We start from the raw sequence: 96,966 nt of genomic DNA, 5'->3' as shown, positions 1-96,966 counted from the left end.
CCATAGTTGTCGACGCGCCGCAGCTCCAGGTAGCGATCGAAGCTCAAGCTGTCCATCTGCAGCGCCAGCGAATCGGTCTGCCTGAGGATCATGGTATGCAGCGATTCCTCAAGACGTTTCCACACGCGCGGCTTGGAAGCCAACTGCGCCTTGATCGGGATCAAGCCTTCATAGAGCAACTGGGCGATAGGCGCTGATGCGGGAGGCCGAATGCCCGCTATCGCATCGAAGTAGTAGCCTCGCAGCTCCGATTGCCGCTGCGCATCGCCGAGGACGTCCGGGTTGGTGGTGGTGTCGTCTATGAGCGTGGTGATGCTCATCATCCGCTCTAAATAATAGATGCGGTCTTTCTTGGTATGCGGGTAAGCCAGGCCGCCATAGGAAGGCATGCTCATGGACAGATAGTGGTCGACGGCCTTCTGGCTTCCGTAATGCGCCAGGATGTAGCGGCTGTCGCTGAGGGCGACCTGCCGCTCGGCTTCCTCATGATCCGGGTGCCAGAGCGGCTTCAGGGTCAGGTGAAAATCGGGATGATGTATTTTCTCCCCGGCCTTCGGCAGACCGGCCAGGTTGCGGACGAAGTTGGGCGCCTTGATCATCCCCGATCCTCTCGTTATGAAATATTCCGCGTCTGAGTCTGCTGCCGGTGACGCGTCTCAACGCGGCTTCAGGATGGCGCTGTAGATCGAGATCTGTTTCTTCACTATCGCCACCGCCAGGCTTTCAGTCATCACATGCAGCTCTTCCAGCGGCCCGCGGGCGCCGAGAGGAAAGTGGTTCTCTATGTTCGCCCGTATATCCAGAAGCCAACGTATCGCGTCGGCATTGCTGGGCAGTACGCGCATATCCTGGATGCCGAACCCGCTTCGCTCCACGACTTCGGAAAAATGCTTCGGGGTCTTCCGATACTTACAGGCCAGCCTGTCGACGATGTCGGGCGTGTCGGATCTGTATTTCTCAAGGTCGATGTTGTAGAGGTTGTCCGAAACAACCACGGTGCTTTCCGGATGGACTCGCCGCCGCAATTTCTCCATAACGGTCTCGTACAGATCGTCAGGGAAATGCGAGATGACCCCGCGCATCACGACCAGGTCGTAGGGCGTGTCGGCGTCCGGCAGCAGATCGATATCCTTCGCGTTGCATTGATACAAGTTGATGCGATCTGAGAGACCTTGCTCAGCATGAACTTTGGCGCCATGCTCCAACTGCGGACGGCTGACATTGATGCCGTCCAGGCATTGGCACTCGGCAAAGCGATAAGCCAGGTGTTTCAGGATCGAACCCCAGCCGCAGCCGATGTCGAGAATCCGCTTGATGGGCGCGCGGCCTGTGTCGAAGCCGGCCAGTTTCAGCTGCCGGTCGAAATATCGAACACCCGACTCGTCGAGAGAAGCCGGAGGCGGCAAGACGGGATCGTCGTAAACGCCGAACTGGAACAGAAGGCTGTTTCCGATGACTTTGCGCCAATCTTGCGGGTCGTCTTGGTAGGTGTATTCGACTTTGGCCTGGTACTCGTTGACACAGGCGCCCTGGATCGCCGTGATCGCCATCTGTTGGAGACTGTTCGCTGTACGACTACGCTTGAGATCTTCCATGTGCACACTCCGCGGTGCGTCAATGCGATTGCCATCTTGGCGACGGTCTTGCCCTGATGGTCTTCAAGCTCGCGCGGGCTGACCGACCCAGCCGCCTCGCGCCATGTTTCAGCCGTTTCGCGCGAGGCGAAGCAGTTCCGCTTCGCCGGTTGTCAGCAGGATCTTCCTTAGCCACACGGTGAACAGATCAGGCTGCGCCGTCAGCGAGTGGATCAGAGAAGGAATATCGATCCAGCGCCAGTCCGCTACCTCGTGGGGGTTGGGCGAAGGCGGGCGATCGAACCTGCCCAGCAGAACGTGGTCGAGCTCATGTTCGACCATGTCCTCGGACACGCGCTCGCAATAGACAAAGCTGAAAGCCCTGCTTAGCGCGCAATCGAACCCCATTTCCTCAAACAAGCGCCGGTGCGCCGCGGTTTCCAGATCCTCGCCGTCGCGCGGATGGCCGCAGCAGGTGTTGCTCCACAGCCCGGGGGAATGGTATTTGCCGTGGGCGCGCTGCTGCAGCAGCATTTCGCCATCGGGATTGAAGACGAAAATCGAGAAGGCGCGATGCAGCCAGCCGTTGCGATGAACCTGGATCTTCCCCGCGGTACCGACCTGCTGGTCGTCGCCGTCCACGAGAACTAAGGTGTCCTCCGGTTGACATTCCATTGGTCGGTGCTCCCAACAGCGGTGGCTAAGAAGTGCTGGGTTACGGCGTCGCGACGATAGCCAGAACGCGGCAGTACCGACGCGATCCCAGTCACCGTTCTTCACTCACCGGAAATAACGCAAACTAACCTGCCGGACTTGGTTCGCGGTTTCTGCCGCAGACCCGGACCATACGCCCCTACACGCAGCCAAGTGACCCGTCGGTCACAGCTCTTTTCGCTCAGGCCGCGACATCGAACTCCGCGGCCGGTGCCGAGGTCGGCGCGGGTTCGCTTCTTGGCCCCTGCCCCATGGCGGGACAGTCGAGATCCAGAGCGCGTATCCGAGTAGTCATGAAGTCGATGAACGCGCGGATTCGCTTAGGCAGTTGCTGACGACTCAGATAGCACAGGTAGTGCCCGCGATCATCGGGCGCGACATGCGCAAGGCAGGCCACCAACGTGCCGGCGCGCAACGCGTCGCAAACCTGGTACGCCGGCAACTGGGCCAGCCCTTGGCCATCGAGTATCGCCTGCATCACCAGAGACGGGTCATTGACGACAATGTCCGCATTCGGGGTGACTTTGCTTGCATGCCCGTCGCTCTTGAAGTCCCAGCATTGCAAGCGGCCGCTGGGCAGGCGCTGGTTGACGCAGGCGTGTTCGGCCAGGTCGTCGACAGATTGCGGCAAGCCGCGCCTGCGAGCGTATTCGGGCGATGCGCAAACATGCATCCGCATGGGGATCAGCTGCTTGGCGATGACCTGGCTGTCTTCCAGGCGACCGTCGCGAAAGGCGACATCGATCCGGTCGGTTACCAGATCGACCGCGCGCTCCTCAAGCAGCAATTCCAGCGTCACGGTCGGATAGTGCGCCCGGAACTCGGCCAGCAGCGGCGCAACCACCTTGCGGCCGAATCCTTGCGTGGCACTGATCTTCAGCTGCCCCTGCGGCGGCCCCTCGCGCAAGTCGCGCATTTCTTCCAGGGCCTGCAGGATGCGCTCGACTCCGGGCCGGCAATTTTCATAGAACAACTCGCCTTCACCGGTAATGGTGGTGCTGCGTGTCGTGCGCAGGAAAAGGCGAGCGCCGAGTTGCTCCTCCAATTTCCGTACGCTGCGACTCACCGCGGAACGGCCGATGCCCAGCCGGTCGGCGGCCTTGGAGAAGCTGCCCTCGTTGGCCACGGCAATGAAGGCGACCACACCGGTGTAGTTGGCCGACAAGCTGGTCGTCAGCTGATCGTGGTGGCTGACCGAGTCTTTAGTCTGCGAGATAATTGACATGGTGCCCTCGTAATATCAGCGCGGTCCGCCGAGGCTGTCAGCCACACTGGTTGTACGGAAGCCCAAGACAGGTCAGTCGCCGGCCCCTCGATCCGGGACGTTGGTTTGAAGTTGAATGACGCGGCGGCCGTGACGCCGGGCATCGATCGAGAAAGCGCCGGCTCCGATCAGCGCGATCGTCGCGCAGCCGCCCACATGACCCATAAGGAGCAGCTGCTGGGCCGGACTGGACATTGCCAGGGCGACGACAGCCGCCATGCCGAGAAGCACAGCGACCCATCGCGTCGCAAACCCGATCACCAGCAACACCGCGGCCAACGCAGCAGCCGGCAGAAGATAACCAGCGCCCAGCGGAACCGGCGACAGCGCGGCCGGGATACCGAAGGCGACAAACGCATAGCAGATGCGAAGGAACAGCAAGGCGATCCCGACGGCGCCATCGGGGTAACGGGAAGCGTACTTGGTCATCCGCCAACGCTATCGCCGGGCCGCCCTTTCGCTAAGCCCCGAATGGGGGATGCGACGTCCCTCTGACGAGGGGTAGGATGTTCATATTCAGGCGACAAACTTCGATGGGGCTTGTCGGCCGAAACCAAGAAACGGATGACCGCGAAAGTGTGGCTACTCAGAATCCTCCTGATTGTCGTATCGGCGGCTTTGCCTACGGCGACATCCGCGCAGGAGCCCCGTCGCCTCGCCAATTACACGCACCAGCGCTTGATCGAGAGAAGCCAGGCACCGGCGCCGGTGCTCGCGATGGCGCAAGGGCGCGACGGTTTTCTGTGGCTCGCAACCGCAGAGGGGCTGTTTCGATTCGACGGGAGCAGGTTCGAACTGATCGAAGCCGAAGGCCGCGGTCAAAAGCACGGCGCTCCGAGCGCGCTGTTGGTGACCAGAAGCGGCGAGGTATGGACCAACTTCGAGACGTCGCGCCGCTTCGCGGTCTACCGCGGCGGCGCGTTGCGAATTTTGGACGCTCCCGCCGCGCCAAGCCGGGTCGTCGCGATGGCGGAAGGCGCCGACGGCGCGATATGGGCGTTGACCGCCAACTACGATGCCGAGGTGCTTCGCTTTCACAACGGACGTTGGCGCACCTTCAACGCGGCCGACGGTCTTCCGAAAAGCAATTCCGCCAATATGCTCGTGGCGGCCGATGGCGCGATCTGGATCGCATGCAGTACCGGGATCGCGCGTTTGCCGCCAGGGGCGGAGCGGTTCGAGATCCACCGGCACACGCCGCGAGCCAAGTTGTCCCAGGACCAGGCGGGCCGGATATGGGTTTCCGAGCGCAATGGAAGCTATCCCATTACCGGTGAGGGCGGGCGCGGCGCGCCTGTCTCGTTACGCACGCCCTATCGCACCGGCAACGTAGAGATTCGCGGCGGGCCGCTGTTCGACCGCGAGGGCAATCTTTGGATCGCCACGCGCTACAACGGTGTGAAGCGTCTTGCCTCCCCCAGTGCATCTGCTGGAAGCGGCGGCGCCGAGGCGGAGTCTTTCACGAGCCGCGATGGCTTGTCCTCGGACGTAACCAGCCAGGTGCTGGAAGATCGGGAAGGCAATATCTGGATCGGCACTGAGGCAGGGCTGGACAAGTTTCGCTCCGCCACGCTGATCTTCGAACCGGCGTTGGCATCTCCCGCCGCCTTCGGCGACAAGCTTCTGGATGCGTCCGACGGCAGCGTGTATATCGGCCAAGCGCGGACCGTGTATCGGGTCAGGCCCGGCGGGATGCCGGAGCCGATCTTGCGCAACGTGATCGAGCCCGAGAGCCTGTGCGAAGCGCCCGACGGCGCCATCTGGATCGGCTTCCCGACCCATATCCTCGTATGGGCGGGCGGTTCCGTTCGCCAGACGATCGAACGCCCCGACAAGGACGCCAATCACAACACGATCTATGACTGCGCCTTCGATGCGCATGGCGACTATTGGATCTCCGCAGCTGGAAGCGGCCTGCACCGATACAGACGCGGGCAATGGGAAACCGTTCTGCAACCCGGCGATCGGGCCGATTTCTATCCGACGACGATGGTCGCCACGTCCGCCGGCGGCGTGGTCGTCCAAGTGGGAAACCGATTGATTTGGATCGAGGACTCCGGACGGACTTCAACCCCTCTGGACTTCGGAGCGAACGAACTCAAGGTGCTCACGCTCTACGCCAAAGGAAAGCAGGTCTTCGCCGCCGGAGACTTCGGCCTGTCTCGCTATCGCGCGGGCGGTGTCGAAACCGCCAGGGCCGTCGAGGCGTCCCAGAACAGCCGCATCAATGGGATCGTGCAGACTCCGCAGGGCGATGTATGGCTGGCCTATCCCAAGTCGCTGGTCCGGATCGGGCCGCAAGAACTGGAACAGGCATTTTCCAGAAGATCGCTTCCGGTGCCGACGCTGTCGCTCGGCCTCGGTGACGGCCTGGTGAGCCGGCCGCATTCGCATTCACAGCGTTCGATGGTGCGCGGCGGCGATGGACGGTTGTGGATCGCGACCGAAACCGGAACCTTATGGATGGATCCCGCGCGCGTCGCCCACAATGCCCTGCCCCCGATCCTTGCGATCAAATCGATAAATGGCGATGGCCGTGTGTATCGCGACCCGACGGCACTGAAGCTTCCGGCCGCGACGGCCAATATCCAGATCGACTTCGCGGCGCTGAGTTTCGCCGACCCCGACCGCGTCCGTGCCCGCTATACGCTCGAAGGCTTCGATCAAGGCTGGATCGATCCGGGCGCGAGGCGACAGGCGTTCTACACCAATCTCCCGCCAGGGAAGTACAAGTTTCGCGTGATAGCCGCCAACAACGATGGCGTCTGGAACCCGACCGGCGCGGCGCTGAGCTTCGAGATTCCACCCACGTTCCTCCAGTCGGTATGGTTCCTTCTGCTCTGCGTGGGGCTGGCGCTGGCTTTGCTATGGTTCGTCTATCAGCTTCGCGTGGCGCAGATCGCCGAGCGCATCCGCGGCCGGCTGGAGGATCGCATCGCCGAACGCGAGCGCATCGCGCGCGAGCTTCACGATACCTTGCTGCAAGGCGTTCAGGGCTTGATCCTTCGTTTTCAGGCAGTCGCCGACCGAATTCCGAACGAAGACAAGTCGCGAGCGCAGCTGGAAGCGGCGCTGGTGGCCGCGGACGATGTCGTGGTGGAAGCCCGCAACCGCGTGCACGACCTGCGCGGCAACGAAGGAGCGGGCGATCTGTGCGCGATCATCGAGGAGCTCGTGGCCGCCGTTCCGTTCGACCCGCCGATCCAGGTTCGCATCGTCGCCGAGGGAAGGATGCGGGACCTGCATCCGGTTGTTGTCGCGGAAACCACCAGAATCGTACGCGAGGCGCTGTTCAACATCGCCCATCACGCGCGCGCGTCGTCCGTCGAGATCGCGATCAGCTTCGAAGCCAAGTATCTGGCCATACACGTTCGCGATGACGGCATCGGAATTTCCGCGCGCGTGCTGGCGCTTGGCCGCAAAGAGGGTCATTTCGGCATGATCGGCATGCGCGAACGCGCCGAGAAGATTGGCGGCAGCCTGGCGATCAGCAGCAGCCCCGGCAGGGGCACCGAAGTTGCATTGACTTTGTCTACCGAACTGGCGCTGGCGAAACGCCGATCGGGCCGACGAGCCTGGTTTTCTCGCTTCTTGCGCAGGAATCCGTCCGATGAGTGACCCGAAGATTCGCGTTCTGGTTGTCGATGACCACCCCATGCTGCGCGCCGGCGTGGCCGCTGTCCTCGAGAATCAAGCCGACATGATCATGGTCGGCGAGGCGCGCAATGGGAGCGAAGCGATCGAGCGTTTTCGCGAACTGCGCCCTGACGTGACGCTTATGGATCTGCAGATGCCGGGCATGAATGGCCTGGATGCGATCATCGCGCTTCGCGCGGAGCATCCCGGCACCCGGATCATCGTTCTCACGACTTATACCGGCGATGTGCAGGCGGTTCGCGCCTTGAAGGCCGGAGCGGCCGGTTATCTGCTGAAGAGCAGTCTGCGAACCGAGCTGATCGATGCGATTCACGATGTTCATCGCGGCCAGCGGCATGTTCATCGCGATGTCGCCGGCGAGATCGCGCTTCACGTGGTCGATGAGGCTTTGACCGAGCGTGAAATCGCGGTCCTTCGATTGGTCTCGGTCGGCAGGGCCAACAAGCAAGTGGCCACGGAGCTCGGCTTATCCGAAGAGACGATCAAAGGGCATCTGAAAAGCATATTCTCGAAGCTGGATGTCACCGATCGCACCCACGCCGTTACGGTCGCGGCGCGACGGGGCATTATCGAACTTTGATCCATCGCTGACGGCGGAGTCCAAGGCACGCCGTACAGATGCGTACCTGTCGCACGCGCCGAGAAGGCGCGTGCGACAGGCATGACGGTCGCCGGGATAATCCGCCCGAGACGTCAAGCGCCGCGGAAGAACGCGAGCAAGTCGCGATTGATGACGTCGGCGTGCGTCGTGCACATGCCGTGCGGGAATCCCTCGTAGATCTTCAGCTTGGCGTTACGCAGCAACTTGTACGAAAGCTTCGCCGAATCCGCGATCGGCACGATCTGGTCGTCGTCGCCGTGCATCACAAGGGTCGGCACGTCGATGCGCTTCAGGTCTTCGGTGAAATCCGTTTCCGAGAACGCCGCAATGCAGTCGTAGTGGGCCTTGGCCCCGCCGATCATGCCCTGACGCCACCAGTTCATGCGCACCGGTTCGGACAACGGCTGCCCGGGACGATTGAATCCGTAGAAAGGCACGGGAAAATCCCAGTAGAAGGCGGAGCGGTTGGCGGCCAGGTTCTTGCGCATGCCGTCGAACACTTCCAGCGGCAGGCCGCCCGGATTGGCGGCGGTCTTCAGCATCAACGGCGGCACCGCGCCGATCAATACCAGCTTGGCCACGCGGCCTGCGCCGTGACGGGCGACATAGCGCGCCGCTTCGCCGCCGCCGGTCGAGTGCCCGACGTGAATGGCGTCGCGCAGATTCAAATGCTCGGCCAGCGCCGCGACGTCGGCGGCATAAGTATCCATGTCGTTGCCGGTCGCCGTCTGGCTGGAACGCCCATGACCTCGCCGGTCGTGGGCGACAACGCGGTAGCCCTGGCCGAGAAAGAACAGCATTTGCGCGTCCCAGTCGTCGCTGGAAAGCGGCCAGCCGTGGTGGAACACGACGGGCTGACCGGAACCCCAGTCCTTGTAGAAGATTTCGGTACCGTCTCGGGTGGTGATCGATTGCATGTCGTTGTTCCTCGTGGAGGCAGCGGTAGCTAAGGCGCCACCGATCCCGGCCTGGGTGATGGATAGGGGAAGCATGGTCATCGCCGCGGCACCGAGGCCCGATGCGAGCAGCCGCCGGCGATCGGCGTCGAAAGGGGGAGCGACGGAGATGGCGCGGCGGCCGGCAGGTTCAGGGGGAGGTGGCTTGCGCATCGGGGCGATGCCTCGGAGAGCGTGGATGACCAGACCACGATAGGAAGCCCGCCTTCAAGATGGTAGATGGCGCGAGGCCGCACGATGTTGACCTCGGTGCATCAATGCATGCGCGGTGCGCCGACCCGATGCATTGATGCATCGAGGGCTACATTGATGCTCCGGATCTGAGCACCAATCGCCACGCCGATCGCTTGGGCGTCCGTCGCCGCCCATCGGCTTGGTAATCGTCGCTCGAGGCCGGGCGCGATTGGATGCCGGGTTTTCGGCGCATGCAGGTCCGTGCCGGATCTCGGAAACATATCCGTGGCCGGAGCGTCTTTGTGCCCGTGTCCACTGCCTCCCATGGCCGGTCGGAAACGCGAATGCGGACTGACCCGGCTTGGCGTTCGTCCGCGCACTATGACGCTGTGTGGGTCGAGAACATCGACACGTTCGCATTTCCGCGCGGCCGCGAGGGAAAGGTGACAAAAGTGCGGGTTTCGCCTATTGGGCCTGAGTATCGTCGATGCCATGCAGTCCCGCTGACGCGCAAATGGCGATATGGATCGATGGTGACCGCCCCCATCATGTCGTGCCCGAACGAATGTTTCTGAACCTCTCGATGCGATGGACGCGCAGGGAGCAGCGCATCGACCGAACGTACCGCTCCCGCTCAACCACCAGAGGGAGTCACTATGCGCCGGGACATGGAGTTGATTCGCAAAGTGCTGCTGGCCGTGGAGGCGTGCATCTCGCACCGCCTCATCGACGGATACTCGCAAGACGAGCTGCGCTATCACCAGCTTCTGCTCATCAACGAAGGCTTGGTGGATGGTTGCTTCGTGGACGACTCGAACCGTGCCGTCGAAGTTCCCACGGCGGTCATGTTGACGCGCCTGACCTGGGCGGGGCACGACTTCATCGAGGCGATCGGCGACGAAACCCGCTGGGGGAAAGTCAAAGCGTTCCTGGCCGATTCGGAAAAGCAGATCACGATTGAAACGGTGAAAGCGGCTGTGACCCTGTTATTCGGGTACGCCAAGCCATCCTGGGACGCAGGGCCCCATGCCGCGGAGATTCAGAGTTCGCATCGCGCCGACTTTATCTATACGCCGAACAATCTTTGCCGCTCTTGCCGGCGTATCGGCAGGTCATCATGAGTTCGCATCGGGCATCTTGCGAGATAGTGCGCTGGCGCGCGTCTGGTTAAGCACGATACGACGGACCGGCTTGGAACGCAGCGATTCGGCGGCCGCCGTGGAACTGATCGCGGCCTCCGCTTAGGATGCGCAGTCCGCTACCGGAGCCGAGCCCGCCATGACCGACTTGCGTGTGTATCAGATCGACGCCTTCACCCGGCAGCGCTACCAGGGCAACCCGGCCGGGGTGGTCGCCAATGCCGAGGGGCTCAGCGACGAACACATGCAGTTGATCGCGCGCGAACTCAACAACTCCGAGACCGCCTTCATCCTGCCCGCCGAAGCGGCCGACCACGACGTGCGCGTGCGCTTCTTCACTCCGACCACCGAAGTGCCGGTCTGCGGCCATGCCACCGTCTCCGCCCATTTCGTCCTCGCCCTCGAGCGCGGATTGCCGGGGCAGCCTTGTCGCCAGCTGACCGGCGCCGGCATCCAGGTCATCGAAACCCTGCGCAGCGGCGACAGCTTTCGTATCGCTATCGAACAGAACCGGCCGAGCTTCGAGCCGGAACTGTCGCCCGCGCTCGCCGCGGAAGTCGCGGCGGCCCTCGGCGTCGGCGCTGACGCCCTCGACCCGCGCTGTCCGCTGCAGTTCGTCTCGACCGGCCACGGCAAGCTGCTGATCGGCCTGCGCGAGCGCCGGCAATTGCAGGCGCTGGTGCCCGATGCCGCGCGCCTGATCGCACTCGGCCCCGAGGTCGGCGCGAAGGGCTTCTTCGTCTTCAGCCTGGACCGCGAAGACGGCGACGATGCTCTGACCCATGGCCGCATGTTCGCGCCGGCCATCGGCATCGCCGAAGACCCGGTCACCGGCAACGCCAACGGGCCGCTCGGCGCCTACCTGGTCAAGCACGGCCTGCTGGAGGCCCGCGACGGTGTCGCACGGTTCCGCGCACGCCAGCGAGCCGGCAACGGCCGTGCCGGCCACATGGACGTGACCGTCCGGGTCGAAGGCGGCGAACCCAGCGGCGTGCGCATCGAGGGCGACGCGGTGACCTGCTTCCAGGCGACCTTGCCGCGCACGTTCTGACGGCTGTGGGTCGTGCCGTTATCGCGCATGTCTGTGCAGGAGCTGCCGTGCTGGCCTTCGGTTCGCTTTCCTCCACCCCTGCGACAGAAGCAGCTCGCTCTGCCGGCCGCCACCATCGCAAAGCGCTCAGGATCGCGCAGCCGACGGCGGATGCCAGCGCACGCCCGGCAGGTCGGTGCGTTCGCGGTTCGCCGTCGCTTCGGCCTGGCCCACGCCGCCGAGCAGGTCCAGGTAGTGGCGCAACGCCTGGTTGTCGCCGAGCTCGAAGCGCGCGGCGATGTAGGCGTCGGGCCGCAACAGCGCCGCGCCGCCGTCGGCGAGGCCGAACGCAGCCGCGATCGCACTGCCCGGGTCGGGCAAGGCGTCTTTAATGGTGACGTTGTCGCCAGGACGGAAACGCAGCACCTGCAACCAACCTGCATGGGTGCGGATCACCTGCGAAGCCCAGGGGTCCTGCGCGCCGTCACGGCCGTCGAACACCAGCAGCGTGTGCAGGACCGGATCGAGCAGGTCGTACAGGTTGGCGGCGCCGGGACGCGGCGCGGCCAAGGATGGGCACGGTGCGCGGTCGCCGATGCCCGGCGCACCGCCCAGGCGCGCGCGCAGGCGGGCCAGCATGCCGGCGCCCGGCTCGGCGACAGTGACGGGGCTGTCGCGATAGGCCACGGCCAACTGCGCGCTGCCGCTGGTATTGCGCAGGTTCAACGGCGCCAGTTGCAGCAGGCGCAACTGCCGCCGCGCCAGTTTGCGCAGCAGCCGATGGCGGCCGAACACCATGCGGGTGAGGCGGTTGTTGGCATGGAACATTTTCAGCACCGCGGGATGGCGCTCGTCGTGGTAGCTGTCCAGCAACCGGTCGGCGCCGCCGTGGCGCAGCACCCAACTGAGTTTCCACGCCAGATTGGCCGCGTCCATCACGCCGGTGTTGAGCCCTTGCGCGGCGATCGGCGTGTTGACGTGCGCCGCGTCGCCGGCCAGAAACACCGGCCCGCGGCGGAATCGCGAGGCGATGAACTGGCTGGGGCGATAGTGGGTAAGCCACAGCGGCGAGTGCAAGCGCCAATGACCGAAGCCCAGGCCTTTCGCGATCGCCTCGAATTCGGCCAGATCCGGATCTTGCCCCAGTCGATCCGAATCGGCCGGGCGCGCGGCGATGATGCGGAAATAGCCCTCGCGCATCGGCAGAATCACGAACGGATAGGTCTCCAGCATGAAGCCGTGGCGTTCGTCGGGCGCAAGATCGAAGCCGTCGATCCGCGCATCGGCCATGATCCAGTGATCGCCGTGGCGCTCGCCGGAAAACTCGACGCCCAGCTGTGCGCGCACGCGGCTGCGGCCGCCGTCGCAGCCGACCAGATAACGGCAGCGCAAGCGGCGCGGCGCGCCGCGGCCGTCGTCCAGGTCGACTTCCACGCCTTCGACTGACGCGCCCTCATCGGCCGCGCCGATGCGGAACCCGGTCAGCTCCTGGCCGCGCTCGATGCTTACGCCGCGTTCGGCCAGCAGGTCGGCGAGCAGACGCTCGGTCTCGCCCTGATGCAGATGCAGGTAGTACGGAAACGGCGTGGGCAAGCGGTCGTAACGCAGCGTGGTCATGCGTCGGCGCCCGTCGTGCATGTGCATCACGCCGCTCGGCAGGCCGGCGTCCACCAGCCGCTGCGCCGCGCCGAGCAGGTGCAGTTGCTCCAAGGTGCGCGGCTGCAGCGTGATCGCCTTGGATTCGCCGGAAAATCCCTCGGCCCGATCGACGATGCGGAAGTCGACGCCGGCCTGCTGCAAGGCCAGCGCCAGGGTCATGCCGACCGGCCCCGCTCCGGCGATCAGCACATCGCAATCGAACTCGCGTTCGGGCCGGCTCATGCGGCCTCCCGCGGCGTGCCGACCAAGACGTTGAGCTTGGAGCCCAGCGCGCCGGGCATCTGGCCGATGTCCCAATCGAAATCGCCGCCGCCGTCGAGCCCGGCGACCAGCGCGCGCCATTCGTCCAGCGAGTACGCGCGCAGGTGCGAGACCACGCCGTCGAACAAGAACGCCGCCGTGCCGACAGGCAGCAACACGCCCAGCAGGGTGCGGCGCAGGCTGAGCGGGCGGATCCAGCCCAGGCTCATCGCCACGCACAGCAGCGGCGCCAACAACAGGAAACGCAGGGTCGGAATCCACTCGCGCTGCACCGGCTCGATCAGCACGATTGGCTGGCGCTTGCCGACCGCGTCGGCCAGCACCGCTTGCAACTCCTGCGGGCGCAGATGGTGCGCGGCGTTGATGATCACCCGCGGCCCGGTGAGTTCAGGCGGCACGTCGCGCACATCCACCGGCGCGGCGATGTGGCCGATGCGCGGGTCTTCGCGTTCCAGCGCGGCGTAAGCGGCGGTATCGGGATAGCGATCCGACAGCAGCACCCGCGCTTGCGGCCCGAGCGCGCGCACCAGTTGCTGCGCGCCGCCGCCGCCGCCGGCGCACAGCAGCTGCACGGTGCGCCCGCCGCTTTGCTCCAGCAACGCGGCGATGCGCTCGAAGCCGGGCCGATACATGTTCAGCTCGGCGGCCATGTGATGGAGGAACTCCACCACGGTCCGGCGCAGCGGTTCCGGAGTCCAGGGTTCGTCGTTGAATTCGATCAGATGGAGGCGTGACATGTCGTCTCTCGCAAGTCCGGGTGGAGGTCGGGGGCGCCGAGCAGCGCGGCGGCGATGGCCGTCGCGACCGCGGGCAGCGCGCGTTCGTCTTGAATGAAGAAGTGGTCGCCGTCGATGTCCACCTGCCGCACCGGCGCGCGGGTCAGCGCCGACCAGCCGGCCAGCGACTCGGGCGGCACGCGGTCGTCGTGCAGGCCGTGCAACACGGTGATCGGAACATCCAGGGCCGGCTCGGCGCGGTAACGGTAGCGATCGACCAGGGCCAGGTCGGCCAGCACCATCGGCAGGATCGGACGCAGGTGTTCGAAGCTCTGCCCCGCCGCTTCCGGCGTTTCGCGGAACACCTGCCAGAACGCGTCGGGCACGTGCGCGCTGGCGGGCGACGGCAGGTCGTCCAGGCCGCGCGCGCGCAATCGCGCCCGCAACGCCGCCAGATACGGATTGGGCCGGGCATCGGGCGCGGACAAGCCGCCGATGAATACATGCGCGGGCGCGCGGCCCTGGCGCTGCAGACGGCGCGCCAGTTCGAACGCGATCAATCCGCCCATGCTTTGTCCGTACAACGCCAGCGGCAAACCCGGCTCATGCGGCAGCTCGGCGTCCAGCGCGTCCAGCAACGCTTCCATGTCGTCGAAGGGGCGCTCGCCGATGCGCGTCTCGCGTCCGGGCAGTTGCACCGGCCAGACCTCGATCGACGGGTCCAGCATCGACCAACGCCGATACGCCGACGCGCTGCCCGCGCCGAACGGCAGGCACAGCAGCCGCGCGCGCGGCTGCGCGCGCCGCACCACGCCTTCGAACCAGCGGCCCGGCGCGGAGGTTTTCCCGGCGGGCGGCAATCGCAGTTGCGCCAGCAACGCGTCGATGCTGGGACCGGCCAGCAACAACTCCGCCGGCACGTCCACGCCCAGGCCGTCACTCAATTCGCGCACCAGCCCCAAGCCGACGATGGAGTCGATCCCCATCTCGCGCAGCGGCACGCTGGCGTGCAGTTCGCCGGCATCCATGTCCAGCGCGGCGGCGACGCGTTCGCGCACGAACGCGCGCGCATCGCCGGCGATGCGGGCCGGCGAGCGCGCACCGTCGATGCGGGCCACGTCGCGTGCGGCCAGCCGGCGCAGGCGCAGGCTGTCGATCGCGAGCACGCAGCGTTCGCGCGCGTCGTACAGCGCCAGCGACGCGCACAACAGGCCGTCGCGTTCGGGCAACAGCCGCAAGCGGCCGCGCACCGGCGGCGCCGCATCATTGGACGGTGGCGGAATCCGCACCTCGTCCATGCCGACCACCATGAAGCGGGTGCCGTCGGCCAGGGTCTGCGCCGCCGCGGCCGCCACCAACTGCGCGCCGGCATCGAGCACGCCGGGGTGGAACCCCAAGGCCCGCACGTCCGCCGCCGAAGCCGCGCTCAACGCCGGGTCGGCGGCGAATCGCGCGCAGGCCTCGCCCGCGCTGACGGCGACTTGCTCGACCCAGCGCACGCTGGGGCCGAGATCGAAACTCAACTGCGTCATGCGCGCGTAGAAGGCGGCGCGGTCCGACATCTGATCGCCGGTCAGCTGCACCGCTTGCGCCGGCGGCGCCTGATCCTGCGTCAAGGCGCGCAAGCGGCCACAGGCGTGCACCGGGCCGCCTGAACTGCTCAGCGACCAGCGCAGCGCGGAACTTTCGTCTTCCAGCGTCAGCGTCAACTCGCGCTGCTCATCGGTCGTCAGGCGCAATGCGTTGCGGAACTCGACTTCGTCTAGGCTCACGCCGTCGAAGCCGAACTCGGTTCGCGCGGCGCGCAGCAACAGCTCCAGGTACTGGCCGATGTGGAGCACGCCGTGGTTGTCGGCCAGATCCGGCAGACGCGCATGCGACAGGCGATAGCGCAGGATGCGCCGCGATCCTTCGCGTTGCGCGTCGATGGGGTCGAGCGGCGAGTCGGCGTCGGCGCGCGATGGCGCCGGTGTTGCATCCAGTTCCTTGCCGGTCGCCGCCGACGGCGCGCCGGCGATCCAGTACGCGCGCCGTTGCATCGGGTACTTCGGCACATCGCGGGTCGCGCCAACTGCACCCAGCCAATCGGCGCGATCGATGCGCGCGCCGCCGACATGCAGCGCGGCCAATGCGGCGGCCAAACCGGCCGGCGTGCTCAACGGCCAGACGCCGGCCGCTTCCGTCGCTCCCAGGCCGACGACCACGCCCATCGCGCCGACATCGAAGCACGGCGCGGTCGCGGTATCGACCGCCGCACGCAATGCCGCGCTCACATCCGCGGCTTGCAGCGCGCGTTCGCCGGTCAGATCGATCAACGCCGCATCCGCTTCGCGCCAGCGCACCTGCGCGCCTTCGTCGGCAGCCAGGGCGACCGCATCGTCGAAGTCGAGCAGTCCCGCCGCCCAGGCCGCGAACGCCAACATGCGTCCGCGCGCCAGCACACGCGCGGGCCGCACGCCGCAACCACGCAGCGCCTCGACCACGATGCTGGCTTCGGCGAAGCCGGCCGCGCGCGGCTGCGCGGTCGTGCGTTCGCGCCGCTGCGCCAGTGTGGCGGCCAAGTCTGCATCCAGCGCGGCCAAGGCCTCGGCCGTGTCCATCGCCGCCAAGGCATCGGGTACCCACAGCGCGACCGTGGGCGCGTCGTCGGCCCCGCTCTCGCCGCTGCGCCATGCGCATGCGTGATCGCGGCCGTGCGCCAATGCGTCCAGGGCCTGCGCCAGCGAATCCGCATCGGGCCCCACCACCGCCGCGCGGTGGCGCAAACGCGCACGCGCGCTCACGCTGGCGGCGCACAAGCCGTCCAGTTCGTCCGTATCGGCCACGGCGATGCGTTCGCGCCAGCGCGCCGCCAATGTGGTCAACGCCGCGGGGCTGGCGGCGGACAGACACAACAGGCGTTCGCCTGCGCGCTGACGCGTCACCGTCGCCACCACCGGCGCCGGCGCATCGCCGCCGACCAGCACGTGCACATTGGTGCCGGAGAACCCGAACGCGCTGACGCCGACGATCCGCACCGACGCCGGCTCGCGCCCAGCCAAGGCCACGCCCACCGATTCCGGCAAGGCGATCCGCGGATTCATTCCCGCCGCGTCCAGGCGCGGCTGCGCCGGCATGCGGCCGTGGCGCACGCACTGCACCGCCTTGATCAGGCCGGCGATGCCGGCGGCGGCCTCCAGATGGCCGAGATTGGCCTTCACCGCGCCCACCGCCAACGCCGGCCGGTCGGGACGGCGGCCGTACACCTCGGCGATCGCGCGCAGTTCGATCGGATCGCCCAGCGGCGTTCCGGTGCCGTGCGCCTCGACCGCGTCCACTTGCGCCGGGTCCAGCCGCGCATCGGCCAGCGCGCGTTCCAGCAGGCGCATCTGCGCGCGCCCGTTGGGCACGGTCAGGCCGCTGCTGGCGCCGTCGTGATTGACCGCCGAGCCGCGGATCACCGCCAGCACGCGGCGGCCGTTGCGCCGCGCGTCGGCCAAACGCTCCAGCACCACCACGCCGCAACCTTCGCCGCGCCCGTAGCCGTCCGCGCTCGCGGCGAAAGTCTTGCAACGTCCGTCCGGCGCCAGCGCGCCCATCCGCGCCAGCGCCAGGAACGTCGCCGGCGACAGCAGCAGATTCACTCCGGCCGCCAGCGCCAGCGAGCTCTCGCCGCGCAGCAGGCTTTGCCGCGCCAGATGCACCGCCATCAGCGAAGACGAACAGGCGGTGTCCACTGTCAACGCCGGCCCGTGCGCGCCGAGCGCGCGGGCCACGCGGCCGGCGGCGATGTTGGGCGCCACGCCGGTCACCGTGTAACCGCTCAGCGCATCGGCGGCGCGCGGCAACTGGCCGTACTCCGAGCCGGTGATGCCGACGAACACGCCGGTGTCGCTGCCCGCCAGCGCATCGGCGGCGATGCCCGAATCCTCCAGCGCGTGCCACGCCACTTCCAACAGCATGCGTTGCTGCGGATCCATCTCGGCGGCTTCGCGCGGGGAGATGCCGAACAGACCGGCGTCGAACAAAGCCGGGTCTTCAGCGAGAAAACCGCCGTCGCGCAGGCCGTCGTCGCCGTCGGCGCCGGTTTCCACCGGCACCCGCGACCAACGCGGCGCCGGCGCCGGGCCGATCGCGTCGCGGCCTTCTTCCAACAAGGTCCACAGCGCCTCGGGCGAATCGCAGCCGCCGGGAAAGCGGCAGGCCATGCCGACGATGGCGATGGCGTCTTCCGGATCGTCCGCGTGCGACGGCGCGGGTTCGTGCACAACCGGCGCGGCGTCTGCCGCTGCGAGGAACTGCGCGCGGATGCGCGCGCCGTCGCCGTGGAAGACTGCGTATTGGCCTTCTCCCGCGGCCAGCGCTCGTTCGAACAAGGGCAACCCGGTCTCGTCCGGCATCGGCGCGAAACCGGCGCGATGCGCCATGAAGGCCAGCGAATCCTCGCTCACCTGCATGCCGCCGTCGGCCCACAACGGCCAATCGAACGCCAGCGTGCGTCCGTGGCGGCGCCCGGCCGCCGCGGCGCGCGCGCGTTCGTGCGCGAATCCGTCCAGCCACGCGTTGGCGAAGGCATAGTCGGTCTGGCCGATGTTGCCGGTCAGGCCGGCGGTGGAAGCGAACACAGCGAAGCAACGCAACGGCAGTTGCGCGGTGGCTTCGTCCAGATGCCGGCAACCGTCCAGCTTGGGCGACAACACCTCGTTGGCTGCGGCCGCACTCTTGCCCATCAACAACCCGTCGCGCAGGCAGCCCGCGGCATGCACCACCGCGTCCAGGCGGCCGAAGCGCGCGCGCACCTCGGCGACCGCCGCGTCCACCTCCGCGCGCACCGACACGTCGCCGCGCACGCAAACCGTTTCCACGCCCGCCGCCGCCAGCGCGTCCAGGCGCTGACGCTGGGCCGGCGTCGGCGCGGACCGCGCCAGCAGCGCCAAGCGCGCGCCGCCGCGTCCCAGGCGCTCGGCCACTTTCAGGCCCAATCCGCCCAGGCCGCCGGACACCAGCACCACGGCGCCGTCCGTCCAATCCGCGGCGGGCAGCGCCTGCGCGCGTTCGATCAGCACGCGCCGTTCGCGGCGGTCGTCGCGATAGCGCACTTCCGGCTCGTAGTGCGCGTGCGCGGCCTCGGCCAACACGTGTTCGGCCAACGTCGCGGCCGGGGCACCGTCCTCCACACCGAGCAAACGCAGGCGCACGCGCGGCGCTTCCATCGCCAGCGATCGCGCGAACGCGCTCAATCCGCGCGCGTCCGGCGTGCTCTCGCCGTCACGGTCGAGCGCATGCGGCATCACCCACTCCACCGCGCGCTTGCCGTGCAGCAAACGCTTGGCCAAGGCGAAGGCATGCGCGAAGGCGTCCGGTGCCGGGTCCAGCAGACGGCCGTCGGCGATCAGCAGCGGCGCCGCAGTCGCATCGGCCAGCAGCGCTTCCAGCGCGTCTCCATCGTGTACGTCGAGACGCTGCGCCAACTGCGCGCGCAACGGCGGGTCCAGCGCCAGCGCCACGCAATCGCGCGGCATCAACGCCGCTTGCGACGGCGGCGCGGATTGCCAGTGCGGAGCGGCCAGCACGAGTTCATGCGCCGCAACCGCCAACGCCGGCGCCGCGACCGCGCGCTCGGGTTCAGCGGCGACGCGGTCGATCAGTTCGCGCGCCAGGTCGCGGATGCTCGGGCAATCGAACACCAGGGTCGGATAGAGCGTCAGGTCCAGCGCCTGCTCCAGCCGCGTCACCAGCTGCGCGCTCTGCACCGACTCCATGCCCATCGCGAACAATCCCAGCTGCGGATCGGGCAGGCGGCCGCGTTCGAACTGCAGCACGTCGGCCACCACCGTGGCGACCAGCCGCTCGCACGCGGCGGCGCGCGCGGCCGGCACCGCGGCGCGGAACTCGGCCAGCGCTTCGTCCAGCGCACTGACCGCCGCGACCGGCGCTGCGACCGCGGCGGCGGCGAGCGCCGGCGCGGGTTCGATCCAATAGCGCTCGCCGGCGAAGGGATAGGTCGGCAAGTGCAGGCGCCGGCGCGCGCCGGGCGCATGCGCGCTCGCCCACGGCCAGTCGCAGCCTTCGACCCAGGCCTGCGCCAGCGGCGCCAGCGCGCCGCGCGCGAACGCATCGTTCAATGCCGCCGCATCGCCCGGCTGCGGCGCCGAGGCATGACCGACGAACACGCCGGCGGCCGGATCGGAATCGGCCTGCGCAAGGAAACGGCGCAGACCGCGCGCCAGTTCGTCCGCGTCGCTGGCGACGATCGCCAGCCGCGAGGCGAAGGCTTCGCGTCCGGCCTGCAAGGTGAAGGCCAGATCGTGCAAAGACTGCGCGTCGCCGCCGAGTCCTTGCTCCAGGCGCTCAAGCAGACGTTCGGCGGATGCCGCCAGACGCTCGCCGTCGCGCGCCGACAGCGGCACCAGCACCGGCCCCGCGTCGCTCGCGAGGTCCGCGCGCGCGGGCGCCCGCCACTGTTCGAGCAACACATGCGCATTGACGCCGCCGGCGCCGAAACTGCTGACGCCGGCGCGCAGCGGCCGGTCGCCGGCCGCGGTCCACGGCGCGAGTTCGGTCTGCACCCGGAACGGCGTGTCGTCGAAGGCGATGGCCGGATTGAGACGTTCGGCGTGCAGCAGGCTCGGCACCAGGGTGGCGTGGCGCAGTTGCAGCACCGCCTTGTGCAGCGCGGCGATGCCGGCGGCGGCTTCCAGRTGGCCGATGTTGGATTTGACCGAACCGATCGCGCAGAAATCGCGCTCATCGCTGGCGAAGGCGTCGCTGAGGCCGGCGATCTCGATCGGGTCGCCCAGGTGGGTGCCGGTGCCGTGCGCCTCGATGTAGCCGATGCTGCGCGGATCGATGCCCGAACGCTTCCAGGCCGCGCGGATCACTTCGGTCTGCGCGACCGGATTGGGCACCGTGTAGCCGAAGGTCTTGCCGTCGTGATTGACCGCGCTGCCGCGGATCACCGCGTGGATCGCATCGCCGTCGCGGCGCGCGGCGGCGAGCGGCTTGAGCAGCACCGCGCCGACGCCCTCGCCCGGCACGTAGCCCTGCCCGCCTTCGCCGAAGGCGCGGCAACGGCCGTCGGAGGCGGCGAAACGGTTGGCGCACAGCATCAGGTACTTGTTCGGATGCAACGACAGATTGACGCCGCCGGCGATGGCCAGTTCGCAGGCGCCGCTGCGCAAGCTCTCGCAGGCCAGATGCACCGCGTTCAACGACGCCGAGCAGGCGGTGTCCACGGTCATGCTGGGCCCGCCCAGGCCCAGGCAGTACGACACCCGATTGGCGATGGAGAAGCTCTGCGTGTTGAACGGCGCGCCCTCGCCGCTCAGGGCGTTGGCTTCGGCGGCCAAGGTGGCGTATTCGTTGTAGCTGGCGCCGACGAACACGCCTACCGGCGCGCGCCGTTCGCCGTCGGCCGAGGCCGCGCCCAGCGACGCGGGCGCGTAACCGGCGTCCTCGACGCAGGCCCAGGCCTGCTCCAGGAACAGGCGTTCCTGCGGGTCCATGTAGCGCGCCAGCCACGGCGCGACGCCGAAGAATCCCGCATCGAAGCGGTCGACGTCGTCGATGAAGCCGCCCCACTTGCAATACATCCGGCCCGGCTTGGGCTCGGGATCGAAGTATCGCCGGTAGTCCCAGCGCGAGGCGGGAATCTCGCTGATGGCGTGGCGGCCCTCCAGCAGATTCGCCCACAGCGCATCGAGCGTGGCCGCGCCGGGATAGCGGCCGGCGACGCCGATCACGGCGACATCGCCGCAGTCCTGCGCGGCGATGTCAGCGGCCGGTGCGGCCTGCACCGGCGCGGCGACGGAGCGGTGCCGGACCAGGAATCCGGCCAGCGCGGCCGGGGTTTTGTACTTGTAGAACACCGTCACCGGCAGCTCGCCGAAACGCGCGCGCAGGGCGTGGTTCAACTCCAGGATCAATACCGAATCCAGGCCATAGCGCTCGAAATCCGCGTCCACGGCGATGCGTTCGCGCGGGATTTTCGCCACCCGCGAGAGCAGAGCGATCAGCTCCTCCAACACCGACGCGTGCGCCGCATCATTGGCTTCGCTCGCATGCGACGCGGCCGAAGCGGCCATCGCGGGCGCGGCTTGGGTTTGCGCCGCGATCGCGATGTCGCTCGCCACCGCCCCGGTGCGTTGCGGCGCGGCGTCGGCGCGCTCGCGCGGCGCCGGCTCCAGCCAGTAACGGGCGTGCGTGAACACCGGCGCCGGCCGCGGCGCGACACGCGCGCGGTGGTCGGCGGGCGCCTCTTCCAACACCACGTGAGCGTTGCTGCCGCCGAAACCGAACGAGCTCACTCCGGCGCGGCGCGGGCCGCCGTCGGGCGGCACCGGCCAGTCGTGGGTGCGCTCGGCGATGCGCAGCGCCGTGCCGGCCAGGTCGATCTGCGGATTGATCGCGCGAAAGTGCGCCAGCCCGGGAATCGTGCGTTGCTCCAGGCACAGCACAGTCTTGATCAGGCCGGCGATGCCGGCGGCGGTTTCCAGATGGCCGATGTTGGCCTTCACCGATCCGAGCGCGCAGTGCCCTTCCGGCGCGCGTTCGCGCCCATGCTCGCGATGCAGTTGGTCCAGCGCGGCGAGCAGGCCGCGCACTTCGATCGGATCGCCGAGCGCGGTGCCGGTGCCGTGCGCTTCCACATAGCCCAGGCTGAGCGGATCGACCTGCGCATCGCGGTAGGCATCGACCAGCAAGCGCGCCTGCGAACGCGGATTGGGCGCGGTCAAGGCGTGGGCGACGCCGCCGTGGTTGACCGCGCAGCCCTTGATGACCGCGCGGATCCGATCGCCGTCGGCCAGCGCTTGTTGCAGCGGCTTGAGCACGATCATGCCCAGCCCTTCTCCGCGTACATAGCCGTCGGCGCCGGCGTCGAACGCGCGACAGCGCCCGCGCGGCGACAGCATGCCGGCGCGGTCGAAAGACACGCTCAGATAAGGATCGAGCATCAGGTTGACGCCGCCGACCAGCGCCAGCGTGCAGCGCCCCGCCCGCAGCGCCGCGACCGCCTGATCGACCGCGACCAACGAACTGGAACACGCGGTTTCGAACGGCAGGCTGGGGCCGTGCAGGTCCAGCAAATAGGAAATGCGATTGGGCAGCAGCGAGTGCGCGCGGCCCAGCGCCGATTGCGCTTCCGCCGGCACCGCCAGCGCTCTGGCGCGATCGTGGTAATCGGTAGTGCCGATACCGATGTACACGCCGGTGCGGCTGCCGCGCAACGCCTCGGGGTCGCAACCGGCATCGGCGAGCGCGGCCCAGGTCGCTTCCAGCATCAGCCGGTGCTGCGGGTCCATCCACTCGGCTTGTTTGGGCGAGATGCGGAAGAACTCGGCATCGAAACGGTCCACGCCGTCGATGAAGCCGCCCCAGCGCGCGCGGGTCTGGTCCGGCGCGGCCAGCGCGTCGCCGTCGATGGCGCGCCAGTCCCAGCGGTCGCCGGGAATCTCGCCGATCAGGTCGCGCACTTCGACCAGGTTCTGCCAGAAGCCGGCCAGATCGGGCGAGCCGGGGAAACGCCCGGCCATGCCGACGATGGCGATGTCGTCCGCGCGCGCCGACGCGGGTTGCGCGGTGCGCGTCGGCGCCGATGCCGCAACTGATGTCGTGGCGAATGCCGTCGTTGCGGTCGGCGCTTGCGGCGCGGCCGCGGCGGCCTCGGGTTGCGCACGCGGCGGCGCGGTCGCGACAACGGCGCGCGCGAAGCCGCCCGCCGCCTCGACCATGCCGACCAGATCGGCGACTCGTTCGAGCTCGAACACCGCCGCCGGCGCCAGGGTCACGCCGAACGCCGCGCCCAGGCGCTCGGTCAGTTCGATGATGGTGATCGAATCGATGCCGAACTCGCGCAGCGGCGCATCCGGATCGACCTCGTCGATGCCCAGGCCGAGCAGATCGGCGACGTTGCGCCGGATCGTCGCCAAGGCGTCGCTACGCACCTGCGCCGCGGCGCTGTCGTCGGGCCGCACCGGCATCGCCGGTTCGGCATCGCGACGCGCGGATTCGGATTCGGGCTCTAGCAAATCGGCCAGCGCACCCAACCGCGGCAAATCGCGAATGCGCAACGCGGTCAGGCGCACCGTGGCGCTGGGCTGCAGATCGCTGGCGAGCGTGGCCAGATGGGTCGGGTCCAGGCCGAGGTCGTCGGCGCCGGCCTCCAGATCGATCGCGTCCGGATCGAGCATGAGCAAGGCGGAAACGCGTTCGCGCAACAACCGCCGACGCGCCTCGCTTGGTACACGCGCAGCCGGTGCCGGCGAGGAAAGCGCCGGCGCCGCGTCCGCGCGCAAGGCCAGCGCGGCGTCGATGCGCGGCAAGTCGCCGGCGACGAAGCCGATCAGCGCCGCGTCGCTCGCGCCGACCGCATGCAGGCAGGCCAATCCGTCTTCGCTCTGCAGCGGGCGCATGCCCAGGCTGCGTTCGAGCAGGGCTTCGGTGCCGGCATCCACGTGCATGCCGCCGTCGCGCCACAGCGGCCAGGCGATCGACCAGCTGCGGCCGTGCGCGCGACCGGCCGCCACCGCTTCGGCGCGGCTCTCGGCCAGACGGTCGAGGAAACGGTTGGCGTAGCTGTAAGCGGCCTGCCCCGGATTGCCGATCATGCCCGACACCGAGGAGAACGCCACGAACGCCGACAACGGCAGATGGCGGGTGGCGCGGTCCAGCGCGAGCGCGCCGTGGACCTTCGCCGCCAACACCGCGTCGACGTCGGCGCGGCCCAGGCGATTGAGCAGGCCGTCGCGCACGACGCCGGCCGAATGCACCACCACATCCAGCGCGCCGTGCTCGCGCACGATGGCTTCGACCAATTCGCGCGCCTGCGCTTCGTCGCTCAGATCGGCCTGCCGATAGCTCAGCGCGGGTACTTCCCTCCGCAACTCGGCCAGCTCGGCGCCGACTTCCTGCGCGCTGCGCCGGCCCGCCAGCACCACGCGCGCCCCGGCTTCGTGCGCCAACGCGCGCGACAGATGCCGGCCCAGGCCGCCCAGGCCGCCGCTGATCAAACACACCGGCGCCGGCCGGCCGCCGGTCAAGGCCGACCAGTCGCGCCCGGCGCGGCCGTGGCGCAGTGCGTCCACGGCCGCGGCCACCGCCGCCGCCTCGAAGCGGCGCAAACGCTGGCGGCGTCCGTCGCGCCAGCGCACCGGCGCCGGATCGGACGCAGCGGCCAACTCGGCGACGGCCACGCTGACCGCGTCGGCGGTGGCGGCCAATTCGATCGTCGTCATCGCCAGCGCCGGATGCTCGCGCCCCGCGGTGCGCGCCAGGCCCTCCACGGCCGCGTGCACCGGTTCGCCGGGCGGATGCAAGTACAGCACGCGCAGCGGCGTGGGCCGGCGCGCGAACCAGCGGTTGAACCAGGCGACCAAGGTGTGCGCGCCGCTGTCGAGCTCGCGCTGCAGCGTCGAATCGGCCAGCGTGCGCGCCCAGGCATGCACCAGCGCGCGCGGACGCAGCGACTGCGCGTCCAGTTCGGCCAGCAACGCGGCGATGTCGTCGGCGTGTCCCGGGCGGATCGCGTAGCGCTGCGCCGACAGGCGCGCGAACTGCGCGCCGGCGCGCACTGCGATCACCGGCGCGGCGATCCGCGCGGCCAATGTATCGGCCAACGGCGCCTCGTCGCGCTCGAACACCAACACCGGGCCGTCCGGCGCATCGCCTTCTATGGCGACGGTTTCATCGACCCAACGCTCACCCACGCAACGGATGTCGTCGCGCGGCGCGGCGGCCGCGATCGGCCGCGCGGCTGCGCTCACCGCCAGACGCAATTCCACGCCGTGCAGGCTCGCCCATCCCTGGCCCTGCGCATCGGCCAGATCGATATCGAAACGCACGCGCGAACGCGAACGCTCGATCACGCGCAGGTGCGCAAGACTCAGCTCGGGCGCATGCGCCCACAGCGTCATCGATGCGATGCCGGCCGGGCGCCAGCGCTGCGGCGCGCCGTCTTCGTCCAGCAACGCCGTCACCGCCTGCAATGCGCTGTCCAAGGCGAGCAGCGATGCCGGCAGGCCGGGGCCACCGCCGACGACCTCGGCCAAGGCTTCGTCCTGCCCCAGATCGAGCCGGCGCAGGCCGCGCAAGTCCGGGCCGTAGCGCAGGCCGCGCTCGGCCAAGGCGCGATAACAGGCTTCGACCGGCTGCGTGCGCGGGCAGCGCGCGCGGATCGCATCCACCGCCAAGCTCGGCGCCGCGGCATCCAGCGGCACCGCCTGCGCCTGCGCGCAGGCCGCGCCGTCGAACGACGCGCGCAGCGATGCGCCGTCGCATTCCACGCTCAACCACGGCGCATCGCCGTCCTCGCGCGCGGCCGCCAGCCGGGTCCAGCGCAGATCGCGCAAGGCGTGCCGCGGCGCAGTCGCGCTTGCGGCCGGCACGGCCGCATCGGCCGCGGCGAGCATCGCCAGCGCCACGCCGATCCCCGGCAACGCCGGCGCGCCGTCGACGCGGTGTTGATCCAGCCACGCTTCCTCGCGCGCCAACTGACGCTCGAAGCAGACGCCGTCCGGCGCCGGCACGCGCCGGCCCAACAGCGGGTGCTCGGCGGCGTCGGGCAACCAGCAACGGCGGCCCAGGAACGGCCAGGTCGGCAACGCGCACCGCTGCGCGGGAGCCGCGCCGGCCGGCGTCTGCGGCGCCAGCCCGGCGCCATCGACGTAGGCCAGGGCCAAGGTTTCCAGCGCATCGCGCGACGCGTCCGGCGCCAGCGCGCGCGCCGCTTCGCGACGGCGTCCGGGCTCGCCGCGCCGCCACGACGGGCCGTCCAGGTCCGCCAGCGCGTCGCGCAAGGCCGCCAAACTGTCGACGACGATGGCCGCGCGCACGCCGTGCGCATCGTCGCGGCTCATCAGAGTGTGCGCGACGCTGTCCAGATCCGGCTGCAGCCGGCTGTCGGCCACGCGCGCCAGATGCGCGCGCAAACGCGCCGCGCCGCCGTCGAGTTGCGCGCGGCTGCGCGCCGACAACACGATCAGGCGCGGGCCGGTGCTGGCCGGCCTCGCGCGCGCCGCGTATTCCTCCACGATCAAGTGCGCGTTGCTGCCGCCGGCGCCGAACGAACTCAAACCGGCGCGGCGCAATCCGTCGGCGCCCGCCGCCCAGTCCGCGCCCTCGCGTTGCACCGCGAATCCGGCGCGGTCGAAATCGATATGCGCATTGAGCCGCTGCGCGTGCAGCGAAGGCGCCAGTCGCCGGTGCCGCAATTGCAGCAGCAGCTTGGTCAGCCCGGCGATGCCGGCCGCGGCTTCCAGATGCCCCAGGTTGGACTTGATCGAGCCGATCGCGCACGGCCGCGCCGCGTCGCTGCGTTCACCGGCGAAGGCTTTTTCCAGGCCGCGCACTTCGATGGGATCGCCCAGCGAGGTGCCGGTGCCATGAGCTTCCACGTAACCGATCGCATCGGCCGCCAGCCCGGCCGACTTCATCGCCTCCGCCACCACCGCGGCCTGCGCGTCCGGATCGGGCACGGTGTAGCCGCCGGCGCGGCCGCCGTGGTTGAGCGCGCTGGCGCGGATCACGCCGAGAATGGCGTCGCCATCGCGTTCGGCCTGCGACAAACGCTTGAGCAGCACCGCGCCGACGCCCTCGCCGGGCACGTAGCCGTCGCCGCCGTCGCCGAAGCTGCGGCAGCGGCCGTCGCTGGCCAGCATCTGCTGCCGGCTCAGGTACAGGTATTTGCTCGGATGCACCATCAGATTGACGCCGCCGGCCAGGGCCAGATCGCTCTCGCCGCGGCGCAGGCTCTCGCAGGCCAGATGCAAGGCGCTGAGCGAGGACGAACACATGCTGTCCAGCGCCAGGCTCGGGCCGCGCAGATCGAAGTGGTGCGACACGCGGTTGGCGACCGACGCGCTGAACGACATCGGCAGCGCGCCGGCATCGCCCATCGCCGCGCGCTCCAGGCCCAGGGCCTCGTACTGGCGCCACATCACCCCGACGAACACGCCCGTGCGCGTGCCGGCCAGGGCGCGCGCGGCGTAACCGGCGGCGCCGAAGGTGTCGCTGGCCGTTTCCAGGAACAAGCGCTCCTGCGGGTCCATCAAATCGGCTTCGCGCGGCGAGATGGCGAAGGCGACCGGATCGAAGCGGTCGATCGCCGGCAGGAAGCTGCCCCACTTGGCGTAGCTGCGGTCTTCGCGGCGGCGGTCGGGGTCGAACCAGCGCTCGGCGTCCCAGCGCTCGCGCGGAATCTCGCGGATGCAATCGCGGCCGGGCGCGAGGATGTCGTGCCACAGCGATTCGACGTCGGCGGCGTCGGCGTAGCGGCCGGCCAATCCGATCACGGCGATGGGCTCGTCGCCGCGCGCGTCGTGCGCTGCAGGCGATGCGTAGCCGGGCGCGGCAAGTGTCGTCGGTGTTGCAGCGGACGGCGGCGCCGGATCGGGCGCGACCGGCGTCGATGCCGCGGCCGGCACGCTCTGCGCCAGTGCCGCTGCGTAGTTCGTCGCCAGATGCGCGGCCAGGTCGCCGATGCAGCTGTGCTCGAACAGCAACGTGGGATACAGCGAAACCGCCAGGCGCTCGCCCAGCCGCGCGCTGATGCTCAGCAAGTGCGAGGACTCCAGTCCCAGGTCGTAGAAACCCGTTTCGGCGTCGCCGGAATCTGCGCCGTCGAGTTCGGCGGCGATCAGCTCGCGGATCAGGCGCTCGGCCAGAGCCTGCGGCTCGCGGGCTTCCGGCGCGATCTCGACGCTCGTGTTTGCTTGTGCATTCGCGGTAATCGCCGACGCCGCAGCGAGCGGACTGTCGCCCGACGCGACCCGCGCCATCGCGGCCGCCGGCCGCAGCAAACGCTCCAGCAACTGCGGCGAACGAATGCGCTTGGTGGTCAATCCTTCGAAGCGCGCCAGACACGCACCGGTGTCGGGATCGCACAGCAAAATATCGCTGCGGAACACATCGTCCTGAACCACGCAGCGCGCGCGCTCGACCACCACCGCGCAACGCCCGCGCAGCGGCGCCCAGGCGCGGAAGCTGCGCACGTGGATCGGAATGAACGGCTGCGGGCCGCGCTCGTCGTCGCGCACCGCGGCCAGGAACGGCACCAGGGTGGCGCTGTCCAGGCAGGCCGGATGCAACAGAAACGTTTCCGCGTGCTCGCGCGCCAACGCGCTAGGCGCCAGGTGCGCGATCACCCGTTGCGGGCCGTAGTCGATCCGGCCTTCGCCCTTCATGAAAGCGAAGTGTTCGATGCCGACCTCGCGCGCATAGGCGTAGGCGACATCGAGGTCCAGCGATTCGCCGTCGGCGCGTAAGGTGTCCGGCGGCGGCGCCGGCGCGTCGGTAAAACGCGCCGTGCAGGCGAAGTTCTCCCGCCACGGCGCGTCCTCGTCGCCTTCCACGCGGCTGCTGGCGCGCACCGACCATTCCTGCGGCGAGCGCTGCTCCACGCTCAAGGCGACGCGCCGGCCGCGGTCGGCATCGACCGCCACCGGCTCGGAGAACAGCACGTCGGCCAGTTCCAGGCGCCACACGTCGATTCCGCGCGCCTGCAGGGCGCGCAGCACCAGATCGAAGAACGTCACCCCCGGCACCACCCGCACGGCGTGCACCCGGTGGTCGCGCGGGATCAGATCTTCGTAACCCACATCGACATGACAGCGAAAACGATTCATTACAGCTCCCTGGTTACTGGTCGGAACGGCGGCTCAGCCCCAGCAGACCGGGAAGGTCTGCAGGCCGCGGAAGCTGAGGTTCATGTTCCAGTCCTCTTCCTGGCTCTTGCGGCGGATATCAGGGATGCGCTGCAACAGCACGCGATAGGCCACGGGGATTTCCGCACGCGCCAGGAACGCGCCCGGGCAGGTGTGGATGCCGCCGCCGAAGCCCAGGTGCGGGTTGTGCTCGCGGGTTAGGTCCAGCTTGTCCGGATTGGCGAACACTTCCGGATCGCGATTGGCCGCGGCCACGAACGGCATCACGCCGTCGCCCTTGCGGATCAGGCGGCCGCGCAACTCGATGTCGTGCGCGGCGATGCGCGTGGGGCATTGCGCGGGCGAGGTGAAGCGCACGATCTCCTCGATCGCCGGCTTCATGATTTCCGGCCGCGTCTTCAGCAGTTCCAACTGGTCGGGCTGCTTGAACAACTGCAGCAGGCCGGCGCCGATCACGTTCTGCGTGGTGGTGTGGCCGCCAGCCAGCAACAGCACCATCTGCGCGACCACTTCCTCCAGGCTGAGCTTGCCGCCTTCGCGCCACTCCTTGACCATGTACGACACGAAATCATCGCGCGGGTTGGCGCTGCGGTCCTTGATCACCTCTTCCAGGTAGGCGGCGAGCATCTGCATCGCCTGCTGCCCGGCCAACATCACTTCCAGGCTGTCCGAGCGACCGGCGGCGTGCGCGATCTGCGCGCCCAGCGCCTTGAAGTTGGGCAAGTCCTTGCGGTCCATGCCGAGGATCTCCGCGAAGATGATCGCCGGCAGCGCGAAGGCGTAGTCGTTCATGAAATCCATCTCGCCCTGGTCGTAGACCCGGTCGATCAGCCAGTTCGCGGTCTCGTAGGCGCGAGCGTGGATATCGCCGAGGCTGTCGGGATGGAAGGCGCGGTTGATCAGGCCGCGCAGGCGCTTGTGCTCGGGGTCGTCCTTCATCACCGCCCACATCGAGAACATGCGCACCAGCGGTTCCAGGTGCTCGCGGAAGTCCGGGCGCACCACGAAGGTTTCGCTGCTCTGGCTGGAGAACTGGCTGGGATCGCGCAGGCCAACCTTGACGTCGTCGTAGCGGGTGAGCACCCAGTGGCGGGTCTCCTGGCTCCAATAGACCGGCTCGTTCTCGCGCATCTGGGCGAGATAGGGATACGGATTGCGATGGAACGCTTCGCTGAGGATGTTGACCTCAACGCTCTGTGCTTCGGGCTCGCGGATATCGATGGCGGACACGGTGCTCTCTCTCCTGCTGGCGGGGGCCGCGCTCGGGCGGCGATTGGGGTGGGACGGAAGGAAACGGACGCCGCGCCGCCTAGGCGATGCGCGCGGCGTCGGGCTCGAACGAGATGCCGCCCAGCGGCCGCGCGGCCGCGCGCATCGGCACAGGCGCGGCGAGCGGTGCGGCCGGTACGGACGTCGGCGCGGTCGTCGCGTGCGCCGCGATCGCCGGCGCGCGCTCCAGCCAGAACCGGCGCCGCTGGAATACCGGCGGCGGCAACGGCTGCCGCTGCGGCGAATGCGGCGGCGCCGCGGCAAGGATGGCGTGGGCGTTGGTGCCGCCGAAGCCGAACGAACTAATGCCCGCGCGCAGCGGTCCGGTCCACGCTTCGGTGCGCAGACAGAGCCGGAACGGCGAAGCGGCGAAGTCGAAGCGCGGGTTGGGCCGTTCGCAATGCAGCGTCGGCGGCAGTTCGCGCCGGCCCAGCGCCAGCACCACCTTGAGCAGGCTGGCGATGCCGGCCGCGCTGAGCAGATGACCCAGATTGCTTTTCACGCTGCCGACCGGGCACTGGCCCGGCGCCGCGCCGTCGGCGGCGAACAGTTCGGTCAGCGCGCGCAGTTCCACCGGATCGCCCAAGGCGGTGCCGGTGCCGTGCGCTTCGACATAACCGATCGAGCGCGCGTCCAGTCCGGCGCGCCGCAGCGCCTCGCGCACCACACGCTGCTGCGCGGCCGGATTGGGCGTGGTCACGCCCATGGTGCGGCCGTCGTTGTTGAGCGCGGTGGCTTCGATGACGGCGTAGATATGATCGCCGTCGGCCAGCGCGCGCTGCAGCGGCTTGAGCAACACCGCGCCGGCGCCCTCGCCCGGCACGAAGCCGTTGGCGGCTTCGTCGAACACCGCGCAACGCCCCTGCGGCGACAGCACCCGCGCCTCGGACAGGCGCTGGTACACGACTTCGTCGAGCAGGATTTCCACGCCGCCGGCCATGGCCAGTTCGCACTCGCCCGAGTGCAGGCTGGCGATGGCCTGATGCAGGGCCGACAGCGACGACGAACAGGCGCTGTCGATCACCATCGACGGCCCGCGCAGATCGTAGAAATGCGACAGATGCGCGGCGATGAAGTTCTGCCCGACGCCGAGCAGGGCGCGCCGGCCCGGCGCGACCAGACGCTCGGCGTACTGGCTGGTGCGCGCGCCGACGAACACGCCGATCGCGCGGCCGGCCAGTTCCTCGCGCGCGTAGCCGGCGTGGTGGAAACACGCGGCGCCGACTTCCAGGCATTGACGGATCAGCGGATCGACTTCGGCCGCATCGCTGGCGGGAATGTCGAAATAGTCCGGATCGAAGTCTTCGATGTCGTCGATGAAACCGCCGCGCTTGCTGATCGACTTGCCGGCGGTTTCCGTCGCCGCGTAGTGGCGTTCGATCGACCAGCGCGAGGCCGGGATTTCACGCGTGCCTTCGCGGCCTTCGCGCAGCAGGCGCCAGTACGCGTCCAGGTCCGGCGCGCCCGGCAGGCGGCCGGCCATGCCGATCACGGCGATGGGTGCGTAGGGCGGCGCGTCGGCGCCAGCGGGGAGCGCCGGTGCGGACACGTGCTCGGTGCGGTGCGGTGATTCGATGGGTGCAGCGACGACGGCGTCGGCAACGCTCGCGGCCGGCGCGTCCGCAACCGGCGCCGTTGCCTCCAGCGCGGCCAGCACCGCGTCGCGGCGCGTGCGCAGCAAGGCCTGCGCCAACGCGTCAAGCGAGGAATGATCGAGCGCGAGCGAGGGGTCCAGCGCCGTGCCCAGCCACCGTTCCAGGCCGACGTTGAACTCGACCACCAGGATCGAGTCGATGCCCAGATCGCGGAACTGCGCGTCGGCGTCGATCCGCGCCTCGGGCAGCTTCAGAGCGCGCGCGAGCAACGGCCGCAACGTCGCGACCGTCCGCGCGTGCAACGCCGCCGGATCGCCCGAGCGCGCGGCCGCAGGAGCCGGCTCCTGCGCCGGCTCCCGCGGCGACACTGCCGCCATAACCGTGTGCGGCGCGGCCTCCCATTCCATCAATGCCTGCACGTCGAACGCGTCCGGCGTGACCGCCAGCGGCAATACCGCGCCGGCCGCGACGCCGAGCGCGCGGTCGAGCAAATCCAGGCCGGTGGCCACGTCGTGAGTGGCCAGGCCCAAGCCGTCGTAAACGCGGCCGGTGGCCGGGCCCATGCCGGTGCCGGTCCAGTTGCCCCAGGCCAGCGCCCAGCACGGCTGTCCGGCGGCGCGGCGTTGCTCGGCCCAGGTCGCCAGCGCGGCGTTGGCCGCGGCGTAATCCAGCAGGCCGGCGGCCAGGCGCGGCACCAGGCCCGACACCGAAGAGAACGCCACGACGAAGTCCAGGCGATCGCGGTTCAACAATTCGTCGGCCAACGCCAATCCGGCCAACTTGGGCGCGATCACGTCCTGGATCGACTCGGCGGTCTTGTTCGCGAACACCGGCTGGCGCAGGTCTACCGCGCCGGCGCAATGCACGTAACCGCGGATCGGGCCCCAGTCGCGGCGCACGCGCTCCAGCACCGGCGCCAGCGCGTCGCGGTCGTCCAATGCGGCCGCGTGCACTTCCAGCGCCACGCCCGCTTCGGCCAGCGCCTGCAACGGCGCGATGCGCTCGCGCAACGCTTGCGGCGTCGCCGGATCGGCCAACAGCGCCGGCCACTGCGACTGCGACGGCAGCGGCCGGCGACCCAGCAGGACCAGCCGGCGGGCGCCGCGCGCGACCAGCGCGCGCGCCGCTTCCAGACCCAGGCCGCGCACGCCGCCGCTGACGACATAGACGCCGTCGGCCACTACCGGCAGCGCGCCGGCCGCCGGCATCGCCACCGTTTCCAGCGCCGCGCGGTAGCGGGCGCCGGCGCGCAACACGATCTGCCCCGATTCGCCGCCGGCGCGCAGATCGGCCAGTTCGTCCAGCAAGGCTTGCGCCAGATCCGCCGCGGTTTCGTGCGAATCCAGATCGACGCTGCGCGCGCGCAGTGCGCGGTGCTCGGCGTGCAGGCGCGCGACCAGCGCCGCGATCAGTGCGGCCTCGCCGTCGAACGCGCCGGCGCGGCCGATCGCCACTTGCCGGTCGCTGGCGTGCAGCACGCTCATCGCGCGCTGGCGGCCGGCCTCGGCCAGCCGTTGCAGCAGCGCGATGCGGGCCAGGGCCGGCGCGCCGCCGCCCAGGTCGCTGAGGTCGATCAAGCCGTCGAACGACTCATCGGTCAGCAAGGTCTCGGCCAGCGCGCGGCCGTCCGCGGCCGTGGCCGGCGCCGGCACGCGCCGCACCGCGCCCAGGCGCTCGCACAACAATCGCGTGGCGTCGCTGTCGCGCGGCCCGGTCAACACCACCAGTCCGCGCGCCGCGACGGCGGCGGCGCGCGATGCCGGCGCGGCGATCCATTTGCGCGCCAGCATCCGCGTCGTTCCCGCGGCGCGCGAATGCGTGGTCGCGAGCAGCGGATGCACCGCCGTCGCCGCTTCCGCGTCCGGCCAATGCCGGTCCGCTTCGAAGGGATAGGTCGGCAGCGGCACGATCCGCGCATCGCCGCCCGCATGCAGCCGGCGGCCGTCGATCGCCAGACCGTCGAGAAAGGCTTCGCCGATCGCGTCCAGGCGCGCGCGGCGTTCGCCGTCGTCGTGCGCCGTCGGCACTTCGGCGATCAGGCGATCGACGAACAGGCGCAGCAGCGCGCCGCTCTCGCGCGCGGGTGCGCGGGCGGCAGCGGACGGCGCCGACCAGGCGTCCAGACGCTGCGCCAGTTCGGCCAGATCGGCGGCCACGAACGCGGCGCGCACCCGCTCGTGCTGACGCACGGCCAGGCTGTAGGCGACATCGGCCGGGGCCTGCGCCGATGCGCCGTCGCCGCGCAGCCATGCGCGCAAATCGGCGACCCGGCGCGCCAGCGCATCAGCGGTCGCGCCCGACAGCAGGAACAATGCCGCTTCCCGGCGCGGCGCGCGCGCCGGCGCGTCCGGCGCCTGTTCGATCACCGCATGGGCGTTGGTGCCGCTGAAACCGAACGAACTGATCGCCGCGCGGCGCGGCCCGCGATCCTGCGGCCACGGCTCCAATTGAGTAACCACCCGGAACGGCGTGCGGGCGAAACCGATGTGAGTGTTCTCGCGCTGGAAATGCAGCGACGGCGGCAGCTGCCGCGCGCGCATCGCCAGCAGCACCTTGATCAGGCTGGCCACGCCGGCAGCGGTGGCGGCGTGGCCGATGTTGGTCTTGACCGAGCCCAGCGCGCAGCTCGCCGGCGGCAAGGCGCCGTCGGCCTCGAACGCCGCGCACAGGCCTTCGACCTCGATCGGATCGCCCAGGCGCGTGCCGGTGCCGTGGGCTTCGACATAGGAAATGCTGCGCGGCTCGATGCCGCCGCGACGCTGCACTTCGCCGATCAACCGCGTCTGCGAGCGGGCGCTGGGCGCGGTGATTCCGTTGGTGCGGCCGTCCTGATTGACGCCGCTGGCCTTGATCACGCCGTAGACGTGGTCGCCATCGGCCAGCGCCGCCGCCAGCGGTTTGAGCAGCACCATGCCCGCGCCTTCGCCGGGAACGAAACCTTCCGCGCCATCGTCGAACGCGCGGCAGCGTCCGCCCGGCGCCAGCATGCCGGCCTTGCTCGCCATGACGTGGAACTGCGGCCCGCTCATCACGAATACGCCGCCGGCCAAGGCCAGATCCGCCTCGCCGCTGCGCAGGTGCTGGCAGGCTTGATGGATCGCCACCAACGAGGCCGAGCAGGCCGTGTCCACACTTAGCGCCGGGCCGGTGGCGTCGAGCTGATAGGCCACGCGGCCGGCCAGCATCGCAACGTCGGTGCCGGTGAAGCTGGCCGCGTCGATATCGCAGCCGCGGCGATAGAGTTCCAGCAGGTAGTCGCCGGCGCGCGCGCCGACGAACACGCCCAGGCGCGCGCCCTCGCGGCGCACTCCGGCGTAGCCGCCGTCTTCCAGCGCGCGCCAGCTTTCTTCCAGCAGCAGGCGCTGTTGCGGGTCCATGCGTTCGGCTTCGCGCGGGGCGATGCGGAAGAAGCTCGCGTCGAAGCGATCGACGCCGTCCAGGAAACCGCCGTAACGGCAGTAGGTGGTGTTGGGGCGGCGTGGATCGGCGTCGAACACCGCGTCCAGGTCCCATCGCTCGCGCGGCACTTCGGTGATCGAATCCACGCCGGCGGCGAGGTTGGCCCAGAACGCGTCGGGCGTGCGCGCGCCGGGGAAGCGTCCGGCCATGCCGATCACTGCGATGTCGCCGGTCGTCGGTGCGGTGTGCGCGTGCGGATGCGCGTTAGTTGACGTAGGTGCGATCTGCGGCGGCGGCGATATCGGCGGCGACGGCGCGCTGGGTTGCTGCGATGCGACTGGCGATATCGGCACGGCAATCGCCGCCGGCGCTTCCTGCGGCACGACCCGCGCCACCACCGCCGCATCGCGGCACAGCGACTCGGCCAGCGCCTGGATCGTGGGGTAGTCGTAGACCACGGTCGGCTCCAGGCGCGTGCCCAGAGCGGCGTTGAGTTTGGCCACCAGTTCCACGCCCAGGACCGAGTCCACGCCCAGATCGGTGAAGTTGTCGGCCGGATCGAGTTCGCGCGCCTCGACCTCCAGCACGGCGGCGGTGATCTGAGTGAGCAGGCTGCGCAAACGGTCGGCGGTCATGATCGGGGCGGTCTTGGAAGAGGGGGAAGAAGGCGCCGGTGAACGGCGCAGGCGATGCAGGCGTATCGCGCCGTGGTCGGACACGGCGCGCTCGGGCAGCGGCGCCAGACCGGCGGCGGCCAGCCATGCCGGCTCATCGCGTGCCGCGTCGGCGCGCTCGGCCAGCAGCAGTTCGCCGTCGTCGGCAAGCCAGGCGGCGGCCGCTAGCAGGCGCTGCGCGTCGGCGCGGTCATGGCGCACGACGTCGATCACAACCAGATCGAAGCCGTCGCCGCGCGCGGCGGGGATCGCATCCGGATCGAGCACGACGCTGCGCAGATACGGGCGGTCGGCGAAACGGTTGGCGAGGAACGCGACGCGCTCGGGCGATGCGTCGGCGCAGACGTACTCCACGCGCGGGCCGGCGGCGTCCAGCGCCGGCAGCGCGCGTTCGACGCCTTCGCCATGGCCGGCGCCGAGTTCGAGCACGCGCACGCTGCGATCCGGCCGCGCGCGCAGCGCATCGTCGATGGCGTCGCACAACAGCCGACGGTGATCTGCATCGCGGCGCACGCAGGCTGCCAGCGCGACGAACGCGGCCGCATCGCCCTCGCCCGCGTCCTCATCGGCCGGCGCGTTCCACGCCATCGACGCCCGACGCGTTTCGCTCAAACGCGCCACGACCACGCGCGGCCGCCCACTGGCCAGCGCGGCGGCGAAGCCGGCTTCGGCCTCGGCGATCCGGATCGGCGGAATGCCTTGTTCGCTCAGCAACTGCGCGTGATGCGGATCGGCGACGGCGCCGACTTCGCCCCAATAGCCCCAGCCGATGCTCAGCGCGCGCCGGCCTTCGCTGTGCAGGCGTTCGGCCAACGCGTCCTGGTAGGCGCAGGCGGCGACATAGTTGGCCTGCCCCGCATTGCCTTGCAGGGTGAGCACCGAAGAGAACAGGGCCAGCACGTCCAGGCCATCGCCGGCGGTCAGCTCGGCGAGCAGCCGCGAGCCTTCGGCCTTGGCCGCGTAGACGTGTTCGAAATGGCCGCTGTCGAGATGGCGGATCGAACGGTCGGCCATCGCCACCGCCGAGTGCAGCGCGCCGTGCAGCGCGCCGAAGCGCGCGCGGGCGCGGGCCAACGCGCCGGCGAGCGCATCGCGATCGCACACGTCGGCGCTCAGGTATTCGGCCTGGCCGCCCAGCAAGGTCAGTTCGGCCGTGAGCGCGGCGCTGTCGGCGTCCGCTGCGCGCCGTCCGATCAGGGCGATGCGGGCGTGGTAGCGCCGCGCCAGCCACCGCGCCAGCGCCCGGCCCAGGCCGCCCAGACCGCCGATCACGACGTAAGTACCGCCCTCGCGCAACGGCGGCGCGCCGGTGGGCGGCGGCAACGGCGCCAGCGCGCGCGTGTGGCGTTGCGCGCCGCGATAGGCCAATTCGTGCAGCGGCGCCGGGCCGCGTTCCCGCAGCAAGGCGCGCCACTGCGCCGGCGACGGCGCTGCCGGTAGATCCACCGCCCGCAACTGCAATCCTTCGATTTCGCGCGCCGCCGATTTCGCCACGCCGATTGCGGCGGCGAGCGCCGGCACGCCGGGCGTTTCGCCGGGCTCGACCGATTGCGCCGCGAAGGTCGCGATCGTCAGTTCCAACGCCGGCACCGGCCGGCGCCGCGCCAACGCGCGGCACAGATGCAGCACCGCGGTTTCCGGTGCGCAGGCATCGCCGGCGAAGCCGAACAAGGCCACCACGCGGTGCGGCCAGAGCGCGCCGGCCAGATCGCGCTCGGCATCGTGGACGCTGCGCCATGCGCTCGGATCAACGCGGCGCGCGGCCGGAGCGATGGCGGCCAATGCGTCGGCCGCGGCGCCGGCGGCGGCGACGATCCACAGCGAGGCCTTATCCATGCTATCGGCGGCGATATCGTCCGGCGCTTCCGGCAGCGGCGCCGGATACCAGACCGGGCAATGCAGCAAGCCCGGGTCTGCTTGCGCAACCGTAGCCGCTGCGTCCGCCGCTGCATCCGCTGCCGCGTTTGTTGTTGTGTTTGCTATCGCCGCGTCGGCCGGCCGCGCGCGCGGCGCGGACCACGGCCGCAAATCCACGCCGTCCAGCGCCAGCAGCACCCGCCCGCGCGCGTCGCACACGCAGGCGCGGCCGCGCACGCCCCAACGGCCGACGATGAGCGTGTCGAACGCCACCGCGACCCGGTCGGCCGCCTGCAGCGCATCGGGTTCGCGGCGCAAGTGCTCGATCGCGAAGGGGACCAACAGCGCCGTCCCTGGCACCGGGTCCCCCTGTTCCGCGCGGCCCCAGGCGGCCGCGAGCAATGCCTGGAAGCCGGCCTCGATCAGGCCGGCCAGCGATCCGCGCGCGTTCGCGGTCAGCGCGAACTCGACGCCGGCCGCGCCGCGGCGGCTGGCGCCGAGCGTGCGCAGGCGCGCACCGTAGCCGTAGCCACGCGCGCCGAATTCGGCGTAAACCGCTTCGTCCGCATGCGCCGCCAGCGGCGCGCCGATCCAGTCGATCGGCGCGGGCGCCTCGCTGCGGCCGCATCCGCTCGCGCGCAGGGCCGCCGCCGCGGCGTGCAGGACGCGCACGCGTTCGCCGTCGCGTTCGACCGCCAATGCCGGCGCCGGGCCGTGTTCGTCGTCCAGGCCGACCGGGCGCAGCAACACCACCGCGCCGAGGTCTTCGTCCATCGCCGTCCATGCTGATTCGATCAGGCAGGCGCCGGGCAACAGCGGGCGGCCGTCGATGCGGTGTTCGCGCATCGTTTCCAGCAGTGTCCATGGCGCGGCCGTGACGGCGGCGGCTTCGTCCGTTCGCACTGGCGCGTCGTTTTCGGAAGCGTGTGGCAACTCGGCGTTATCAGCCGCGGAAGCCGGCGTGGCGACCCAGGCCTTCGCGCCGGCGAACCGATACGTCGGCGCGTCGGTCGGAACGAAACTGCCCGGCGGGTACAACCCGGCCGGCTCCACCGGCGCACCGGCGCGCCACAGTTCGCCGACGAAACTGCGCCATGCGCGTTCGTCGCCCGTGTTCAAGACGATGCCCGGCTCGGCCGGCGAACCGTCGCCGCCGAGGTACACCGTGCGATAGGTCTCGGGACACCGCACCGGCGGCGCGGCTTCGAGCCGGGCCAGCCACGACTGCGGATCGCCCACCTCGTCCAGCGCGGCGTTGCAGGCGCGCAGCGCGCGGTAGTCGCGGCGCGCATCGATGCGCGCCAGCCCGTGTTCGAAGCGTTCGCCCGCATCCAGCGCCGGTGCGGTCAACAGCGCGACCGCGTCGCTGCGCTCCAGCGCGCCATCGACGATCAGGTCGACCAGTTCGTCGTAATCGGCATCCAGACGCGGCGCGCGGCCCAGCGCCCAGCGTTCGTCCACCTCGCGCAGGGCCACCGTCAGCGCCAGCACCGCGACCGGCGGCGGATCGGCGGCGAATATCGCCTCCAGCGCGATCCCGGCCTCACGCAGCGGCGTCTCCCACTCGCGCAGGTATTTGGAGAATGTCGGCTGACGCTGCCACAGCGCTTGCCCGCGCGCCTGCATCGCCGAAGCGAACGCGCGCCCGCCCGCCGTGCCGGCCTCGCGCAGCGCCATCAAGTAGTTCGCGCGCGCGCGCCACGGCCGCAACAGGCCGCCGCCGACCGGATCGAGCACGGCGATGCGCGGACGCCGCAACGGCGCCGTCGTATCCGCATCGATGTCGAGCACCCCCGCCGCGTCCAATGCCGCGCGCCAGCCGCCGCCGTGGAAACCGATCAGGTCCGGCGCGAAGCCCAGCGCGGACAAACGCCGATACGCGGCCAGCGCCCAGCTCGTGTCCGCGCCGGCGAAGCACAGCCGCCACGGCGACGCAGCCGCTTCTGCAGTAGCTTCCGGCGCGCGCGCCAAGGCCGCGGCCAATTCGACGCGACTGTGCGCCACCACCGCGAGGCGGTGCGTCAATCCCGGCCGCTGCGCGGCGACGCCGCACAGATCGCGCAGTTCCGCCGCATCCGCGGCCGGCGATTGCAGCCACTGACGCCACACATCGGCCTGCCGCGCCAAGGCTTCGGACGAATGACCGGACAGGCAGAACAGTTCGGGCGCGCCGTCGGGTGCGGCCGGCCGGTCGATCACCGGCGCCTCTTCGATCACTAGATGCGCATTGGTGCCGCCGAACCCGAACGAGCTCAGCCCGGCGCGGCGCGGTTCGCCCGGCGGTCGCGGCCAGGGCATCGCCGCGCGCGCCAGACGAAAGCGCGAGGCTTCCAGTTCCAGCAAGGGATTGGGTTGTTCGACATGCAGCGTCGGCGCGATCGTGCCATGGCGGCCGGCGTTCGCGGCCGCCCCCGCCGCCGCGAACGCCTGCTCCAACGCTGCGACTTCGATCGGATCGCCCAACGAGGTGCCGGTGCCGTGCGCTTCGACGTACTGCACGCCGGTCAGATCCACGCCGCCATCGGCCGCCGCCGCCTCGATCAGGCGGCGCTGCGAAACCACGCTCGGCGCGGTGATCGAGCGCCCGCCGCCGACGTGATTGGTCGCCGAGCCGCGCACCACCGCATGGATGCGGTGATGGCCGGCGCGCGCGCGATCCAACCCGGTCAGCAACACCGCGCCGATGCCGTCGCCGGGCACGTAGCCGTCGGCGCCGGCATCGAAGGTGCGGCAGCGCCCGCGCGGGCTGAGCATGCCGGCTTGCGAAAACGAACGGTATTTCCACGGATGCAGGTTGAGATTGGCCGCGCCGACCAGGGCGTAGTCGCAATCGCCCGCCGCCAGCGCGCGCCGCGCCAGATGCAAGGCCACCAGCGACGAGGCACAGGCGGCGTTGACCGACAGGCTCGGCCCGGACAGGCCCAGGCAGTGGCTCAGACGGTTGGCGAGGATGCACTCGTAGTTGCCCAGCGCCGAGAACGCATCGGGCTCGATATCGGCCTGGATCAGGCGTTGCTGGTAGTCGCCGGCCATCACCCCGACGAACACGCCGGTGCGCGCTTCGCGCAGGCGCTGCGGCGCGATCGCCGCATCTTCCAGGCAATGCCAGCTTTCCTCCAGCAACAGGCGTTGCTGCGGGTCCATGCTGCGCGCTTCGCGTGCGGAGATCTGGAAGAAACGCGCGTCGAAGCGGTCGACGTCATCGATCACACCGCACCAGCGGCTGCGCGTGGCCCCGGCGGCGCCGTACTCGGGGCGATAGTGCGTCTGCGGCCAACGCTCGTCCGGCACTTCGACGACCGAATCGACGCCGCCGATCAGATTGGCCCAGAACTGCGCCGGATCGCGCGCGCCCGGAAACCGGCAGGCGATGCCGATGATGGCGGTGGGCTCGGACGGGCGCATGCGGCCGGCGGCGCTCAGTGCAGCGCCTGCGGCGCGGCCGGACGCGCCAGCCAGCCGTCCAGAAAGCGGGCCGTGTCGCCCAGCAAGCGCAACGCGATCTGATCGACGTGGCGATGCCGCCAATCGGCCAGTTCGGTGCCCGCCACCCAGGTGTTGAACGCGCCCAGCGCCGGGCCGCAGTGGATCTGATAATCGCTGCGCCGCTGCGGATCGCCGGCCATCGCCAGGCGGTTGCTGTGGACGAAATACCAGCGGAACACCAAGGCCATGCGCTTCTTCGGCGAGGTCTCGGCCAGCGCCAGCACGGCCGGGTCGGCGTGCTCGTAGTGACGGCGCGTCTCGTCCCACACCGCGTCGAAGCCGCGGCCGAAATATTTTTCCTCGATCTGCCGCCGCACCGCCGGCGGCAAGGCCTCCAGCGAATCGTGGTGCTGGTACAGCCCGTACAACCGGTTCGCCCGCGCCGGGAACAGCGTGCCCTTGCGCACCACCTGCACCCGCGCGCCCAGTTCGAACATGTCGCCGGCCGGCGCGTAGGTCACGTCCTGCACATCCAGGGTCGCCAGCAAGTCCTTGACCGCTTCGCTGGTGCCCGCTTCCACCGTGCACTGGTTGATCGAGCCGGTGACGACGAAGTCCGCGCCCAGCACGAACGCCGACGCCGCGGCCTCCGGCGTGCCGATGCCGCCGGCGGCGCCGACGCCGATGGGCTGGGCATAGCCGAAGCGCGCGGCGTATTCGTCGCGCAAACGCAGCATGCGCGGCAGCAACACCGCGGCGACGCCGCCGTCGGTGTGGCCGCCGGAATCGGCTTCGACGCATAGCTCGTCGGCCATCGGCACGCGCGCCGCGGCCTGCGCCTGCTCGGCGCTGATCGCGCCGGTGCGCAGCAAGTCGGCGATCAGCTCCGGCGACGGCGGCGACAGGAACGCGCGCGCCACCTCGGGCCGGGAAACCTTGGCGATCACCCGGCGTTCGAAATCGATGCCGCCGTCGGCGCGCACGCGCAGGCCGCCGATGCGGTAGCGCGCCAGCGCGCGCGTCACCTGGGTGTAGGCCGCCGCCTCGACGATGCGCACGCCGTGGCGCAGGAACAGATCGACGGTGTCCTCTTCGACCTGCGGGCGTTCGACGCTGGCCAGCAAGTTGGCGCCCCAGGCTTCGCCGGGCTGCAGCGCCGTGCGGATCGCGCTGAGTTCCTCATCCAGCCGCGCGGTGGTCAGGCCGCCGGTGCCGAGAAAGCCCAGCATGCCGGCCTTGGCCATGCGGATCACCACCTGGCTGGAGGCGATGCCCTTGTACATCGCTCCGGCGACGTAGGCGTAGCGCAGTCCGTAACGGCGGCGGAAGACCTCGCTGCCCAGATCGTGCGGACCGGATGCGGCCGTCGATGTCGGCGACGGTGCCTGGATCGTCGCCGCGACCGGAGCCGATACCGGCTCCGGCGCGGGCGGCGCGGTATAGAAACGCGACGCGGCGGTGTCCAGGCGTGCTTCCTTACTCACCTGCGACACCGGCCGCGCCGCGCGAACTTGTTCGATCAGACGGGTCAGCGTCGGCGTGGGCCCCAACTCTTCGAAACGCTCCACTCCGGCGTCGAGCAGATAGGCGACCGAATCGGTCCAGCGCACCGATGCGGTGATCTGCGCGCCCAGCAATTCGGCTTCGCGTCCGCGCGCGTAGGGCCGCGCCTCGACGTTGGACACCACCGGAAACGCCAGCGGCGCGAACGCCGCCGTCGCCAACGAACGCGCGTACTGCGCCGCCGCCTCGCGCATGTGGCGCGAATGGAAGGCGCCGCTCACTCGCAGCTCGACCACGCGCGCGCCGCGCTCGCTCAGCTGTGCCGACACCCGCGGCAATACCTCGGCGGCGCCGGCGATCACTTGCTGTTCCGGCGCGTTGTAGTTGGCGATGTCGATCTCGCCGGCGCCGATGTCGGCCAGCGTTTCGCGCAGCCGCTGCTCGCTCCAGCCGATCACCGCGGCCATGCGTCCGCCGCTGGCGGCGGCCATCAGCCGGCCGCGCTCGGCCACCAGGCGCAACCCGGTCTGGAAATCGAAGGCGCCGGCGGCGTGCAGCGCGTTGTACTCGCCCAGGCTGTGGCCGGCGGCGAAGGCAGGCGCGCGGCCGTGCGCCTGCGTCCATTCGCGATAAGCCAGCGCATTGACCACGTACAGCGCCGGCTGGGTGTACTGGGTGCGGTCGAGCCGGTCGCTGTCGATCGCCTCGGCCAGCGAATACCCCAACACCTCATCGGCGTCGCGCAAGGCCCGCGGATGACGGGCGAACAATTCGCGGCCCATGCCCTTGCGTTGCGCCCCTTGCCCGGGGAAGACCACGGCGAGTTCGTCCTGAAACGCGTGCATTAGACCTGTCCGGCGAAGAGCGTGCGAAACGGCGGCGGCGCCCGCGGCGAGGAGCCGAAGGAACGCGCAGCCGGGGCCACGCGCTGGTTTCGCCGTGGGGTTTACTGACAGTTCGCAGTACGGGGACGAAACCCGTCATGCCGTCGTCGCTATCGTTCGCGGGCGGTTCGCGCCAGTCGGCGCCGTGGTGGCGGTGCGCGAGGAGTGCGGGCATGACTAATGGGCCAAGCATTCGGCGCATTCGCGCGTTCGAGCTGAATCGCATGAACGAGCGCACTTTCAAAACGCGAACGAAGACACCTTTTTTTCCGATAAATGTCGGAGATTCGCCAACTGGTCGGCATCGATAGCGCGTTGTATTCTGCGATTTCGGAATTTCTCTCCCCCTAAGGACATCATGGAGTCGCCCTATACCCAGGACACGGGAGATGTGACGCGTTTGCTCGCCGCCTGGCGCGCGGGCGATAACGCGGCTCCGGATGCGTTGTTGAATCTGGTGTACCAGCAACTGCGCAATATCGCCGCCGGCCGGCTGTCGCGCCTGAGCGTGCCGGTGCTGGACCCCACCGAACTGGTCAACGAGGCCATGCTGCGCCTGCTCGGCGGCGGCAGCCTGGACGCGCAGAACCGCCAACATTTCTTCAGCATCGCCGCCACCGCGATCCGCTACGTGCTGGTGGACACCATCCGCCGCCAGCAAGCCGACAAGCGCGGCAACGGCGCGGTGGACATCACCCTGTCGGGTTCCGAACACATATCGGCCGCCGGCGACCGCTGGCTGGACGTCGAAGACGCCCTGCGCGCGCTCGATCAGCAAGACCCGCGCAAATGCCGGATCGTCGAACTCACCTTCCTGGTCGGGCTGAACCAGCAAGAGACCGCGGAAGTCCTCGGCGTTTCGCTGACCACGGTGGAGCGCGATCTGCGCTTCGCCAAAGCCTGGCTGCGCGAACATCTCTCATGACCCCGGCGCAGTTCAGCCGGGTCGAAGGACTGTTCCACCAGGCGCTGGAACGGCCCGCAGCCGAACGCGCGCGGTTCCTGCGCGAGCGCGAAAGCGATAGCGATCTGATCGCCGCGGTCGAGCGCTTGCTGGCCTGCGATCAGGACGACGGCCAGGGCCCGGTAGCCGAACGCCTGACCCAGGTCGCGCGCGATCTGCCGCTGCGCACCGTCGGCCCGTACCGGCTGCTGCGCGAGCTGGGCAGCGGCGGAATGGGCACGGTGTTCCTGGCCGAGCGCGATGTCGCCGGGCGCGTGCAGCAGGTAGCGGTGAAGCTGCTGCACGGCGTCGCCTCGGCGACCAGCAAGCGCCGCATGGACCGCGAGCGCGCCATGCTGGCCGGACTGAACCATCCCAACATCGCCCGCCACATCGACGGCGGCGAGAGCGAGGAAGGCCAGCCCTACCTGGTAATGGACTATGTGGAAAGCCAGCCGCTTCCGGAGTATCTGGCCGCGGCCAAGCCGTCGCTGCAGCAGCGGCTGCGCCTGTACCTGAGCCTGTGCGACGCCGTGCAGCACGCGCACCAGCGCCTGGTCCTGCATCGCGACATCAAGCCGTCCAACGTGGTCGTGCGCGCCGACGGCTCGCCGGTGCTGCTGGACTTCGGCGTCGGCGCGCTGCTGGAAGAAGGCGAGAATCCCGCGCACCCGCCGACCCGCGCCTTCACCCCCGGCTACAGCGCGCCGGAGCAATACCGCGGGCAAGCCGAAACCACCGCCACCGACGTGTTCAGCCTGGGCGCGCTGTTGTTCGACCTGCTCACCGGACAACGGCTGTCGACCTTGTGCCGCGGCGCCGACACGGTGCCCGCGCCCAGCGCCATCGCCTGCGATCCGGCGCTGCGCCAGTTGTTGCGCGGCGATCTCGACCGCATCGTGCGCAAGGCCACCGCCGCCGATCCCGAACAGCGCTACCGCATCGTCGCGACGCTGATGGACGATGTTTCGCGCTATCTGCAGGGCCGGCCGATTTCCGCCGCGCCGGACCGGATCTGGTACCGGGCCGACAAGTTCATCCGCCGCAACCGCGTCGCCATCGCGGCCAGCGTGTTGCTGGTGGCCGCCGGCAGCCTGTCGGTGTGGCAACTCAACGCCGAACGCCAGCGCGCGCTGGCCGCCGAGCGAGTCGCCGCGAGCGAAGCGGCCAACGCCAAGGCCTCGCGCGACTTTCTCGCCTCGGTGCTGGCGGAAACCTCGCCCGAGGCCGTGCGCGGCCAGCCCATCGCCATCGCCACCTTGCTCGCCAAGGCCGCCGAACGTCTGCGCGAAGACCGCAGCCAGGACCCGCGCGCGCGCATGGTGGCCTGGCTGACCATCGCCGAGGTGTACGCCGACATCAACGACCCGCAGCCGGGGCTGGCCGCGATCGACGCGGCCGTCGCCCTGTTCGCGCAAACCCCGCGCCCGGACCCGGAACTGCGCGCGCGCGCCTGGCACGTGCGCGGCCTGCTGCTGTTGCAGCTCGAACGCGTCGCCCAGGCGCGCGCCGCGCTCGCGCGCGCCATCGAGTTGCGGCAAGGGCAAGCCGGCCTGCCGCTGGCGCGCCTGTACAGCGATTACGCCACCGCGGTGCTGCACGCCGCCGACTTCGCCGCCGCCGAGCGCTATCAACAGCGCGCGCTGGCGCAGTTGAACGCCTCCGGCCGCGACGACCCGGCCCTGCGCGTGGAAATCGAACTGGGGCTGGCGCGCAGTCTGTATTACCAGAACAACATCGACGCGGCCGCCCGCCATCTGAGCGTGGCCGAAGCCATCGACCGCGGACGGCCCCAGCGCGACGGCCTGCCGGCGTACCAGTTGCGCCGCATCGCGATGATGGTGCGCTACTCGCAGCACCGCTATCCCGAAGCGCTGGCCAACGCCGGGCAGGCGCTGCGTCTGGCCCATCGCGTCTACGGCGAGAACAGCCGCCTGACCGCCGACATGGAGCTGTACATGGCGCTGATGCTGGACGACACCGGCCGTTCGCGCGCGGCGATCGACCACTACCAGCGTTCGCAAGCCATCGCCCGCGCGCTGAAGCTGGACGACGCCGTCCTCGCCCGCGACGACGTGCGCATGGCGATGGCCTACGCCAACCTCGCCGATCACGACCACGCCATGGCCTTGACCAGCGCGGCCCTGGCGCGGATGCCGGCCACCTCGGCCTACGCGGAATGGCGGATCAAGGCCCACTACACCCGCGGCCTGTCGCTCAGCGCCGCCGGCCGCTACGCTCAGGCCGACGAAGATTTCGCCCGCGCTCTGGAAATTTCGCGCGCCGACAAGGGCGACGTGTTCGTCGGCCCGGCCTTCGTCCGCCTGCGCCAGGCGCAGGGCCTGATGCAGGCGCGGCGTTTCGACGAAGCCGCCGCCGCGCTGAAGGACGCCGAGCCGGTGACGCAGTACCGCGACCTCGATCCGAAATCGGTCATCGCCCTGCGCACGCTGCAGGCCCAGGCCGCGGCCGCGCGCGGCGACGCGGGCGCGGCCGCGCAGCACATCGGCGAGGCGCTGGAACTCGCGCATCGCCATTACCTCGCCGGCACGCCGCCGATCGCGATGGTCGAACTCGCCGCCGCGCGGATCGCGCTGGACCGGAACGATCCGGCCCACGCGCGCGAATTGCTGGACCGGGCCATCGCGCCGTTGCAGCGCGAACTGCACGCGCGCGCGCCGGCGCTGGCCGAAGCCTCGCGGCTGCGCCAGGACTTGCAACGCGCGACTTACGCCGGCGGCGCGGCCTCGCCGTCGCCGGGCACCGGCAAATGAACGCGGCCGCAACGCGCGCGCGGCATCGCGACGGCGATGACGGGTTCCGCCGTCGCATTGCGAACTCATTATCGACCAGGAACTGCCGCGGCCCGGGATCGCACCGACGCCGCGCAGCGAGCGGGCGCACGTCGGGGAGCGCCACGGCTCGGAATACCCCCCGCACCTTCCCGTCAGCAAGGAGTCGACATGCGTTTCATCGTTGGACTAGCCACCGTCCTGATCGCGACATTCGCGTTCAGCACACCCTCTCTCGCCCGTGAGCAGCAGCAGCCTTCCAAGGTATGCGGACCTCCGTTCACCGGACCTCCGTTCTGCATCCCGGATTACGCGCAAATGAACACCTCCACCGTCAGCGGCAGCAGCAGCAAGTCCGGCACCACGACGGCGCCGACGTCCTCGCCGCGACCCGCGCCGACCTCGGCGCCGGCGAAGAAGTAATCCGCCGATACGCACGCCGCCGCGCACTCATGTGCGCGGCGGTTTTTCGCATTTGTTGTCGCTGCGGGCGGCCGCAGCAGATGTACGCACGAGCAGCAGAATTCAATAAGCGGTCGCCGCGCATCGTGAATTTTTGGCTGTCCGATCGCGCAGCAGAGCCGCATTCGCGGGCGCCGCGTTTCATGGCGAATCTCGTAATTTTCCGCGACGACTGGTGTCGATGATCCGCGTTCTGGAATCGATAACCTTTTCCTTCCGTCGATCACGAACGCTCACGCCGCTTACATGAGAAAGATCACGGTAGAGCACTATTAGCGAGAGTACGGTGCGCGCACAAAGGTCCGGCGCATCGGGCAGCAATACGGCCCGGTGTCAGACGGCGCGCGAAACCGGGGATCCATGGGCCTACCGCCGATGCGCAGCGATGAGTCAATCCGCGAGCGGACGTTGCCGCCTGTGCTCGATGGCGCGTGTTCGCCGCTGCCCTATACCGACAGCTGCGCCGAAATAGTCGGAAGAGGCGAGCATGTCGTCATCGGCTTGAGCCCCTTCAATGGCTACTTCACGCCGAACGCGGTTCGGCGCCTGGTGTTCTGGGGCATCGACAACTTCCGCTCCGTGAACGTGTTGCTGCCGGGTTACGAGGCCATCTACACCTTGGTCGCGGCCGGAATGACCCCGGTGGATGCTTCGCGCAGATTGCGAAAGTCGCTGTACGGCTTGCGCAATACGAGTATCCGATGCCTGCGCGAACGCGGCATCGCCGATGCCGATCAACGGGTGCACACCTGGACTCGGTTAACCGAGCGCAACTCCTACCTGTGCCTGCGCCAGCGCGTCGAAAAACATTACGACGATGAGCCATGGTTGCGGCAGGCCTGCCAGCAGGCGGCAAGAACCGCAGTAGCGAACAGCGGCGGCGCGACACCTGAGCCAGGCTCGCCCGACCACGCGGTGCGCTACGCGTTGGCCGAGCTGCCGTTCTTCATCGACAGCCCTTCCATCTACGGCGTGGCCAGTTCGGTGTTCGCTTATCCGCGCCCGGTGCAGCTCATCGAGACCTTGATTTCGCGTCCTGATGCGTTGGCGCGCGGCCGCGGCCAAGGCTTCGTCTCCTTCCCCTCGTTGCCGTGACGGCCGCCGCCATGACGCTACCGCTGTTTCAACAAACGGATCTGATCGACTACCCCTTCGCGATCGGCCCGCTCGGAACGCCGCCGCAGACCATCGCGTGGGCGAGAAAGCACCGGCCGCTGTGCCCCATCAGACTGCCCAGCGGGACACCTGCCTGGATGGTGACGCGCAAGGAAGATATCGCCTTGATCTTGAGCGACAAGCGCTTTTCGCGTGATCTGACCTACTCGGGCGCGCCGCGTTTCGTCGGCGAAGACTTCACCTCCGTTCCGGGCGGGATCTTCAATCTGGACCCTCCCGACCACACCCGGGTCCGGCAGGTCATCGGGCGCTTCTACACGCGCTCCGGCGCGGAGCGCTACAAGCCCTTGATCGAGAATCACGCCCATGCACTGCTCGATGCGATGGCGCAGGGCGCCAATCCCGTGGATCTGATGCGGGTTTACTCGAACCTGCTTCCATTGCTGAGCAACTGTGAAATCCTTCATGTTCCCGTCGAGTTTCGCGCCAGGTATTTGGAGTACTTCCATACCCAGACGAACTACGAGGCCAGCGCGGAAGAAGTCCGCAGCGCGACCGGGGCGGTGATCGACTTCGCACGGAAGATCATCCAGCTGCGCCGACAGCAGCCACCGCACGACGATCCCATCGGCGCGCTCATCCAGGCCGAGCGCGAGAAACGGATTACCGGCGATGAACTGCTCGGAACGGTCTGCTATTTGTTCGTGACCGGTTCGGAACCCTTGATTCCGCCGTTGTCCACCGGATTGCTCACGCTTCTGGTCAATCGGCAGCAGTTGCAGCAATGCATCGACGACCCCGGCTTATGGCCCAAGGCGGTCGAAGAAGTCCTGCGCTATCACCACAACGGCGTGCTCGGCCTGCCTCGGGTGGCGATGGACGACGTCGAGATCGCCAGCGGCCTGATTCGCCGCGGCGAGGCGGTATGCGCCACGATGCTCGGCGTGCCGTGGGACCCGAAGCTTTATCAACATCCGGCGAAGTTCAACATTCATCGCCCGACAGACGGAACCGCGACGTTCGGCTCCGGACCCCATTTCTGCCTCGGCGCATCGCTGGTCCGCGTGTTCCTCGAGAGCGCTTACCGATTGCTGTTCGCGCGATTCCCGGGATTGATTCTGGCCCTGCCGCCGAATGACATCCCGTGGGAGCGAAACATCCTCTTCATACGTCCGGTGAGTTTGCCGGTCGCCTGGTGATCCATGGAGGCATGGATATGAGCCACTCCGACAGCCAGTTCGATGCGTTGGCCGATGCCTACGAAAGCAGCATCGAGCAGATGCCGTTCCGCAAGCACATCGAGATGTACAGCTTCCTGAAAGTGGTGGGTGAGACCAAGGCGCTGAATGTCCTGGACCTGGGCTGCGGCAGCGGCCTGTATACGCGAGCGATCGCCAGGCAAGGCGCGCGCCGGGTCATGGGCCTGGACGTATCCGACGGAATGATCGGCTACGCGAGTGCGAGAGAGCAGCGCGAGCCCATGGGCATTCGCTATCTTCGGCGCGACGCGACACGCGATCCGGCCACGATTTCCGCCGACCTGGGCGAGACGTTCGACCTGGTCACGGCCGTGTACGTATTGCCCTACGCATCGTCGCAGGATGGGCTGACCGCCATATGCAGCACGGCTTATCACGCGCTGTCGGGCCCGGAAGGCCGATTCGTCGCGGCGGTGTTGAACCCGCACTTCTCCCGCGAAGCCGATTGGTACCGCGAATACGGCATGGAACTGACCGGGGCCGTGGAGCCTTCGGAAGGCGCGCCGGTGCATTTGCACGCATGGTTCGGCGATCACATTCTCGATCTGGACGCCTTCTACTGGTCGCGCGCGGCGCACGAACGTGCTTTCCAGGACGCGGGTTTCCGACGCATAAAATGGCATTCCCCTGTATTGGCCGATAGCGACGATCCGGCCACCAAAGACCGCCGCCTTTGGAACAACTACTTGCAATGCCCTCACGCTCTAATTGTTGAAGCCACGCGCTGATCGCCGGGCTTCGGCTTCGCTTACCGTCGCCGAAGACTTGTATAAACAGAACCGGTCGGCCTGCTGATCGCCTTGCGTCGGTGAGGATCCCGATGCTACCTCGCGGCGAAACAGGCCGCATGCGCGCGGCGATGCAATCACGATGACGGTCCCGGCTCGCCCCGATGTCCGCTGATGAAATGGTCAGGCGGGGGATCACCGTTACACCAACGCCGGACCGGCACAACCCAAACTGATGATGATCGTCATGGGGAAATGAGGCGCGCGTCGGCTAGCATCGGCGCCGACCGATTCGCAGATTTCGCCGCATCGGCGAAGTTCGGCGAACCGCATCGTCGCCGTTGCGTTCATTGGCTTGTTTCGAGATCACGTCTTCATGCTCGCATCCATCATCGTCGCCAACCCCAGTCCCACGAGCCTGAGCCACGCGATGGCGCAGGCCGCGCAGGACGCAATGACCGGGCATGGGTATCGGGTCGCGTTCCACGACCTCTACGCCGAGGGTTTCAACCCGGTGCAGCCCACGGGCGAAAGCGGCAATGTCGCTTCGACCGATCCCTTGGTCGAACAGCATTGCGCGCAGCTTGCGCAAGCCGATCTGATCGCGATCTTCCATCCGAACTGGTGGGGCCAGCCGCCGGCGATTCTCAAGGGCTGGATCGATCGGGTGTTCCGCCTGGATACGGCCTATGCCTATCCGCCCGGCGTGTCGTATGAGGGCGTGCCGGTGGGCTTGCTGAAAGCGCGGCACGCGCTGGTGTTCAATACCTCCAACACGCCGGCCGAGCGCGAGGCGGCGGCCTTCGGCGACCCGCTCGAGTCGATCTGGGCGCGCTGCGTGTTCGGGCTATGCGGCGTGAACAGCGTAATCCGGCGCATGTACGGCCCGGTGTCGGGGAGCAGCGCGCAGTTGCGGGCGCAGTGGCTGGACGAAGTCGCAGCGATCGTGGCCGACGCGGCTCGACGTTAGTTCGCGCCCGGGCTCCAGCCGAACCCGCTTCGCGATTCGGTTTCGCCGACAGCCGACATTCTCCGAAGCGCCTGGTTCGATTCAGCCGCGCAGGGCAGCGCCCCACCGGGCCCCCGGAAGCCGCGACGGCGGCGTCTTCGGCGAATTCATGACGCTCATCGCGTTCAGCCGCGCGCCCGACGAGCACGGCGACGCACGGCGGCTGTGCAGGGCCGAATGCAGAGGATGATTGCGTACGCTTTTCCAGCCGAACGAAGGAAGCTTACCGATGGACGACACTTCGATCCACGCGGGTTTCGCCGACGCGCAAACCCAGGCCAAGGCGAAACAGGCCGCCGAGACGGCGCTGCAGGCGCTCGAATCCCTGCTTGCAGTGTCTCCCGAAGCCGCTGGCCTGGTCGCGCATTCGGCCGCCATCTACTTCGACGGCATCACCAGGCTCGCTTTGGCGAGCAGAGCGATCTTGCTGAAGCAGACGACCGGGAACTTGGCGGACAAGGCGATCTCGCCGAAGCAGACGACCCAGGACCTGATCAACGCAAACATGGAGCAGGCCGCCGAAGACGCACTCGGCATCCTCGCCACGGACATCTTCATGGGCGCGGCCGCGGCCGTCGCCGCGGCGGCGGCTGCGATGGAAGCCCAATCGGCCGGTTTCGCCATAGACCGGATCGACGACAGCATCTCCAGGTACTCCAACTTGCTGCACAACCGCCGGACCTGAGCGCCTTGGCGTGAGCGTGGCCTGCGAACGGCCGCAACGGGCCGTCGCACGACCGCGTCGGCCTTCGCTGGCCTTTGGCGATGGTCCCTCCCTCAAGCGAGGGAGGGACACCGCGAAGGCGCCGCCTCAGTCCTGCGGATTCTCCAACAACACATCGTCGAGATAGAACGACGCGCCGCCGGCGCCGCTGCCTAGCAGCAGAATGCGAGCGTTGGCGGTGGTCGCCGGTGCGGTCAGGGTCGATGCGATCTTCTGCCAACCCTCGGCCTGCGCCGGCACGGTCAGCGCCACGGTGTCGCTGCCGACGATCGAACCGGCGTCGTTGCGCCATTCGATCACCGCGCGCACGTTGCTCGGCGCGCCCACGCCGGCCTTGATCCAGGCGCTGAAGTGCTTGGCGCCGGCGCCGGTGCTGTAGCCGGGATAGTTGGCGACTTCCACGCCCCAATTGGATTCGACGACATTCACCCGCAGGCTGTAAGCGCCGCCGTGCGCCTGCTCGGCGACGCGGGCGACCTCGGCGTTGTACCAGGCGCTCCAGTTGCCGATCGAAGCTTCCAGCAACGAGGTGTCGGCATCCATCACATTGCCGGGCGGATTCGGCGGCTCCGGATTGGTCACCTGATCGGTGGTGCTGCCTACGTCCTGGTTGTACGGCGCGGCCTTCCAGGCGGAAAAACTGATGCGATCGCCCCAGCGCGTGGCGAACTTCCACGGGCCGTAGTAGTGATTGTTGGCGAAGCGGTTGTTGGCGCCGAACATCACCTGGTCCTGGACGCCGCCGACCGTGTACGGCGACCACGACAGATTGTCGGCGCCGGTGGCGATCAAGGCTTGCGCGCCGCAGTATCCCGAAGTTCCGCACGGCACCACGGCCGGATTGAAGTAGAACTCGTTGGAGCTGACTTCGATGTTGCGCGAGTGCCAACGGCAATCGGTGAAGAATGGTTCCTGGCCGACCTGGGTGTAGCACGGGTGAGTGGCGCTGATCGGATGGGTGTATTCGTAGTCGTACGGCCCCTGGATCTGGTTCGGGCTGACGAAGGGCGTGCAATAGCTCTTGCTGGTGTTGCCGTTGGAGTTGCAGAAGCGGTTGGCGTTCTCATAGATCGACACCCCGGAGAAATTGTCTTCGAAGTAGTTGTCGTTGATGCGGATCAATGCCGCGCCGGAGACCGCGCTGGGCAAGCGATCGTCGCCGCCGGATTCGGACAGATAGACCGCCGGCGCCGGCGAGCCGCCGTTGCTCGCGCCCTTGCGCCAGGCGTTGCGCAGGAAGGTGTTGCCGCGGATGGTGGCGTTGTAGCTGATTTCGTACCAGATGCCTTCGTCTTGATTGTCGGCGATGTAGTTGCCTTCGAACAGGAAGTCCATGTTGTTGGTATCGGCCCACAGGCCCACGCTCTTGTTGTCGTGGACCCAGTTGTTGGTCACGCGCGCGCCGCGCACGTCCCAGAACTTGCCGCCGCCGGTGCAGCCGCAGCCAGGCTCCCGCGTTTCCCAGTCGTCGGTGTTGTTGCCGGCGATTTCGTTGTGGTCCAGAACGATGTTCTTGATCGCCGAATCGCCCTCCACCGGCGGCTTGAACATGCTGAAGCCGTACTGGCCGTTGTCCTTGAGGCAGTTGTACTGCACCACGTTGTCGCTGCCGAGGAAGACGCCGGCGCCGTCGTTGTTCTGGATCGTGTTGTACTCGATCAGCCAATGATCGCCGGCATCGTGGTTGACCACGCCTTCGTTGTTGTTGTCCGCGCCGCGGCCGAAGTTGACGATGGTGAGATAACGCACGGCGACGTGCTGGGCGCTGCCGGTAAAGGCGTAGAGATTGAGATTGCGGCCGTCCAGCACCGCGCCCGGCGCGCCGACGTAGGTGGCATTGTCGCGGGCGATGATCTGGCCGTACAGGTCGTCGCCGAAGGTATGCACGCCGGTTTCGAACCAGAAGGTGGCGCCTGGACGATTGAAGTTGAAGCCGCTGTTGTCGCCGGCCGGAACCACCACCGCGCCGGTGGGCGCCGTCGCCGGGCCGGCCAGCAGCGCGGTATTGCCGCAGACCTGCGCCGGCGGCGCGCTCGGCCAGAGCTGGCCGGTGTGCGCCTGTCCCTCGGCGGCATAGCGCGCTTGCGTCTGCGCTTGCGCGGCCGGGGCGAAGGCGGCGGCGGCGGCGACCAGCGCCGGCAGGGCGCGACGCGCCATTTCGAGAACAGTGCGGGTGAACGGATGTCGCGGAGTGATGGCCACGTTTGGGTTCCGGCTGGTGACAGACGATGGAGACAGACGCCCCGCTCCCTGCGGGATGCGGACACTTCGTGCGCACGCCGGTCCGCTCACCCTCGCCGCGCCCATGCCGGACCGGCGTACCGTCGAGTGCGCTCCCCGAGCGCGGTGGCGGCAATGCCGCAACCTGCGCTGTAGTCCCATGCCGCGCGCCGGTCGCAATAGTGGCGGCTGTCATATCGCTTCCGATATGCGAGATGCGTCGCATTATTTCGGCGGACTTCGGCCTTCGGATTGTCCTTAACCGGCATCGAATCTTGTACATGCGTTCGCATTGCGCGCGCCGGAGCGACATCGTAATCGCGGCGATGCGGCGAGCGCGCCGCAGTACCATCAACTTGCGGACAGGCGGCAGGCAGCGAGCCGGCTCCGGACGGGCCGTCATCGGCAACCGGCTTAACACGAGCGTCACTATCGTTCGGCACTGTGCGGACATGACCTGGAGAGGAGCACGTATGAACATGAACAAGCGTTGGATTTCCGCTGTTGCGTTCCTGACCCCGATCGCCTTCAGCGGCGCCGTCTTCGCGGCTCAGCATCGGTACGAGGTGATCGGCGAAGGTATCGGGCACGACCGCAATGAAGCCTACGAGGCTGCCTCATACGACGCCAGCCGTAAGTGCTATCTGAGTTGGGGTCGTTCTACTCAGGAGCAGACGATCCTGGTCGAACAAGAGCAGCCGGATACCGGCTACTGGTACGTCAAACTCGCGGAAGGATGCATTTCGGAAGACTGAGCCGGGTAGCGGCAGCTCCGGAGCGTTGTCGAAGCCGCCTTTCCGAACGCGCAGAAGTTCCGCACGCGCGCTGCGCTCAATCAGCTTGCCGCGCCTATCAGCTCGGCAAGTTCGACCGCAGCTTACGCAGCAGGCGCGCCAGTTCAGCACGCTCGCCCGCGCTCAACACCTCCACGACCTGCCGGGCCTGTTCGAAACGGGAGGCGATCGCCTTGTCGGTCAGCTTCAAACCCTTGCCAGTCAGCGCGGCGGCGAGCGAGCGGCGGTCTTCGTCGACGGCGTTGCGCGAAATCAGTCCGGCGCGTTCCAGTCGGTTCAAACAAGCGGTCATCGCGCCCGAGGTGAGCAACACCGACTTCCGCAAGGCGGTCGGCGTAAGTCGATACGGCGCGCCGGAGCGGCGCAAGGTCGCCAGTACGTCCAGGTCGGTGTAGTTGATGCCGGTGCCGCGCAGGCCTTCGCTGGCGGCGTCCTCCAGCAGCCGGCCCAGATGCAGGATGCGTCCGACGACCGACATGGCCGACGCGTCCAGGTCCGGACGCTCGCGCTTCCAATCGGCCACCAGGCGGTCGATGAGATCGGGGGCGGCCTGTTTACTTTGTTTCCTGGTCATCGCTAAAGTATTTCATCATCAAGTATCTTGATGTGAATATAAATTCGTCAAGATCCTCAATGGCGCGTGCGCCTCATCCAGCGCCGGGCTTGGTATCGAGTCGAAGTTCAATTGGGAAGAACCGATGCGCCTTCGCGATCCGAGCCACCCGTACATGCAGACCCGTTCGGGAGGACTCGCCGCCAGCGCCTGCGCGTACATGCTGACCGCATTGATCTGCTTCGCGCCCTTGTTCGCGGCCGCCGGCCCGCATCGCGCGGGCGAGATCATGCTCGATCCGGAGGCGGTGGCGACGGTGGAAGGCCATCAGCTGCGTTATCAGCTCGGAACGCTGTTTGTTCCCGAGAACCGCGAAAACCCCGGCAGCCGGATCATCGGCGTGGGTTTCGCCCGCATCAAGGCCCCGAAGCCGACGGGCGCGCCGCCGGTGTTCTGGTTGCCGGGCGGTCCCGGCCTGAGCGTACTCGGCGCCTTCACGGGCGAGGATGCCGCATCGCGAAGCCGGCTGAAATCGTGGGCGTCGTACGGCGCCGTCGGCGACTTGGTCGTGGTCGAGCAGCGGGGTTATTCGATACGCGGCGATATGTTGAGCATCGAGGCGCCGGCTTCGCCATTGGACCGGCCTTCGTCCGTGAAAGCCGACTCGGCGGCGATGATCGCGTTGGCGCGGGCCGCCGTCGCGACGCATCGCGACAAGGACTTGTCCGGATACACCATCGTTCAGCTGGCCGCCGACGTCGATGACCTGCGCCAAGCGCTGGGCTACGAGAAGATCTCGCTGTTCGGCGGCAGCTTCGCATCGCAGTGGAGTCTGGCCATCATCCGCCTGCATCCGGACATCGTGGCACGCGCGGTGCTTTCGTCGGTAGAACCGCTCGACGGCTTCGACATCCCGTCGCAGGTCTATGCCGCGATACAGCGCCTGGCGTTCGATGCCGACCGCGATCGGCGACTGGCCGCCTACTTGCCGCCCGGCGGCTTGATGGCGGCGGTACGCGAGGTGCATGAGCGATTCGCGAAGGGGCCGATCCGGGTCACGCTCGCCGGTGAAGCCGGCGGCGAGCCGCGCACGGTGTCGCTGGGCGCGGAGGATTTCCAGCTCGCGCTCACCTCGCACACCGACAACGACGGCGCCGAGTGGCCGGCCTTCCTGCTCTCGATTTACCACCGCCATTACGATGCCTGGGCGCGCGAGACGATCCAGGCGCGCGCGGCCGGCGATATGGCGCTGATACGGCCCTTGATCGACACCAGCTCAGGCATCAGCGACGCGCGGCGGCATCGCGTGCAGACCGATCCGGCGGTCGATTGGCTCGGCACCTGGCGCTTCGCCATCGACATCGCCTCCGCGCCGGCGTGGCCCACGCCCGACCTCGGCGACGCGCTGCGCACGCCGGAAGAGAGCCCGACGCCGGTAGTGTTCGTTCACGGCGATTGGGACACGAGCACGCCGGTGGAAAACACCACCGGATTGCTGCCGTATTTTCGCAACGGTCACGCGATCGTGGTCCATCGGGGCGGACACGACGGCCCTTTCTATCAACTTCGAGAACAGCCGGCGGTCAAAGCGGCGCTCTATGATTTCCTGCGGACGGGAGATGCGAAAGGCCTGCCCGTCAGCGTGACGCTTTCGCCGCCCGAGTTTTCGCTTCCGGATTTTCCGGCGCCGGAACAGCTGCATTGATCGCTTCGACGCCGCATCCATGAGCGCGGCGGAACACGTCGGCATATAGAGCGCCGGCGCCCGGCCGATCATCCGGGCGCGACGCTACGCCGCTGTCAATGCAAACCGGCCTTGCCTTCACCTGTACTTGCCGCGCCACGATGAAGCTGCTGTTTCCGTTTTCACGGCTGCTTATGGCTTGCGACAGACAGGCGACAAGACTCTGCGGCCATCGTGCTCGCTCGGCGACGGTTAGCATGAAAACGCTAGGAGCGACTCAACCGGCCGTCAGCATCCGCGCGCAATTGCACAGACCGCCCGCCTTCCAACCGCAGCGGCACGACCTGCCCGGCATGCACGACTTCGACCTCGGTTCCGCCAACGCTGCGCACGCGCACCTCCTCCACGCGGCCATCGCGCCACGCCAGATCGACCACGAAACCACCGCGCGCGCCGATTCCCGTCACCTTGCCGCGCGGCCAGGCGCGGGGCAGCGCCGGCAGCAGTTCGATCCGGCCCGGGCGCGAGTACAGCAGCATCTCGAGCATCGCCGCCGCCGCGCCGAAGTTGGCGTCGATCTGGAAAATGCCCTTGCCGCCGAGCGCGTAGATGTCGAACAGATTCGCCGAAGTGCCGGCCAGCGCGTTCGATCCCTCCCGCCACGGCGCGAGGTTGGCGATCAGCAGATCGTAGGCGGCATCGCCTTCGCGCAGCCGCGCGCGGCACAGCGCGCGCCAGGCGTTGGCCCATCCGTAGCTGTCGTTGCCGCGCACGTCCAGCGCCCGCCGCGCACCCGCCACCAGCGCCGGCGCCGCGGTGCCGTCGTGGATGCGGTCGCCGGGGAACAGGCCGATCAGATGCGACAGATGCCGGTGCCGCGCTTCGCCCAGGTCGTTCGCGCCCATCCATTCTTCAAGCGCGCCGTCGTCAAGCACGCGCGGCAGGTACAGCCGCTCGCGCAGCCGGCCGATCGTGGCGGCATACTGCGCGCCGCGCGCAAGCACTGCGCTGGCTTCGACGTAATGGCCGAACAGCGCCCAGACGAGTTCCTGAGCATAGGCGATGCCGCGCGCGTCCTGCGGGCCGTGTTCGGGCGACCAGTCGTGATCGTCCACCAGCATGCGACGCGTGGTGCCGTTCGCGTCGCGCACGTCGGTCTCGACCAGCCGCGCTTCCCAGAACTCGCAGGCGCCTTGCAGCAACGGGAAGATCTTTTCCAGATAGCGCCGGTCGAGCGTGTATTGCCAGTGCTCCCACAAGCTCAGGCACAGCCACGCGTTGCCGGCCGGATGCCACCACCAGCCGTTGCCGCCGAAGCCGTTGAGCGAGATCGCGACGGCCCATCCGGCGACTTTGTTTGAGGTGTTGCGGAAGCGGTTGCGCGGATCGTTGAAGCGCTCGCGCGTGATCTGCGTCCACAGCGCGAGGCGCTGCACGCAGTAATCGGCCAGGGCCTCGAAGCACTGGCCGCCCAGACCGGCCCGATCCGGCAGCCAGTAGTTCATCTGCACATTGATGTCGGTGTGGTAATCGCTGAACCAGGGCAGCTCGGTGCTGGTGATCCATAGACCCTGCAGATTGGTGGGCAGGCCGTCGCGTGAACCGGCGATGGTGAGGTAGCGGCCGAACTGCAGGTAGGTGGCTTCGAATTCGGGATCGGGCGTTTTCGATTCTGATCGGGCCTGCAGCCGTGCCCAGGTGTCCAGACGGCGCTGTTGCGCGGTGGATGCGCCCAGGTCCACTTGCATCGAGTCGAACAGGGTGCGGTGATCGGTCACGTGCGCATCGCGCAGGGCTTGCACGGGCTTGGACAGGGCGGTCTGCAGCCGTTTCGCTGCTACTTCGGTTGGTTCGACCTTGCGATCGATGAAGTCGGTGGCGGTAGGCGCGTAGTTCGTCGCCGCGGCGAGGACTATGGTCAGCGCGCGGCATCCTTCGAAGCGCAGCAGGCCGCCGTCCGCCACCACGCGCCCGCCATCGGCGACGACACCGACCTGCGCGGCGTAGCGCAGCCCGTTCTCGAAACGCCCTTCGAAAGCGAGCGCTCGCATGCCGGCAGGCTGCGAGCTCGCGTCGAGCGTGCGTTCGCCATGCGCGCCTTCCAGCGCCAAGGTTCCGTGATAACCGCCGCTGCCCTCGCTTGTGAGGCGCAGCACCAGCACGCGGTCGGGATGGCTGACGAAGGCTTCGCGGCGATAGCGCGTGCCCGCCTTGGTGTAGCGCACCTGCGCGCAGCCATGCTGCATGTCGAGTTCGCGGCGATAGTCGTCCGGTTCGGCATGCTCGGGCAACGACAGGCGCAGCTTGGCCAGCAGCGCGAAACTTCCGAACCGGTTCGCATCGAAAGGCTCGTAGGGCAGTTGGCCCTGTTCGTCCGGCTCATCGTTGCGCCGGCCCTGCCACAGACTGCCGTCGGTAATCGCCAGACACTCCCGCGCGGCGTCGCCACCCAACAACGCACCCAGGTGGCCGTTGCCTAGCGGCAGGCCGTCCAGCAGCAGCTGGCTCTCCTCCGCTGGCCGTTCGTACCAAAGGCTGGACGAGGACGCGCCCGCGGCCTGCGTCGGCGTTGCTTTCGCATCCGCCTCGGGCAACCAGCTCAGCGCCGGCGTGAATGCCAGGCCTCCGGCGAACTGCAGCAGCGCGCGCCGTAAACCATCGAATGGATCGGACTTGTCGTTCGGCATGCGGCTTTATTTATCAGATAAATCCGACCTATGCCATTAGACGCCGTAAATCGGGACATCCGGCAGGTTCAACGCTTCCGGGCGCTCTCCCGCGACCCGCGCATGTCGCGGCTCAATCGTGCAGCTACGCAGCGGCGAGCGGATCGTGAAGAGCGTGTTGCGCGGCAGCATCGCGGCGCAATGGCCATCAAAGCGCATATGCATGTGCCCGAACTGCGAGTTGCCGCGATTCCGGCTTTGCGTCCGGGCCGGCGCGGCGACGCGGCGCTAGCGTCGGCCCGCCCGTGATCGCGCGAGCGGCAGCCTCAAGCGGCTGCGTCATCGACCAGGAGAGAACCATGATCCGATTGTCCAAACGCAGCGTCGCCGCGATGTCCGCGTTCGTGTTCGGTTTTGCGTTGATCAGCACGGCCAGCTACGCCGCCGATCCTTGCGAAGGTTGCTGGAAGGCTTACTCGGGCTGTCTGCGGGTCGGCGGGACGACTTGCAAGGCCCAGCTCGACCGGTGCCTGCATCGCTATAGCTGCGGGTAATCGTCCGCCCCGGCCGAATGCATCCGCTGCGGCGTCGCCTCGGCGGATGCAACCGGCGCTCCGGAACGCAGGCAGTGCGCTCAATGCCTCAGGCAAAGCGCCATTCGCCGCTGCCTATCCGATCGGCGATCACCATGAACAGATAGAACGCGAGATACAGGCCGTAGATCTTGCCGACATGCGGCAGGTACAGCCCCTGCGCCTTGATGCGGAACGTGGACGACGAGTACATCCCCAATCCGTGGCTGGAACTCCCCTCCGGCCACAGCCGGAACGAGCCGAGCGGAATCAGCGGGATCACCACGCAGAACCATTTGGTAGCGAGATAGGAACCATCCCGCCGGGGCTCGGACCGCCCAAAGAAACGGGTACCGATACCGTTGACTGTCGACATCTGATGCTCTCGGTTGGAAGCGACGAAAGATTCGCAACGCTGATGGCGATAAGGATGACATGGGCCGCGGCGCTCATGCGTTTGGTGCGTATCGGGCATCACCGTGGGCCCGTTCGCGGCCTACTGCCTCGCACTCATCCTGCCTATAAATGGCATCCGGCCTTCCACCGCGCCCTGCCCGGCACCTTGCGTGCCGAACGGCGACTGCTGCCGGCTGCGCGGCCGGTCTGGCCCGGCACATCCTGTCGTCCTTTCGGAGATTTCCCTATGTTTTCCGTAGATACCACCTTGCACCCCGGCACCCAGCGGCCGGACGAACTGGTTCCGTCCCGTTACGCGCTGCGCGTCGGCGAGATCGATGCGCTGGTGGTCAGCGACGGGGTGCTGCCGCTGCCGACCTCTACGATGGCCACCAACGCCGATCCGACCGATCTTGCGAACTGGCTGGATCACATGTTCATGCCGCCGGACGCGTTCGACTGGCCGTTGAACGTGATGGTCGCGCGCAGCGGCGAGCAGACCATCCTCATCGACGCCGGACTGGGCAGCCAGTTCTCCGGCTTTCCGCGCGCCGGACAGTTCCCGCAGCGACTGGAAGCCGCCGGCATCGCGCTGGAGTCCGTCACCGACGTGGTGATCACCCACATGCACATGGATCACGTCGGCGGGCTGCTCGCCGACGGCGTGAAGCAGCGCCTGCGTCCGGACGTGCGCATCCACGTGGCCGCGGCCGAAGTCGAGTTCTGGACCTCGCCGGATTTCTCCCACACCGTCATGCCCAAGCCGGTGCCGGGCGTGCTGCGCTCGACCGCCACCAGTTTCTATAACGAATACCGCGACAATCTGCGGATCTTCCAAGACCGGCACGAAGTCGCGCCGGGCGTGACCGTTCGCCTCACCGGCGGCCATACCCCGGGACACAGCGTGGTCGATCTGGTGTCGGGCGGCGAACGGCTGATGTTCGCCGGCGACGCCATGTTCCCGGTCGGATTCGATCATCCCGACTGGCACAACGGCTTCGAGCACGACCCCGAGGAATCGGCGCGCGTTCGCATCGGTCTGTTTCAGGAACTGGTGGAGACCCGCGGCCTGCTGGTGGCCGCGCACCTGCCGTTCCCGTCGATCGGTCGCGTGGCGGCCGACGGCGACGCGTTTCGCTGGGTGCCGATCATCTGGGATTACTGATCCAGTGTCGGCGATGCGTGGCTAGGTAGTCGCCGGATTCACGCAGTCCGGAACCGAACCACCTGCGCACGTGGCGGGCGAGCATCGCGATACGGAAACCGTGGCCGTTGTTGAAACACAGGCTGCTGGGGTCGGCGCAATTGTCCGGGTTGTCACCATGCCCGGATCGTTCGCCGGCCCCATTTCTGTTCGGTCGGTCTGAAGATTATTTCGGCCACCGGCTACGGTGCAGCGAATGGCTGCGGCAACGGCGATCATCATCATGCTTCCCTCTTATTCGATCGGCCGAGCGCATCAATGCGAAACGGTCTTCGAAAACAGGTTCATGACAACGACTCCGGCCACGATCAACGCCATCCCCGCCGCGGCTGCAGCGTCGAGCTTTTGCCCGTAGTAGACCCAGGAAAACACAGTGACAAGCACCACCCCGAGACCGGCCCAGATTGCATAGGCGACACCCACTGGAATCGACCGCAGCGCCATCGACAGGAAGTAGAAGGCGGTCATGTACCCCGCGGCCACCACGATCGATGGAACCAGTTTGGTGAAGCCGTCGCTCGCCTTGAGCGCGGACGTTGCTACGACTTCTCCGATAATTGCAATAGCCAGGAATATCCAGTGATTCATGGTCCGTCTCCGCTGATGGGACGGCGGATTGTGGGCGCATGGATTGGCGATAAACAGTCTTGTTGCGACGGTTTTTTTCTGAGCACTCGGTCAAGGCAGGATGCATGATCGCGCACTATCGCGGCGCGAAATCGGCCGCATGCGCGGTGCGCGATGTCGCTCATGAGCAACGACGGCGGAGCGCTGGCGGCTTGCTACCGAGAGTATTGGGCGTCGGTTGAATTGGCCGACAAGGTTACGAAGACTTCCATCAACGGCGGTGTTGATGAGCCGCTTTGCTGAGTTCACTCAAGCCGTCGCTTTGTGGACAGCCCTGCGAGGCGGCGCAAGCGAACGCCGCATCATCGCCACTCGCCGCGCTTACTGAGCCGCGAAGTGCGCCAGAAACATATCGGTGGCCGTGTTCGCCACCTGATCGCGCTGGGCCGGCGTCAACACCGGTTGGCCCATCGTGATCTGCGGCCAGAACGCGAAGCCCTTGATCATGCCCTGCAGCAGCATCGAGGCGAAACGCGGGTCTTCCGTCTTCAAGCGGCCATCCGCCGCCGCCGCGCGGATCCACACCGTCAAGCCTTCTTCCTTGTCGCCCATGCGCGCGAACATTTCCTGCGCGCGTTCGGGCGAAGGGATGATCGCGGCGATGGCCACGCGCACCAGTTCGATGAAATCTTCGTCGTGCAGCAACTGCAGCTTTTGCTGCACCAGTTCGAGCAGTTGCGGCCGCAGCGGCCGGTCCGGCCGGTAGGCCAACTCCGGCGATGCCACGGCGCGCTCCAGCAACTGCTGGAGGATTTGCGCGAACAACGCGTCCTTGCTCGGGAAGTGGTTGTAGACGGTGCGCTTGGAGACGCCGGCGCTGGCCGCGACGCGGTCCATGCTGGTGGCGTCGTAGCCGGCCTGGCGAAACTCGGTCACCGCCGCCTCGAGGATGGCGGCGCGCTTGCGGTCGGTCAGGCGGGGGGCGGGAGCGGTCATGGGCGACAGGTTACACCGATGGGTTTACTTTTTCAAAAAGTACACTACACTGGGCAGTGTAACTATTCAGACAGCCTGATCGGCCCATGCCTCGAGCCTCCCGCCTGCGCCGAATCAGCCTGCTAACCGGAGCCCTGATCGTGACTGCCTGCCCGCTTTCCGCCGCCAAGACCAACCTGCCCGTCGCCGGGTACGCCGCCTCGCCGCAGTTCACGGACGGACGCTTCCGCAACCCGAACCCGCGCCCGGCCACCGGGTTGTTGAAGATGCTGCGGATCATCGGCGACGCGCTGTGGAACAAGCCGGCCGACACCGTCCCGGCCGCCGCGCCGCCGGTGCTGGCGCTCACCCCGGAGCAGCTGGCGCAGGCGCCGGACCACAGTCTGTTCCGGCTGGGACACTCGACGATGCTGATCAAACTGCGCGGCGGCTGGTGGATCACCGACCCGGTGTTCGCCGAACGCGCCTCGCCGGTGCAGTGGATCGGGCCCAAGCGTTTCCACGCGCCGCCGATCGCGCTGGCCGACCTGCCGCCGTTGCGCGGCGTGATCCTGTCGCACGACCACTTCGATCATCTCGACTACGACACCGTGCTGCAGCTGGCGAAGACGGCCGAGGTGTTTCTCACCCCGCTGGGCGTGGGCGACCGGCTGATTGCCTGGGGCGTCGATGCGGAAAAGGTGCGGCAGTTCGATTGGTGGGAAGGCGCCACCATCGACGGCGTGCGCTTCGTCGCGACGCCGGCGCAGCACTTTTCCGGCCGCGGCCTGTTCGACAGCGACAAGACGCTGTGGGCGTCGTGGACCATCATCGATGAACCGCAAACCGGCCCGTCGCTGCGACTGTTCTTCAGTGGCGACACCGGCTACTTCGACGGCTTCGCGGAAATCGGTCGCCGCTTCGGGCCGTTCGATGTGACGATGCTGGAGACCGGCGCCTATGACGCGAACTGGCCGCACGTCCACATGCAGCCGGAGCAGACCGTGCAGGCGCACATCGATCTTCGCGGCCGCTGGCTGCTGCCGATCCACAACGGCACCTTCGACCTGGCGATGCATCCGTGGACCGAACCGTTCGAACGCGTCTCCGCCCTCGCGACCGAGCGCAGCGTCGCCCTGACGACGCCGCGCATGGGCGAACGCGTCGATCTGCATTCCCCGCAGGCGACGACGCCGTGGTGGCGCGAAGCGGACGTTACCGAAGCCGCGGACGTGGCCGCGTTCAAGCGGGCGGCCGTGCCATGAGGCTGCGACTGCAGGGTGCGATGGACGCGGAGGCCCGGCGCCGGATCACCGAAGCGGTGCTTCGTGCCGATCTTGGCAGCCGGATCAATTTCGAGCGAGACGCCGAGCACGACGCGCAGATCGTGCGGGTCGAGAACTGGCTGACAGTAGCGCAGACGGTGGAGGCGATTACGCGCAATGGTTACGCCGTTGCAGCGATTGTCGATGCGTCCAACGAGGTTCCGGCGACTTAGCCGAACGCTTGGATGCCTTCGATATCGGGTGCGCGCACGTGCCGCCTGAACCAAGGCATCTTTGCTGCCTGTCACAAGCTGGCTTTGATCACATCCTCGAATTATTCGCATTGACGCGAAGCGCCGCGATGCGATACTCGCGGCGAAAACCCGGCGGTCGCTAAGCCGGAGGTGTCGCATCAGGAGCGACCCCAGGCCATCACAATGGTCGAGCCGACATGGAGCACGTGCAAATGGATTTGCCGACGACGGTTGTACTGCCGTTCTCGCAATGCGGGAACGCGCCTGAAGCCCGCGACTTTTCTTCAGCGATCCCGGCGATCGCTTTTTCTGTTTGTCGTTCACCGATGCCTGGCGCGCTTCTGCCCCGGGCGCCTCACCGTGTGCGTTGAGTATTGCGGAAAACTCCCCCTTTCCGACTCAGGGAATTAAACATGTTCACAAGGATTCGTTGCATGACGCCTAGACCTGATTGGTCTCATCGCAGCCGACTGCCCGGCTGGCTTCGACATTTCGCCTATCTGGGTCTACTTCTTGGTGCCGCCAACGTCGGCGCGCAGGAGACACAGATCAGTTGGCAAATCACCGTACCAGCCGGCCAAGCCACTACCTATAACACGCAGGCCGAAGCAGCTGAGGCGATCAAGGCCCTCCCCCCGCCCAGTGACCTGCCTCCTGGGTTGCCAAATCCTTTTCCCTACGTCGACACCGTGAAGGGCGCACCGGTCGTCACCGACGACGGGAAAACCAACATCACCTATTGGATGGGGTTGCAGAGGCCATTGGACCCGGATTGGAGTTACATGGATTACATGGGAGGCGGGAGCTTTCTCACCACCCAAGCACTAGCGGAAGCGGCGATCATCAAATATGCCGACACTAGGCTATATGACCAATGCCCGCCATCCTCAAAGATCATTTCTGCGACGCCCTGGGTTCCTGCCGATCCAACGGCCCCCGACCAAATAGAGACCCGGCAGTACACCCTTCAGGTTCTGGACGGGCTCAATACACCAGAACACCCGTGCGTTGTGAGCCAGCATGTTCTCCCGTTAAATCGTTATCGCTACTTTCAATGCCCCAAGCCATTCACATCTTGGAACATACAGCACCAAGCCTGCGCTAACGATCAAATCGTCGCGACGGTCACTACGAACCAAATAATCGAGAAATGCGACGAGGTCGGCAATCCCTGTAACGTTAAAACCGGCGAGAAGATCGAGCATCAGACCGATTTCGATCTAGGTTGGATCGCGCTGGTGCGTAGCTACCACTCCAGCATTGGAGCATTTTCTGGCGGGTTTGGTACGGGCTGGACTCATTCGTTAGACGTTCGTTTGAGTATCTCGCCGAATACGCTCGGTCTGAGTGGCGGCGCCGGTTATCAGACGCGCTTCAAGAAGGTTGGAAACGCCTACTTTGCTGCCGACGACAGTGGCGACCGGGTGGAGCCCTCGGGTGCGCAGTGGGTGTTGTACCGCGAAGACGAGGTGCTGACATTCGACGGCAAGGGCCGTTTAATTGAGCAGCGCGCCGAGGATGGGACCGCACTTGCTTACAGCTACGACGCTTACGGCCGTCTAGATAAGGTCACTCACTCAACCGGTCGCTCGTTGCAGTGGCACTACGCCGACAGCTCCGGCGATGCTCTGATCACTTCGGTTACCTCCGAAGGATCTACGTTAGCTAGCTATACCTACACTGCGGGACGCCAAGTCGAGACGGCTACGTTTCCCGGTGGCGCATACCGCAAATACCATTATGAGGACACCCGCTTCCCGCGCCATCTGACCGGCGTGACGATTGAGGGACAGATCCGCTACAGCACCTTCGGCTACGACGCCAAGGGCCGGGTGATCTCCAGCCAGCACGAAGGCGGCAAAGACGGCGTCACCCTAAGTTACCTACCGCTGGGCGGCACGGTGGTGACCGACGCGCTTGGTCACAAGACGACCTATGGGCTGACCGACCGGGCAGGCGCATTGCCGCGCCGGGTGGGCGACGTGATCGATGATCGCGGGACGGCTGGACGCACCTACAACAGCGAAGGCAGTGACTTCCGAGGCCGTCCTGCAAGCGACACCGACCGAAAGAACGTCAAGACCACCTATGCCTACGCCGAAGCGAACGATCCGGTAACCGGAGCGCTCGCGCGCACCGTGACCGCCACACAGGCCCTCGGCACCGCGCAACAGCGCGTGACGCTTCAGCGTAGCGACATCGCCAGCAACCGCGCGATCTTCTCGGCGATCGCCAATCGTGAGACCCGCATCGTTCGCAATGCCCGTCTGCAACCGGCCTCCGTCGCCGTACGCGATACGACCACTAACGAAGTCCGAACCACGACCTTCGCCTATTGCGAAGCCGCCGACGTCGCTGCCAGCAACAGCCCCTGCCCGATCCTGGGTCTGCCCAAGTCGATCGACGGCCCGCGCAGCGACGTCAGCGATGTGGTCCGCTTCGAGTACTACGGCAGCGACGACAGCACCTGCGCCACCCAGCCTGCGCTGTGTACCTACCGCAAGGGTGACCTGCGCAAGACCATCGATGCGCTCGGCCGCGCCACCGAAGTCCTTGGCTACGATCCACAAGGTCGTGCGCTGTCCATCATCGATTCCAATGGGGTGGTCACCGACTACGAGCACAACGCTCGTGGCTGGTTGACCGCGACCAAAGTCCGCGGCGCCGACAATGCCGTAGAAACCGATGATCGCGTCACTCGCATCGAACACTGGCCGAACGGCGTGGTAAAGAAGGTCACTCTGCCGGGTAACGTGGTAACAAGCTATACCTATGACGCCGCCCAGCGCCTTACACGCATCACGGACAACGCCGGTAGCTACATCCAGTACACCTTGGACCTAGCAGGCAACCGTAAGCAAGAGGACACAAAGACTTCGAGCGGCACGTTGAAGCAGACCCTATCGCGTGTGTTCAATATCCTTGGGCAACTGGAAACGCTCAAGGACGCGTCCCAGAACCCTACCGGCTACCGGTACGATAAGAATGGCAATCCGGATCGGACAACGGACGCGTTGCTACGTAAGAACGACCAGACATACGACCCGCTCAATCGCCTGAGTACTGTGGTGCAGGATGTGGATGGACTGAAGGCCCAGACAACCCTGGAGTACAACGCCTTCGACCAAGTGATCAAGGTGAAGGACCCTAAAGGCCTTGACACCATATACACCTACAACGGCTTCGGCGATCAGACGACGTTGACCAGCCCGGATACTGGCGTCACCGACTACACCTATAACGCGGGTGGCCTGCTTGCGACTAAGAAGGACGCCAATGACACCGTTGCGCATCGCTATGTCTATGACGCCTTGAATCGTCCAAAGGCGATCTTTTACACCGCCACCGGTCCGGCTGATGTCGAGTACGACTACGACATCGTCAATACCCAGTGTGTCGCCGGAGAAAACTTTGCTGTGGGCCGTGTGACTGCCATGCGCGCTGACGGTACCGAGCTGAAATACTGCTACGACCGCTTCGGACAGATCGTACGCAAAGTGCAGATCGTGGCAGGCAAAAGCTTCTTGCTGCGATATGCGTACGGTGTCACAGGCTACCTGAGGACGATGACCTATCCCGACGGAACCGTGGTCGATTACCTACGCGACGGCCAGTTACGGATCAAGGAAATCGGCGTTAAACCGCCAGGGCAAGCGCGTACCATACTGTTGAACAACGCTGCGTATGAACCGTTTGGCCCGGTGACCGGCTGGACTTACGGCAACGGCCGCGCGCTCAGCCGAAGCTACGACCTCGACTATCGCCCGAAGACGGTTTTCGACCCCGCCAGCGGCGGCCTGTCACTTGGTTACGGCTACAACACCGTCGGCGAACTGAGCGAGCTGAAAGACGGCCTGCAAAGCTCGTCCCAAGCTAAGTACGACTACGACACGGTCGGCCGCTTGAAGATCACCCGCGACGGCTCGACCGGCACTCCGCTGGAGACCTACGACTACGACGCCACCGGCAACCGCACCAGCTTGCTGCATGGCGGGGTCACCGATACCTATAACTATCCGACCACCAGCCATCGCCTGAGCGGTGTCGGCGCGGTCAACCGTGGCTACGACGCGGTCGGCAATACCATCAGCATCGGCGGCACCGCCAAGGAGTTCGTCTACAACGCCAACGACCGGATGAAGCAGGTTAAGCAGGGCGGCGTGGTGAAGATGGGCTACCGCTACAACGCCAAGGGCGAGCGGGTCGCCGCAATTACCGGTGATACTGGATCAGTCACGATTTATACGCTTTACGACGAAGCCGGGCATTGGGTCGGCGATTACGACAGCAATGGCACGGCCGTTCAACAGGCTGCCTGGATGGGCGATGCGCCGGTGGGACTGTTGGTCGGGGCGGGCGCGACCGCATCACTGAAGTATGTGCAGCCCGATCATCTGGGCACGCCGCGTTCTGTTATCGACCCTGTGCGGAACGTTGCAATCTGGACGTGGGATGCCAAGAGTGAGGTGTTCGGCAACAGCCCGCCGAATCAAGACCCCGACCTTGATGGCACCGCGTTCGTTTTCAACCTGCGGTTCCCTGGGCAGCGCTATGACCCCAGCACGGGCCTTAACTACAATTATTTCCGCGATTACGATCCAACCACAGGCCGCTATATCCAAAGCGATCCAATAGGGCTCGGGGGCGGTGCAAGTACTTATTTGTACTCATATGGCCGTCCTGGCGATCTTTCAGACATGTATGGGTTGGCCAGCGGCATCATATGCGCAAAATGTAGTGGAAGCCCTGAAGCACCAGCCCATGACAAGTGGACGATGGTTCATGCAAATGATGCATGGCAAAGCAAAATATCAGTCGTCGACGAAAACGGCGTCACCGTGATTCGCGGAGACCTCACAGTATCTGGTGTAGGCGCATCAGATGCCGCGGCAGACGTGAATCGCTACTGGAGTGGCGCCACAGGCAACTATGAAGGTAAGAATTATCGATCTGAACTCACTTTGACTCCCGTATCCAGTGAGGGCGACTGGCGCATACTCCGTTATGGCAATAGGGATTGGGAGCGAAGGAATGAGAAGCTATGTAAAGGTGAGGTAGTCGCTACCGCCACGATCAACTCGAATAAAATTTTAGTCTCCCCTTACAATACGTGGAAAGCTGAAGGTGTGATGGGTCATGAATACGGCCACAGTCTCGGACTTGATCATGCTCCCAATGGGACTGGTAGCATCATGTCGTACGATGCAAGCCCAAGAGTTCAGCCTAGAGACCTTTTCAATCTCGCCAACGGATATAGGAAATGATCATGAGAGGCTTTACGCTCGTTCTTTTAGCTCTCACCGGCGCGCCTATAGTTTGCGCGGCGGCACCCACGCTCACCCCCATCCAGATCAAAGAGATTGGCAACGCCGAAGGAGTGACGTCAATTTGGCGCACGGAACTCAGCCCGCAACGCGATGACGAGGTGGACTTCTTCCTTTTCTTTTACTCGCCCCCAGAGCACATTGCCGCGATTGCGTGCACTACGCATGAGACAATTTTGGGAGTTAAGGTCGAAAATGGCGTTCCAAAGGTTGTCGATAGAAATGAACAAGACAGGCTGGCGCTTCATTCATGTGCGAAATTGAAGCCGGAAGATTTTTCCCCCGTTTCCAGCAATGCCCCATCCGCATCGCTTTCAGAGATTGCTGAATTAGTTCGGGAGGGGATTACTTCTTCTGATCCACGGGCACATCCAGGTAAAGTAGATGGACTGAGAGCGTGCCTCAATAAATCACCTCAATCTGACTTGTCTTCACTCACGGTGCATTCCATGGACCAGGTCAGCGCAAATTTTTACACTACGAAAAAGAAAGGCTGCCCGGCAGAATTGACTCTAAACATAACCAGAGGAACAGACAGGGCAGTAGCGGTGGCTTTCGAGCCCGGAATTGGCTCATACACTAAAGAAAAGTAATTCGCCTCCATATTATGTAGCAAAAAAGGGTCCCGATAACGGGGCCTTTTTTTCAGTGATCGACGGCTCGGTCATTCAAGCCAGCGCAAGATCTTCTTCTCTGTGGTCCATCAATGCTAGGCCAACGTGCATACAGAAAGCGACCTCAAACCTCGTAAACCCGCGCCGGCAAGCGCGAAGCCAACGGCGACCCCAGTCCAAACGCCGCATACACGCGTTGAGCCAAACGCTGACGTTGAGTAGTCCACCCCAGCCGCCACAGCGCGCGGCCGATCGCATACGACACCGCGACCATTGCAATGCCGATTGCACAAACGCCCGCGCAGATCAGCAGCGGACTCCAATCCGCGCCGACGAACAGACTGATGACACCGAGCAGCAACGTCGTCATCAGCGCCAGCATCCCCAGCACTTGCACCATGTCCCGCAGCCAGCGTGCGGTGAAGGTGGTCATGGCGCGGTCGGAAAACCGGATGCGGAAGATCCCGTGGGCGAGGTAGACGCGGCCGTCTTCGAGATTGCGCAGCGCATAGACCAGCCCTTCTTCGCGCGGCATGTTTCCGTGCCAATGGGCGATCACCTCGACGCGGTCGCCGGCGGCGAGGAACGGCGCGGTGCTGCCGATGCCGCGCAGGCTGTAGAGCACCATGCTGCGTTCGCCGAACGAGAAGCGGTAAGCGTTGAAGCCCAGGCGCTGGCCGGCACTGGTTTCGGTCTTCATCACCTCAAGGCCTTCCAGCACGCCTTGCAATTGCATCAACTCGAGCGGCTTAGCGTCCACGACGTGCTCCGCGTTTGCGACCGCGGCCGGGCAGCGCACGGCGAACCGGGAACGGGTCGATGTCTTCGCGCTCGTCCTCGTCCGGATCGTCGGGCTCGTATGCAGGCTCCGATGGCGCGGGACGCTCGCTCGCCTGCGCGCGGGCCCGGCGCAAGCCGGCTTCCGAGGCCAGGATTGCGTCGCCGGCGCGGTAGTTTTCGAGCAATGTCGCGACATGCTCATACAGCATGGTCCCGGTCATCACGGTCGCCACGATCGAGATGACCAGCAGCACGATCCAGAAAACGATGAACCCAGAGAGCTCTCCGATCATCAGCCAGAGCGAAGCCACCGCGACGGCGCAGGCGATGAGGAACGCCGGCAGCCAGCGCTGGCAACCCTCCAGGGCTTGATCGATCGAGTGCGAACGTTGAGGCGGCATCATGGCCAGAGTGCCGCCATCCGCGACTGCCCAATGAACCCAGTCGTCGTCGTCACGTGTCGCGATCAAGCCCAGGGTCACCGGCGCGGCCAGCGCGATCATCGCCTCCAACGCGGCCAGGCTGCGTGCCGGTTCTCCGGCCACGTCCTGCCCGCGCACCTGCACGCGGCCGTACAACGGGCGAGGTGGATCTTCGACCGCGGCGGTCTCGTCGATCCAGTGCAGGCAGTAGCGGCCTTCATCCTCGGGGACGGCGACGCGAAGCCGGGCGATGCGGCCGCGGCGGGTCCGTGCGTGTGAAAGTCGAGGCGACAAGGCGAGTCCAATCCATGGCAGGCCGGCAGGATAACAAGCACCTGCGCGTTGGACGAGGCGCTTGAACTATCGCGAACGCCGCGTAGCGTTTCGGCCGGGATGAACTCAAGACCTCATTTGACGAATCGCATGTCCAACAGCTCCCCGGTCTTCGCCTCTACCTCAAGCAAATAGCCTTCCGAGATGTAGAAGCTCAGCGGCTCCTCGCCTGAAATGCTGTACATGGTCAGATGGTCTTCCTGCCTTGGAAAATGCGGCAGATCGATGTCGCGCCAAAGCGTTCGTCTATCCATGTCCAGGGCAACGATGGAAGGCAATCCCTCGCGCGGGAAGAACGTCACGATGACCGTGCCGTCTATAAGCGCCGCAGTGTGGATGTCGCGTTCGAAGTCCCATTCCTCGCCATTGACGACGATGGTGGTTCTGATGGGGAGCCTCATGGCGCATCAACCTTGGTTGACTGAGGGCGTTCTGCGAAACAGAGAAACCACCCAATCCAGCACCAGCGCCACCGAGATGAAGGTGAGCAGCACCAGCCCGGAAAAGATCACTCCCATCATCGTCAGTGCCCAGGACATCAGGCCCGCTTCTGCTCCGACGCCGAATATGCCCTTTATCAACAGGCAGACCAGAAGCGGAACGAATTCGATGAACAGATAAGCCAGCACGCCGCGACGCACCGCCTTGCAAAGCCGCGGCCGCCAGGTGGGACGCAGCCACGCCGCTACCGGCAACACAAACAGGAGAATAATCCAGGGCCCCAGCAGCAGGGACAGCGGCAGCTCGCTGCTGCCGGTCGCGCCGAATTGCGCCTGCGTTGCGCCGATGCCGCCCATGAGCCCCAACCAAAGCGCTGCGATCCGTGCGCAGCGCAGATACTGATCGTTCAAACTGGAATCCTTTCGATGCATGAGTGGTTGAACCCGCAGCCCGGCACGCCTCGTGTCGGCCCCTGCGCGGCATCAGAGACAACCCGGATATTGTCGCACCGCGGCGGTTGGGTTGTGCTTATGGCCGCACCACCGCGGCTGCCGGCGCTACCGCGAATACCAACCACGCCTGATCGCTCGATGGGACGGATGTAACCACGATTTCGCAGTTACCGAATGAGGCGCGCTCATAGTTGGGGACGGCTTTGCGATAGCTCTGCTCGCCTTTGGGCACGAGCGATGGGGCCGTCGAGGAAAGCAGCACCCGGTTGCCGCCGCTGTTGTGGTCGGACAGCGCCGTCACCGCCGGATACCGGCACAGTGCGAAAGATGCGCGCTCGCGCACCGCGAAGCTCGATTTGTCCGCATCGAGCCAGACCAGATCGCCGGTTGGCGGCGTCTGCAGCTTGGCGAATGCGTCGATCGCTTTGTCCGCCATTTCGATCATCTGTTCGTCGCGCTTCAACTGCGCGGCCAACCGGTCGTCGTGGTTCGGCGACGATATGGCTTCCGGCGGCGGGCTAGTGTGTCGCGTTCGCTCGGAGGCTTGCACGCCGGCCGTCGCGAGTGCGAGCAGCACAATCGCGAATGTAAGAATCGATTTATTCATTGATGAATTGCCTCAGCTTGTACGGCTTGGTGCCGTTGATACCGACGTCGCGCGGGCGCTTTCGGCGGCGTTCTCCAGCGATCGGCCCGGATGCGGGAGATGCGCGACCGCCGGCATCGCCGATGCACCGGACCTGGGGCGTTCGCGCCACCCATCACAGCCGCCTGTTTAGGTTGTTTCTTGATCGCGGTCAAAGTATCTCTTCATCGAATCCCTTGATGCGACTATGAATTCGTGTGAGCCTGAAATCGTGCCAGGACGCGCGTGTCTTATTCTGCGCTGCGTTTGCATGCAGCGCATTGCTCGCGAGAGCCTCATCCAACCAGCCCCACATCGCGCGGGCAATCCGCGGGACCGCTGCACAGTAAAGCCCGAGCCAACCCAAGCAACGCTGTCCGCGGGACCGGACGCGTGGATACGTTTTCCTGGACACGTCGAAGCACGGCCACGTCTGTAAGGCGATTCTTGTCTCCAACCGCTCCATCGCGGTCGCAAGAACCCTGACAGATCCTCGTTGTGAGCGCCTCAATCCGGGCCATGCCCGCATTGGGGAATGAATCGCAAGACAGTCAAGGAGAGGATGACGATGCACAACATCAAGTTGATCGTACTGGGAACCTTGTTGGCGATTTCCGCCGGTGCCGGCACGACGGCCAACGCCGCCGGCTGTTACTGCTCGGTGGTTTACTACGACGCGGCCGGCACGGTGGTCGGCATACGGCAACCGGCCGGGTGCGGCGATCCGGGCTGGGGCATCGTGACGACCAAGTCGAAGGCCTACGCCGGCTGCATCATGTAACGGCAACGCATACGAACGAAGCCGCCCGACTCGCTTCGGGCGGCTTCGTTTTTTTTTGTTTCGCGCTTCCCATCCGAAGTGGCGGTCTGCTGCACGCAATGCCGGCGATGCGCCGCAGCCGTCCATTGACGACCTGCCGCGACCTGTCGAGAATCCGTGCCATCCCTCTTGGGTGACCCTCACCGGCGGCCGTTATGACGATGCGCAAGGCACGACTGATCGTGATGCTCGTGGGAATACTGCTGCCGTACGCGGCGCGTCTGCCGCGCGGCTTGCAGTGGCTTGGGCAGTACACGGACGAGAGCATCGGCGCCTGGCTGTTTCTCGGCGCCTTCAACGCCATCGCCTGGGGCGCGATCATCGCGGCGAGCTTCCTTTACAAGCGGCCATCGTCGCTATGGGCTCCGGCGCTGTTGGGCTTCGGCTTCCTCGCCTTCGCGCACTACTCGCTGGATCTGGCCGCCGATGCCCAGGCGGCGATCGCGCTGGTGTTCATTCCGATCTATGCGCTGGTGCCCATCGCGCTCGGCGCGGTCATCGGATTCTTCGTGGACCGGACGATGCGGCGGCAGGAAGCCGCATAAGCGGTCGCGGGTTTCGCGAACTCATCGCTCAGCGCTGATCTGGATCGGCGCGGCGAGTCGTCGCGCGAATGCCGCCACTTCCGCGTTCCAGCCAGCGGCGACGGGAAAGTCCTGGCCTCCCGACCAGGCGGCGCCGGCGTAATAGATCAACGGCTCGGCGGCGGACTGCTCCGTCGTGAGCCAAAGATGGCCGTCGCGATCCTCAACCCCCGCGGCCACCGATGCCGGCAACACCACCGCGCAGCCGATGCTGCCGGCGCTGCCCTGCGGAGCGCTCCACACATTGGCCCAGTGGCCGCCGGCGTCGTGCGCCGCATTGTCGGCGGCAGCGCGCTGCACGCCGATGGCCACGGGCAACGCGGGCGGCACCGGTTGCGCGGACTGCGGCCTGAAGCGGGTTTCGATTCGCGAGAAGTTCGAGCCGGCATCGAGTGAGATGCGCTTGGTTTCGGCGACGCGCGCGCCGACCAGCCCCCACGGCGCGTAATCGAGTTCGAACACCACGCGCAGCGGCCCGGCCGCCAGTCGCCGCCAGTGCACGTAATTGCCGGAGGTGGCGAAGGCATCGCCGTCGCGCAGGGCGATGCCGCCGCAACCGCGGCTGGGGCCCACTTTGTAGAAGTCCAGGCCTTCGCCGTGATCGGCGTGGTAATCACCCGTGGCGTACCAGCGATCGATCACCGGCGTGCGCACGCGCTTGGCCCACACGTCGATGCCGCTGGTGATCTCGCCGTCGGCAGCCAGGGCCGGGCCGTACATGCGGAAGGCGATGCGGTCGTTTTCCCAGGCGAAGTCGTCCTTGCGCTCGGGCACGTGGCGGCCGTAGGCGATCGGCGGCGGCGCTGCGGATTCGGTTGCGGCGCGCAGCCGTATCGTGCGTTGCGCGCGAGGCTCCAGCCGCACTTGCACCAGTACGCGATCGGCCCGGTCCGTGGCCGCGGGGTATTGCAGCGCCAGCGTTTCGCCGCTGCGCTCATCGACCGCGGCCAGATGGCCGTTGCGCAACGACGACGGAACCGTCAACTCGACCAGTTCCTGCCGCGGCTCCTCGAGCGGATTGCGCAGTTGGTAGCGAACACCCGCCGCCCCCGGCTGCGGGCCGGGCGGCGTCACCGCGCAGCCGGCCAGCAGCACGAGCCCCAGACAAGATCTCGACCCGTTCACCCAGGTGCACCTCGAAGCGCGAAGAACGACGATTGGCCCACGAACGGCCCACTGTAAGTCACGGTAGGATCGGCCGAGTAACCCTTCGTGGAATGTCCCTGCATGAAACGTTTCTGGATGCCTCTGCTGGCCACGCTCGCATTGCTGGGCGCCTGCACGCAGCAGCCGCGGCGCGATGCGGCCGGCGACATGGCGGCGCTGATCGACACCCAGCTGCATTTCGCCGCACGGCAATACCAGGTGCTGGCGCGCAACACACCGGCGGACGTGATGCCGCGCAGCTTCGCCGACGGCAAATCCATCACCAGCGACACCCGGTGGTGGACCAGCGGCTTCTACCCGGGCACCTTGTGGCTGATCTACGAATACACCCGCGACCCGGCCGTGCGCGCCGAAGCCGAGCGCCGCCTGGCGATCGAGGAGAAGGAGCAGCACCACAGCGGCGACCACGACATCGGCTTCATGATCTTCAACAGCTTCGGCAACGCCTATCGCATCACCGGCGAGGCGCGCTACAAGGCGGTGATCGACACCGCCGCGCAGACCGCGACGCAACGCTACAACCCGGCGATGAAGGCGATCCAGAGCTGGAACAGCAGCAGCAACTTCCAGGCGCCGGTGATCATCGACAACCTGATGAATCTGGAGCTGCTGCTGTGGGCGGCGCAGAACGGCGGCGACGCCAAGCTGCGCGACATCGCCACCGCCCACGCCGACACGACCCTGCGCAACCACTTCCGCAGCGACTACAGCAGCTACCATGTCGTCGATTACGACCCGCGCACGGGCGAGCCGCAGCGCAAGAAGACCGCGCAGGGCGCCGCAGACGATTCGGCATGGGCGCGCGGCCAGGCCTGGGGCCTGTACGGCTACACCATGCTCTATCGCTTCACCCACGATCCGCGCTATCTCGCGCAGGCGCGCGGCATCGCGGCGTTCGTCCTGAATCATCCGAACTTGCCCGCGGACAAGATTCCGTATTGGGATTTCAACGCGCCGGGCATTCCCGACGCGCCGAGGGACGCGTCGGCGGGCGCGATCATCGCTTCGGCCTTGCTGGAACTGGGCCAGTACGCACAGGGCGCCGAGCGCGCCCGCTACGTGGACAGCGCCACCGTCATGCTGCGCTCGCTGTCCGCGCCGCCCTACCGCGCCGCGCTGGGCGAGAACGGCGGCTTCCTGCTGCAGCACAGCGTCGGCTCGATCCCGCACAAGAGCGAAGTCGATGTGCCGCTGACCTATGCGGACTATTACTTCGTCGAAGCCTTGCTTCGGTATCGGCGCTGGTATCTGTCGAAGGCTTGAGCGGTATCGATCGTCGCTGGCGGCGGATAAGCGGCCGCGTGGACCCGGCGCAGGCCGATCGAGAGCGATTTTCGGGCCGGTCCATTCAATGGTTCGATATTCGGCCGCCAGACCCGACATGGACGGCGGTCACGCTATGGCGATGAATGCGCGGCGCGCGGGCCTTGCACGCGCCGATGCCATGTACCGCGATGCGCATTCGCGCCCGAATATGACACCCGTCACTCGACAGCCGGTGGCCCCGCGCCAAGGATTGCCCCACGACCGGAGCCGACTCATGCAAACACGCCTCATCGCCATCGCACTACTGAGCGCACTGTGTCTGGCCGGGCCCGCCGCCGCCGAGGACGCGAAACCCGCGCCGGACGAAGTCGCGTTCCAGTGGAACGTGCGCATTCCACTGCGCGACGGCGTGAACCTCAGCGCGACACGCTACCGCCCGCAGGGCCTGAAGGCCGGCACGCCGTGCATTTTCGCGATGACGCCGTACATGGCGCAGCGCAATCACGAACGCGCGATGTACTTCGCCAGCCATGGCTACACCTATTACGCGGTGGACGTGCGCGGCCGCGGCAACTCGGAAGGCGAGTTCACCCCGCTGCTGCAGGAAGCCCGGGACGGTCACGACGTGGCCGAATGGCTGGCGAAGCAGACCGAATGCAACGGCAAGGTCGCGATGAGCGGCGGCTCGTACCTGGGCTACAGCCAGTGGGCCGCGGCGAAGGAATTGCCGCCGCATCTGGCCACGATCATTCCGGTGGCCTCGGTCGGGCCGGGCATCGACTTTCCGATCCTCAACAATATTCCCTACACCTACAACATGCAGTGGCTGACCTTCGTCAGCGGCAACGCCTCGCAGGACCGCATCTTCTTCGACGGCGCGTTCTGGGCGGCGCAGTACCGGCGCTGGTATCTGGCGCATGCGCCGTACAAGGAACTCGACGGCTACATCGGCAATCCGTCGCCGACCTTCCAGACCTGGATCGGGCATCCGCACCAGGACGCGTACTGGGACAGCTATCGGCCGACGCCCGAGCAGTACGCGAAGATGACCCTGCCGATCCTGAGCATCACCGGTCATTACGACGACGATCAGCCCGGCGCGATGAATTACTACAAGGAACACATGCGCTATGCCGGCGCCCGCGCCCAGGCCGCGCATTACCTGATCATCGGCCCGTGGGATCACGCTGGCACCGGCAATCCGCAGGCGGAAATGGGCGGGCTGAAGTTCGCGCCGGCCTCGGTGCTCGACATGGGCGCGCTGCACACCGCGTGGTACGACTGGACGCTCAAGCAAGGCAAGAAGCCCGAGTTCCTGAAAGACAAGGTCGCCTTCTACGTGGTCGGCGAAGAGGCCTGGCGTTACGCGCCGTCGCTGCCGGCGGTCACCGCCAGCACCCAGACCTGGTATCTGGATTCGCAGGACGGCCGCGTCAACGACGTGTACGAAGCCGGGCAGCTGCGCAGCACGCCCTCGGCCTCGGCCACGCCGGACCGATACGTCTACGATCCGCTCGACACCAGCGCGCTGCAGTACGAGGACCGGCCGGAGGTGTTCTCGCCGACCTATGCCTTCATCCTCGATCAGCGCGGCACCCAGCTGTCGTCGGGCAAGCAACTGGTCTATCACACGCCGGTGCTGGAACGCGACACCGACATCGCCGGCTTCTTCAAACTGTCGGCGTATATCGCGATCGACCAGCCCGACACCGATTTCGCCGCGAAGATCTATGAGGTCAAGTCCGACGGCAGCACCGTGTTCCTGACCCAGGAATTCAAGCGCGCGCGCTATCGCGCCAACCCGCGCGAGCCGGTGCCGGTTACGCCGGGCGCGGTGGAGCGCTACGACTTCGAACGTTTCAACTTCACCGCCCGGCGCCTGGGCCAGGGCAGCCGCCTGCGCCTGGTGATCGCGCCGCTCAACAGCATGACCATGCAGAAGAACTACAACAGCGGCGGCGTGGTCGCGGACGAATCCGGCAAGGACGCGCGCAAGGTCACGGTGACGCTGTATCACGATGCACAGCGGCCCAGCGCCTTGTACGTGCCGATCGCGGCGGAGTCGTCGGTCGCCGACAAGAGCGCCGAGAAGTCCGGGGCCGATCGCAGCGCGGGATCGCGGTGAAGCCAGCGCGCGTCTTCGCCGCGGGTGCGGCGGTACTGGGTTTGGGCATGGCCTTGCTCGGCGCGGCGATCTATTCGGGCGCGTCGATTCCGTATCAGGACGCGCCGGCCGAGCTGCTGACGCAGCAGGCCGTGGAAATCGCCAACGCCCGCATCGTGTTCCTGATCGGGCTCGGCGTCGCCGCCGTGGGCGCCATGGGGTTCTGGCGCAGCCTTGTGCGCGATCGCAAAGGTACGAATTGAATCCGCATGCGCGCCGTCGCGACATCGACGGACGGCCGCGCGCGCGAACGCCGCATTCATCCAACCGCGGCTGTACGCATGCGGTCGCGCCGCGCGATCTGTGATGCCGCTCGCGGACGCGCATCGTCAACGTGATAAAAAACCCGCCTTCCACTTGTTCGCGCATACGGACGGATGCGCGCAACGGCTGCATCGCACACCGTCCACACAACGCCACGGGAACCGCCGCCGGCAGTCGCCGCCGGGGTTCCATCACGTAATGCAACTGGAGAGTTTCATGCCCATGAATGCGGAAATCTCACAGGACGTACTCGCCCGCCTGCTGATCGAAAGCGTCGGCTCGCCCGACCTGCACGACGATAAGCTGGTGGACAAGTCCAGCAATCTGCTCAGCCTGTCCTGCGTGTACACCAGCTGCCACAACTGTCAGGGCGGCTGATCGTTCTTCCGGCGGGCTGCGCTGTCAGGCGCAGCCCGCCCGGTATCTCGCCTTGGGCGACAGCGCGATTTTTCCCGGCCCAGACGACGGCATCGACCCGGCGCTGCGGCCCTTGCTGCGCTGGGCCGAGCCGCTGCTGGCGCCATCGCGCGCGCGTTGCCTGGCGCAATGGCGCGACAGCGCGCGGCAGCATAGCGATGCGCTGGATTTCGAACGCCTGCGGCCGTGCATCGACGCCGCCTTCGCCGCGCCGGCCCTGGCCTGGAGCAGCCGCACGCTGCTGCTGGAACTGGCCATCGCCCGCCATCACCGCGCCTTGTCCGGCGCGACGCCGCAACAACGTCACGACGAATTCCTGGACTGGATCGACAGCGCCGCCGGCCGGCAGGCGCTGGATCAGCGCTATCCGTTGCTGGGCGAGGACATCGTCCTGCATGCGGAGCAGACCGAAAAGGTTCTGACTACCTTCCTGCGGCGTTACCTCGATGAGCGTGCGCTGCTGACGCCGCTCTTCGCCGCCGACGATGATCCCGGCCGCCTGCGCGGCTTCGCCAGCGGACTCGGCGATCGCCACGACCACGGCGGCAGCGTGATCCAGCTGCAGTTCGACCGCGGCCGCGCGCTGTACAAGCCGCGCTCGCTGGCGATCGACGCGGCCTATGCGCGCTTCCTGGCCGAGTTGCGCGAGCATGGTGTGACCCCGGACCAGCGCGCCGCCCTGAGCGTGGATCGCGGCAGCCACGGTTACGCGCAATGGATCGCGCATTCGCCGCTCGCCGACGACGGCGCCGCCTCGCGTTACTACCGCCGCTACGGCGGTCTGGTCGCCGTCGCCTACGCGCTGGGCTGTACCGATCTGCATCTGGAGAATCTGATCGCCGGCGGCGAATACCCGGTGGTGATCGATCTGGAAACCGTGTTCCAGCCGTGGATGAATCGCGGCGGCCAGCCTCGCGCGACCGGGCCGTATGCGCCGTCGGTATTGTTTTCCGGATTGCTGCCGTCGGATCGCAACGATCCCGACGCACACGACGTCAGCGCGCTGGCCTGGGCCGAGCAGCGCTACCGCACGCGCCGCGCCACCGGCGCCGGCAGCGATGAGCTGCGCCTGGCGCCGGCCGACGCGACCACCCAGGCCGGCGCCAACCTGCCGCGGCACCGCGACGGCCGCCGCGTCGCGCCGCACGAACACACGCAGGCCGTGCTCGACGGCTTCGATGAAACCTATCGCGGCCTGTTGCGGATGAAACCCGCGCTGCGCGACGGCGCCGGCCCGCTGACGGCCTTCGCCGGTCTGGACACCCGCGCCCTGCTGCGCTCCACCCACATCTATGCGCGCCTGCTCGACGCGTTGTCGCATCCGCAGTACCTGCGTTCGGCCGCCGAACGCGAACAGGTGCTGGCGCGCCTGGAGGTGGGCAGTCGCGATTGGCCGTTCCTGGCCCGCACCCAGGCCGCCGAACGCGCCGCGTTGCTGCGCGGCGACGTGCCACGCTTCAACATCGCCATCGACGGCACCGGCGTGCACGACAGCGACGGCCATCGCATCGAGGCGGTGTTCGCGCGCAGCGGCCGCGATGAGGTGCGGCGGCGTGTGCGTCTGCTGTCGGCGCGCGATCTGCACCGGCAGCGCTATGCCTTGGCGCAATCGCTGGAGAGCATCCGGCCGTGGTCGGCGATCGTCGCCGATACCGCACCGCCGCCCGCGTCGTCTCGCACGGATGCCGCCGCGCGCATCGACGACGGTGCCGACCGTGCGAACCGCCGCGTCCTGCTCGACACCGCCGTCGCCCTCGGCGATGAAGTGCTGCGGCTTGGGTTTCGCGGCCGCGGCGAGATCGCCTGGTTTCAACCTGAGTACCGCAATCGCCCCGAGCCGTCGATCGCGCCGATGGGGCTGACGCTGTACGAAGGCGTGCCCGGCACGATGCTGATGCTGGCCGAACTGGGCGCGCAGACCGGACAGGCGCGTTTCACCCGCGCCGCCGAAGCCGCGTTGGCCGCATGCCGACGGCAGTTGCGCGACGACCCACGCGCGTTGGTCGCGATCGGACCGTGGTCGGGCCTGAGCGGATGGATCTACGCGCTGCTGGTGCTGGGCTTGCGTTGGCGGCGCCCGGAGTTGCTCGACGAAGCCGGCGCGTGGTTGCCGCATATCGCCGAGCGCATCGAGCAAGACCGCGACCTCGACTTGATCAGCGGCGCCGCCGGCTGCCTGCTGGTGCTGACGCAGTTGCAGCGTCACCGCCCCGATGCCGATACGCGCCCCGCGGCGATGGCCTGCGCCGCGCATCTGGCCGCCCACGCGCAAGGCGACGCCGACGAAGCCTGGTGGCTGTGCCCGGCCTCGCCCGAACGCGGCCTCACCGGTTTCGCCCATGGCAGCGCCGGCATCGCCGCCGCGCTGGCGCGCCATGCGCAACTCAACGACGACGGCGCCGCCTTGCAACTCGCCCGGCGCGCGCTGCGTTATGAGCGCGCATCGTTCGAGCGCCGCGGCCGGCGCTGGTACGACCAGTTCGCCGATCCCGATCCGGCCGGCGGCGATGATCGGCGCGAAGACATCTACTCGTGGTGCCACGGCGCGCCGGGCGTCGGCCTCGCCCGCCTGCTGCTGCCTTCGGTGCTGCGCGATGCCGACTGGGATCGCGACTTGTCGGCTTGCCTCGCCGGCACACGCGCCCACGGACTGAGCGGCGGCGATTGCCTGTGCCACGGCCAGGCCGGCAATCTCGAATTGCTGCTGCGGCACGCGTTGGCGTCGTCGCCGGCGCAAGACGACGCCATCGCGCAATGCCGCGCACTCGGCGCGGCCTGGGCCGGAGGCGCGCATCCGCAGTGGCGCTGCGGGGGACGCTCGGTACAGGAGCGGCCGCTGGGATTGATGGTCGGGCTGTCGGGCATCGCCTATGCCTGCCTGCGGTTGTGCGATCCCGCCGGCGCGCCGTCGTTGTTGAGTCTTGCGACCGACTAAGCTGACGCAGCGGGCCCCGATCCGATACAAAAGCTCATCCCCCGCAGATCGGCGTTCACATGCAGACCGGAAACCTGTTCATCGACGCGGACGCGCCCGCCGAGGGCGAGCGCTTCGAAGCACTGCTCAGCCACAAGAACCTGGTCGTGGAACGCATCATCAGCTCCTCCGCGGCGGTGCCGACCGAGTATGTGCAGCCGCAGGACGAATGGGTCGCGCTGCTGCAGGGCGCGGCGACGATCGAAGTCGCCGGCGAGAGCGTCGAGCTGCGCGCCGGCGGCTATCTGTTCCTGCCCGCCGGCACGCCGCATACGGTGCGGCGGGTTTCGCAGGGCGCGCTATGGTTGGCGATCCATCTGCATCCGCCGGCGCCATCGGATACGGGCGACGCCTGAGCGTGCACCGGCGTTATCCCGGTGCGGTGTCCAGCACCGTCATCAAGCCGATATCGATCGCCCGCGCCGACGAATAGGCGAAACGCGGCCGCCATCGCGCACCGCACCATCCTGTCCGGCGCATCGATTCCGCCGCCGCGGGCGCCCATGCGCGCCGCGAGCAGTATCCGGAACTGCGAAGCCGACCTGTATTTTCCGCATCGCGGCAAGCCCGCTTATCCCAAGCCAGTCGCATTTTTTTGTTTTTGAAGTCGTGCAACATGGCTCGGCAGAAACCGGTGTCATCAGCCGGAAAAACGCCACTTCCGGTATTCCTGGCATGGCGACGGCCAGCGCCGTCGTGGACTGCGAACGACGATTGGATCTCTTCCCGGACGCGCCGTTGGCGCAGTCCGTTCCTGACGCTGCCTCATACAAACGAACAACGACTCGAACGAGGAATCTTATGCCGCTCACTACGAAGACCCGTTTGCGCACGCTCCGCCGCAACGCCATGACTCTGGCGCTGCTGGCCGCCTGGACCGGCGCGGGTTACGCCGCCTCCCCCGCCGACACGGCAGCCGCCGACAATATCGATGCCGACATCGCCGCGATCGCCGCCGCCGACGCCAAGGCCGTGCCGCCGTTCAAGCACCCCGGCATCCTGGTCACCCAAACCCGCCTCAACACCATCCGCGCGGCGGTGCAGTCCAGCGCCACCAGCGCGATGAAGACCGGTTACAACCGCTTGCTGCAGGACACGCGCGGCTCGCACACCTACGCGTACTCGGCGCTGGCCACGGTGGAAGTGGTGCGCGCCGCGGGCGGCCCGCAGGAAGGCCGCTGGAAGAACGACGCGGTGGCCGCGTACTTGAACGCGCTGCGCTGGGCGGTCACCGGCGACACCCGCAATCGCGACAAGGCGATCCAGATCCTCGACGCGTGGTCGTCGAAGTTCACCGGCTTCACCCTCGCGCCCGGCACCGACGCGCCGCAAGCCTGGCTGGAAGCGGCCTGGGGCCTGCCGGTGTGGGTGAGCGCGGCGGAGATCATCCGTCATCACAACGGCGGCGAAGCCGGATGGACGCCGGCTCAGCAAACCCGCTTCAACGGTTACCTCAACAAGCTCTATGCGCAGGCCAATCAGGCTTCCAGCCGCACCAACAACTGGGGCGTGTCCGGCGCGCTGGCGATGATGGCCGCGGGTGTGTACCAGGACGACGCCAACCGCTACAACGCCGGGTTCAACCGGATGAAGCAGATGATTCCGCTGATCGTCTACAGCAGCGGCGAAGTGCAGGAACTGCAGGCGCGCGATTGCCATCATCCGCAGTATTCGCTGGCCGGTATCGCCCAGGCCGGGGAAATGGCTTCGATCCAGGGCGACACCAGCCTGTGGACGCACACGATCGGCGGCGAAACCCAGCCGCGGTTCGCGCGCGGCCTGGAGTACATGGCCAAGTCGATCCTGTACGGCGAAGGCGTGCGCGACTGCCGTTCCAACGGCCTGTACGCCGGTTACAGCGACATCGCCGTCAACGGCTACCGCAATCGCGGCATCACCCTGAGCAATTTCCAGAACGCCACCAAGCGTGGGCGTCCGGACGGAATCGCGGCGGAGTTCCTGGGCTATTCCACCGCCACGCATGGTCGCGACGATTACTGATCGCGATGGCCTTGTGCGGTTGCGATGACGCGATGTCTTCAGGTCGCCACGATGGCGGCCTGGAGGTTCGGATCGTCGTTTAAGCGGAACTCGGAGGCGTTCAGACACGCCGCCTGGATTCTTGCCGTTGATCGCACCTCGCGTGATGCGGTATGTCGCATACAGGCCTGAGTGATCTACCGACGGCGAGCACTCCCCACGGCATAGTCCTTCGCGCAGTGACACATCGTGTCCTGCATGCCGATACGAATCGCGCACCGACCTGACGCGCGAACATGAACCCGGCAGGCCTCCGCGTTTTCGCGACGCCGCGCACGGAACGCAATGACGCCGCCGTCATCGCGCCATGGCGCTAAACCAGCGCGTGCCGCACCGCATCTACCTGCGATGGCGACGAAAGCCGCTCGAACACCCTGCCTCGCCACCGCCTTCGGCCGCTGTTGGTTGCGCGGCCGGGACTGCTAAGCTCGCCCATGCGACCGAACGAACGAGGCCTTTTGCTTGGCGGACACGAGCGCAGCTGCGCGCCTTTGGCGACCGCGATCGCGGCGGTCGGACACCGCCCGCGGTTTCGCCGCCGGCATCCACGCCAGGCGCCACGCCATGGCGCGATGCGATCGCACGGCCGTCAGCGGCGAACGCCCGCAATCGGTGCGCACGACAGCGTCCGCGCGACCACGCCGCCGTTCAACTTGTGCATGGGTCGGATAAGGATGGTCTGATGCGTTGGTTCTGTTTTGCTTCGCCTCTTCGCCGCGACGCCGCGAGGCAGCGGCATACGGCCTGGGCGCTGTGGGCGGCGCTGGCGGCGGGCGGGATATCGTCGGCGCACGGCGAAACCGGCGGCTGCGCCGCGTCCACGCCGGCGCGCGGCCTGCCGCAACCGGCGCTGTGTCTGCAGCGGGCGAAGATCGACGCCGGCAGCGAGGCGCCCAACGCGCTGTTCGCACGGGCGAAGGCGCAACTGGAAGCCGGGCATCTGGAAGAAGCCGAGCGCTCGCTCGATTGCGCCGACGCGGTCATCGGCGAGGACGGCGATGCGCAGCTGCGCTACGAACTGGTGCGTCGGCGCGGCATCCTCGACTTCCGCCGCGAATGGATTCCGCAGGCGTTGTCGCGCTTCGAATGCGCGGTGACGCTGTCCACCGCGCTGGGCGATCGCGCCGCCACCGCGCGCGATCTGAGCAACGTCGGCGCGGCGCTGCGCCGGCTCGGCGATTTCCGCGGCGCCCTGCGCAGCCTGACCGCCAGCCTCGACATCCAGCGCGGCGCCGGGCAAGTCTCCGGCGCGGTGCTGAACAACATCGCCGACGTGTATCGCGAACTCAGCGAAACCGACACCGCGATGCGCTACTACCACGACGCGCTGGCCTTCTACCGCGGCAAGGGCGAGCCGATCGAAGCGGCGCACGTGCTGGAAACGATGGCCGAGGTCGCGCTCGACACCGGCGACGCGCGCCAAGCCTCGGCGTGGCTGCAGGAAGCGCTGGCCGCGTACCGCACCGGCGGCAACCGGGTGTACGAATTGCGGGTCCACGACGGCCTGACCCGGGTGGCGCTGGCGCAGGGCGACATCGCCCAGGCCCAGCGCTGGACCGCCGGCGCGCTGGCCCTGGCCGACACCTGGAAACTGCCGCTGCCGCCGGCGCTGCAATTGCAGATCGCCCGCACCGCGCAGTTGTCCGGCCGCACCGCCGCGGCGGCGACGCGGCTGCGCGAAGCGCTGGCCTCGGTGCCCGAAGGCGATCCCATGCGGGTGTCGTTGCTGGAACAGCTGGCCACCGCGCAGGAGCGCGCCGGCGATGCGGTCGCGGCCAACGCCACCTTGCGCGATGCGCATGCGAAGGCCATCGCGCTGGCCGACGCGCAGCATGATCGCCAGTTGGACTGGCTGCGGGTGCGCTTCGAATCGGCCGAGCAGCAGCGCACCATCGCCGCGCTGGAAAGCGAGAACCGCCTGCGCCGCGCCGAGTTCCGCCAGCGCACGCTGCTGCTGTGGTTCGCGATCGCGGTGGCGGTGGCGGCGATGCTGGGCTTCTGGCTGCTGCAGCAGCGGCGGCGCCAGCGCGAACGCTTGCGCGAGGAAGCGCGGCGGGTCCGCCACGAGGAAGAACTGGCGCGTTATCGCCGCGAAGCCGATGCGCTGGCCGAAGACCGCAGCCTGCTGCAGGCCCTGCTGGACAGCCGCGACGACGCGTTGTGCCTGCTCGACGCCGACGGTCAACTGCTCGCTGTGAATCGCGCCGGCCGGCTGTGGCTGGGTTATTCGGACAACGAAGCGCTGGTCGGGCAACCGGTGTCGGCGTTCGTCGGCGAGGCCGGGCGCGCCGCCTTGTCGTCGGCGCTGGAGCGCATGGAAGACAGCGCGGCGCAGCGGCTGGAGATTCCCGCCCGCGAGGGCGCGCCGCTGCTCGCGAAACTCGAGCCGTGGTCGGGCGGCGACGGCCTGGTGCTGCTCGCGCCGCTGGACCGCGAGGCCGTGGCGACGCCGGTTGTCGCCGACGCTGGCGTCGATCGCCCGGTGGATACCTTCGCCGAGACTGACGCGGCCCTCGCCGCCGACCACATCCACGAAGCCGGCGACGACGGCGGCGAATCCTCGATGCGCGACGCCTTCCGCCGCACCCTGGTCGAACTGATGCTGGCCTCGGTCGATGCCTGGGAACGCGCCACCGGCACCGGCCGCCTGGAATTCGCGGAGAAGAGCCGCATCTGGCGGGTCAACATCGACGACGGCCGGCTGCGCGCGCGTGCGCTGGAGCGCTACCTCAGCCTGTCCAAGCTGCCGCGCAACCCGCGCTGGCGCGACGTGCTGCGCTCGGCCTACTTCGTCCTGGGCCGGGGCGAGGAACTGCCGGCGGAGACGCGCGCGGTCCTGCAGTCGCGCGTGGATGCGGTGCTCGCCTACACCCGCCGCGACGCGCTGGTCTGAGCGCGCCTCAATCCGGCTTCGGCGGGCACACCGCGCAGGCGCCGCTGACGCCGTCGTCGAGCTTGTAGCGGCTGTGGTGTTCCTTCGACTGGTAGCTGTCCGGCCCGGTCATGAACGGCAGCGCGCCCTTCAACGGCGCGACCACGGCGCAATAGGTGAGCATGGTTTCGGTGGCGGTATGCCACTTGTCGTCTTTTTCCACGATCCCGCACTTGGCCATCACCTCGCGCAGCTCTTTACCGTCGAAGTCGAACTTGGCGACGATGATCGGCGTCTCCTTCTCCTTGACGCACCAGTCCGGCGGAACGACCTCATGGGCCTGAACGGCCAGGGGCGATGCGAGCGCGACAGCTAAGGCGATGGCGTAAGGAACGAATGCGCGGGACAGGGACATGAGCGATCCGGGGGTAGTGGCGAGGCTCCAGAGTAGGCCGCGCGGCGACCGGGATTCCAGCGCGGTCGCGGGTATAAGCCGGGAATAAATTCCGGCAAGGTCTTGTTTCTTATGGCGGCGCGCTTTTATCGGGCGGGCGCGGGGTTCCTCGGCGCGTTTGCGAAGGCCGCATTCGAACGCCGCGGAGCCCGCGACCATCACGCCGGCCCGCGTTCGAAATGCCGCTGCAGCTTCCGCAACGCGCGATGCGATTCGAGCCGGATCTTCAAGGCCCCGACCGTCGCGTTCACCATTGCGAGCATCCAGGGGCGGACGGTGTAGCTCAAGGTGCGCTTGAACTGCGTGCCCCCGGTCGCCGGCGAAAGTTCGTAGAGCAGATACGCGGTGCTGCCGTCGCTCATGGTCGCCTCGGCCTCCCAACGCGTCGGCGCATCGGCGTCGAGCACGCGCCAGGACAGCCGCCGACGGAAACCGGCCGCGCGGATGTTTTCCTCGAACCGCGCGCCGGCCCGCAGGGAGTCGCAGTCGGGCGGTTGCGTCCCCAGGGACGCGGCATGCCATTCGCGCCAGCGCGACGGCCGGGTCAGATAGTCGTAGACCTCGTGCGGCGGCGCCCGCAACAGCGTTCGGGTTGTCTGCGTGGTCATGGCGGGGGCTGCCTGTTATTCGGCGAGGTTGGACGATCGCGGCCGTCTTCGGGCTCCCAATGCAGAGTGCCGTGCAGCCAGTCCATCAGCGGGAAGACGATGTTGAAATTGCGCGACTGCATCAGATCGGTCCGGTGATGCAGACGGTGCAGCCGGCGCATGTGGCGTATCCACGGCAGCTTCGCCAGCCAGTGATCGCCGGGCAGGTGCTCGCAGGCGTGAAAGATTTCGTAAGACAGGTAACCGGCCAGCAAAGTCGCGCTGAACAGCGCGGCGGCGTTGCGGTCGAATTGGGCAAGGATCAAATACGCAGAGGCGATGCCGATCGCGCTGTACACCACGATCAGCCATGCCGGAAACAGGATCACGCGCCAATCGCGCGCCTGCTCGAAGCGCATCTTCGATTCGACGAAGAAGCTGTGGTGATCGCCGGTGTGGCGCTTGTAGAACAAGGCGCTCAGGCGGTGCTTGCGATGGCCCATATGGCGGTGGACCGTGTATTCGCCCCAGTTGAATACGACCACGCCGGCCGGAATCGCCAACCATTGCCAGCCGCTCACGTTCTCGATGCGGCCGATCAGAACACCGAACACCAGTGCGCCGAACGCCAGCACGAAACCGCCGTGCAGCCAGGCGTTGTACCGGCGGCCGATGCCCGCGCGATAACGCGTTCGGAACGCTTCCGTGTCCTGGATCATCTCGCTGTACTCGCGCATGCCGGCCTGCTCGAATGATGCGGCCGGCAACGCCGCCGCGGCATTGACCCGCGGCGCGCGCGGCGTTGACATTTCGCGCCAAGCTGCTCTATTGAGCCCATGCTCGACCCTCGCACCGTCGCCAATTCCTATGTGCGCATGCTGCTGGCCGCGGTGGAGGCACAGGGCGCGCCGGCGCAGCAGGTGCTGCGCGACGCGGATATCGATGCGTCGCGATTGGCCGCGCCCAACGGCCGGATCGGCGCGGAGGAAGTGCGCCGCATCTGGGATCACGCGCTGGCTTTGACCGGCGATCCGCTGCTCGGGCTCAAGATGGCCGAGGTGGTGAATCCCAGCGCGTTCCGGGTGCTGGGACTGGCGGCGATGAGCTGCGAATCGCTTCGCGCTTGCGTCGAGTTGATGCTTCGCTATCACCGCTTGGTCAGCGAGTCGGGAACGCTCACGGCGCAGACGCATGCGAACGGCGATGTCGGCATCGTCTACACCGAACAGTTGTTGCGGCTTCGGCTGCTGCCGCAACAGGTCGAGGCCATCGTCGGAGGCATCCTGAGTTTCGCGCGCTGGCTGGCCGGGCGCCGCATCGTGCCGGCGGCGGTGACACTGCGTCATGCCCGGCAGGGCGATCTCGCTGTTTACCGGCAATTTTTCGATTGCGAGCCCCGCTTCGACGCACCGGCCAACCACCTGCGCATCTCCGCCGCCGATCTCGATCGCCGTCTGCCGCAAGCCGACGCCGAGTTGTATCGCATGCACTGCGAGTTGCTGGACAAGCAATTGGCCGAGCTGCCGCAAATCGGTTTCGTCACCACCTTCGCCAAGCAATGGCTGTCCTCGCAGATCAGCGGTTCGGCCGGCATCGCCGATCTCGCGCAGGCCATCGGCATGAGCGTGCGCAGCTTGCAGCGGCAGTTGCGGGCGGAAGGAAAGAGCTGGACCCAGGTGGTGGACGAATCGCGCAAGGACGCGCTGATCGCCCTGCTTCGGCAGCAGGTGTCGCTGGAGGACGCCGCGCAACGGCTGGGCTATCACGATGCCAGCAGCCTCAGTCGCGCCGCGCGCCGCTGGTTCGGCCGCACGCCCGGGCAGTGGCGCGCGGGCGCCAAGTAGCGAGACGGCGCGGCGCTGCCTACAATCGCCGGCGCATACAGCGCGTTGGTGATCACGGTGGCGGATAAACACATCGCGCGATCGCGCCGGCTCAAAGACCGGCTGCGCAGGCGCTACCGGGAATTCTTTACGAAGAAGGGACGCGACCCGCTGTACTGGATCGCCATCCCGCTACTGACCGTGCTGGTGCTGACCGCCGTCGGCAGCGCCGTGCTCGGACGCGATCTGGCCGGGGTGCATGGCGGGGTGTGGGGATTTTCCGCGCTGGGCACCCGCGTCGAAATCGTGCTGCTGCAGATTCCCTTGCTGGTCTGGATCATGCTGTTCGGCCTGGTTCCGCTGCTGTCGCGGTCGATGATCGCGACGCTCGCGGTCTGGTTCGGGCTTCCGCTCGCGCTGTGGCTGGGCCACACCGGGCTTGATCTCATCCAGGTCGTCAATGTCCGCTTCGACCGCGAAACCGCGCAGGCGGTTTGCACTGATGTGGTCCGCGCCCGCCATCTGGGCTGCGCGACGCTGGTGTCGAAGAAAGGCAAGAGCCGTCGCTGCGCCAACGTGGCGACGCTGCGCGGCTGGCCCTCGCCCGATGCGACGATAGACATCAGCGGCGATTACGCCGATGCCGGTCGCGTGTGCTTTTCAGGACATCGCGGATTTCTGGCGCTGCCGTGGATCGACGGGGTTCACGCTGCGCCGCCCGTTACCGACGCGGGTTAGGCCCTACTCCGCCTTCGCCGACCGCGCCCGGTCTGCCGCCGGCAACGGCTGGATACGCAGACTGCGATAGCGGCAAACGTCGATGGCCGGATAGATCACCGCGCGAGCGTTGGCGAACTCGAAACGGAAATCGTAGCGGCAGTCCTCGCCGGCGATCTGCAGCGTGGCCGAACCGCCGCCGCCGTCGAGCGCGGCGCCCAGCGGCTTTTCCTGAAACGCCTGACTGCCGGCGGCAGCCACCGCGACCGAGGTCAGGCGGTCGTGGGCGCGATTGATCAATTCGAAATAATGCGTGCGCGGCGCCGCCTCGCTGCGGGCGGCGGCAAGCAGGGCAAGGGCAAGAACGGCGGCGAGCGACGGGCGCATGGCAAGGTCTCCGGCTGGACGATGGGGCGACCGGAGCGCGTCGGGCCCGGTCTGCGCGCCCATCACAGCCCAGACGCAAGCGCGCGGGCCACGGATTTGGGACGAATCGTCGTTGCGGCGCCGCCAATCGTAGTGGCGGGCGAAGACGCTTTGCGCCGCCCGGGGCCGCGCTTAGGATGCTGGGGTCTTTGTTCGAGCAAGGCCTGATGAAGATCCAGCTGGGCGACACGCAGATCGGCCTGTTCCGCTACCTCGGCCTGTGGTCGGCGGTGGTGGTGGTGTTCGCGATGCAGGGCTTCGTCCACGACGCGTTCTTCGCCGAAATGTGGTCGCCGTTCGACTACCTGCGCTGGTCGATGATCCAGTGGTACACCTGGGCGGCGCTGGCGCCGCTGGTGTTCCGGCTCGCCGCGCGTTATCCGATCCAGTCGCCCGGGCGCGGGCGCGCGCTGCTCACGCATGTGCTGGCGAGCATGGGCGTGACCCTGGCGGCGGTGGTCATCGGCGCGGCGGTATCGAGCCAGTTCGAGCCCGGCTCGTTCGCCGACCAGATGCTGCAGTTCGTCGGCCGCCACGTCGCCATCGGATTGCTGACGTATTGGACGCTGCTGTTGCTGCAGAATTCCTTGCGCCTGCGCGCCGAGCGCGCACAACGCATGCTGGAAGCGAGCCGGCTGGCCACCGAGTTGGCGCAGTCGCGACTGCAGGTGCTCAAGACCCAGCTGCAGCCGCATTTCCTGTTCAACACCCTGCACGCCATCGTGACCTTGCTCGACGAAGACAAGCGCTCGGCCGAGGACATGCTGCTGCGCTTGAGCGAACTGCTGCGCGCGTTCCTGGAAGACTACGACGGCCAGGAAATCACCCTGCGCCGCGAGCTGGATCTGCTGGATCTGTACCTGGGCATCCAGCGCAACCGCTTCAAGGACCGGCTGACCACGCAGGTGTATGTCGCGCCCGATACGCTGGATTGCGCGGTGCCGAGCCTGCTGCTGCAACCCATCGTCGAGAACGCGATCCGTCACGGCATCGGCCAGCGCGTCGGCGCCGACCGCATCGAAATCGAAAGCCGGCGCGACGGCGACAGCCTGTGTATCGAGGTGCGCAATCGCAACAGCCGTCTGGATACCGACGCCGCGCCCGCCGGCCACGGCATCGGCCTGTCGAATACGCGCCTGCGGCTGCGCGAGCTCTACGGCGAGGCCGCCGAGCTGCGCCTGGACATGATCTGGCCCGAAGGCGTGGTCTGCCGCATCCGCCTGCCGCTGCGCGAGCTGGAGGAAGACGACGACATGCCCGAGCACGTGCCGGCATGAGCATCACCGCGCTGGTGGTGGACGACGAACCAATCGCGCGCCACGCGGTGGTGCGGCTGCTGCGCGAAGACCCGCAGATCGAACTGCTGGGCGAATGCGGCGACGGCATATCGGCGGTGACGGCGATCCGCGAACACTCGCCGGATCTGGTGTTCCTGGATATCCAGATGCCGGCGATGACCGGCATGGACGTGGTCGCCACCATCGGCGCGGCGCGCATGCCGGCGACGGTCTTCGTCACCGCCTACGAGCAATACGCGGTACGCGCGTTCGAAGCCAACGCCGTGGATTATCTGGTCAAGCCGTTCAGCCGCGAGCGCTTCGCCGCCACCGTGCAACGGGTGAAGACGCGGCTGGCGGCCGGCGGCGGCGATGCGCGGATCGTGCAGGCGCTGGAGGCGCTGCGCCAACGCGAGGATTACCTGGACCGGCTGCCGGTGCGCGTGGACGAACACGTGATCTTCCTCGACGTGGACGACATCGTCTGGATCAAGGCCAGCGGCAACGCCGTGCAGATCCATTTGGCCGATCGCGTGCACGAGCTGCGCGACACCATGGCCTCGCTGGCGCAGCGATTGGACCCGCGCCATTTCGCCCGCATTCACCGCTCGGCGATCGTCAACGTGCGCCGGGTCAAGACCATCCATCCCTGGTTCAACGGCTACCATGTGGTCACGATGGACAACGGCCAGCAATTGCGCATGAGCCGGTATCAGCATCAGACCTTCTTGCGGCTGGCGACGACGCGGCGCGACGGCGCGGGCGAGAACGAATAGACGCTGCGTTTAGCGGTCGAGTTGAAGAGCCGGCGCCGCATCGCCTGGGCCGCCCGCATCAATCCTCGATAAGCTCGAACGCCAGCGGCCGCGGCGGCGCGCCGCCGTTGCAGGTCGCGCCGGGACAGGCGGAGACCGCGATCGCCAGATCCATTTCGGCGCGGAACACGATCGAGCGCCCCGGACGCGCGACTGGCGTGGGGAAACTCAGCGCGCCGTCGGTGCCGACATCGACGTGCATGAACAGATTGAACGGCGTCGGCAGCGGCGCCGGCTCGATCCCGAGTTCGCGCAGCGCCGCCGACAGGTTGTCGGTGCAGTTCGGATGCTCGCCGCTTGCGCCGTATTGAATGCGGTACATCTCCGCGCTGCAGGCCGAGTACAGGAAATCGTGCCGGCCCGCGTCATCGTCGAGGATGGTCAGCATCGGCCGGCTGCGGTCGGACCACAGCACGTCGCCGCTACTCAGAAAGAGCTTGCCGCCGTAATCGAAGGTGCGGCCGTTGCTCAAGCGCTCGCTGCCGTCGGGCGCGAACGCCATCAGATCGCCGGTCTGGCCGCCCTCGTTGTCGATGATGCGCAGGCGCTGGCCTTGCCGCAGGCGCAGGCCGATGCCGCTCGCGGCGGGAATCTGTCGTTGCTCGGGCATGCGGTTCTCCATGCGATCGCCGCGCTTGCAAGCGACGGCGGCGCGGCGAGTCTACTGCGCTTTTGTCATACCGGTTCGCGCCGTCACGAACGGCCGGCGCAGCCGATCAGCCTTCGGACGCGGCCGCGTGCACATGCAGGCGATCGCCTTCCACCCGATAGGCGAAGCCTTCGTTCGCGGCCAGATGGCGCCACAGCGGCCGCAGCACCGCTTCGGCCTTCAGCAGCACTTCCTGGAATTCGTCCTGCGCGTCCGACAGCCAGGTGATCGCGCCGCCGGCGCCGAAGGCGACCGTGTCGCCGTCGTAGGACAAGGTGCGGATGCCGATGTTGAGGTCGGCGACGCGGTTGTAGCCCAGGTAGCCGATCGATCCGCAGTACACGCCGCGCGCGCTGCGTTCCAGGCGATCGATGATCTGCATGGTGCGCTGCTTGGGCGCGCCGCTGATCGAGCCGCCGGGGAAGGTCGCGCGCAGCAGGTCAATCAGGCTGCGGTCGGGCCGCAGTTGCGCTTCGACCGTGCTGA

General features: G+C 67.5%; 64 protein-coding genes (1 of these 64 cut by a window edge). 33 read left to right on the top strand and 31 right to left on the bottom strand.

Annotated elements, in window-relative coordinates; all coding sequences use genetic code 11:
* From AB4Y92_RS13390 to AB4Y92_RS13370, 5 genes are all read right to left on the bottom strand, one after another.
* Window positions 1-599, bottom strand: a 599-nt coding sequence (locus AB4Y92_RS13390) for a hypothetical protein (RefSeq protein ID WP_441820102.1), incomplete at its 3' end; no start/stop codon positions are given.
* Between the two features lie 57 nt (window positions 600-656).
* Entirely contained in the window at window positions 657-1,595 is a 939-nt protein-coding gene (locus AB4Y92_RS13385; protein ID WP_441820101.1) for an SAM-dependent methyltransferase, read from the bottom strand.
* Between the two features lie 108 nt (window positions 1,596-1,703).
* The gene (gene idi / locus AB4Y92_RS13380) at window positions 1,704-2,249 is read right to left on the bottom strand and encodes an isopentenyl-diphosphate Delta-isomerase (RefSeq protein ID WP_441820100.1); all 546 of its coding nucleotides are present in this window, start codon (window positions 2,247-2,249) and stop codon (window positions 1,704-1,706) included.
* 220 nt (window positions 2,250-2,469) lie between these two features.
* Window positions 2,470-3,513, bottom strand: coding sequence for a LysR family transcriptional regulator (locus AB4Y92_RS13375; RefSeq protein ID WP_441820099.1), 1,044 nt, complete (start codon window positions 3,511-3,513; stop codon window positions 2,470-2,472).
* Window positions 3,514-3,585: 72 nt separating this feature from the next.
* Window positions 3,586-3,981, bottom strand: a complete 396-nt coding sequence (locus AB4Y92_RS13370; protein ID WP_441820098.1) for a hypothetical protein — start codon at window positions 3,979-3,981, stop codon at window positions 3,586-3,588.
* A gap of 111 nt (window positions 3,982-4,092) precedes the next feature.
* On the opposite strand from AB4Y92_RS13370, the gene AB4Y92_RS13365 reads away from it, so the two are divergent.
* A complete protein-coding gene (locus tag AB4Y92_RS13365) occupies window positions 4,093-7,170 on the top strand; it encodes a two-component regulator propeller domain-containing protein (RefSeq protein ID WP_441820097.1) in 3,078 nt (1,025 codons plus the stop codon).
* A complete protein-coding gene (locus AB4Y92_RS13360) occupies window positions 7,163-7,789 on the top strand; it encodes a response regulator transcription factor (protein WP_441820096.1) in 627 nt (208 codons plus the stop codon). Before AB4Y92_RS13365 ends, AB4Y92_RS13360 begins: the two co-directional genes overlap by 8 nt.
* Before the next feature lie 113 nt (window positions 7,790-7,902).
* Here the strand turns inward: AB4Y92_RS13360 and AB4Y92_RS13355 are convergent, their stop codons facing one another.
* A complete protein-coding gene (locus AB4Y92_RS13355; protein ID WP_441820105.1) occupies window positions 7,903-8,727 on the bottom strand; it encodes an alpha/beta fold hydrolase in 825 nt (274 codons plus the stop codon).
* 869 nt (window positions 8,728-9,596) lie between these two features.
* On the opposite strand from AB4Y92_RS13355, the gene AB4Y92_RS13350 reads away from it, so the two are divergent.
* Together AB4Y92_RS13350 and AB4Y92_RS13345 are read left to right on the top strand one after the other, a co-directional pair.
* The gene (locus AB4Y92_RS13350) at window positions 9,597-10,061 is read left to right on the top strand and encodes a DUF2513 domain-containing protein (protein ID WP_441820095.1); all 465 of its coding nucleotides are present in this window, start codon (window positions 9,597-9,599) and stop codon (window positions 10,059-10,061) included.
* Window positions 10,062-10,218: 157 nt separating this feature from the next.
* A complete protein-coding gene (locus tag AB4Y92_RS13345) occupies window positions 10,219-11,130 on the top strand; it encodes a PhzF family phenazine biosynthesis isomerase (RefSeq protein WP_441820094.1) in 912 nt (303 codons plus the stop codon).
* Between the two features lie 126 nt (window positions 11,131-11,256).
* Here the strand turns inward: AB4Y92_RS13345 and AB4Y92_RS13340 are convergent, their stop codons facing one another.
* The 6 genes from AB4Y92_RS13340 to fabD all read right to left on the bottom strand — a co-directional run bounded on the left by AB4Y92_RS13340 (window position 11,257) and on the right by fabD (window position 43,951).
* Window positions 11,257-12,990 (bottom strand): FAD-dependent monooxygenase, encoded by a 1,734-nt coding sequence (locus tag AB4Y92_RS13340; RefSeq protein WP_441820093.1) that lies wholly within the window; start codon window positions 12,988-12,990, stop codon window positions 11,257-11,259.
* Window positions 12,987-13,766 (bottom strand): hypothetical protein, encoded by a 780-nt coding sequence (locus AB4Y92_RS13335; RefSeq protein ID WP_441820092.1) that lies wholly within the window; start codon window positions 13,764-13,766, stop codon window positions 12,987-12,989. Before AB4Y92_RS13335 ends, AB4Y92_RS13340 begins: the two co-directional genes overlap by 4 nt.
* Window positions 13,748-29,344 carry an SDR family NAD(P)-dependent oxidoreductase gene (locus AB4Y92_RS13330; RefSeq protein ID WP_441820091.1) on the bottom strand — a complete coding sequence of 5,199 codons (15,597 nt, stop codon included), beginning with the start codon at window positions 29,342-29,344 and terminating at the stop codon, window positions 13,748-13,750. The genes AB4Y92_RS13335 and AB4Y92_RS13330 overlap by 19 nt, the downstream gene beginning before the upstream one ends.
* A gap of 33 nt (window positions 29,345-29,377) precedes the next feature.
* Window positions 29,378-30,613, bottom strand: a complete 1,236-nt coding sequence (locus AB4Y92_RS13325) for a cytochrome P450 (protein ID WP_441820090.1) — start codon at window positions 30,611-30,613, stop codon at window positions 29,378-29,380.
* Between the two features lie 79 nt (window positions 30,614-30,692).
* Window positions 30,693-41,582 (bottom strand): SDR family NAD(P)-dependent oxidoreductase, encoded by a 10,890-nt coding sequence (locus AB4Y92_RS13320; RefSeq protein ID WP_441820089.1) that lies wholly within the window; start codon window positions 41,580-41,582, stop codon window positions 30,693-30,695.
* 14 nt (window positions 41,583-41,596) lie between these two features.
* Window positions 41,597-43,951, bottom strand: a complete 2,355-nt coding sequence (gene fabD / locus AB4Y92_RS13315; RefSeq protein ID WP_441820088.1) for an ACP S-malonyltransferase — start codon at window positions 43,949-43,951, stop codon at window positions 41,597-41,599.
* A gap of 397 nt (window positions 43,952-44,348) precedes the next feature.
* Between fabD and AB4Y92_RS13310 the strand changes: the two genes are divergently transcribed.
* The 7 genes from AB4Y92_RS13310 (at window position 44,349) to AB4Y92_RS13280 (ending at window position 52,984) form a co-directional block, all read left to right on the top strand.
* Window positions 44,349-44,915, top strand: a complete 567-nt coding sequence (locus AB4Y92_RS13310) for an ECF-type sigma factor (RefSeq protein WP_441820087.1) — start codon at window positions 44,349-44,351, stop codon at window positions 44,913-44,915.
* On the top strand, window positions 44,912-47,707 hold the full coding sequence (locus tag AB4Y92_RS13305; RefSeq protein WP_441820086.1) for a protein kinase domain-containing protein: 2,796 nt from the start codon (window positions 44,912-44,914) through the stop codon (window positions 47,705-47,707). The genes AB4Y92_RS13310 and AB4Y92_RS13305 overlap by 4 nt, the downstream gene beginning before the upstream one ends.
* Window positions 47,708-48,547: 840 nt before the next feature.
* Window positions 48,548-49,282 carry a tRNA-dependent cyclodipeptide synthase gene (locus AB4Y92_RS13300; RefSeq protein ID WP_441820085.1) on the top strand — a complete coding sequence of 245 codons (735 nt, stop codon included), beginning with the start codon at window positions 48,548-48,550 and terminating at the stop codon, window positions 49,280-49,282.
* A gap of 11 nt (window positions 49,283-49,293) precedes the next feature.
* Complete coding sequence (locus AB4Y92_RS13295; RefSeq protein ID WP_441820084.1) at window positions 49,294-50,502, top strand: cytochrome P450; 1,209 nt, start codon at window positions 49,294-49,296, stop codon at window positions 50,500-50,502.
* A 17-nt stretch (window positions 50,503-50,519) separates the two neighbouring features.
* Complete coding sequence (locus tag AB4Y92_RS13290) at window positions 50,520-51,290, top strand: class I SAM-dependent methyltransferase (protein ID WP_441820083.1); 771 nt, start codon at window positions 50,520-50,522, stop codon at window positions 51,288-51,290.
* Between the two features lie 376 nt (window positions 51,291-51,666).
* Window positions 51,667-52,260 (top strand): NAD(P)H-dependent oxidoreductase, encoded by a 594-nt coding sequence (locus AB4Y92_RS13285; RefSeq protein WP_441820082.1) that lies wholly within the window; start codon window positions 51,667-51,669, stop codon window positions 52,258-52,260.
* A 268-nt stretch (window positions 52,261-52,528) separates the two neighbouring features.
* Window positions 52,529-52,984: a hypothetical protein gene (locus AB4Y92_RS13280; protein ID WP_441820081.1), complete on the top strand. Its 456-nt coding sequence runs from the start codon at window positions 52,529-52,531 to the stop codon at window positions 52,982-52,984.
* A gap of 126 nt (window positions 52,985-53,110) precedes the next feature.
* Here AB4Y92_RS13280 and AB4Y92_RS13275 read toward each other — a convergent pair whose 3' ends face one another.
* Window positions 53,111-55,225 carry a right-handed parallel beta-helix repeat-containing protein gene (locus AB4Y92_RS13275; RefSeq protein ID WP_441820080.1) on the bottom strand — a complete coding sequence of 705 codons (2,115 nt, stop codon included), beginning with the start codon at window positions 55,223-55,225 and terminating at the stop codon, window positions 53,111-53,113.
* 491 nt (window positions 55,226-55,716) lie between these two features.
* Here AB4Y92_RS13275 and AB4Y92_RS13270 point away from each other — a divergent pair, with 491 nt between their 5' ends.
* Window positions 55,717-55,998 (top strand): hypothetical protein, encoded by a 282-nt coding sequence (locus tag AB4Y92_RS13270; RefSeq protein WP_441820079.1) that lies wholly within the window; start codon window positions 55,717-55,719, stop codon window positions 55,996-55,998.
* A 97-nt stretch (window positions 55,999-56,095) separates the two neighbouring features.
* Here the strand turns inward: AB4Y92_RS13270 and AB4Y92_RS13265 are convergent, their stop codons facing one another.
* Window positions 56,096-56,611, bottom strand: coding sequence for a MarR family winged helix-turn-helix transcriptional regulator (locus tag AB4Y92_RS13265; RefSeq protein ID WP_441820078.1), 516 nt, complete (start codon window positions 56,609-56,611; stop codon window positions 56,096-56,098).
* A 124-nt stretch (window positions 56,612-56,735) separates the two neighbouring features.
* Between AB4Y92_RS13265 and AB4Y92_RS13260 the strand changes: the two genes are divergently transcribed.
* On the top strand, window positions 56,736-58,295 hold the full coding sequence (locus tag AB4Y92_RS13260) for an alpha/beta hydrolase (protein ID WP_441820077.1): 1,560 nt from the start codon (window positions 56,736-56,738) through the stop codon (window positions 58,293-58,295).
* A 245-nt stretch (window positions 58,296-58,540) separates the two neighbouring features.
* On the opposite strand, the gene AB4Y92_RS13255 is transcribed toward AB4Y92_RS13260, so the two are convergent.
* Window positions 58,541-60,961 (bottom strand): glycoside hydrolase family 95 protein, encoded by a 2,421-nt coding sequence (locus tag AB4Y92_RS13255; RefSeq protein WP_441820076.1) that lies wholly within the window; start codon window positions 60,959-60,961, stop codon window positions 58,541-58,543.
* A 36-nt stretch (window positions 60,962-60,997) separates the two neighbouring features.
* The gene (locus tag AB4Y92_RS13250) at window positions 60,998-61,165 is read right to left on the bottom strand and encodes a hypothetical protein (RefSeq protein WP_441820075.1); all 168 of its coding nucleotides are present in this window, start codon (window positions 61,163-61,165) and stop codon (window positions 60,998-61,000) included.
* 134 nt (window positions 61,166-61,299) lie between these two features.
* Between AB4Y92_RS13250 and AB4Y92_RS13245 the strand changes: the two genes are divergently transcribed.
* On the top strand, window positions 61,300-61,494 hold the full coding sequence (locus AB4Y92_RS13245) for a hypothetical protein (RefSeq protein WP_441820074.1): 195 nt from the start codon (window positions 61,300-61,302) through the stop codon (window positions 61,492-61,494).
* Between the two features lie 88 nt (window positions 61,495-61,582).
* On the opposite strand, the gene AB4Y92_RS13240 is transcribed toward AB4Y92_RS13245, so the two are convergent.
* Window positions 61,583-61,888, bottom strand: coding sequence for a hypothetical protein (locus AB4Y92_RS13240; RefSeq protein ID WP_441820073.1), 306 nt, complete (start codon window positions 61,886-61,888; stop codon window positions 61,583-61,585).
* A 267-nt stretch (window positions 61,889-62,155) separates the two neighbouring features.
* Here AB4Y92_RS13240 and AB4Y92_RS13235 point away from each other — a divergent pair, with 267 nt between their 5' ends.
* Complete coding sequence (locus AB4Y92_RS13235) at window positions 62,156-63,073, top strand: MBL fold metallo-hydrolase (protein ID WP_441820072.1); 918 nt, start codon at window positions 62,156-62,158, stop codon at window positions 63,071-63,073.
* A gap of 294 nt (window positions 63,074-63,367) precedes the next feature.
* Here AB4Y92_RS13235 and AB4Y92_RS13230 read toward each other — a convergent pair whose 3' ends face one another.
* Window positions 63,368-63,700, bottom strand: a complete 333-nt coding sequence (locus tag AB4Y92_RS13230) for a DMT family transporter (RefSeq protein WP_441820071.1) — start codon at window positions 63,698-63,700, stop codon at window positions 63,368-63,370.
* Between the two features lie 360 nt (window positions 63,701-64,060).
* On the bottom strand, window positions 64,061-64,675 hold the full coding sequence (locus AB4Y92_RS13225; protein ID WP_441820070.1) for a TetR/AcrR family transcriptional regulator: 615 nt from the start codon (window positions 64,673-64,675) through the stop codon (window positions 64,061-64,063).
* Window positions 64,676-64,761: 86 nt separating this feature from the next.
* Here AB4Y92_RS13225 and AB4Y92_RS13220 point away from each other — a divergent pair, with 86 nt between their 5' ends.
* The 4 genes from AB4Y92_RS13220 (at window position 64,762) to AB4Y92_RS13205 (ending at window position 72,090) form a co-directional block, all read left to right on the top strand.
* On the top strand, window positions 64,762-65,919 hold the full coding sequence (locus AB4Y92_RS13220) for an MBL fold metallo-hydrolase (protein ID WP_441820069.1): 1,158 nt from the start codon (window positions 64,762-64,764) through the stop codon (window positions 65,917-65,919).
* Complete coding sequence (locus AB4Y92_RS13215; protein ID WP_441820068.1) at window positions 65,916-66,152, top strand: hypothetical protein; 237 nt, start codon at window positions 65,916-65,918, stop codon at window positions 66,150-66,152. The genes AB4Y92_RS13220 and AB4Y92_RS13215 overlap by 4 nt, the downstream gene beginning before the upstream one ends.
* Before the next feature lie 455 nt (window positions 66,153-66,607).
* Window positions 66,608-71,437 (top strand): RHS repeat-associated core domain-containing protein, encoded by a 4,830-nt coding sequence (locus AB4Y92_RS13210; RefSeq protein ID WP_441820067.1) that lies wholly within the window; start codon window positions 66,608-66,610, stop codon window positions 71,435-71,437.
* Window positions 71,434-72,090 (top strand): hypothetical protein, encoded by a 657-nt coding sequence (locus AB4Y92_RS13205; protein ID WP_441820066.1) that lies wholly within the window; start codon window positions 71,434-71,436, stop codon window positions 72,088-72,090. The genes AB4Y92_RS13210 and AB4Y92_RS13205 overlap by 4 nt, the downstream gene beginning before the upstream one ends.
* 145 nt (window positions 72,091-72,235) lie before the next feature.
* On the opposite strand, the gene AB4Y92_RS13200 is transcribed toward AB4Y92_RS13205, so the two are convergent.
* The 5 genes from AB4Y92_RS13200 to AB4Y92_RS13180 form a co-directional block, all read right to left on the bottom strand.
* Window positions 72,236-72,871, bottom strand: coding sequence for a hypothetical protein (locus tag AB4Y92_RS13200; protein WP_441820065.1), 636 nt, complete (start codon window positions 72,869-72,871; stop codon window positions 72,236-72,238).
* Entirely contained in the window at window positions 72,861-73,607 is a 747-nt protein-coding gene (locus AB4Y92_RS13195) for a hypothetical protein (RefSeq protein WP_441820064.1), read from the bottom strand. The genes AB4Y92_RS13200 and AB4Y92_RS13195 overlap by 11 nt, the downstream gene beginning before the upstream one ends.
* Before the next feature lie 113 nt (window positions 73,608-73,720).
* Complete coding sequence (locus AB4Y92_RS13190) at window positions 73,721-74,047, bottom strand: hypothetical protein (protein ID WP_441820063.1); 327 nt, start codon at window positions 74,045-74,047, stop codon at window positions 73,721-73,723.
* A gap of 6 nt (window positions 74,048-74,053) precedes the next feature.
* Window positions 74,054-74,497, bottom strand: coding sequence for a hypothetical protein (locus tag AB4Y92_RS13185; RefSeq protein ID WP_441820062.1), 444 nt, complete (start codon window positions 74,495-74,497; stop codon window positions 74,054-74,056).
* A 118-nt stretch (window positions 74,498-74,615) separates the two neighbouring features.
* Window positions 74,616-75,146: a hypothetical protein gene (locus AB4Y92_RS13180; RefSeq protein WP_441820061.1), complete on the bottom strand. Its 531-nt coding sequence runs from the start codon at window positions 75,144-75,146 to the stop codon at window positions 74,616-74,618.
* Window positions 75,147-75,732: 586 nt separating this feature from the next.
* On the opposite strand from AB4Y92_RS13180, the gene AB4Y92_RS13175 reads away from it, so the two are divergent.
* Window positions 75,733-75,945: a DUF6289 family protein gene (locus tag AB4Y92_RS13175; RefSeq protein ID WP_441820060.1), complete on the top strand. Its 213-nt coding sequence runs from the start codon at window positions 75,733-75,735 to the stop codon at window positions 75,943-75,945.
* 194 nt (window positions 75,946-76,139) lie between these two features.
* On the top strand, window positions 76,140-76,529 hold the full coding sequence (locus AB4Y92_RS13170) for a hypothetical protein (RefSeq protein WP_441820059.1): 390 nt from the start codon (window positions 76,140-76,142) through the stop codon (window positions 76,527-76,529).
* A gap of 21 nt (window positions 76,530-76,550) precedes the next feature.
* On the opposite strand, the gene AB4Y92_RS13165 is transcribed toward AB4Y92_RS13170, so the two are convergent.
* On the bottom strand, window positions 76,551-77,693 hold the full coding sequence (locus AB4Y92_RS13165; RefSeq protein ID WP_441820058.1) for a DUF4861 family protein: 1,143 nt from the start codon (window positions 77,691-77,693) through the stop codon (window positions 76,551-76,553).
* Between the two features lie 102 nt (window positions 77,694-77,795).
* Here AB4Y92_RS13165 and AB4Y92_RS13160 point away from each other — a divergent pair, with 102 nt between their 5' ends.
* The 8 genes from AB4Y92_RS13160 (at window position 77,796) to AB4Y92_RS13125 (ending at window position 89,753) form a co-directional block, all read left to right on the top strand.
* Window positions 77,796-78,998, top strand: coding sequence for a glycoside hydrolase family 88 protein (locus AB4Y92_RS13160; RefSeq protein ID WP_441820057.1), 1,203 nt, complete (start codon window positions 77,796-77,798; stop codon window positions 78,996-78,998).
* A 277-nt stretch (window positions 78,999-79,275) separates the two neighbouring features.
* On the top strand, window positions 79,276-81,126 hold the full coding sequence (locus tag AB4Y92_RS13155; RefSeq protein ID WP_441820056.1) for a CocE/NonD family hydrolase: 1,851 nt from the start codon (window positions 79,276-79,278) through the stop codon (window positions 81,124-81,126).
* Window positions 81,123-81,368 carry a hypothetical protein gene (locus AB4Y92_RS13150; protein ID WP_441820055.1) on the top strand — a complete coding sequence of 82 codons (246 nt, stop codon included), beginning with the start codon at window positions 81,123-81,125 and terminating at the stop codon, window positions 81,366-81,368. The genes AB4Y92_RS13155 and AB4Y92_RS13150 overlap by 4 nt, the downstream gene beginning before the upstream one ends.
* Window positions 81,369-81,645: 277 nt before the next feature.
* Window positions 81,646-81,807 (top strand): hypothetical protein, encoded by a 162-nt coding sequence (locus tag AB4Y92_RS13145; RefSeq protein WP_215055265.1) that lies wholly within the window; start codon window positions 81,646-81,648, stop codon window positions 81,805-81,807.
* Window positions 81,808-81,859: 52 nt separating this feature from the next.
* Entirely contained in the window at window positions 81,860-84,781 is a 2,922-nt protein-coding gene (locus AB4Y92_RS13140; protein WP_441820054.1) for a type 2 lanthipeptide synthetase LanM family protein, read from the top strand.
* Window positions 84,782-84,840: 59 nt separating this feature from the next.
* Window positions 84,841-85,176, top strand: coding sequence for a cupin domain-containing protein (locus AB4Y92_RS13135; RefSeq protein WP_441820053.1), 336 nt, complete (start codon window positions 84,841-84,843; stop codon window positions 85,174-85,176).
* 445 nt (window positions 85,177-85,621) lie between these two features.
* Window positions 85,622-86,821: an alginate lyase family protein gene (locus AB4Y92_RS13130; RefSeq protein WP_441820052.1), complete on the top strand. Its 1,200-nt coding sequence runs from the start codon at window positions 85,622-85,624 to the stop codon at window positions 86,819-86,821.
* 721 nt (window positions 86,822-87,542) lie between these two features.
* On the top strand, window positions 87,543-89,753 hold the full coding sequence (locus AB4Y92_RS13125) for a PAS domain-containing protein (protein ID WP_441820051.1): 2,211 nt from the start codon (window positions 87,543-87,545) through the stop codon (window positions 89,751-89,753).
* 7 nt (window positions 89,754-89,760) lie between these two features.
* Here the strand turns inward: AB4Y92_RS13125 and AB4Y92_RS13120 are convergent, their stop codons facing one another.
* The 3 genes from AB4Y92_RS13120 to AB4Y92_RS13110 all read right to left on the bottom strand — a co-directional run bounded on the left by AB4Y92_RS13120 (window position 89,761) and on the right by AB4Y92_RS13110 (window position 91,582).
* Window positions 89,761-90,147, bottom strand: a complete 387-nt coding sequence (locus tag AB4Y92_RS13120) for a hypothetical protein (RefSeq protein ID WP_441820050.1) — start codon at window positions 90,145-90,147, stop codon at window positions 89,761-89,763.
* A gap of 197 nt (window positions 90,148-90,344) precedes the next feature.
* Window positions 90,345-90,794 (bottom strand): SRPBCC family protein, encoded by a 450-nt coding sequence (locus AB4Y92_RS13115; protein WP_441820049.1) that lies wholly within the window; start codon window positions 90,792-90,794, stop codon window positions 90,345-90,347.
* On the bottom strand, window positions 90,791-91,582 hold the full coding sequence (locus AB4Y92_RS13110) for a sterol desaturase family protein (protein ID WP_441820048.1): 792 nt from the start codon (window positions 91,580-91,582) through the stop codon (window positions 90,791-90,793). Before AB4Y92_RS13110 ends, AB4Y92_RS13115 begins: the two co-directional genes overlap by 4 nt.
* 27 nt (window positions 91,583-91,609) lie before the next feature.
* Here AB4Y92_RS13110 and AB4Y92_RS13105 point away from each other — a divergent pair, with 27 nt between their 5' ends.
* Entirely contained in the window at window positions 91,610-92,617 is a 1,008-nt protein-coding gene (locus AB4Y92_RS13105) for an AraC family transcriptional regulator (protein WP_441820047.1), read from the top strand.
* Window positions 92,618-92,662: 45 nt separating this feature from the next.
* A complete protein-coding gene (locus AB4Y92_RS13100; RefSeq protein ID WP_441820046.1) occupies window positions 92,663-93,334 on the top strand; it encodes a hypothetical protein in 672 nt (223 codons plus the stop codon).
* A gap of 3 nt (window positions 93,335-93,337) precedes the next feature.
* Here AB4Y92_RS13100 and AB4Y92_RS13095 read toward each other — a convergent pair whose 3' ends face one another.
* Window positions 93,338-93,700, bottom strand: a complete 363-nt coding sequence (locus AB4Y92_RS13095; protein ID WP_441820045.1) for a hypothetical protein — start codon at window positions 93,698-93,700, stop codon at window positions 93,338-93,340.
* 206 nt (window positions 93,701-93,906) lie between these two features.
* Here AB4Y92_RS13095 and AB4Y92_RS13090 point away from each other — a divergent pair, with 206 nt between their 5' ends.
* Both AB4Y92_RS13090 and AB4Y92_RS13085 read left to right on the top strand, forming a co-directional pair.
* A complete protein-coding gene (locus AB4Y92_RS13090; protein WP_441820044.1) occupies window positions 93,907-95,016 on the top strand; it encodes a sensor histidine kinase in 1,110 nt (369 codons plus the stop codon).
* The gene (locus AB4Y92_RS13085; RefSeq protein ID WP_441820043.1) at window positions 95,013-95,792 is read left to right on the top strand and encodes a LytR/AlgR family response regulator transcription factor; all 780 of its coding nucleotides are present in this window, start codon (window positions 95,013-95,015) and stop codon (window positions 95,790-95,792) included. The genes AB4Y92_RS13090 and AB4Y92_RS13085 overlap by 4 nt, the downstream gene beginning before the upstream one ends.
* Before the next feature lie 58 nt (window positions 95,793-95,850).
* On the opposite strand, the gene AB4Y92_RS13080 is transcribed toward AB4Y92_RS13085, so the two are convergent.
* Both AB4Y92_RS13080 and pabB read right to left on the bottom strand, forming a co-directional pair.
* A complete protein-coding gene (locus AB4Y92_RS13080; RefSeq protein WP_441820042.1) occupies window positions 95,851-96,441 on the bottom strand; it encodes a DUF1989 domain-containing protein in 591 nt (196 codons plus the stop codon).
* A gap of 106 nt (window positions 96,442-96,547) precedes the next feature.
* Window positions 96,548-96,966 carry the 3' portion of an aminodeoxychorismate synthase component I gene (gene pabB, locus AB4Y92_RS13075; protein ID WP_441820041.1) on the bottom strand. Its footprint extends 1,690 nt past the window's final position, so 419 of the gene's 2,109 nt are visible here — the last part of the coding sequence; its start codon lies beyond the right edge, outside the window; it ends in the stop codon at window positions 96,548-96,550.

The organism is Lysobacter sp. TAB13 (assembly GCF_052113885.1).
Classification (GTDB): Bacteria; Pseudomonadota; Gammaproteobacteria; order Xanthomonadales; family Xanthomonadaceae; genus Lysobacter; species Lysobacter gummosus.
This window is presented reverse-complemented; position numbering and strand designations above follow the sequence as displayed.

What these genes read in the sequence shown, in the direction of transcription:
- AB4Y92_RS13385 (WP_441820101.1), bottom strand. Translation starts at nt 1,595, where the DNA reads ATGGAAGATCTCAAGCGTAGTCGTACAGCGAACAGTCTCCAACAGATG.
- idi (WP_441820100.1), bottom strand. Translation starts at nt 2,249, where the DNA reads ATGGAATGTCAACCGGAGGACACCTTAGTTCTCGTGGACGGCGACGAC.
- AB4Y92_RS13375 (WP_441820099.1), bottom strand. Translation starts at nt 3,513, where the DNA reads ATGTCAATTATCTCGCAGACTAAAGACTCGGTCAGCCACCACGATCAG.
- AB4Y92_RS13370 (WP_441820098.1), bottom strand. Translation starts at nt 3,981, where the DNA reads ATGACCAAGTACGCTTCCCGTTACCCCGATGGCGCCGTCGGGATCGCC.
- AB4Y92_RS13360 (WP_441820096.1), top strand. Translation starts at nt 7,163, where the DNA reads ATGAGTGACCCGAAGATTCGCGTTCTGGTTGTCGATGACCACCCCATG.
- AB4Y92_RS13355 (WP_441820105.1), bottom strand. Translation starts at nt 8,727, where the DNA reads ATGCAATCGATCACCACCCGAGACGGTACCGAAATCTTCTACAAGGAC.
- AB4Y92_RS13350 (WP_441820095.1), top strand. Translation starts at nt 9,597, where the DNA reads ATGCGCCGGGACATGGAGTTGATTCGCAAAGTGCTGCTGGCCGTGGAG.
- AB4Y92_RS13345 (WP_441820094.1), top strand. Translation starts at nt 10,219, where the DNA reads ATGACCGACTTGCGTGTGTATCAGATCGACGCCTTCACCCGGCAGCGC.
- AB4Y92_RS13340 (WP_441820093.1), bottom strand. Translation starts at nt 12,990, where the DNA reads ATGAGCCGGCCCGAACGCGAGTTCGATTGCGATGTGCTGATCGCCGGA.
- AB4Y92_RS13335 (WP_441820092.1), bottom strand. Translation starts at nt 13,766, where the DNA reads ATGTCACGCCTCCATCTGATCGAATTCAACGACGAACCCTGGACTCCG.
- AB4Y92_RS13320 (WP_441820089.1), bottom strand. Translation starts at nt 41,582, where the DNA reads ATGCGCCCGTCCGAGCCCACCGCCATCATCGGCATCGCCTGCCGGTTT.
- fabD (WP_441820088.1), bottom strand. Translation starts at nt 43,951, where the DNA reads ATGCACGCGTTTCAGGACGAACTCGCCGTGGTCTTCCCCGGGCAAGGG.
- AB4Y92_RS13310 (WP_441820087.1), top strand. Translation starts at nt 44,349, where the DNA reads ATGGAGTCGCCCTATACCCAGGACACGGGAGATGTGACGCGTTTGCTC.
- AB4Y92_RS13305 (WP_441820086.1), top strand. Translation starts at nt 44,912, where the DNA reads ATGACCCCGGCGCAGTTCAGCCGGGTCGAAGGACTGTTCCACCAGGCG.
- AB4Y92_RS13300 (WP_441820085.1), top strand. Translation starts at nt 48,548, where the DNA reads ATGGGCCTACCGCCGATGCGCAGCGATGAGTCAATCCGCGAGCGGACG.
- AB4Y92_RS13295 (WP_441820084.1), top strand. Translation starts at nt 49,294, where the DNA reads ATGACGCTACCGCTGTTTCAACAAACGGATCTGATCGACTACCCCTTC.
- AB4Y92_RS13290 (WP_441820083.1), top strand. Translation starts at nt 50,520, where the DNA reads ATGAGCCACTCCGACAGCCAGTTCGATGCGTTGGCCGATGCCTACGAA.
- AB4Y92_RS13285 (WP_441820082.1), top strand. Translation starts at nt 51,667, where the DNA reads ATGCTCGCATCCATCATCGTCGCCAACCCCAGTCCCACGAGCCTGAGC.
- AB4Y92_RS13280 (WP_441820081.1), top strand. Translation starts at nt 52,529, where the DNA reads ATGGACGACACTTCGATCCACGCGGGTTTCGCCGACGCGCAAACCCAG.
- AB4Y92_RS13270 (WP_441820079.1), top strand. Translation starts at nt 55,717, where the DNA reads ATGAACATGAACAAGCGTTGGATTTCCGCTGTTGCGTTCCTGACCCCG.
- AB4Y92_RS13265 (WP_441820078.1), bottom strand. Translation starts at nt 56,611, where the DNA reads ATGACCAGGAAACAAAGTAAACAGGCCGCCCCCGATCTCATCGACCGC.
- AB4Y92_RS13260 (WP_441820077.1), top strand. Translation starts at nt 56,736, where the DNA reads ATGCGCCTTCGCGATCCGAGCCACCCGTACATGCAGACCCGTTCGGGA.
- AB4Y92_RS13255 (WP_441820076.1), bottom strand. Translation starts at nt 60,961, where the DNA reads ATGCCGAACGACAAGTCCGATCCATTCGATGGTTTACGGCGCGCGCTG.
- AB4Y92_RS13250 (WP_441820075.1), bottom strand. Translation starts at nt 61,165, where the DNA reads ATGCATATGCGCTTTGATGGCCATTGCGCCGCGATGCTGCCGCGCAAC.
- AB4Y92_RS13245 (WP_441820074.1), top strand. Translation starts at nt 61,300, where the DNA reads ATGATCCGATTGTCCAAACGCAGCGTCGCCGCGATGTCCGCGTTCGTG.
- AB4Y92_RS13240 (WP_441820073.1), bottom strand. Translation starts at nt 61,888, where the DNA reads ATGTCGACAGTCAACGGTATCGGTACCCGTTTCTTTGGGCGGTCCGAG.
- AB4Y92_RS13235 (WP_441820072.1), top strand. Translation starts at nt 62,156, where the DNA reads ATGTTTTCCGTAGATACCACCTTGCACCCCGGCACCCAGCGGCCGGAC.
- AB4Y92_RS13230 (WP_441820071.1), bottom strand. Translation starts at nt 63,700, where the DNA reads ATGAATCACTGGATATTCCTGGCTATTGCAATTATCGGAGAAGTCGTA.
- AB4Y92_RS13225 (WP_441820070.1), bottom strand. Translation starts at nt 64,675, where the DNA reads ATGACCGCTCCCGCCCCCCGCCTGACCGACCGCAAGCGCGCCGCCATC.
- AB4Y92_RS13220 (WP_441820069.1), top strand. Translation starts at nt 64,762, where the DNA reads ATGCCTCGAGCCTCCCGCCTGCGCCGAATCAGCCTGCTAACCGGAGCC.
- AB4Y92_RS13215 (WP_441820068.1), top strand. Translation starts at nt 65,916, where the DNA reads ATGAGGCTGCGACTGCAGGGTGCGATGGACGCGGAGGCCCGGCGCCGG.
- AB4Y92_RS13210 (WP_441820067.1), top strand. Translation starts at nt 66,608, where the DNA reads ATGACGCCTAGACCTGATTGGTCTCATCGCAGCCGACTGCCCGGCTGG.
- AB4Y92_RS13205 (WP_441820066.1), top strand. Translation starts at nt 71,434, where the DNA reads ATGATCATGAGAGGCTTTACGCTCGTTCTTTTAGCTCTCACCGGCGCG.
- AB4Y92_RS13190 (WP_441820063.1), bottom strand. Translation starts at nt 74,047, where the DNA reads ATGAGGCTCCCCATCAGAACCACCATCGTCGTCAATGGCGAGGAATGG.
- AB4Y92_RS13180 (WP_441820061.1), bottom strand. Translation starts at nt 75,146, where the DNA reads ATGAATAAATCGATTCTTACATTCGCGATTGTGCTGCTCGCACTCGCG.
- AB4Y92_RS13175 (WP_441820060.1), top strand. Translation starts at nt 75,733, where the DNA reads ATGCACAACATCAAGTTGATCGTACTGGGAACCTTGTTGGCGATTTCC.
- AB4Y92_RS13170 (WP_441820059.1), top strand. Translation starts at nt 76,140, where the DNA reads ATGACGATGCGCAAGGCACGACTGATCGTGATGCTCGTGGGAATACTG.
- AB4Y92_RS13160 (WP_441820057.1), top strand. Translation starts at nt 77,796, where the DNA reads ATGAAACGTTTCTGGATGCCTCTGCTGGCCACGCTCGCATTGCTGGGC.
- AB4Y92_RS13155 (WP_441820056.1), top strand. Translation starts at nt 79,276, where the DNA reads ATGCAAACACGCCTCATCGCCATCGCACTACTGAGCGCACTGTGTCTG.
- AB4Y92_RS13145 (WP_215055265.1), top strand. Translation starts at nt 81,646, where the DNA reads ATGCCCATGAATGCGGAAATCTCACAGGACGTACTCGCCCGCCTGCTG.
- AB4Y92_RS13135 (WP_441820053.1), top strand. Translation starts at nt 84,841, where the DNA reads ATGCAGACCGGAAACCTGTTCATCGACGCGGACGCGCCCGCCGAGGGC.
- AB4Y92_RS13130 (WP_441820052.1), top strand. Translation starts at nt 85,622, where the DNA reads ATGCCGCTCACTACGAAGACCCGTTTGCGCACGCTCCGCCGCAACGCC.
- AB4Y92_RS13125 (WP_441820051.1), top strand. Translation starts at nt 87,543, where the DNA reads ATGCGTTGGTTCTGTTTTGCTTCGCCTCTTCGCCGCGACGCCGCGAGG.
- AB4Y92_RS13120 (WP_441820050.1), bottom strand. Translation starts at nt 90,147, where the DNA reads ATGTCCCTGTCCCGCGCATTCGTTCCTTACGCCATCGCCTTAGCTGTC.
- AB4Y92_RS13115 (WP_441820049.1), bottom strand. Translation starts at nt 90,794, where the DNA reads ATGACCACGCAGACAACCCGAACGCTGTTGCGGGCGCCGCCGCACGAG.
- AB4Y92_RS13110 (WP_441820048.1), bottom strand. Translation starts at nt 91,582, where the DNA reads ATGTCAACGCCGCGCGCGCCGCGGGTCAATGCCGCGGCGGCGTTGCCG.
- AB4Y92_RS13105 (WP_441820047.1), top strand. Translation starts at nt 91,610, where the DNA reads ATGCTCGACCCTCGCACCGTCGCCAATTCCTATGTGCGCATGCTGCTG.
- AB4Y92_RS13095 (WP_441820045.1), bottom strand. Translation starts at nt 93,700, where the DNA reads ATGCGCCCGTCGCTCGCCGCCGTTCTTGCCCTTGCCCTGCTTGCCGCC.
- AB4Y92_RS13090 (WP_441820044.1), top strand. Translation starts at nt 93,907, where the DNA reads ATGAAGATCCAGCTGGGCGACACGCAGATCGGCCTGTTCCGCTACCTC.
- AB4Y92_RS13085 (WP_441820043.1), top strand. Translation starts at nt 95,013, where the DNA reads ATGAGCATCACCGCGCTGGTGGTGGACGACGAACCAATCGCGCGCCAC.
- AB4Y92_RS13080 (WP_441820042.1), bottom strand. Translation starts at nt 96,441, where the DNA reads ATGCCCGAGCAACGACAGATTCCCGCCGCGAGCGGCATCGGCCTGCGC.